The organism is Psychrobacter sp. APC 3279, from assembly GCF_030407795.1.
Lineage (GTDB): Bacteria > Pseudomonadota > Gammaproteobacteria > Pseudomonadales > Moraxellaceae > Psychrobacter.
Genome location: NZ_JASDCR010000002.1, coordinates 1 through 115343, shown reverse-complemented (window position 1 = coordinate 115343; position 115343 = coordinate 1). Strand labels below are relative to the sequence as shown.

Sequence of the window (115343 nt, the reverse complement as noted above, 5' to 3'; positions counted from 1 at the left end):
GAAAATATACCTCAAGACAATACTAGCTGGCATTAGTTCAATAGAGTATTAGCGAAAGATAACTGCAATCGACCCATTTTAAAAAGACTCCAATTATACTAGTGTATATTTTTCGAAGTATCGACACGCACACGAATAGCTTTCAAAAAAATTTATTTAAATATAACGACACAGCTTTATATATCGATTTTATTCTATCTTAAATTATTAAAGACCAAATGAGCATACGTTAGATGTTTACGAATAATTAATCATAGTAGAAAAGGGAACCTAATTATGGCTAAGAAAAATTTTATCTCTCACCCAAGGACGCTTATAACAGGAACCATACTAGCCTCAATGCTTGCAATGTCAGGCTGTGCGACTAGCTCATTGTTAGATAATAGCGGACATGTCACCACAAACACGACGAAGCAAGTTCTGTCTGAAGATCAAATTGTTGCTTTTGGTCGTCCTGCGCAGGCGTTACCAAAAATGCCAAACGCGTCAATGGTTATCGTAGGAAAGAAGAACAGCTACGTTCTCACCCAAGGTGGGATAGAAATGGTGAACTTACTGAGTAATCTCACGCAAAAAAATATTCAAGTGGATAACGACATGAGCTTTCATGTACCCAATAATGATGGGTACTTCCAAGGTGAGATGAAACTGTCTTATGCTAAATTAAAAGATGAGTTTGGGCGTTCAGACTATCAGTTCTTTTTGCAAAATAACGGTAAAGAGTGCACCTCAGCGAGTGATCAACGTATCAATGCTCAGCGCTTTTGTTTTAGCGTTCCTGTCAAAGGCGCTATCTATCCGCAAGTTAGTAACTTAGGTTTGATTCAGTCAAACTATCGCGCACTGACCAAGCCATATACGGTGAGTTTTTATACACAAACTCAGCAAGATGTCGTCACTCGTAGCGGTCCAAATGGCGCACAAAAGCTAGTACTGCTACCCTTTGCCCTCGCCTTTGACGTGGTTACTTTCCCACTTCAGCTATTGGACTAGATAGCTAAATACTATTAGACCGCTCATCGACTAGTATCAAGTTTCAAGGTGCGTTATGAAAGCTACATTATGAATTCTACATCTTGAAAGCTATGTTATAAAAGCCCCTTTATATAAGGCACGTTATCGAAAGGTATTCTATTCTCAATCGTAACGTGCCTGCTTAATATCTTAGAATAACTTTTCGACCAGTGTTTTCGGATAGTTTTGTTTCGCCTTCTCTGCCGCTCGAAACATCATCTCATCTGCTTCGACAGGGCCTGCAACATCGCATAAGCATACATAAGCCAGCTGCATCAAATTATTTAATAGGTGCTCGTTGTCAGGTACGGACGGACGATTGCCTTCCAAAAATTGACTAATGTTAAGACTATGCCCTTTGAAGGTGCGTTCTTGCGAAACAGTTTGGTGCATGGTCAGAAATAGGTTACGACTTTCTGTTTCTGATAGCTGACTGCGCAGCGCTTCTATGACAGTATAAAACGCCAAAACCAACTCAGAGACAGGGACTGGCGCTTTGATTGTTTCATTATGACCATTGTGACTGTCAGACTCGACAGTCTGCTGACTGTCCGCTTGCAACGTAGCCCAAAATCCTTTCCTAATATCAGACTTATAAGCTTGCAGCTCAGGATAGCGCCGTGTCGCGTCCAAGACGCACTGCTGCATCATCTTTACAGAGACCGCCGGATACCGTAGCCATTGCGTCTTCAGCAGTCGTACTTCCTCAGGATGTAAGTATTTTGCCAGCACCTCTGCCATCGTGGATACCGTTTGGTCTACGGATTGAGTATCAGTATTCATCAGCTCTCTCCTATAAGTGACGCTCTGTTAGACTTTTAGCATCAAACATTTGCTTTTGAAACTCAGGGTAACCCAGCTCTGCATGCTCGGTATAATCAAGGCCGCGCTGCTCATGTAAACGGCTGGCTTTTAACCCAAAGCTCATGTCAATCAGCTTATACATCACTAGACCCAACCCCAGTCCCCAAGCTAACGCCACGCCCACGCCTAGCGCTTGTACGCCGAGCCGTGATAAGTTAAATAAGTCCCCTGTATAAAACAATCCAGCCGCGAGTGTGCCCCATGCACCGCCAAAACCATGCACTGCCACTGCTGATACTACGTCATCTATTTTGAGCTTCAATAATGCTTGTATGGATAAAATATAGACCACGGAGGCGACTGCACCGATGACAACGGCAAAAACAGGCGTCGTCGTGGCACAGCCTGCCGTGATGGATACCAGACCGATCAAACTGGCATTGACACTATCACTGAGCAAAATGGCTTTGCTCATTGTCCGAGCAATCAGCATGTAGCTTACGACAGCACTGACCGCAGCGATAAAAGTATTGACGGCGATTAGTCCAATATTGCCCGTGATAGATAACGTCGATCCAGCATTGAAGCCGAACCAACCAAACCATAAGATAAATCCGCCAAGCGCTAGCAACGTCATGTTATGCCCTGCGATGAGTCTTGGCGTGCCATCAGGTGCGAAGCGGCCTAACCTTGGGCCAATGACTAAGATGCCTGCCAATGCCAACCAGCCACCGATAGAATGCACGACAGTAGATCCAGCAAAATCAATAAAACCAAGCTCGGCTAGCCAGCCCGTCCCGCCAAAATAACCACCCCATACCCAGCTAGCAAACACAGGATAGATGAACAAGCAAATCAAACAGGCGGCCACCGCATAACCAATAAAGGAGACGCGCTCTGCCATTGCACCACTTGCAATCGTCACCGCTGTCGCTGCAAACATCATCTGAAAGAACATCAAAGCCCAGTCCATATTGGACAACGCGACTGGCATAAAATGATCCGTGCCGACGAATCCTGAGTGATTGGTACCCATCATCAGCCCAAAACCAACTAAGTAGAACGCCAGACCACCGATACACATATCGGTGTAGTTTTTCATCATCACGTTTACCGCATTTTTCGCTCGTACTGAACCGCTCTCAAGTAGAGCAAAACCTGCCTGCATAAAGAACACCAATACCCCGCCCCAGATAATCCAAGCGATGTTTTGATATTCGAGCAGCTGCGCCACGGTCAATGTGTCAGTCTCAGCAGCTTGGGCGCTACTTATCATTGCAAACGATAATGTACTTAGTACCAGCTTATTACTTAGCGATGCTCTTAATAGTTGTAATAGTTTTAATAATGTCTTTATCGTGTCCAGTCCAACAGAGGATGTTCTCATTTTATCTCCAAACACTTATCTAGCCGTTCAAATTTTATCGGTGCACTATTTTTACTCGTTAATGCACACAAATAAGCCCTAATAAGGGTGGAGCAAAACCTGTGCCAAAATCTACTATTAGGAATTAAAGAAAATCATAAATATAAGAAAACAAATGACTAGTATCAGCCAAGTCGGTATTTTGATAGTTATGCTTGTGACGATGTAAGCATAAATTGAACTAGGGTAGAGAATGATTGTTGGAAGTAAGTTTGATTGAACTGATAATGTGACTGTTCTGTCTAGACTGTTTTTGCCATTATTTTGCTGTGCGGATAGCTTACTTTGCATGAGCAGTTTATCTCGCGCTATCAATAACTTATCGGCAATCGCCACTCATAGAATAGGTCGCATAGTGAAGGCGATTCATGTTAAAATGAGCGCTTTTAAATTCGCCTTTATTATCATTGGGTAATAAGGGCTGTATTTTTAGTGCCATTTTTCTAATTAACAGGTCCGCCCATGTCTGCCGATACCATCGCCCGCACTGCCTTTAAACAAGGCACCAAGCCACTTTATGATTATGACAAACACTGGGCGAGCTGCTACGAGCCGGCGCCTTATCTGCCGATGAGCCGCAAAGAGATGGACGATTTGGGCTGGGATGCTTGTGATGTCATCATCATCTCAGGTGACGCCTATGTCGATCATCCAAGCTTTGGTATGGCGATTATCGGTCGTCTATTAGAGTCGCAAGGCTTCCGTGTTGGCATCATCGCTCAGCCAGATTGGAAGAGCAAAGACGCCTTTATGGAATTGGGCAAACCTGTCTATGCGTACGGCGTGACCGCGGGCAACATGGACAGCATGATCAACCGCTATACCGCCGATCGCAAAATCCGTAGCGATGATGCTTACTCTCCGGGCAACGTGGCAAACAAACGCCCTGACCGCGCGGCTATCGTCTATAGCCAGCGCTGCCGTGAAGCCTATCCTGATGTTCCTATTATCTTGGGCGGTATCGAAGGCAGCTTGCGCCGTATCGCTCATTATGATTATTGGTCAGACAAAGTGCGCCGTAGTATCTTGCTGGATGCGCGTGCTGATGTCTTACTATATGGTAATGCTGAACGTGCGATCGTCGATGTGGTACATGGTCTGTCTAAAGGCTATAGCTTTGAGCAGATGAGCAAATTGCGCGGTACTGCTTACTTATTGACCCCGACTCGTCGCCATTGGCAAGAAGACATGACTGAAGTCGCGAGTAACGATGTCGATACCGTTGGCCGTGTCGATCCAATTATCAACCCTTATGTGATGACCGAAGACGTTGATAGCTGTTCAATTGAGCAGAACAAACCATCGGACTCGCCTGTTGGGCAAGCCATGCCTTCATCTATGTCATCGCAATATCAGGGTTTTGTCGCTGAGCCAGTTGCCAATAAAGTCATCAACGCTGAACAAGTCGACGAAGAGACGCAAGTGGTACAAATGCGCGGCTTTGATAAGCCAATGACCGCACGTAAGCATAAGCTAAAAATGCCACCACGTGAAAAGACAGTGATTCGTCTGCCTGACTACGAGCACGTCAAATCTGACCCTGTGCTCTATGCTCATGCAAGTCGCATCTTGCATTTAGAGACCAATCCAGGTAACGCCCGTGCGCTTGTGCAGCGTCACAGTAGCGGTGCTGGTAACTCGCATACCTCTATTGATGTTTGGCTCAATCCGCCACCAGTGCCACTCTCGACAGAAGAGATGGATTATGTGTTTGACTTGCCGTACGCACGCCTGCCGCATCCAAGCTATGGCGATGCGCGTATCCCTGCTTATGACATGATCAAATTTTCGGTCAATATCATGCGCGGCTGTTTTGGTGGTTGTACCTTCTGCTCTATTACTGAGCATGAAGGTCGCATTATCCAGAGCCGTTCAGAAGACTCCATCTTGCGCGAAGTAGAAGCCATTCGTGATACCGCACCGAACTTTACTGGTGTGATATCTGACCTTGGTGGCCCAACAGCAAACATGTACCGCCTCAGCTGTAAAGATGAAACGATTGAGAAGAACTGCCGTAAGCCATCTTGTGTCTATCCTGACGTCTGCGAAAACCTGATTACCGATCACAGTAATTTGACCAAGCTATATCGCAAGGCACGTGATATCAAAGGCGTGAAAAAAATCCTGATTGCTTCAGGCTTACGTTATGACTTGGCAGTAAAAGATCCTGAATATGTGAAAGAATTGGTCAGTCATCACGTCGGTGGTTACCTCAAGATTGCGCCTGAGCACTCTGAAGAAGGTGTGCTATCGAAGATGATGAAACCTGGCATGGGCAGCTATGATCAGTTCAAAGCCATGTTTGAGCAATTCAGCCAAGAAGCAGGCAAAGAGCAATATCTGATTCCTTACTTCATCGCTGCTCATCCGGGTACCAAAGATGAAGATATGATGAACCTTGCGCTTTGGCTCAAAAGTAATGGCTACCGTGCTGACCAAGTACAGGCGTTTTATCCAAGCCCAATGGCGACCGCGACTACCATGTATCACACGCACAAAGATCCGCTACATAAGGTCAGCCGTGATGAAGGTGACATGGATATCGTCAAGTCTGGTAAGCAGCGCAAACTGCATAAAGCGTTCTTGCGCTATCATGATCCAAAAAACTGGGTATTACTACGTAAAGCGCTACAAGACATGGGTCGTAGTGACTTGATTGGTAAAAATCGTGGTTGCTTGATTCCACCATTTAACGCCAGTTTAGAAGGGCGTGATGCCGCGCAAGATACTTATCAGTCAGCGCGCAAAAAGAATAGCCGTGTTGGCAATGACTCAGTGAAGCGTAGTAATGGCTCGTCAAACAGCAATGCATCAGCTAAAGGTGCAGCGGGTAAAGGCATGGCGGGTAAGAAGAAAGTCAGCAAAGGCAATTTCCAAACGCAGCATACTGGTCTGCCACCGCGTAAAACCAAGTAGTGTTCACAGCAAATAGTGTTCATAGTATAAAAATGCATGCTCAATCTAACGCGTGTTAAGTGAAACAAAAAAGCGCCTATCAGCTACTCGGTGATAGGCGCTTTTTTATGCACCAAGTTTATAGACGCGCACTTCATAGCTAACATGGCTTGCTTTTCACCCTGTCGCAAATTGCAAGTTACATTAGACAGCGGTTGGGTAACGAAGCTAACAGGTAACAAACAATTTCTAACATTGAAATGGTTCGTTTTCGCTACTATAACCCTCATATGCTAAACGCATCATTAAGAACAAGTAAATGACATCAGCGAAAAGCTTTGGAGAACACTATGATAATGATAAATAAAATTGCGACTACCCTACCAGTCCTTGCCCTATTGAGCGCTTGTGCCACTACCGCACCCACTACCCCAGATGCAACTGATACGCCAGTTCCAGAAAAAGTAACCGCTGCCTATGATCGTATGGCGCCAGCACCGTACACCTGTACCGATGACAGCAAAATCATGGCAAAGCAATCTATCAATAAAGAACAAGTTATGCTCAACGCTACCTTGCCAAAAGTAAAATGGGCTGAGCAGCCAATTATCCTAAACGGTAAAGTGAAAGGCGAAGTTGCAAGCTATGTAAATGACTCAAACCCAGAAGTCGTCTATGCATGGCACATGAAAGGTGACAAAGGTATCTTTGCGATGAAATGGGCTGACGGTAAAGAATATCAAGTAAACTGCCAAATCTAATCAGTTAAAGATACGTTCATATCGTAATAGACAAATAGTCGTAATAGACAAAAAGCAGTCATTAAATAGTGGCTGCTTTTTTATGCTTGTTCGTTTGATACGCGTATAAAGACGGCTATAAAAAATAGTATCAGATAGTTGTATAGTCAGTTCAATATAATTTCGATGCAAGGAAACCGAGTGCAAGTTATACATTAGTATGCTTAGCGAGGATGACAATGTAGCGGACTTATATAGACTCGACTATATAGTTGATTCAATTTAAAAGTGGTACAAGGCAGCCGAGTGCAGATACAACTGTAATACTGCAAGCGAGGTTAACGTTGTCATTCTTTTATAGAGGATCGACTATATCAAAACTTGCCATCTGATGTATTTCGCTAGAGAAGCATAAAGAAAGCTGTCAAAATAGCAGGTAGAACAAATAAATCATGACCGACAATCAAAAGGGTAACTCGATGGCAAAGCGTCTGATAAGTATGATGGTAATTGCAACGGCAAGCATGTGGGCGCTGACAGGCTGCGATAACGCTACCGATTCTGTCGATGCCACTGAGCAAACTGCGGAGACAGCAGCAGATCCAACTGCATCGACAGCCGACACCATCGACTGGTCACTGGTAGACAGTGGTACAAAGCCTGCTGACCCTACCAACTATAAGTATCCGTTTGCCATCGATAGTCAAAACGTCCGAGACTATGCAGATTACTTCAAAGTGGACGCTGCGACCGCTCAGCACAATCTGACGGTGAGCATGGCAAGTAACGAAGCACTATCAAAAGCCTTGGATCAGCTGAGTGAAACCTATGTCTCACACGAGCTAACCGATGGCAATGAGATGACGCTTATCATTCATACCACGCCCAATGTCGCTGCCAGTCGCTATGATTATGTGCTGTCTGATGACTTTGCTAAAGGACTGGTACTACCTATCGTGATTCAGCCAGATGGTAAGAAAGGCGATGTGAAAGCGCATGGTGAAATGGTGGAGTAATTTAATTTGTAGGCTCGATTAACATATGCATACTAACGTAAAAACTTGAGATAGAGTTTTTATCTTTTAATAGCATTGGTATTAACCTCTGTTCTAATCGTATATTTCATGGGTTATTACCAATGTTATATTTATTCTAAAATAACAATATTATTAAGATAAAAGTTTACTGGTACAATGCCTAGCTACAACTCTCTCAATAGGATGATGCACTATACCTTCTAAGAATCTTTTTGATTTACTACATTCTTTTGAGAGATAAACTGCGGAACATATCAAGTCAGGCCTATAAGCTTCTGGAGCCAACTCCCAGCTTTTTGCAATTAGGCTAAATGGTAGTTCGCCTAGCTTTGAAAGAATCTTAAACCCTTCAGTTCGCTCTAACCAATGTGAATATTCATTTTCACAATTGCTTAAAATCTTAAGCTTAGTTTCAGGCTTCAAACACTCTACACATTCTAGCATTACCCTATATATCCAAGCTTTCTGCCATACTGTCAAAAACAATTCTGAGTTAATAATATCTTCCACCTGTAGAGCAACTTTTTCTGGATAATCAGATTCCAGAGCTAATAGGTAGTTACATACTAACTCTGTTTTCTCTGGAAATTTAGCTATTAGAGTTGAACAGTATTCTATTGCTTCTTCTGATTTACCAGCAGACAGCCTAAGAAGCGACATCTTTATTTGAACATGAAACCTATCTTTTGAGAGAGGTGCATCTCCATCAGGCAAACCTATTATTGTTTCATTAAAAAGATTTCTTGCTACCTCTATTTCATCTGGCTGAAGATGCTCTCTCATTTTTTCTATTACATCTTCTAACGTTATTGATCCATGATAGAATAAGTCCCATTTCATTTGTTCATCTAGCTTGGCATCATCCATTGTTTTTTCGAGAGCTTCGTTATCTTCACTCAATCCCTTAACTTTATCTTCATAGAGTTTTTCTGTTATTTTTTCATATACTTTGCTTATCTCATCTAAATGACTTCTATAGCTTTCAGACTTTTTTATTGTGCATTTAGAAGAGTTTAGAACTAATCCTATTTTTCTAAGTTCATTCTCCGACATTGCAATTGATTGACGAGCTAGAGATAAGTTTTCGACACTCATTCTTATGTCATCACCATGTCGCCAGTAATTAAAGCCAGATCTAAGCATTGCTGCATCAACGGACTGAAGATATAGCGTAGCTAAAGTATCAGAAGCGAAAACTCCTTGTGGCAGACCTCTATTCGAATCCATAATTTTATTTAAAAACAACTTTATTGCTAAACCGACCTGTTGTTCACCTGTAATTTCCACTATTTTATCTTCTAGAATAGAATGATCAATTGAATCATAAAATGCTGTAACATCTATATTGACTATGTATTCCTCACCTGATAGCAGAGGTGCTTTCTCAAACTCACCCCACCTTTTCTTTACGTACTCCGCCCTAGGCCACTTCACATAATCATCACTTATTAGTTTCTTTTCAATCGAAGATTTTATTGAACTCACTAAAGCTTCATACATTATCCTGTCTGATAGCGTTAATAGTGCAGCAGGTCTTGTAGTAAATCCTGGCTTTGGAACAGGAACAAAAGAGGCAATAGAAGGAGTATAAGTACCATCATCAATTTTCTTCTCAAGATAAGCACCAAATTCCTTAGCTAGCTCTCCTCCAACCTTGTCTTCGAATCTTGATGGTAACAAATCATTAGGTCTAGATGCGTCAGAAACAGCCTCTAATAAATTCAACCTGCTTTTGAGCTCTTTAAATAATGCATTCATACATTTACTCATTCCTATTAATTAGATTTACAGACTGTTATTCATCAGAGTTTAAAGCTTTTACAGCAGAAAACCTGAATGAGAAGGATATTATTCTCAATGTACCCTAATTCCCAATCATCACCAAAAACTCTTCCTCACCTACTATCTTCACACCGAGTTTTTCCGCCTTAGTCAGTTTAGAGCCAGCCTTATCCCCTGCCAATAGCGCAGTGGTTTTTGTCGAGATGCTACCCGAGACTTTTGCACCCAGCGCTTGTAGTTTGGCTTTGGCTTCATCACGCGCCATGCTATCGAGCGCACCAGTGATGACCCACGTTTGCCCATCGAGTGGCAGCCCTTCTGATGCGACCTGCTCGACCTTATCCCAATAGACGCCAGCCTCAAGCAATGAATTAATCACTTCGATATTATGCGGTGCACGGAAGAATTTGTAGGTCAGCTCGGCAGTTATTTCTCCGACATCTGGCGTTTTTATCAAGGTCTCAATACTGGCCGACATTAGGCTATCTAAATCACCAAATTGCTGAGCAAAGTTCTGCGCCGTACCTTCACCGACACCACGGATGCCGAGTGCATAGATAAAGCGAGCCAATGTCGTGTGCTTGCTGGCTTCGATTGCATTGATAATATTTTGTACCGATTTTTCACCCAGTTTCTCAAAGGTGACCATCTCATCCGCATGATTGTGCAACTGATAGATATCAGCGACGGTTTTGACCAGACCATGCTCAAAGAAGCTAATCAACCAACTTGCGCCAAGTCCATCGATATCCATGGCACGACGTGAGACAAAATGAATAAGTGCTTCTTGCTGCTGAGCTGGGCAAAACAGTCCGCCCGTACAGCGTGCCAATGCCTCATCTTCAGGCAGGACAACAGGTGAGTCGCAGACAGGGCAAGTAGAGGGTAGCGTGACTGGTTCGCTATCGGCTGGGCGTTGATCGTGCCAGACACGAGTGACTTTTGGAATGACATCGCCTGCCCGATGGACGCTGACCGTATCGCCTGCGCGCACATCTAAACGCTGAATCTCACCGAAGTTATGCAAAGTGACATTGCTGACAGTGACGCCGCCAACTTTGACAGGCTCAAGCTTACCGACTGGTGTGATTTGACCCGTACGGCCGACTTGCCACTCGATATCGTTGAGACGCGTCATCACCGTTTCGGCAGGGAATTTATAAGCAGTCGCCCAGCGTGGCTCGCGTGATAGGTAGCCAAGTTGCTGCTGTAACGCAAGGCGGTTTACCTTAATTACCATGCCATCGATTTCAAATGGCAGATCGCTACGCCCTTCTATTACTGACTCATAATAGGTCTGCGCGGCGCGTGGATTTGCTACCACTTCTACAGCGCTGACCGTAAAGCCAAGCTCGGTAAGCCATGCCAACGCCCCTGACTGAGTGTCGATAGTATCTGGCAAACCTTGATTGACCGAATAGCCATAGAACGCCAGTGGACGACTTGCTGCTATCGCTGGATCTAGTTGACGTAAGCTACCAGCAGCGGCATTGCGCGGATTGGCAAAGGTTTTACCTTCGTTCTCTTCTGCTAAACGATTGAGACGTTCAAACCCCGCCTTTGGCATCAACACTTCACCGCGCACTTCTAGCAATTCGATATCAGCAGCATCAGCTATCCATAGTGGCAGGTTACGAATGGTTTTGGCATTTTGAGTAATATCTTCACCTGTCTGCCCATCACCGCGCGTGACCGCTTGGACAAACTTACCGTGCTCATACTTCAGTGAGACCGCCAGTCCATCAAGCTTTAGCTCCATCTCGTATTCAGGATTTTGCTGCGAGTCGCTCAGGCGATCATTGACACGGCGCATAAAATCGCGCAAATCATCATATTCAAAGACATTGCCTAACGACAGCATCGGAATGTCGTGAGTGACTTGGGTAAAGGCCGATAGCGGCATATCACCGACTTGATTAATCGGACTGTCTGGCTGCACCAAATCTGGATATTCTTCTTCGATGTCTAGCAATGAGCGACGCAATTGATCGTACTCGCTGTCTTCTAAGATTGGATTATCCAACACATAGTAAGCATAATTGTGCGTTTTTATAGACTCGATAAGCGTGCGCATTTGCGAGATAATCTCTGCGCTGTTCTTGGCACTGTCATCGGTCAAACTGGCCATGTTAGATGTTGCGCTTTGTACTTGAGCAGATAGGTTTTTAGAATTATTTGGTGAGGTAGTGTCAGTCATAGTCGGGGTCTTTTTTGTCATTCAAGATGTCGATATGATAACAAGTTTGTAGGAAGCTCGGTATAGCCAATCCTATATAAATCAAATCCATGTCAGGCTTGTTCAATCTACTATGATTAGCATTTTGCAGAAACTATAGCCCATTAAAAAAGGCAAATAACGTTAATCGCTATTTGCCCTTTTTATGATTTCTGCTATTAATCAGCTTTTAACTTTCTTAGCTTTTGGTATCTAGACTGCTAACCCTCATAATCACGAACTTGGTTACGTAGCTGCTGCTTGTATTCAGGTGTGATTGGTTCGTTATCTTCATCAAGCATAATCGCGTCAAGGTCGCTTGCCATCATATAAGCAATGCTCATCATACTATCAAAGCTGCGCACGGCTTGAGGATGCGGCAATGACAAGAATACGACGACACCGTTATAAGTGTTGGTCGCGACACTATGCGGATCAAACGGCGCGATACCGCTATCAGTGATACCCATCATGCTAAACCACAGCATACCAGTGCCGTCTTTCTGCTCGTAGCGATGGAACATATTCATCGCGCCATAGCGTAGACCGTATTTATCAATCAACGTTAACAGGTCACGACCACGGATAATCGCCGCTGGACGATCGCGATACTGGTGCGGCAAGATGGTGATATTGATATTGTCTTTGGCATTAATCAACGGGCCGTTTTGCGCATCATCACCCGACTCTGATAGATGCTGATCCAGTATCGGGCTATTGTCATCGAAGCTTGGCTCTTCTGCCGTATCGATGGTCGGCATCAGACTATCGGTCGCTGACATTAGGCTAGAGAACGCATCAGGCTCTTGCTCGATATGCATCTGATCGGCGACTTCTACAAACTCAGCACTATCGGCACGGCGTTGCTCTTCTTGCCAGCGCGCGTAGTCGGCTTCATCGATGACGTCATGGTCGTCAGTTGCTACATGGTCACGCTCAGCCGTTAGTTGAGCGTCAACGTTGGTATGCGCTTGCGTCAATGGCTCTTCTTCAACGACGGCATCCAAGTAGCTACGATCTGGACCGATGCTCGTCTCGCCTGCGACCGTATCATCGAGATCTGGCTGATCAACGATGTTGCGCTCGTGACGCGGTATGATCGGAATACCATTTTTATCATAATTGACCGCAGCAGCTTCGGTAGCACCGCGGCGCTTAAAGCTACGGATGACCATAAACAGCCCTGCGAGCACGATAAATGCGGCAATGGCAATCAATATAAACTGAATAACGGTCATGATAAATACATCCTAGTATATATAACAAAAGGGAATACACAAACGAGCATAAATGGCAATATTCTAGCATGGCTGACCTATATCGTCACCACATTGTGTACTTTATAACCAGTATGCTGGACTGAGGTCAAGCTTATTTGCATTTATGCCAATTGATTGATTATATTTGCATCGCGCTGATTCTCATAGCACTTTTAATGTCGACTATTTCACTCTTAGCTCTCTACGTAGCGTGCGGCTTCATCGAGCGACACGCTGACGAGTGTAGAAATGCCTGCACTTGGCATAGTGATACCTTTTAGCTCATCAGCAATTTGCATCGTTAATTTATTATGACTGATAAAGATAAACTGTAAGTCATCTGCTAGCTCATGGATGAGACTGGTAAAGCGCGCAACGTTGGCATCATCAAGCGGTGCATCGACCTCGTCAAGCACACAGAACGGTGCAGGATGCTGCTTAAATATCGCAAAAATTAAACTTAGCGCAGTAAGGGTTTTTTCACCACCCGATAATACCGCTAAGCGACTATTACGTTTGCCCTTCGGCTGCGCCATCAAGGTAAGCCCCGCCCGCCATTGTTCGGACTTTGGCGTATTGGCTGGCATCTCGTCAGTGTTCAACGTCAGGCTAGCTTGTCCACCGCCAAAGACTTTGGCAAATAAATTGGCAAGCTCATTATTGACCGCATCAAGTGTCTGCATAAACAGTGTCTTGGTCGTCTCATCAATAGAGGCAATAGCTTCGGTCAATGTCTGCATACTGGCCGCGATATCTGCCGTCTGCTGTGCGAGTGGCTCTAGGCGCTCGTTTACCTCAGCCAACTCTGCGACCGCTGCCAAATTGACTGGCCCAATCTTGCTCAACTGCTGGGTCAACTTAGCTCGCTCGGACTCTAGCTCAGCGATTTTGTCTGGACGGACGCGGCGATCATGAGCGATAAAATCTGCTAGCAAGTTTGAGACGCTCATGCTTTGTTGCGGTTGCTCTGCTTGCGCTTTATATTTATGACTTACACGATAATAAGCATCTAAAGCGCTCTGCGTGTGTGCGCTAGCATCCTCTAATCGTGCCGCGCTTAATGCCAGCTCAGTAGCATGACGGGCAAGCTCGCTTTGCTGCGTTTGCAACGTATTTTGCAATGTATCAAATGCTGTCTGCTGCTCAGCGTACGTTTGTTTTAGTGCTGTTAGCGCAGTATCGCGCTCGTTCAATAGCACTTGCTGCTTATCGCGCGTTACCTGTGCAGACTGCAAAGCTGCTTGTAGATCTGGCAATTTAGCCTGCTGCTGATCGTGACGAGTCTGTAGACTTTGCTCATTCTCTAAGGATTTATCATGTTGCTCAGTCGCACGAGCTAGACTACTAACACTATGTTCTAAACGCATCTCGTATTGCTGAATACGCAGCTGCAATGCTTGCCATGCGTCATCATCAGCTTGACGCGCGCGGTTCAGCTCGCTGCGCTCAGCTTGCAGTTGCTGAGTTGTCGCTCGTGCTTCTACTATTTGCGGCGTTAGCGTAGCAATCTCACTTTCAATATGCTGTTGTTCTTGCTCAAGGGTTTGTTGCTCTTGCGCCAGTTCTTGCTTTTCCTGTTCAAGCGTTGCTTTGTCAGCGTTCAGACGCTGGCTATCTGCTTGTAAACGCTCAGCGTTGACTCGCTCGGTCGTCAGTTGCTGCTGGTATTTATGCTTGTCACGGGTTAACTGCTCAGCTTGCGCGCGCGTTTCTTCTAAGCTAATCATCAACGCATCATAGTCGCGCTGGTCTTTTGCAATAGACTTTTGCTGCTCTTGTATTTTAGTTTCAAACTTATCAAGCAAGTCTTCTAACGCTTGTAGACGCGTACGCTGTTGCAGGCGCTGCGTGAGGAATTGGCTATTGCTATCGTTTTGCTTATCCTGTGCACTAGCAAATTTGCTTAAATTAATTGTTCCATGACGGCTAATCAACCAACCATCTACAGTAAGCAAAATAGCGGATGGCGGTAATGACTTTAATACATCAGTAAGTGTATCAATCTCATGCTGCCGACTGGTCTCAAACTGCGACGTATATATATAGCACTGCTGCCATAGCGAGAGTAGCGGCTGAGTAATCAACTGCGATAATGGCAACACTTTATCAATCAAATTATCTGACAAGTCGCTGACAAAGTCATGGTCACTAATGTCACTTTTCGCAGTTGGCAACCATAAACTATGACCCGTCCCTACTAAAGCTTTATCGTTTGCACTGGCAGGCGTATTTTGTACCGTTTGATAAGTCAGTAAGTCTGCAATGTCATGCTCAAGCGCTTGCCACAAGCTATTCGCTTGTTGAGAAACTTCAGTAGCATTATCAACGCTTGATTGCTTTGTTTGGTTGGCTTGTTGATTAGCTTGTGGATTAGATGTCAGCACATGGCTATCTAGCCACAATGCTAGGATACTATCGAGTAGCGGCGCATACTCCTGCCCCTTGGCACTTAGCTCAATCTGCTCACGTAGCGTTGCGATGGCTAACGGCTGATGATGTATGCCATCGTTATCTGCATTATCCGTCGCAGTAGTTTGGGTCTTTGCTGATTGCTTTTGTGTAGGTTTCGGATGCAGTATTTGATGCAGGGTATCGTATTCGCCTGCCAGCAGCGCATGACGCTTTTCATTATCGCTCAACTCGTTCTGCTGTGCGTTTAGTCTCTGCTGCAAACTATGCGCTTGCGGTTGTATCTCGGACAAGCGTTCATCGACGGCTTCGCGTTGACGCTCAACCTGCTGCAACTGCGTATTTAGCTCAGTGACTTGCTGTTCTAGCACCTGACTGAGATCTTGCACCTTATCCATCTTACTCATATCAGTACTGTCAGATGCAGATGGCGCTATAGACTGCTGTAATTGCTGCCACAGGTTTTGCCAATTTTGCTCGCGGCGTTGCCACTTATCATAGCTTTGCTGGTGGCGCTTTTGTGCTTGGATATTAATCGCCTGCTGCTGCTCAAGCGTGCGAGCCTTGTCTTGCAAGCGTGACAGATTGTTTTGCGCTTCGTGCCACGCGCGTTGTAGTGGCTGTTCATTGCGCTTATAGTTATTGCGTTTATCTGTCAGCTCAATAAGCTGCGGACGTAATGCTTCTAACGCTTGATTCTGCTCAGATTGTTCAGCTTTTAGGCGTTCGATATCAGCGAGTGATTGGTCACGCTGCTGTGCCAAGCCAGACAGTTGCTGCTCAATAGTAACCAGCTGTGACTTAGCATCACTTAACTTATGTTCCGCTTGTTGATAGCCGAGCTGCTGCTGATAGTGAGTGCTTTGGGCATCGTCTTTGAGCCATTGCTCTTGATTGATACGAGCAGTGAGCTTGTCTTGCTGAGCTTTGAGCGTGTCGTAGTCAGCCTGTAGTGACGTCACCTCCGTAGCACTACGTTCATGCGCTACTTTCTGCTGTTGATGCGTTTGCTTGGCTTGATAGAGCTGCTGAATAGCGAGCTGCTGCTCGATATCAGCTAGTGTTAATGCCAACTCTTCGTAACGCTGCGCGCTCGCTGCCTGTTTAGACAGTGATTTTTGTTGGCGTAATAGCTCGCTTTGCATATCGTGCAGGCGCGCTAGATTGTCTTTTGTCTTCTCTAACTTCTTTTGCGTTTCTTCACGGCGAGCCTGATAGCGTGAGACACCTGCCGCCTCTTCGATAAACTCACGCAGCTGCACAGGACTAGACTCAACAATGCGCCCAATCATGCCTTGCTCAATCACCGCATAGCTACGTGCACCCAGCCCTGTACCTAAAAACACATCGACCACATCACGGCGGCGGCAACGCGTACCATTGATAAAATAATCTGAGCGGCCATCTTTATTTACCTGACGGCGAACCGATAGCTCTTGGTACAAGTTAAACTCGTGGCGGATACCAGTCTGCTCATCTTGGGTATGCTCAAAGGTCAGCTCGACACTGGCGACGCTTTTGGCTGTTTTATCCTGCGTACCAGCAAAGATAACATCACTCATCGCCCCGCCGCGTAACTGCTTGGCAGAGGTTTCGCCTAGCACCCAGCGGATAGCATCAATCACATTCGATTTGCCACAGCCGTTCGGCCCGACGATGGCAGTGATACCATGACGAAAAGTAAAAGTGGTTGGATTGGCAAAGGATTTGAAGCCTGCCAGCTTTAGAGATTTTAAACGCATGAAGAGTCAATAAACTTAGCAAAAACAGGCGGCTATTCTACCTGAAATTGTGCTGGGTTTTTAGGGTTAAACGGCTAACTGCATAAACGATTTTGATTCAAGGCTTTGATGGAACCCTCGCAGCAGTTTTTGCTCCACTTGGCAGGCGTTATTTTCTGCTAAATAGCGGTTATTAAACTCGATAAAGGCTGACCAAGAGATACTTGCCACTTCTAAATGATCAACTATTTCTAACAGCTCTGGTCTTAGTAGATGCTGATATTTCCTTGGCCGTTTATGACATAGAGCCAGCTCCCGATCTACGAGTGTTTGCTTGTTTTGCTTTAGCGCGTCACCACCGATAAATAACAGCAAAAACTTTGCCCCTTTCTCGATAAAGCCTTTTGCTAATAAATGCTCGTACATCAAGCAGTACTTTAGGATTTGGTCTGGGTTTTTCCGGCCAGCGAGTTTTAACTCATTCGCTATCAATACATTCGCCTGATGGTTATAAGCTAGGTTGTCCATGTACATTGCTTTTAGCTCTGTACTGTTTTCAAACATACCGCTATTACCATGTGTCGACCATGATCCACTTGGCTCGAAGCTAATAAATTTACGATAAAACAAATCCAAGTAGACATCACTGCACAAACTCAAAAAGATATCGAACTCTTTATTTAGATAGTCTTCAGAAAAGAACGTTACGCGGCGCACGGCTTCTCTCGCATTACAGATACCCATCGTTTGCGTTGAATACGTCTCTAGCTGCTCAGTTTCATTCATTTTTGTATTGAGCTTTTTGATGACTGATTGCTCAATCTCTTCTATATTTTTATCTTTTAACTCTGGGTGAGTCGCCCACTCAATGATTTGGCGTACGTATTGTTTTTTAGTAATACCTAAAATACGCTGCGGCTCCCATGCCAAAAACTCTACCATATTAGAGAGACCCGTCGTCCATGATATCTGATCTTTTAAATGATTCATTGAACCAAAAACACGGCGATATTTTTCTGCTGCTTTCATACTAAGAATGTCTCATGGTTTACATACTAATTTTATAAAAACTCATTATTGCTATAAAACACCCAACCCACTCAATAACAACTGCCCTCCAGCAAATATTAACAACACGCCAAACGCGCGCTTAAGCATCAGTGCAGGTAAGACATGGGCAAGCTTGGCACCGACTTTTGCCATGGCAAAACTGGCCACTGAAATAAACAAGAAACCTGTGACATGGACAAACCCTATCGTACCCTCGGGCAGGTTGACCACGTCTTGACCGAACCAAGCAAAGCCTGCTGCTCCAGCCAGTGCAATTGGTAAACCGCATGCCGCTGACGTGCCGACCGATTGTTTCATCGGCAGTCCTGCCCAGTTCAAGAACGGTACGGTCAAGCTGCCGCCGCCAATGCCAAAAATAGAGGACGCCATACCAATGCCAGTACCTGCACCAAACTGGATGCCGGCCGATGGTAACGGTTTGCCCACCTGCTCTTTATTCGAAAAGAACAGCATTTTTAAGGCGACCAATAGCGCACCGAAACCAATGATAGCCTGTAGCGCTTGCCCATCAATCATATCCGCGATACCCGCACCGACCAAACTACCGATGACCAATCCAAGCGCCATCTTACGCCATACTTCCCAGCGCACGCCGCCGCGCTTGTTATGTGCAGTCAGTGAGCTGATTGAAGTTACAACGATGGTCGCCAATGACGTACCAATGGCCAGATGGGTGATTACTTCTGGCGAAAAATCATATGCGGTAAAAATCCAAACCAATGCAGGCACGATAATCATGCCACCGCCGACGCCAAACAAGCCCGCGCTGACACCCGCAAACGCGCCTGCAATCACAAACCACACATATAACATCATAGAACGAACCTTTTATAATACTAACTGGCGCTATAGTACTCACTAGCGCTTAGGCGTGCTTAATTGTATTTGCCAAATCTCAGCGTGACCTTTATGCTGTTTACTCGGTACTGTCTGACCGCAACAATCGCTCAGTATATCAAAGTTTCCTTTAACCACATCGACTAAACTTATGCCGCCACTCACCAGTTTTCCTCCCTATTTATCCGAGCTCAATCACCATCATGTGGCTAGTAGCGCCTCGACCAATAGCGAGCTGATAGAAGCCTTGCAAAACGGATCGTTAGATGTCGCCACCGTACATGTTTTGACAGCGGAAACCCAAAGCGCAGGTCGTGGTCAGCACGGGCGCTCGTGGCAATCACCGCGCGGCAATGTCTATCTATCGCTATACCATCCTGTGCATATGCCAATCAGTGGCTTATTATCGCTCATCATTGGCCTTGAACTGGCGAAGATGCCTGTCATTCAAACACTGAACGAGCAACTGCAAGCACAGGGACTGACGCCAATCGGTGTGAAATGGGCAAATGACTTGGGTTTTTATCAGCAAGCTCAGAGCCAATCTGAAGAGCTATCTAAAGTGCAATCTGTAACGGACAGCTCGGTATTAGACTCAGTATTAAACTCAGCATTGGATAGTGATGTAGCAAATCAGCGTACCCTACCCTTTAATAAACTGGCTGGGATTTTGATAGAGCCAGTGACGAAAGCTGGTAGATTGGTCGGTGTGGTGCTAGGTATTGGCTTAAACGTACAAGCAGCACCAAAGCTCACCACGCAAACGTCAGAGGGTATGAGCTACCAAGCGATTAGCTTACAAGGCATTAATGAGATGCTGCCTTTAGAGACACGATCTGCGAGCCTACCAGACCTACCAATGCTCTATCAGCAGATGTGCAAAGCATTGATGGCGGCGATGACACGCTTTGAGCATTTGGGCATAGAACAGCCAACGGGTCATACTTACTATTTGGATAGTTTTTTGGAGCAGTTTGCGACGATGGATGCGCTATCAGGTCTGCACTTACGCGTTACCCAAGACTATAATAATGAAGAAAAAGTCGTGACGGGAATCGCTTGTGGTGTCGACACACATGGCTGTTTGCAATTACGCCAAGATAGCGGTAAGATTTCTACGCTTTTTACTGGACGCATCGACGTTATTTATTAGGCTTAGACAACTATATTGATGAACACCATCATTAACGAGCACTATATAAAGGGACTTTTATGCTCTGGCTTGATCTTGGAAATACCCGCCTAAAATACTGGCTAACCGATGATATCGGACAAATAGTCGCACATGATGCCAAGCAGCATTTGCAAGCGCCTGCCGAACTACTTATGGGTCTGACGGATCGCTTCGAGCGTTATGCGCCTGACTTTATTGGTATCTCATCGGTATTGGGTGACAATCTCAATGCCAAAGTATCAGAGACGCTCAGTCGTTTGAATATTCCGTTTGAGTTTGTCCATGTCGATGCTGCGCATGCGCTGATGAAAAGTGCTTACAATGATCAGCAGCTCGGCTGTGATCGCTGGCTACAGATGCTCGGTGCGGTCGATAAGAAAAAACGCCAGTGTGTGATTGGTTGTGGTACAGCGGTGACCATTGATTTGATTGATCATGCTGAGCATTTGGGCGGTTATATTTTCCCCAGTATCTACCTGCAACGTGAATCACTGTTCTCTGGTACTAAGCAAATCACTATCTCGAACGGTACTTTTGATAGCGTCAGTCAAGGTTTAACTACTCAAGACGCGGTACATCGCGGTATTTTGCTCTCTATCGTCGGCGCGATCAATGAGATTAGCCATCGTCACCCTAATTTTGAATTGATTATGACAGGTGGTGATGCAGCCATTATCTCGCAGCATGTCAATCGCCCAGTGCGCTTACGTGATGATTTATTACTAAATGGTTTGGCAAGATACTTTGATTATCGCAATAAGTCTTAACCGCTTATAGATAATTCGGTTTGACGTTAGTATGAAAAAAGCAGCACGTTTTGAACGTACTGCTTTTTTATTTTACTGTCAGAAAATAGCTAAGGCGTCATTAGCTACTTCTTACTTAGTCTCGTTAAATAACTCACGACCGACTAGCATACGGCGAATTTCACTGGTGCCTGCGCCAATTTCATACAGCTTAGCATCGCGCCAGTAGCGACCAAGTGGATACTCGTTGGTATAACCATTACCGCCAAATATTTGGATACCCTCACCCGCCATCCATGTGGCTTTTTCGGCACACCATAAGATCACACTGGCACAGTCTTTACGCACTTCTCGACTATGACCGGCACCGCGCGCGTCCAACATATCGAGGTTTTTACCCACGGTGTATAAAAAACTACGACCGGCTTGTAGTATAGTATACATGTCCGCAACTTTACCTTGGATAAGCTGGAACTCACCGATCGCTTGACCAAACTGTTTACGGTCATGGATATAAGGCACAACATTGTCCATCACCGCTTGCATGATGCCAATAGGACCTGCAGCCAATACAGCGCGCTCATAATCTAGGCCACTCATCAAGACCTTCACGCCTTCATTAAGACCGCCTAAAATATTTTCGCTTGGTACTTTTACATTATTAAAAGTCATCTCGCCAGTATGGCTACCGCGCATGCCGAGCTTATCTAGCTTTTGCGCTGTACCAAAACCTTCCATACCTTTTTCAACGATAAAGGCCGTCATGCCTTTTGCACCCATTTCAGGATTGGTCTTCGCATAAACCACCATCACATCAGCATCAGGACCATTGGTAATCCACATTTTGCTACCGTTCAACACATAGCTGCCGTCTTTTTCTTCTGCTTTTAGCTTCATACTAACCACATCTGAGCCAGCGCCTGTCTCACTCATGGCCAGTGCACCGATGAATTCACCGCTGATTAGCTTTGGCAGATATTTCTGCTTTTGCGCCTCAGAACCGTTACGTTTGATTTGGTTAATACATAGATTAGAGTGTGCGCCGTAGCTAAGCGCGACTGATGCCGAAGCTCGGCTAATCTCTTCCATCGCGACCATATGGGCAACATAGCCCATATTGGAGCCGCCGTACTCTTCAGGAACGGTAATGCCATGCAAACCGAGGTCACCCATCTTCTGCCATAAATCCATTGGGAACTCATCGCTACTATCAATCTCGGCAGCACGTGGGGCGATCTCGTTTGCTGCAAACTGCTGTACGACATCACGTAGGGCGTCGATATCTTCGCCAAGTTGAAAATTCAATCCAGGTAAACTCATAACCATTCCTTGTATATAAATATTTAATTTTCGAATTTTAATCTGTTTTTTAAAGCCATATTATTTTTGATGTAATAGTCCATTCAATGTGAAAGTATGGCAAGGCAACCGAGTGTAGATGTATATCAAATACTTCAAACGAGGTTAACGCTGTCATACCTTCGTAGTGGATTGACTATACTATTTAAGACTGACGTTTATTGATGATGGCACGTGCTACATTTGAGCCATTTGGTCGCTTTAAAAATTCACTGATACGCTCGCCTGCCACGACCAATTTATCCAAATCGATACCCGTGCTGATACCCATACCATGCAACATATACGCCACATCTTCGGTAGCGACATTGCCCGTTGCGCCTTTAGCATAAGGACAACCACCGAGGCCCGCGACAGAGGTATCAAACTCACTAACACCCATTTGTAATGCAGCCAAAGTATTGCTTAGCGCTTGGCCATAAGTATCATGGAAATGACCTGATAGCATAGAAATATCAGCATACTCCAATGCAGCTTGTAACGCTCGTTGCACTTTGAGCGGCGTACCAACACCAATGGTATCGGCAATGCCAATTTGTTCTGAACCAATCTCTACCAGACGCTTGGTCACATAGGCTACTTGGCTAGGGGCAATGTCACCTTCATAAGGACAACCGACCGTACAAGAGATCACGCCACGTACCTTGATGCCTTGTGCTTTTGCTGCTGCAGCCACTGGTGCAAAACGTTCGATACTCTCATCGATACTACAGTTGATGTTTTTTTGACTAAAGGTTTCGCTGGCTGAGCCAAAGATGACGATCTCATCAGGGCGATGTACGATAGCATTTTCAAAGCCGCGCATATTGGGCACCAGTACCGAGTAGCAAACGTCCGTCTGACGCGTCGGTGCTAGTGCGTCGAGCAACTCACTGTTATCACCCATTTGTGGCACCCACTTTGGTGACACAAAACTGGTCGCTTCCAATTTTTTGACACCCGCTGCAATCAAATCATTGATAAGCGTTTGCTTAACTTCAGTCGGCACTGTCATCGATTCGTTTTGTAGTCCATCACGTGGACTGACATCAACGATGGTGACATGGCTTGGATACGAATGGCTCATACTTGTCGTCCTTTTTGTTATTTGCGCTTTGATGAGGCTTTCTTATTAGGCTTCGTCAACTATGCGCTTTCACTATCGATGCGCAGTAGCTCATCACCATCAGCGACCAAGTCACCTGCTGCAAATAATAGCTCTGCTACCACACCATCTGTCGGTGCGGTAATCGTATGTTCAATTTTCATAGCTTCGATGACGGCAAGCGGTTCGCCTTTTTTCACAGTATCACCAACAGCTACTTTGAATGCAACCACTTGTCCTGGCATTGGTGATTTCAAGCTACCAACTGCTGCTGTATCTTCGCCCACATGTGCCATGATATCAATAAGCGTAATTTCATCGCGTCCGCTATCTGTGAATACGTAGACTGTCTCGTTATTTACCCAGCTTTGGGCACTGACACGTGCACCTTCTAACCATAAGGTATGATTGTGCGCGTCACTGCTATCGTAGCTGATCTGACCTTCATAAACCGTTTCGGTCTGAGCCGCTACATTGATATTGCTATCATCCTGCGTATTCGCAATTTCTTTACCAATGACGAGCGTAAAACTACTGAGATTATCGCCGCCTTTTTTGCTATCAGCACAACTTGCATTATGCCAATTACTGATACGAGCGCTATAAGCCTGCTCATTATAAACCAAGCTAAATGAACGGGTATAATCGCTGTAAGCACGGAAACCTGTTGGCTTGCTAAACGGATCTGAGCCCTGAGTAGTCGCCTCACTCGCAAGCTGCTGGGCAATAGCTGTCACCACAAGCGTCGATAATTCAAGAGGGTGCTGATCAAAAAGCTTATCCTGCTCACGCTCTATCAAGGCTGTATCAAGATTGGCTTTGCTAAATGAATCGGTATTTAAAATATAACGCAAAAATGCCACGTTATTTGGCAGACCAACGATACGCGTCTGTGCCAATGCACGATCAAGTCTCGCCAACGCTTGCTCGCGCGTAGGCGCATGGACGATAAGCTTGGCAATCATAGAGTCGTAAAAAGGACTGATCACATCACCCTCACGTACGCCATCATCGATACGCACATCAGTAATGTGGAACGTACTATGCTCAGGCTTCTGATAGGTGAATAAAGTGCCTGTCGCTGGCAAGAAATTATTGTCAGGGTTTTCGGCGCAGATACGCGCTTCAATTGCATGACCGTTGATAGACAGATCGTCTTGCGTTTTTGGCAATGGCTGACCCGCAGCAACCAACAGCTGCCACTCGACCAAATCGACACCAGTAATGGCTTCACTGACTGGATGCTCAACTTGCAAGCGCGTGTTCATTTCCATGAAATAAAAATTCATAGAGTCTTCGCGCTGCTCAACGATAAACTCAACCGTACCTGCACCAACGTAATCAACCGCACGAGCCGCTTCGATTGCCGCTGTGCCCATCGCTTCACGCATGGCAGTATCAACACCAGGCGCTGGCGCTTCTTCTAATACTTTTTGATGACGGCGCTGTACTGAGCAATCACGCTCAAACAGATGCACATAATTACCATGCGTATCACCAAATACTTGGATTTCTATATGACGTGGTTTTAGCGCGTATTTTTCGACCAATACTTGATCATTGCCAAAACTGGTAATCGCTTCACGGCGACATGAGTCTAACAAATCAATAAAATCGCTGCTTTGCTCCACGATACGCATGCCTTTGCCGCCGCCACCTGCACTGGCTTTAATCAAGACAGGATAGCCAATACTATCTGCCTGCTGCTGCAAAAACTGTGCATCTTGATTGTCACCATGATATCCCGGTATCAACGGCACGCCAGCCGACTCCATCAAGCGCTTAGACTCAGACTTGCCGCCCATGGCACGGATAGCATCCGCCGATGGACCGATAAATACTAGACCAGCATCTTGGCAAGCCTGTGCAAAGTCTGCATTTTCACTCAAAAACCCATATCCTGGATGGATTGCTTGGGCGCCAGTCTCAAGCGCTATCGCAATAATAGCATCGCCTTTTAGATAACTGTCTTTCGGTGCCGAACCGCCCAAATAGATAGCCTCATCACAGACAGCCACATGTTTGGCCTCACGATCCGCATCAGAATAAACAGTAACGGTACTGACGCCAAGACGCTTAGCAGTCGCGGCCACTCGGCAAGCAATTTCACCACGGTTGGCGATTAGAATTTTAGAAAACATAACTATCCCTGTGTCTTGTCGTTATTATTTGACGTCTTGTCTATTTACTCATTTGCCTATCATTTTTCTGCTACTAGTTAGTCTGCTATTAGCCAATCAGGTTTACGCTTTTGCAAAAATGCTTGCACGCCCTCTTTACCCTGCTTTGATGAGCGGATATCAGCGATACCTTTGACCGTGTCAGCGATCAGCTCATCAGTAATAGGTGCACCAGCGATATTGTGTAATAGTTGCTTGCAGGTTTTGACTGCATCAGGGCTATTTTTGACGACCTTGTTACAGAACGCAGCCACTTCATCGGCCAGCCACTCTTCGCTAACACGCTCATGGATAAAACCAAGCTGACGTGCCTTTTTGGCATCAAATACTTCAGCACTTAAAAAATAACGCTGCGACGCTCTAGCACCTAGTGCTCGGATAACATAAGGACTGATAGTGGCAGGGGCTAACCCTAACCGCACTTCACTCAGGCAGAAATTAGCAATCTTAACGGCGATAGCCACATCGCAAACAGCAACTAAACCCATGCCACCTGCGTATACATCGCCTTGAATAGCCGCGACTGTTGGCTTAGGACATTCATAAATAGTCTTAAGCATTTGCGCCAATTTATCAGCATCCGCTAGATTCTCTTCATAGCTATAATCCGCCATGGCACGCATCCAATTGAGGTCAGCGCCTGCACAAAATGCCTTGCCAGCAGCCGCTAGCACAATGACACGTACTTCATCATCAGCACCAAGCGTATTGAAAGCATCGGTTAGCTCGGCTATCATTTCATCGTTAAAAGCATTACGTATCTCGGGACGATTTAACGTCACTGTAGCAACGTGTTGCTCCACTTTAACCAGTAGGCTTTTATAATTTTTATCACTGTCTTTTTGCATAACTTTCTCTATATTTTTTATGTAAATACTTAAACAAACTCTTGGTCAATCCATAATAATGTTAGTACAAGGAAATCAACTGTAGATGTACAAACCGTACTTCAAATGAAGTTAACGCAGTAGTCGCTTATTATGGGAAGACCTTAGAACGCTTACATTCTAAAGACACCAAACTTTGTCTCTTCAATCGGCGCGTTATACGCAGCGCTTAATCCTAAAGCCAATACATTACGGGTATCAGCAGGATCAATTACGCCGTCATCCCACATACGTGCGGTAGCATAATACGGATGACCTTGCTCTTCATACATCTCACGAATCGGCGCTTTAAATGCCGCTTCGTCCTCATCACTCCACACTTCACCTTTACGATCAAAATTATCGCGTTTGACCGTTGCCAGTACTGACGCTGCTTGCTCACCGCCCATGACAGAGATACGGGCATTTGGCCACATCCATAAGAAGCGCGGGCTATAAGCACGGCCACACATACCGTAGTTACCAGCGCCGAACGAGCCACCGACGATGACTGTGAATTTTGGTACTTTGGCATTAGCCACCGCCATTACCATCTTGGCACCATGACGAGCGATACCTTCGTTCTCGTATTTACGACCCACCATAAAGCCAGTAATGTTTTGCAGAAATACTAATGGGATTTTGCGTTTACAGCACAGCTCAATGAAGTGCGTGCCTTTTTGCGCTGACTCACTGAACAAGATGCCGTTATTGGCAATAATACCAACAGGCATCCCTTCGATATGAGCAAATCCACAAACCAACGTCGTACCAAAACGCGATTTAAACTCATCAAAGGCACTATCATCAACGATACGCGCGATGATTTCTCTGATATCAAATGGCTTGCGCTTGTCTGTTGGAATCACACCGTACAGCTCTTTGGCGTCATAACGCGGCGGACGCGGTGTGATTTGATTGGGGATATTTTTCGCAGGGCGATTTAGGTGACTGACGATATTACGGGCAATCGATAACGCGTGCGTATCATTCTGCGCTAGATGATCAACCACGCCTGATAGTCTAGTATGTACATCACCACCGCCCAAATCTTCTGCGGTAACCTCTTCACCTGTTGCTGCTTTGACTAGTGGTGGACCACCCAAAAAGATAGTGCCTTGCTCTTTGACAATAATAGATTCATCACTCATCGCAGGCACATACGCACCGCCAGCCGTACAGCTGCCCATAACCACAGCAATTTGCGGAATGCCTGCTGCACTCAGATTGGCTTGGTTAAAGAAGATACGGCCGAAGTGCTCCTTATCAGGGAACACATCATCTTGGTTGGGTAAGTTGGCACCACCTGAGTCGACTAGATAGACGCATGGCAAATGGTTTTCTTGCGCAATCTCTTGGGCACGTAGATGCTTCTTGACGGTCATTGGGTAGTACGTGCCACCTTTTACCGTGGCATCATTACAGACAATCATGCACTCGACCCCATTGATGCGGCCGATACCAGCAATCACACCCGCCGCTGGAATCTCTTCGCCATACATATCATGCGCAGCCATTGGCGCCACTTCTAAAAACGCTGTACCCACATCCAGCAGACGCTCGACCCGCTCGCGTGGTAACAGTTTGCCACGTGCAAGATGCTTAGCACGTGCGCGCTCCGAGCCACCTTGGGCAACGTTACGCAAGTGTATATACAGGTCATCGACGATCTCTTGCATCGCAGCACTGTTTTGCTGAAAATCGCTTGAGTTCGGACTCAGTTTACTGGTTATAGTAGCGCTCATGATATCCCTTTTTCTTTTATACATAGATACGTAATTACGAGTAGCTTGTTATGCAAGTCATTTTTTAGGTGCGCAGTCATTTGTTTAAATATTACTGGCCGCTGTTTGTAATGGCTACTCACATGGTTCATCTTTCATGTTCTAGGGCTGATAAACAAGTTTAGAGCTGATAAATAAGCCTATGACAGCCCTAATTCTTCTTTCATTTGCTCGATGATTTTATACTTTTGGATCTTGCCTGTGATGGTCATCGGATACTCAGTCACAAAGCGATAGTATGCCGGCACTTTATAATGAGCGATATGCTCACTACAGAACTCTCGTACTTCCTCTTCGGTCAAGCAGCCCGGTTCTTTCGGAACAATCCATGCTGCGAGTACTTCGCCATATTTTTCATCTGGTATACCGACGATCTGCACATCGCGAATCTTTGGATGACGGTAGAGGTAGTTTTCGATTTCTACCGGATAGATATTCTCGCCACCACGGATGACCATATCTTTACTACGACCGACGATTTTGACATAGCCGTCTTCATCCATTGTCGCCAGATCACCTGTATGCATCCAACCATCTTGGATGGCTTCACGTGTCTTGAAGCGACTGCCCCAATAGCCTTTCATCACTGAATAGCCACGTGTGAGCAGCTCACCTGTCTCGCCTAACGCTACGATCTCACCCGTTGCGGTATCAACGACTTTTACTTCTAGCGCAGGCTGTACTAGCCCCACGGTCGAGACTTGCTTATCAAGTGGCGTGTGCTCATTGGTCTGACAAGACACAGGACTGGTCTCTGTCATGCCATAGGCAATGGTGACTTCACTCATATGCATATTATCGATGACGCGGCGCATGACCTCAATCGGACAGCTGGACCCTGCCATGATACCTGTGCGTAGCGTCGATAGATCAAAGTTTTCGAACTCAGGATGGTCGAGCTCTGCGATAAACATCGTAGGCACACCATGCAGACCTGTACACTTCTCTTCCTCTACAGCTTGCAATACAGTCAATGGCTCAAAGCCATCATTTGGATAAACGATACAACCACCATGCGTAAGAATCGCTAGGTTGCCAAGTACCATACCGAAGCAATGATAGAGTGGCACTGGGATGCAGAGTCTGTCTTCTTCAGTGAGGTTCATCGCCTCACCAATGAAGTAACCATTGTTTAAGATATTGCGGTGGCTTAAGGTGGCGCCTTTTGGAGTCCCTGTCGTGCCACTGGTGAACTGTACATTGATAGCATCGGTGTTTTTGAGCTGGGCTTGGCGCTCGGCAACACGCGGATCGTTGGCATCGCCCTCGCTCATCCACGCAGAGAATTTTTGCATAAAACCAAAGATCTCGTCCGACTCTGGCTCATCAATCCAGATGATGCGTTCAATCGTTGGAATCTCGACCAAATCAAGCTGAGTGTAATCTTTATGGTAAATCTCAGGACACAGCTCGCGAATTAAACTGGCGTAGTCACTGGTTTTGAAATGGCGCATCAGTACGAGCGCTGAGCAGCCCAGTTTATTTAAGGCATATTGCAGCTCAAAAGTACGGTAGGCAGGATTGATATTAACGAGGATAACGCCGACTTTTGCCGTGGCCAATTGCATGAGCAACCACTCGGCATTGTTGTGCGACCAAATACCGATACGATCACCAATCTCTAGTCCCATCTCAATCATACTACTGGCTAGCTGATTTACTTGCTGCTGTAGCTCACGATATGTCCAACGGATATTTTGATGGCGGACGACCAGTGCTTCGCGCTCAGGATATTTGGAAACAATAGCATCAAAAAAGTCACCGATTGTCGCTTCAATCAGCGGTACATCAGGACCTTTGTCATAGCTTTGAGTAAGTGGTGCATTGGCTGAGCGTGCGCCCATATTGATACTAGGAATGTTGCTTAAAATAGTGTCGAAGTCAACGCGAGTCGAATCGAAATCAGAAGTTTGAGTCATAACGAGTCCTTTCGTTTTACTTTTTATATTATTTATAAATAGCGCTTATTAATAGCCTGCGTGCAAACCTTCTTCCTTGGGCAGGTCTTACATAGTATTCAGCTACTATAACGCCATCAATGAAAGCCTGTCAACAATATCAATACAGTATGTATCATTTAATTAGGCAGTCTGCCTTTCTACTTAGTAAAAGGTAACATAGAATCATGGCAAGTTTTTGACACAAAAAAGCCAGCCACATTATAAGTAATGGGCTGGCTCGATCATCAACACTGTCGTTTAACTGAATTTTCTGGAAAGCATCTAATAAAGGACATCACTTATAAACGATGTCCTTTATTAGTTTTTCAAAAAACGGTATTGCAATCGTTATGCTTTAGGAACTGCAGGCGCTTTAATCGTTACTGTTGCGCTAACGGCTTCATTATCATCGAGCAAATCCATGATTAGCTCATCATCATTCTCAGTCTTCACTTGCCAATTGCCCACTGCTTGCGGTACACCCGTCACCATCACAGAGATGGCTTTGTTCTTAAGGCGAATCATTGGCGGCTTATGATCATAACCGCTGTGCTCGTGACCTAAGATATCATCAGCGATAGTCGCAGCCTGCGCGCGCAATGGCGCAACATAACGACAAGCAACCCCGTTGATAGACATACAGTCGCCGATGGCATAGATATTCGCTGCATTGGTACGCAACGTCGCTGCATCCACCACGATACCTGTACGGCGATCGAATTCTACACCAGCCGCCGTAGGTAATTGCTCATCGACTGTCAGACCTGTACTGGCAATCACATGATCTACAATCAGTGGTTCGAGCGGCTGAATATCAGCATTGTCTGCATCCGATGATAATGGGGCATAGTCTACTTGTAGCTTCTCGGCATCTTCGCTATCGTCGTCATTACTGCCAACACGAGTAACAGCTGATACTTGATAACCACCTAAGAATTGAATACCTTGCGACTCGATTGCTTTGGCGATACGTGCGGTCGCTTTCGCTGGTAGCATCTGTGAAAGCGGTGCATCATTTAAATCAATAAGCGTTACTTTATGACCAGCTTTAAGTAGGTCTTCTGCGATTTCTGTACCCACCATACCAGCACCAACGATCGCAACGTGCTGGCTACCTGTTGCTAGCTTTTCTTGTAGCTGACTAAAACGCTCGATATGATTGACATGCCAGACCAAATCTTGCGGCAAACTTTTAGGGAAGATAGGATGCGCACCCATCGCTAGCACCATTTTCTCATAGCCGATAGTCGTCAATGCGTCATCTGATTGCGCAGTAGATCGTACCTGTACGGTTTGGCTCACTGGATCGATATCTGTCACTTGCGTATTGGCTAACAACGTCACTTCTGCTGTCTTAGCCGCTTCGCTACCAGATGCCCGTACCAAATCTGATGCGCGTTTGTTTTGGCTGATTGCCATCGTCAACATCGGCTTATGATAACGGTCGCCACTATCAGCTGTGATTAATGTGATTGGAATCTCTGTGTCTTTGGCACGAATGGCATCAATGACATGCCAGCCTGCCAGCCCTGCACCAATAATAACGACACCTTTTTTTGCTGCTGTGCTCGATGCTACAGATAGGTTTTCTACGCTCATACAAACTCCAGTATGGTTTATGAATTATTTTAATTATCAAAAATATTGACCGCTATTGTATCAGTAAACAGCCATTCACTCACCTATCTAGCAATTCACTTAGTCAATTTCGAACTCCATGCGATGCGCTGTTGCACGCATGGTTTCACTATCTATTAATTTTTCTATACAGTATAAACTTGCATGGATGCCTGCACTTATCCCCGCTGATGTGATGATATTACCAGTATCATCACTGGCATCTACAAAACGCGTATGCGAGATCACATTGATATCAGGATAGGATGCTAAATTATCCAAGTCCATCCAGTGCGTGGTTGCTGACTTACCAGCTAGCAAACCTGCCTTAGCCAACAGCAACGCTCCTGTACACACTGAAAGCGTCAGCTCTGCCAAACTTGCTTGAGTGATAATCCAGTCAATTACCACCTTATTATATATTTCTGTTTTTTCGGCACCGTAACCACCAGGGATGATTAAGACATCAATGTCTGGATGATTGGCAAAACTATAGTCAGGAATGACTTGCAGACCATTCCTAGCGGATATCGTTGCTTGGTTCTCGGCAATAGTGATCACCTTAAAGTGCTTATCATCACTAGAACTGGCAGCATTTTCAGCTAACGAAAACACCTCAAAAGGTCCTGCAAAATCCAATACTTCTACTTCATTGAACAGTAGTATGCCGACGGTTCGTTTTAGCGTCATATTCAATCCTAATTCAGTTGATAGCGTTAAATTAAACTCATCTATATTATGACTACTACCTTTCCAAACTTGTTTGATTAATAAGATGAACCATTTCATCTGCCTTTGCCGTTTGCGATTTCTCTAATCCTGCGACTATTCCTACTCTATTTCAGCGGCTTTATAGTCTCAAAGCTATCTTATTTAAACTCCTTGTGTGTAAACATCATAGGCTCTAAATCGTTTTTCAAATAGCTATACAAAAAAGGCTAAATACAAAGCGCCCTATTAAAGATAGCGTTTAACTGCCTTTAATAGGGCGCTTTATATAATCATTAGCAGTAGAAAGAAAAATAAGCTTTAGAACATGTCTTTGTCTTAGAAACACGGCTATAAACAATCGTAAATCAAAGTGTCTTTAATGATTTAAAATCTTCGACAAGAACATCTGTGCACGGTCACTTTTCGCGCCTTCAAAAAACTCATCTTTACTACAGTTTTCTACGATATGCCCTTCATCCATAAAGATAATACGATTGGCCACCTGACTGGCAAAGCCCATCTCATGCGTCACGCACATCATAGTCATACCATCACGAGTCAGCTCGACCATTACGTCTAGCACCTCTTGAATCATCTCAGGATCAAGCGCAGAGGTTGGTTCATCAAATAGCATTGCGACTGGATCCATGGCCAACGCTCGTGCAATCGCAACACGCTGCTGCTGACCACCAGAGAGCTCCGCTGGATATTTTGCCGCTTGTACCGTTAGGCCAACACGGTCGAGATAGGCCATCGCTTTTTGTTTGGCCTCAGACTCTTTACGGCCCAACACTTTGATTTGTGCCACAGTCAAATTATCAATAATAGTCAAATGTGGAAACAACTCAAAATGCTGAAACACCATGCCGACACGGCTGCGTAACTTAGGTAGATTAGTCTTTGGGTCACCGACAGAAATACCATTGACCATGATGTCACCTTTTTGAAAAGGCTCAAGTCCATTCACTGTCTTAATCAAAGTTGATTTACCACTGCCCGATGGACCACAAACGACAACGACATCACCTTTATGTACATGCGCCGTACAGTCAGTCAGTACTTGAAAGTCTCCATACCATTTACTGACATTAGATATTTCAATGACCATCTCATCACTAGCATGACCACTATTGGTAACCAGCCCGCCAAAGGCATTTAAGTACGTATCAGCATTGCTCATCACTGGCTCCTAACCACATTATTTTCGATAATCATTATTTAAAAAAGGTAAATCAAACTCTCAACGCTCACAAGCGAAAGCCGTATCAAAATAACTATATTAAAACCGCAAACGCTTTTGTAATTGTTGCACACCAATAGAAGCACTTAAGCTAATCACAAAATAGACAGCACCAGCACCTAGGATATAAGGCGTGAGTAATCCCATTAGCTCACCGCGTACATAGGCTGCGCGGAAAAAGTCGGTCAAGCCAATGGCAAATACCAGTGTCGTATCTTGGAATAAAATAATACATTGCTGCAAAATCAATGGCAGCATCTTACGAAAGGCTTGTGGCAAGATGACTAGACGCATGGTCTGCCCATAAGTCATACCGAGCGCTTTTGCCGCATTGACCTGCCCGCTACCAATCGATTGAATACCAGCACGTACCACTTCTGAGAAGTAAGCCGCCTCAAACATCATAAATGCGACCACACAAGAGGCAAACGCAGCATCGAGTTGCAGGTACTTACCCGCTACCCAAAGATAAATCATCGGTACAGCAAAGTAGAACCACAGTAATACCAATAGCAGTGGCACAGAGCGGAAGTAATTGACGTATAGCTTTGCTGGAATTTCAAGCGCTTTGATACCTGACAAGCGCATCAATGCCAATACAGTTCCTAAGCTGATACCGCCTAAAATAGCCAAAAACAGCACTTTTAAGGTGGTAAGCATGCCACCCATCAAACCAGGATAGGCTGTTGCCAATTCGGTCATATTCATTTCTGACCTCCCGCAATAAGCCCAGGCACACGCAATTTACGTTCAATCAATCCCATAATAGCGATTAAGGATAAGTTGAAAACCAAGTAAATAATCGTCGCGTAAGTATATATCTCGATACTATTTTGAGTATATTCGCTGATGGTTTTGGTTTGGCTAATCAGCTCCATTACCCCCACAAGCGAGGCCACAGAAGCGTTTTTGAAACAGTTCGTTAGCTCAGAGCTGAGCGGTGGCAAGATAATACGAAATGCCTGCGGTAGCAGTACTTCTTTATAGACTTGTGGAATACTAAACCCTAACGCGTAGGCTGCGTTAATCTGTCCATCTGGTAATGACTCAATACCCGTCCGTACCTGTTCAACGATACGAGCAGCGGTAAATAAGCCCAAACCGATACTGGCTGATAACATGGCTGAGGTATTCGGAGACAAGTCCTTATACCACCATTCTTGTATCGTCGGCGTGAGCCAGCCAGGGGCGATATAAAACCAAAAGAACAGTTGAACAAGCAATGGAATATTACGAAAAAATGTCACATAAGCCGTACCGATTGCACGAGCGGTCTTGTTGGGCAAGGTACGCATGATACCGAAGATAGTACCGACGACCATCGCGATGGCCCATGCGATACTGCCAATCAATAGCAGCCAGCCAAGACCTGTGATCATCCAATGGATATAGAGCTCGTTGCCAATACCAGTCTGCTCAAAGAGCACACCCCAGTTCCAGCTATAATTCATGGTTGTCTCTCCGAGCAACGATTGATAAGCCTATACGTCAAATAAAATACTGGCTATCTGAACGTATAGGCAAGCTATGTTGAGGGACAATGAGCGTTACTGCGCTGCTGCTTCTTTAGGCTGAGCGCTGTCATGCGGATTGGCAATCAAGGCCTTTAAGTTGTCTGACATCTCAAAGTTTAGATTGACGTTCTTTGGTGGGATTGGGTTCAAGAACCACTTGTCATAAATGCTATTGATTTCGCCTGAGCTAAAGACATTGGCAAGTGCTTCATCGACCACAGCTTTGAATTCAGGATCATCCTTACGCATCATACAGCCATAGATTTCAAACGATTGCGGCGTACCGACGATGACCCACTCATCAGGATTTTTTGCTTTGGCTTTTTCGCCAGCGAGCAGTACATCATCCATCATAAAGGCATCAGCGCGACCATTTTCTAGCATTAGAAAGCCTTCGCCATGATCTTTTGCTGAGATGATATTGGTATCCATTTTATTATCATCGTTGTACTGACGGATATAACGCTCTGAAGTCGTGCCTGCTGTCGTTACCAGAGTTTTACCTTTTAGGTCTTCAAAGTCTTGAATACCAGAGTCTTTTTTGGTCAACAGACGCGTACCAATTTCAAAGAAACCGTTTGAGAAAGCAACTTGCTTTTGACGTTCTTCATTATTGGTGGTTGAGCCACACTCAAAATCTACCGTGCCGTTTTGTACTAATGGGATACGAGTCTGCGAAGTGATTAGGTTATAGCGAACGTTAAGGTCTGGCATGTTTAGCTTTTGCTTAACGGCTTCAACCACTTTCATTTCCAAGTCGTGAGCATAGCCAATCGGTTGGTTAGGATCATCAGCGATATAAGAGAAAGGAATAGAGGAATCACGGTGACCGACGACAATAGTGCCAGAGTCTTTGATTTTCTGTAGCGTACCGTTGGTGGTGGTTTCTGTCGTCGCTGCATCATCTGCTGGCGCATCAGTGCTGGTCTGGCTGCTGTTATTACATCCCGCTAAGCCTAATGCTATAACAGCAGCTAAAGTCAACGGTTTGGAAAATGAGTATGTCATGAAGTACATCCTTTTATCGCAAGATTGAGTGAGTGCTTGGACGACATAGGTCTGATTGACCCGACTGCCCCGCATCCGTACGGTTGTTGCTGTTGTTTATCACAATGCAACTTAATGTTACTGTACAACAAATTTGCAGTAGAGGGTGAATTTTTTTTGAGAGAGTACATATTTATGAATATATTTATATTCTAACTATAAAATATTGGCTTATGGCAGCTATCTATTCAGAACTTTGTACAAACAGCTGCTTGGTTTTTTAAACCCATTATTGACAATTACTACTCATAATCATCCAAACAGTCTGCTAAGTGAGATTGATAAATCGGCAGTAATCCCCATAAAGCAAACAACTTCTCTATACTACAAATGACTTATGACTCAAGATATCCAAGTCCCAAATACGGACAGCCAAACTACTGGCAATCATGGCAGCAACGACATTCGCCAACGTTTCTTTGTTGAAGATTCGCCCGTGCGCGGTGATGTGGTACGTCTATCACGCAGCTACGCGAGCACGATTGCGCAAAAGCCCTACCCTGAAGCCATCAAACGCTTATTGGGTGAGATGCTGACCGCAGCAAGTTTGCTAATCAGTACGGTTAAAATCAACGGTCGCCTGTCTATTCAGTTGCAATCATCAGACAGTGACAGCTTACTAAACTGGGCGATGGCAGAATGCGATCAAGACGGTATCATTCGTGCGCTTGCTAGCTGGAAAGGCGAGACGGATGAGCAAGTACAAGCGTGGGACAATATGACCCATGCCAAAGAAGCGTTTGCTGAACTTGGTGCGATGGGACAAGGCGTATTGTTTATCAATATTCAGCCTGATGGCGGTGAGCCATACCAAGGTATCGTTGAGCGTAGCCATGACAATCTAGCGGACTGCTTAGCGCATTATCAAAAGCAGTCGGCCCAGATTCCAACGTTGATTAACTTGGCATCTGACGGCCTACAAGCCGGTGGTATCTTGGTACAAATGCTACCGCGTACTGCTGAAGAAACGTCTGAAGTTGAGCAAAATCAAGATGCGGGTATCGACGATGATTTATGGACACGCTTGTCTGTATTGACGCGCACGGTAAAAGCAGAAGAACTAACTACACTGGATGCTAACGAAATACTCTATCGCTTGTATCACGAAGAAAACATCGTTGCCCCTGAGCCTGCCCCTCTATCATTTGGCTGCACTTGCTCACGTGAAAAGTGTGAAATGGCAATCGAGCAAATCGGCGAAGCAGAAGCGTTAGATATCGTCGAAGAGCAAGGTGGTACATTCGAGATGGATTGCGGATTCTGCGGTGAAGTCTATAAATTTAATAAAGATGATGTAGCAGCGATATTTGCTGAGTAAGTTTTCTTACTTACTATAAGACAATGTTTATAGAAAAAAACCCTCAAGCGTCATGCTTGAGGGTTTTTTATTTTTATCATTAAATCACTACACCGCCACATCCAGACTTCTAGGATAAGAATGTATGCGCGGACGTCCAGCGTAGTCACTTCGCCCATTATCAAGTAGCCATTCAACCACCTGTTCGCGCACCCGTCTACTATGAATCAAGTTCATATGATTAACACCATAAAACACCGCTTTATGACCATCTGGCACAAACAAAGCATGCTCAGCGTCATCTTCACCTAAGGCTGAAGCCACCGATACCAAGCTGTCTCCTAGCAGATCCGTTACCTTAGAATCATAATGCGTCTCAAGCAAAGCACTGGCGACAAAGTAAGTTTTAATACCACTTGGCAACCGTGCAGGATGACGGAAATCTTGTGGTAGTACGCTACGTCCTTCTAATGCTTTCCAATCCGCATCACGAATACTGCCATGACGTAGATCGATAATACCGGCACTGCGCATATCACCGAGCTTGGCCAGTGAGCCTGCAAATGGCAGCTTGGCAATGATGTCTTGCACATAATTACCGATACGCTCAAGCACTGCCCCATGATGCGGCGAACCTAGCGTGATAAGGTTGCCCACGCGCTTGATCCAGTCTAAGCGATCTTGCTCACCATAAAACAGTGCACTGCGAGAGACCAAACCGCCCATACTATGTCCAACCAAATCTATCTGACTGATATCTGGGTTGTCATCGACCAGCGCTTGTAGCAATTGGGAGAACTTACGGCCGCTACGCGAGATACGGCGGCCCGTATTGTAATCCAGATACAGCACCGTGGTATCAGGCTGGCTCATATGAATGGCCTCGCCCAGATCATTATCTGTTTGGGCTTGCCAGCTTAAATGACTCATACATAGGCCATGGCACAAAATAGCGATGCGGCCTGATAGCACTTCACTTTGTGGCTTACCGTCTTGAGTGTATAGCATCATCGGAATGGCGAGCGCATTTTGATTATTGACAAGATGGTCACCCATGACACCATTGAGTACATTGACCAGTTTTTTTAGTGAATCTGGTAGTGGCTGCACTGACTTTTGGAGAATCAGGTTTTTGTATATGCGTAGTACAGACGCCAGATTATTACCGACCATTTGCATGACATGACGTATCGTGCCATAGATACGTCCAGTAAATCCGCGCGACCATTTATTTAAATGTTTGTCATTGAAGCGGCCTAGCGGACGCAGAATAACTTCACGGTGAATGGCTTCTACGATTTCTGTAATCTCAACCACACCCATGGTGGCAAGCTGCGCCAACCCTTCAAAAAAATCAGCCAAAGACACAGGGGTTTTGTTGATTTCATCACTGTCATCTGAATCTGCTAGTAGCTTAACCAGTTCATCCATATCGATGGCTTCGAGTTGGTCGATCTGTTCATATAGATGACTGTGTAGCGGTACACTCGCATCTGGGACAAAATGCGCATCGAGCTCATGATGAGTACGAGTATAGCTACTATCGTTTTGAGCGTCGCTGTCACTAACACTGTCGTTATAAAACACCTTTGGACTGCTCATAATATTTGCACATTCAGCGAGAAAAGTAATGGTCTATATTATCCTGTAACTGCAGCAAAGAGAAGTGAATGGTTTGACTTTAGAGCGGGATGACGACTAGCAGAGCTAGATAGGTGATAGACGGTCTCTTTAACTATTAAATCAATATAATAATAAAAAATCCCAAGCCTTAGCTTGGGATTCTTATGGTTATGAGTACTCTGGTTGTGTCTAATATACGCTTACAGCTTATCCATCTACGTCGTACTGTCAGCCGTATCAAATGATTCTGCCAGAATGACATCGCCATCCTCGCGAGTAATCATCACAGTCGCTGAGCGAGGAATACTACCGCCAGCGACAGCGCCCCATGTGTTGCCCGGATGCTGGATGTTGATAAACAGCGTTTTGAAATCTGGCGCCATGGTGATACCTGTTACTTCGCATCCTTCAGGACCGACAAAGAATCGTTTGATATTGTCATTGCTGGCAGATGTACCGACTCGGGTCGACTGCCCTGCCGATGTGGTCGTCATCGATCCATCACTGACCTTACCCGGTAGTGCCGCGAGCAACATACAGCTACTGGTATCAGTATAAGCGCCGTCATCTGTCTGAATCCATAAGACACCGCGTGGGTCAAAATATAGCCCATCAGGTGAAGAGAAGTCATTATTGTCATTTAGCTGAGATAAGTTTTCTGCTGATAAGTCACTTGGCGCACCAAACAGATAAATGTCCCACTCAAAGCTCGTTGCGGCATGGTCGCCGCCCGCTTCTGCCCAGCGAATAATGTGACCATTGTCATTACCAAGCGCTTTTCCGCTTGATTGATAGCTACGCGGATTGGAAGCTGAGACAGGCTGGTCGTCACGTACGCCGCGATATTTATTATTGGTTAATGTCACATAGACATCACCCGTCATAGGACTGACCGATACCCATTCAGGTCGATCCATCTTAGTAGCACCAGCAGCATCGGCAGCAGCACGGGCGAAGACCAACACCTCATCTTGCCCATTGAATGGCAGTACACTATTGAAAGCATCCAGTCCGTTTTGACCATGGACGAGAGCTTTCCATTCACCGCTACCATCTTCGTTAAATACCGCCACGTATAGCGTGCCGTCATTCAGATATTTGTCACCTGCTTTTAGTCCGCCGCCGATGTCCGAGTTTGACCACATCGCTTTGGAGACAAACTTATAAATGTACTCACCTCGGGCGTCATCACCCATGTAGAAAACTACTGGCTTACCTTGCTCGACAGGAGCATACGCGCAGTTTTCATGAGCGAATCGGCCCATTGCGGTACGCTTTTTTGGGACAGAGTTTTGGTCAAAAGGATCGATCTCTGCGATATAACCAAAGGTATTGAACGCATGGCGATAATCATCAGTAGAACTCATGCCCACAGCAGTCATATCCCAACGCGAAAACTCGTCTGCGATTGTGGCATCTGCAGCGTCTGGGGTATGCCATAAGTACTCCCAACCCGGAAAATTCTCCGTCGCGCCGTAGCGCTCACGAGCGTAGTTCTCGCCATCGCTTAGTTGACTGGCATCTTGCCCTCGTGCAAATACGCCCAAGAAGTTCTCTTCTGTGGTCAGATAAGTGCCCCAAGGTGACAGGCCTGCGCCGCAGTTGTTATTGATACCGCGAGTCTGATAGCCTGTCGGATCAAACTTGGTTTTGACTAAGTCCGAACCTGCCACAGGGCCAGCCAATTGCGCTGTTGTACTACTGGTGATACGGCGATTGTATTTTGAATCAGGTACCATCTCATAACCCATACCATCTGCGCGGCGTGTTAACTCAACCACAGATACCCCATGGCAGTTGACTTCACGGCGGACGTCGCTCGCGAGACGCCGGTTTTGAAAAATAGGCGCAGCATCGTTATCTTGAGTCACATAGTAACCGAATGGGCTGAGCTCACTGCTATTGACGTACTCATGGTTCATGACCAGCAGACCATTTTCTGATGCTTTGACATCGTAGGCATTGCCTCGCTTGCCAAAAAACCACATACCATCGTGATTGTCACCCATACGCCACTCAAACGACTCCGCTGACTGCTCACGGTTGTCTTTCCAATCTTCGATACCAGACATAAGCGGGGTACCTAAAGGCAGTATCATCTCTGCCTTGTAGCCTGCGGCAACCGTCATAACATCCGCTGTTGAATGCGCGACTGCCTCAAACTTTAAGGTATCAGGACGCTTTAGATCACCTTGTGCAGGGATAGCGGCATTATCGTCATTACCAACCATACTGCTATCGTTATCTTCACTACAACCGACCAAAGGTAATGCGCCAAAAAACGCAGCAGCCGTCAACCCTGTACCGCCCTTTAGGATACTACGGCGGTTCATTCGGCGATTGATAATGGTCTGAAAATCGATATTATCAGTAGGATTTGAGTCTTCAACCACTTCGTGGGCAAGCGTTCGTTCGTTATTCAATGATGTCATTATCAGTCACCTTGCTATTAGGCTAGATTGGCAAAAATTTCCGCGCAGCTTTACAACTGCAACCCCAAAAGTACGAATTCCGCTTAAGTGTACTGAAGACTTATGACAATATGCTGAAGGATAGATGACAAACTGGTGACAATCGACTGTACTGATGATGATTGAAAAATAGAATGATTAGATAGTCAGCATTTTTTTCAGTTAGCAAAGTTAAAAAATAAATATAAAGGCTTAAAAGCAAAAAATCCAAGCAATTGCTTGGAGTTTTTAATATAAGTCTGTTATTGCAAAAAAGGTTACTGTACCTGTGATACCCACTCATGAGCACCCAGTTTTAGCTTAAGCTGATCGCCTGCGTGCAACACACCAACGCCGCTTGGCGTGCCAGTCATAATCACATCACCTGCTTGCAAGCTAAAAGCATGACTGATATTGACCAGTAATTCATAGACAGGAAATAGCATTAAGGCACTATCGCCATCTTGCGTTAATTTATCATTGATAGATAACTGATACTGTATACTCTGCAGATTACCAAACGCTTGTGGGTCGAGCCAGTCAGCAAGGACGCAAGCTCCGTCAAAACACTTAGCACGCTCCCACGGATGACCTTTTTCTTTTAGCTTGCTTTGCAAATCACGCAAGGTCAAATCTAGCCCCAATGTCACGCCACCAATCGCTTGCTGAGCTTGCTCAATCGTCGCCATAGATAAATCAGCTGATAGCTGAATACATAGCTCGGCCTCGTAGTGAGTCTCGCCAAACAGCTCTGGACTTGGGCGAACCACATCACCACGGATAGAGACCACTGAAGACGCAGGTTTCATAAATAGTATCGGCGTGGTTGGCACTTCATTGCCCAACTCTGCAGCATGTGCCGCATAGTTGCGACCAACACAGACGACTTTACCAATAGAAGCACGTAATCTTTCATTATGATTGATAGCGCCCTGCTCAGCATTGACACCAGCTGCAATGGCGTTCGCTAATGACTCGTGTGGCGATTGGCTCATACTAAACTCTCCCTGTAAATGATGGCTATTCTATCAGCAGCCCATACTCTATTGTCTACAGTGACTCTGACGACTTTTAGTTGCTAGTTGCTAACTATGGAATCGTGTTGGTCACGACATCTGGCGGTACATAACTGGCATGACGGTTCATACGCTTTTCGAACATTCTAAAGCTAAACAAGATAACCCACGACAGCAATAGATAGACGATACCAGCGGCAAAGAATAGCTCCATCAAGGTATAGGTACGCGCACTGATCGTACGAGCAACACCTGTGATATCCATCAATGCAATAGTCGAAGCGAGTGCACTACCTTTTAACATAAAAATAACTTCGTTACTGTATGCTGGAATCACAATACCAAATGCGCGCGGCAGCGTAACCCGTGTTAGCTTTTGCCATTTAGACATACCAAGCGCATCAGCAGCCTCAAGCTCTCCAATCGGAATCGTCTGAATCGCACCGCGTATAATCTCTGCTAGATAAGCACTGGTATTGAGGGTAAAGGCAATAATGGCACACCAATATGCTTGGCTAAGTACCGGCTCCCATAAGAACGACTCGCGTACGGCCTCGAACTGACCTAAACCGTAATAAATTAGGAATATCTGTACCAGCAGCGGCGTACCACGGAAAAAGAAGATATACAGGAATGGTAGTATCTGTACCACCCAGTTCTTAGACAGGCGTAACAACGCCAAAACCAAACCAAACAGCAATCCAATCACACCTGAAAACAAGACCAGCTGTACGGTCAATACCGCGCCGCCTAGTAAATCAGGGATATGGTCAAAAATGACCTGCCAATTCCAATCCATAGTATCTCTCCTCTACCCTATGGTCGATTGACTGTGAGTGGATTGACGGCTTATCTTTTTGGCATAGCGTGCCGCAGGATTGGCGCGCCACTCAAGCCACATCATAAAGCCAGTAATCAACATGGTCAGACCCAAATAAATAATCGCTGCTGCCATATAAAAGGTAAACGGCTGCTGTGTAGACTGTGCCGCACGCGATGACTGATACATGATGTCCTTGAGACCCACGACCGATACCAATGCGGTATCTTTGAGCAGTACCAGAAATAAATTTCCCAAACCTGGTAAAGCAATCTGCCACACTTGCGGCAACGTGATGCGATAAAAAGTCTGAAAAGGACGCATACCAATCGCTTGCGCAGCCTCTCGCTGCCCTATTGGAATCTCTTGAATGGACATGCGAAAAATCTCAGTCGCATACGCACCAAAAGCAATAGACAGCGCCATGACACCACCCCAAAAAGCACTAATCTCGACATAGTCGTTATAGCCAAATTTTTTGAGGATGCTCATCAATAAGATAGAGCCGCCATAATAAATAAAGAGCACCAATAGCAGCTCAGGAATACCGCGCATCGTCGCAGTATAGACAGTCGCAAGTTTACGCAGCAACCAGATATTGGACATCTTTGCGGTTGCGCCGAGCAAGCCTAAAGCCAGACCAATGATTAAACTGGTCACAGCTAGCTGTATGGTGACGGTAGCGCCGCTCAATAAAAGCGCGCCAAATCCTTGTAAGTCAAACACGATTATCCACTCAGTCTCTTTATATTAGCAATTAGGGCATGTCTTCAATTCAATCGATAGACATCTAAATGGTTTAAAAACGGCTAAATTTTGCCAAACGGCGTCAAATAGCTGACTAATATCTCGATATTATTTGCGCTATTTTCCTTGTTTGACTGCAATTTATCTCATTTTTATTACCATTTTTAAAATGAAGACACGCCCTAGCAAAATATGAGTTAAAAGAATCAGCATCAATAGCTGAACGCGGCGAAACACCGTATTTTATACCAAATCAATAGGGATGGTCGGCATCAAAAAATGACGTCAGAAGAATACGATTAACGCTGTGATAATTGACACAGTAGAAATGAGCGCTGATTTTATCATATTCACTCGCCGTGATGTTAATACTGACGCGTAAAAGCTGCGCCTAAACCGTACTTAAACAGACACTTGCCTTTAGAGGCATACAATCAGCCGACTAAATTTGAGCAAAATTGGTAGGCCGCTACGATGTATATTCGTTGATATAACGACAAATAAAAAAGGACATCACCATGATGGTGATATCCTTTTATTGATCAAAACAATATTTTTTGACTGCTATCTTTGACTACTGTTAGCTATTAACTAGCGTTTTCTGTCGCTGGTTGCTCGCTAATGTCTGCATCTGCATCCGTATCTGCGTCTTCATCAACTGTGCTCGTTGCAGACGCTGGCACCGCAAAGTACTTTTGATTGATCTTATCGTAAGTACCATTAGCTTTTATATTAGCAAGAGACTGATTGATCTTTGCTTGTAGCGGATCGCCTGGGCGTACTGCTATCGCAAAGTTATCATTGATATCAATTTCATCACCTTTGAGCGCATATTTGCTACCAGCATTTGAGCTCAGCCATTCTATCGCAGGCAGCTTATCAGAAATCATCGCATCGACACGGTTTGAACCGAGATCCAAAAACGCATTGCTCAACGTATCATAAAGCTTCATATTGGCTTTTGGATACGTGTCTTCTAGCCACTGCGATGAAATGGTTGAACGCTGTGCAGCAATAGAATGCGAGTCGATATCGCTGTTGTTACTAGGGTCAAAGCTGCTGTCTTTTTTGGCTAAAAAAACCAAGGCATTGCTAAAGTACGGATCGGTAAAGCTCACCTGCTGCGAACGCTCTGGAGTAACAGACATCGCGGCCACGATTGCATCGTACTTACCTGCTTTTAGACCTGGGATAATACCGTCCCAGTCCTGCGCCACAATCTCACAAGTTACCTGCATATCCGCACAGAGTGCATTTGCTATCTCAACATCAAAACCACCCAGTGTCCCATCGGCATTGGTATAGTTAAAAGGCGCATAGGCCCCTTCTGTACCGATGCGCAATACATCACCTGTAGACGCTGCCGTTGCTTCGGTAGCCTCTAGATTGGTATCAGCGGCACTCTCTTGGCTATTGCTACAGCCAGCAACGGTGAAGGCCGTCGCTAGTGCAAGCAATGACATAGACAGACGACTGGCTACATTAATGTTAGATTTGCCAGTCGTGGCATGGATTGGGGCACAATGGTTGCTCATGATCATCCTTGGTTTTTTCTTGAGTAAACAACACGTCTTCAAACAACAGCAGTCAAACTGCTAGATATCGTATTAGTTAGCTGGTGCTTCTTCTTCAGTAACTATTACTTCTTCGACACTATCAGTTGTTGCCACCGCTTTTTGTGCTGCAGCCGTTGAGCTAGTACCAAAATAGCTACCCGTGATTTGATCATAGGTGCCATTGTCTTTTAGCTCAGCCAATGCCGCATTGAACTTAGCAACTAACGGATCGCCTTTACGGAAGGCAATACCCATCGCATCATCATTGGTGCTGATTTCTTCACCTTTGACTTCGTAGCCTTTGCCTGCGTCTGTTTTTAACCAGTCGATACCCGTTACTTTGTCAGACATCATACCGCGCACACGGCCTGAGGTTAGATCTAGATAAGCATTGTCTTGCGTATCGTATAGTTTGATATCAGCATCTGCATGCTCGTCTTGTAGGTATTGCGAGGCAACAGTTGAGCGCTGTGAGGCAATTGGTAGACCTGTTAGCGACTCAACGCTTAAGTCATCACCCTTTTTGCCGATCAAGATGATACCGCTATGGAAGTAAGGGTCGCTAAAATCAACCACTTCTTTACGCTCAGGCGTGATAGACATACCTGCGATAGCTGCATCAAATTTCTGTGCGTTAAGCCCTGGAATCAAACCGTCCCAATCTTGAGAGATGACTTCACACTCAGCTTTCATTTGCGCACATAATGCGTCAACTAGCTCAATCTCGTAACCAATCAGTTTGCCATCTGCATCGGTATAACTGAAAGGCTTATAGCTTGATTCTGTCGCAATTTTGATATTTAAAGGTGCTTCAGTAGCGGTGTCAGCTTCAGCATTTTCTGCTGGTGCTGAGCTATTGTTACAACCTGCCAGCATTAGCATCGCTGCGCTAAGCGGTGCTAGCCACAATGCTTTTTTACTCATTGATGATGTCATTGAAATTGTCATAAGTTTTATTCCTTAATATATTTACCAGCTGTATCGTCAATCACTGCTTGCTGATTTATGCTTATAAACACCGTTTATTTGAAATATGCTTGGTTTTAAGCATTACTCGCATCAAACGTTACTTGTTATAAGCATAAATCTTCAGTGAGTCATTATTGACCAAAGTTCATCTGCTCAAGACGTGCAAGCTCACCGTTACTACGGATTTCGCTCAATGCTTTGTCAAAGTCAGCTTTGAGTGAGTCACCTTTACGTACAGCAATGGCAATATTGTCATCGTTATCAATTTCATCACCAACGATACCGAAGCCCGCTGCATTTTCTGCTAACCATGATTTGGCAGAAACTTTTTCAGCCAATACGGCATCGCTACGACCAGATTTTAGATCTAGATAGGCATTGTCATAGTTGTCATATAACTGAACGGTGTTGCCTTCTTTGCCTTCATAGTTATCTTGTAGATAAGCACCTGGCGTAGTAGAGCGTTGACCACCAAGCGTTGCGTCTTTAATCGCCATAGGATCAAAACCACCATCCGTGTTGGTTAGCCATACCATTGTATTGGCAAAGTACGGCTCGCTGAAATCAACTTTTTCTTGACGCTCAGCGGTGATAGACATACCTGCGATCACGGCATCGTATTTTTGTGCCAATAGGCCTGGGATAATGCCGTCCCAATCCTGTGCAACGATTTCACACTTGGCTTGCATCTGATCACACAACGCATTGGCAACATCGACATCGAAACCTGCCAAGCTGCCGTCAGCGTTGGTGTAGTTGAATGGAGGGTAAGCGCCTTCGGTAGCGATACGTATGGTTTTACCAGTGGTTTCTGCTGCAGGGGCGTCAGCGTTGGTATCGGTAGTTTCATCGGCAGGTTGGCTACAAGCGCTCAACATCAATGCAGCAGTAACGGTCATCGATGACCACAATAGGCGAGAATTCGACATCATACGTTCCTTAAATTCTGATGGGTTTTACATAAGTTTTTGACAGGATTTTCTGACTTAGGGTTCTGATATTTTGTTCTCTGACGTCCCTGCCAGATAAGCAATATAGATAGCAGAATAACAGACAGCCACAAGACGTGACGGCCTATAAACCTTTTGATAATACCTGAGTAAAATATCAAAAACAAACGTTTTGCATACTCATAGTTATCATTGGGCAATAAACAGTCAACAATGTTTACGTTACAGTGATTTTACGTTTGGCAGGATGAAGGGTGGCAAGAGCGTTGCCACCATTTGTATTGGACATGATATTAAGCAAAAAACTAATAACTAAGTAGGACGGTGTGATGCCATAAAGTCTTTAACACGCTCAGAGGTAGGGTTATCAAAGACTTGCTCAGGTGTGCCAATCTCTTCAACCACACCTTGATGTAAAAAGACGACTTTGCTTGATACTTCACGGGCAAAGCGCATTTCGTGAGTAACGATAAGCATCGTACGTCCCTCTTCTGCTAGCTCGCGCATTACCGCAAGCACTTCGTTGACCAGTTCAGGATCTAGCGCAGAGGTTGGTTCATCAAACAATAGGACTTGTGGCTGCATAGCAAGCGCACGAGCGATTGCGACACGCTGACGCTGACCACCAGATAAGTTGGCAGGATAAGCATCTTTTTTATCGAGCAGGCCGACTTTATCAAGCAGCTTTTCTGCATCGCTAATTGCTTGGTCTTTTTTAATCTTTAAGACCTGCGTTGGCCCTTCGATGATGTTTTGTAGAATGGTCTTATGCGGCCACAGATTAAAGTTCTGAAAGACAAACCCGACGCGAGCGCGCAAGCTTTCTAGCTGCTTTACGTCTGCTGCTTGTAGCTCACCTGATTTGGCAGGTTTTAGCATCAGCTCTTCGTTACCGATCAAGATACGACCATGATTGGGGTTTTCTAGAAGATTAATACAACGCAGCAACGTCGACTTACCTGAGCCAGATGAGCCCAAAATAGAGATAACATCGCCATCATAGGCAGTCAGGGAAACCCCTTTTAATACCTCTAATGAGCCGTAGCTTTTATGGATGTCTTGTAAGTCTAGGGCGATAGGCCGAGTCGGGTTTTTTGCAGTATCAAGCATGGTTCAGCAGACTTCCAATAAATATGAGTGAAAACACGAATAAAATAAGAGCTATATCTATATATAGTACAAGCATCTAGATGCATTATCGTAATATGCCTGATGAGGCAAAGAGAAAAATGCCATATTGTCTCTTATTACGCAGTAAAAAGGCAAATATTGTATTTAACCAACGGGTTAATCAGCTTCTAACAAACCGTGAATACAAAAAAGCCCAGACTGCATTTATCGCTCTGGGCTTTATTTTATCACTTTAGAATACGAGACGTTGTGTTATCTGATAACTGCCTATTTATAGTATGTGCTTAGTACATTTAATATGTAGTTAATCCATTCTATAATATGCGATTAGTACGTCGATACATGCTCTGAGTCTTCAGTACCGTCCATCATATCCGCATCTTCTGCTGTCGCCACTGCCACATCATCGTTATTGGTAACGTCCATACCTTCATCATCGGCACTAGCAACGGCCACATCGTCATTGTCGCTCGCTGTTGCACTTTCTTCTACAGAGGTTTGAGCGTCTACAGTAGTATCAGCTTCAGTTTCCATCGGTGTGTCGTCTTTTTTGCTACAAGCACCTAATGCCAAAGCACCTGCTACCAAGCCAACCGTTAACCAATTTTTATAAGTTGTATTTTTCGTAGCCATGTTCGTTCTCCATCACTCATCATAATAAGATTAAGTACTATCTACTGATAGCCTTGCTGTTTTAATGCTTACTATATTGAGGATATCTCGCAGCTACCTTAGTATTTACAGCGCAATTCTGTTAAAAACACGTAAAGATATAGTGTAGTACTGATAACGCGCTTATTTTAAATAAACACCGCTTAGCATCAGCAATATTACTTTAAATAAGCCCCTACAAGAGCGCTACAAAGCGGATTCTGTTCACAAAATCATCTTTACTATCGTCTCAATCTGCTCTATGTTAAATAGCATAATGACCTATCACTATCTAAGTAGGCATTCAAAACTTCTTTTTTTGCGACATTTTTCGCCTTTTTAGGTACTTTTACCTATATAAAATTGGGCGCTTTTAGTTATAAAAAACCTGTATCACATAAGGAAAATAATTTATGAGTCAATCGAATACTACGGATATTACGACCTATATGCAGTCTGTCGGCAAGCAAGCACGAGCTGCTTCTCGCGCGCTGGCTGCTGCCAACACTGGCGATAAAAATTCAGCACTCTTAGCCATTCATGATGAGCTGGTCAATGCCAAACAAGACATCTTGGCTGCCAATAAAATCGATATGGACAACGGTCAAAAAAACAATCTTGATAGCGCACTCCTCGACCGCTTGGAGCTAAACGAAGCACGATTTAACGGTATGCTACAAGGTCTTAAAGACGTCGCTGGCCTTCCTGACCCAATCGGTGAAGTCACTGATATGACCTATCAGCCATCGGGTATTCATTTGGGCAAAATGCGGGTGCCACTTGGCGTAGTCGGTATGATTTATGAGTCGCGTCCTAACGTAACCTTAGAGGCTGCCTCACTGGCACTCAAGTCAGGCAATGCTATTATCTTGCGCGGTGGTTCTGAAGCCTTTGAGTCTAACCAAGCCATTGCCAAATGCATCATTAAAGGTCTTAGCCATACTGATCTATCGGAACATAGCGTGCAAGTGCTACAGACGACCGATCGTGCAGCCGTTGGTGAGCTAATTACCATGACTGAATATGTCGATGTCATCGTGCCACGTGGTGGTAAAGGTTTGATTGCACGTATCAGCAACGATGCCAAAGTACCTGTAATTAAGCATTTAGACGGTAATTGCCATACCTTTATTGATAGTGATGCGGATCCTGAGATTGCGATTAAGGTCAGTGTCAATGCCAAAACACATCGCTACGGCACTTGTAATACGATGGAGACGCTACTGGTCGATGAAGCAGTCGCTAATGAGCTATTGCCTAAAATTACTGAAGCTATCGTCGCGGCTGATGACGCAATGCAACTACGCCTTGATGACAAATCACAAGCTATCCTAAATGAAAACGCTAAGCTTGAAGGTCATCTATCAGCGGCCACTTCTGAGGATTGGGATACTGAATATTTAGCTCCTATCCTAGCGGTAAAAGTGGTCTCAGGTATTGATGAGGCGATTGAACATATCAATACGCACGGCAGTCATCATACTGATGTCATCATCACTGACAACTATACCAAGTCGCAGCGCTTCATCCGTGAAGTGGACTCGGCCAGCGTAATGATTAACGCCTCTAGCCGTTTTGCTGATGGTTTTGAATACGGTCTCGGTGCTGAAATCGGTATTTCAACGGACAAAATCCATGCGCGCGGCCCTGTCGGTCTCGAAGGTCTGACTTCACAGAAATGGATTGTTTATGGTCATGGCGAAACTCGTGCTTAATCATACTAGCATCGACTATCAAAACGAGTAATCAGAAACGTCAGCAATTATGCTGGCGTTTCTTCGTTTAAATCATAAATATTTTAGTCAAAGCATTTAAATTATAGGGAGCGGTACGACCATGCAAAGTGGCAAGATTAAGCACTGGAACGAAGATAAAGGCTATGGCTTTATCGATGTAGACAATCAAAGTGAAGATGTGTTCTTTCATATAAGCAAAGCAAGACTGGCGAAACCTATAACGGTTGGTCAAAGTGTCTACTTTAACAGTGCCCGTAACGACAAAAACCAATTGAGAGCCACTGAAGTGACCTCATCTTCGTTGAGCCTTGACCAAGATACTGCATCAGATGTTCCAAGCTATACACCTACTAACGCTAATAGAAATAGCCATCACAGCACTCGTAACTCAAATCGTAGCAATCAAAACAGCAGACCCAATAAAAGAAGCTTAAGCTCTACGCTATTTAGCCTTATCGCTATCATCGCTGTCGCTTTTTATTTCTTTGGCGATTTAAATTCGACATTGCTTGCTGATAACATCGAGTCGACAACGGTATCGCAGGACGTAAATAATACGAGCCAAGTTGCCAGTGCTGGTATAACAGGTGATGCACAGGTCGATAATACGATTGCGCTTATTCAGCAAGGCGGCCCGTTTCCGTATCCAAATAAAGATGGCACGACGTTTTATAATCGTGAAGGCAGACTACCCGCCCAGTCACAAGGCTACTACCGTGAATATACCGTACCCACCCCTGGTGTCTCTCATCGCGGCGCACGGCGTATCGTCACAGGTGGTAACCCGCCTACTGTCTATTACTTAACTGTCGATCACTATGATAGCTTCCAAAGACTACAGGTGCCTTAATATGAAACGAGCTGATATGAAACAAGCGAATACGGACAAAGCCGATATGAATCGAAAAAGTATGCACCAAGCAATCCACTACGTTAATCAAAACCATATTAATCAAGACCACATTAACCAAAACGGTACAGCACTGGGTACTAGCATTCCTGCGCAGGCTGTTACTATAGCCGTCGGTGACACGCTCGAAAAAACTGAGCTATTGACGAGTTTGGCCAAGGCCTGTGACTTCCCCAGTTATTTTTCACACAACTGGGACAGTGCATGGGATTGTCTAACAGACAGTAAAGTAATTCATTTAAGGCTGGATTTGACAGACGTTAAAAGAATAAACACTGAGGACTTCAATGTCTTTAAAAGCATCATTGAGGATGCCTTTAGAGAATTTGGCAAACCACAATTGTGGGTCATCGTGCCATCTGAGGATGAAGCTTATGCGTTAGAAAATTAGTCATTAAAAGCCTATATATTGCAAGCTTGACCGCCGATAGTCACCGATAATTATTCGTCATCATAGAAACCTGAATTCGAGATAAAGCCATATTTATCCCGAATTCAGGTTAATTTATTTTATAGAAAGGATTAACCTATGGAGATTACCTTAAACGGTTATTACACCCTGATATTGGCCACCCTAGTACTGCTACTTGGGCGGTTTTTGGTGCGACGAGTCAAGTTTTTAGAGGACTTTAATATTCCAGAACCAGTTGCTGGTGGTTTGGTCGCGGCGATTGTTGTCTATGCTCTCAATATGGTTTGGGGATATAGTTTTAACTTTCATCAAGGACTACAGACCGCCACCATGTTGATGTTCTTTGCCTCCATCGGTCTGAGTGCTGATTTCAGTAGGCTAAAAGCAGGCGGCACACCATTACTAATTTTTACTATCGTTGTTTCAGTGTTTATTGTATTGCAGGACGTCGTTGGTGTGGCCATGGCAAGTGCGTTAGGACTTGATCCTTTGCTTGGTTTAGTGACAGGTTCTATCGCTCTAACTGGTGGTCATGGTACAGCAGGCGCTTGGGGTATTACGTTAGAACAAGACTATGGCGTGGTCGGTGCGACGACGCTTGGTATTGCGGTTGCTACTTATGGTTTGGTCGCGGGTGGTATCGTTGGTGGTCCTGTTGCCCGTCGCTTGATTAACCGACTTGGACTAAAACCAACGCCAGCCAACCCTGATCCGAGCGATATCGAAAAAGTTGCTGGTGCACAGTCGTTATATAGCACCAAACACGATGAAGAGTCTGCAGGTAGTAATAAAGATATCTTTGAAAGACCTGATAGCATGCGCTTTATTACCGCTTCTTCTACTATCGAAACCTTGGCACTATTCGCAGGTGCTTTGGCTTTTGCCGATGTGATGGCCATCGTTGCTGAAGGTACATGGTTTGAGTTGCCTACTTTCGTCTGGGCACTGGCAGGTGGCGTCATCATTCGCAATGTGCTAACGATGGTCTTCAATTTTGATATGTTTGACCGCTCGATTGATGTACTTGGTAATGCGTCTTTAAGCCTATTTTTGGCGATGGCATTGTTGTCTTTAAAACTTTGGCAATTGACCGATTTGGCAGGCCCTGTACTAGTCATATTGGTCGTACAGACCATCATTATGATTATCTACGTTTACCTGATTACCTTTAAAATTATGGGTAAAGACTACGACGCGGCTGTATTATCAGCGGGGCATTGTGGTTTTGGTATGGGTGCGACACCGACAGCGATTGCGAACATGCAGGCAGTCACTGATCGCTACCTACCTTCGCCTAAAGCATTCTTGATTGTGCCAATGGTAGGTGCGTTCTTTGTTGATATCGTTAATGCCACGATCTTGCAAATTTTTACGAAGTTGCCGTTTATGTAAGCTGGTACTGTCACAGATCAGAACTTAATAGATATCTAGCAAATAACAAATACTATCCATCAAAAAGCCCGCCAAGACTCATCTTGGCGGGCTTTTTTAATTATCAAGTTATAATAGAGTGTTCAATCGAACCCTTTATTTATACTTTTTAATTTCACCACTTTTCACACGAGCTATGAAAGAATTAACCTCTCTTTTCACAATTGGCATCAAGAAGTATAGGCCGATGATGTTAAAGATAGCCATAGCGAACAGAGCCGCATCTGAGAAGTCGATAACGAAGCTAAACTGTACGATAGTACCGATAACAACGAAGATTAAGAAGATAAGCTTGTATATCATCTCGCCGCCTTTACCTTCACCGAAGAGGTAAGTCCAAGCTTTTAGACCATAGTATGACCATGAAATCATCGTTGAGAAAGCAAATAACAATACCGCAACCGCTAGGAAATACTGGAAAATAGGCGCCGTTTCCATGAAGGCTGCACGGGTTAGATCCACACCAGTAAGCGCTTGGGTTTGTAAGTTTGCGGCAGTGTTCACCCCAGAGATAGTAATAACAAGCGCCGTCATCGTACAGATAACAACTGTATCAATGAAAGGCTCTAATAGCGCTACTAGACCTTCAGTAGCAGGCTCTTTAGTTTTTACTGCTGAGTGAGCAATAGCGGCTGAACCAACACCCGCTTCGTTAGAGAAAGTTGCACGTTTCAAACCTTGAATCAACGCACCAATAAAGCCACCAGCCACGCCAGCACCAGTGAAGGCACCCGAGAAAATCTCGCCAAATGCAGTGCCAATATGATTAAAGTTAGCAATCAGTACGATTACCGCCATAGTAATGTATAACAAAGCCATAAAAGGTACGACTTTTTCGGTAACGGTTGCGATGCGCGGCATACCACCAATGATAACCATACCGACTAAAAACGCTAAGCCAATACCAAAGAATACACTGTAATCCGTTGGAATGCTAAAAGTAGAGCTCATCACTGCAAAGGCTTGGTTACCCTGAAACATGTTACCGGCACCAAAGGTCGCCAATATACACATAAGGGCAAAACCAACAGCCAGAAACTTACCTAATCCGCCCATACCACGTTCAGCCATACCGCGGCTTAGGTAGTACATAGGGCCACCTGATACGACGCCAGATGGTAGTACCGTACGGTATTTAACACCTAGCGTACATTCTACAAACTTAGTCGCCATACCAAATAGGCCGACCATAATCATCCAAAAGGTAGCGCCAGGTCCACCAATAGCAAGTGCTGCACCAACGCCTGCAATATTACCAAGACCAACAGTACCTGATAACGCAGTAGCTAAGGCTTGAAAATGGCTGACCTCGCCTTCTTCTTTGTTGGCGGGATTGGGATCGGTATATTTGCCTCTGACAATATCTAGAGACAAGCCTATTTGGCGAAACTGAATAAATCCAAAGTAAAAAGTGAATACGAGTGCGGCAACTAATAACCAACCCACAATAAGCGGGAAGCTGACGTCTCCAAGAGGTACTGAAAAGAAAATAAGGTCGACGAACCAGCCAAATATATTGGACATAAAGCCATCGAGACCTGCTCCAAATGCTGCTAAACCTGATTGTTCTGCTGCTTGCGCAAGAGTCGTGCTGAGTAATAGCATCGTTGCGACTAAAGATTGTTTTTTCATGTAAATCCCTTTAGTGAAAATAATATTTATATAATTATTCAATCAATTACAGCGATACTAATACAAAGTGTAACTATTTATTATAATTTGTATTAGTATTATTACTAAATGTTCAATACTGACTATATACTAATATTTTTGTATAAACAAAGAGATTTACACATTTTTCTTCATTAAACATCAACTTAGCTCCTTAAAATTAATACCAGAACTCAGTCAAGATCACTACACTTATCGAAAAATGTCGGTAGTGATTTTCAAGTTAAACAACAGACTGAAATATAATTAAAAAGAGCTAAATAGCACTACCAATACATGTTTGCGTTAAATTCTCTAATATTTATAAAGAGCAATGACAAAAAAACCGCTAAGCAAAAGCTTAGCGGTTTTTTTATTACCATTCTAAAGTTTACTGATTTTTAGCATAGACTGGTAATTCTGCACAGATAGCTTCTACTTTAGCGCGTACTTCAGTAGCAACCGCTTCATCACCGCGGCTGTCTAGTACGTCACAGATCCAACCTGCCAACTCACCCGCTTGTGCTTCATTGAAACCACGAGTAGTAATAGCTGGCGTACCGATACGGATACCAGAAGTCACGAATGGTGATTTTGGATCGTTTGGTACAGCGTTCTTGTTGACAGTGATGTGTGCTTCACCAAGCCATTTGTCCGCTTCTTTACCCGTCATTTCTTGCTTAACGAGACTGATCAGCATCAGATGGTTTTCAGTACCACCAGAGATGACTTCATAGCCGCGCTCTTGAACCACTTTTGCCATAGCTTGCGCGTTTTTCACTACTTGCTGCTGATACGTTTTGAAGTTATCTTCTAACGCTTCTTTAAAGCAAACCGCTTTTGCAGCGATGACATGCATCAACGGGCCACCTTGGTTGCCTGGGAATACAGCTGAGTTTAGCTTTTTAGCCAGTACTTCATCACGCGCCAAAATCATACCTGAGCGTGGGCCACGTAGGGTTTTGTGCGTCGTCGTTGTGACCACATCAGCGAAAGGTACTGGGTTTGGATAAACACCACCAGCAACTAGGCCTGCAACGTGAGCCATATCGACCAATAGATACGCGCCTACTTCGTCTGCGATGTCACGGAAACGCTGCCAATCAACTACTTGTGAGTATGCTGAAAAACCAGCAATGATCATTTTTGGCTTATGCTCACGCGCCAAGCTCTCTACTTGATCATAATCAATAAGGCCAGTACCGTCTACCAATCCGTACTGTACGGCATTGTAATTCAGACCTGAGAAGTTGATGTGTGCGCCATGTGTCAAGTGACCACCAGCGTCTAAGCTCATGCCTAGTACAGTGTCATTTGCTTCTAGCAATGCTAAAAATACGGCCGAGTTTGCTTGGCTACCAGAATGTGGCTGAACGTTCACATACTCTGCACCGAACAACTCTTTAGCACGGTCAATGGCCAATTGCTCAACCACATCCACATGCTCACAACCACCATAGTAACGCTTGCCAGGATAGCCTTCTGCGTATTTGTTGGTAAGGTCAGTACCTTGTGCTTCCATCACTGCTTGTGAGCAGTAGTTTTCAGAGGCGATAAGCTCTATGTGGTTTTCTTGACGAACGCTTTCTGCGGCCATCGCTTCAGCAAGTACTGGATCAAAATCTTTGATAGAAATATCTTTAAACATAGTGATGTCCTAAGTAGTGACTGTCATTAAAAAACGTCATTGAAAAGAAGCTTATAGCCTGCCCACAATAAAACAACTACTGCGTCAACGTCGCTGAAGTATGCTTGATACCTCTGCACGCTGTTTTTCTGCAGTCTGTTTTATGGTATGACCATTATTGTGAATGGCGTCTATTAGCAAAGATTGAAATAAGAATAAATACAGGCGACTGACCTGTTATTAACTTGACTGATTCGTCAATAAAATCGATGTACATTTGCATCGATATCATCGCGAAAGATTAAGTGTAACATGAAAATTTGTGCTGTGAGCGCAAAAAAACCTCACCTTAAGATGAGCGAATTAAATGACTATATAACACAGATAAATAGCCAATAAAATAAAGGATTTACCCGCTTAAAATTTTCGTCAATATACCTTCTTATGCTGTTTTAGGCATAAAATATTTTTAAGCGTGGCTAGATATAGTCGATTGAATTTAAAAGTAGTACAAGGCAGCCGAGTGTAGATGTGTATTAAATACCTCAAGCGAGGCTAACGCAGTAATATTTTTATAGTAAAGTGATTATAAGAACGCCGGCAGGAACGTTTCACTGATCATTATCTTACGACCATACCAGTCATAACGCGTTTGTCGTTGCCAACCGTCACTGGTATGACTGATAAAACGCTCATTTGGCAAGGTACGGCGACGCTTAAATAATACGTAGCCGATAGGTGTGTTCTTCAAATGCTGCAGACGACGTGACTGACCTTTTAAACTGTTTAAAGGAAAGATGCTCTGTGCTTGCACCCATGGCATTTCATCATTGCCATATAACTGTACTTCCCGTATCCATGCCAGCATTGGACGATTTAGCATCATGCCTCGTACACCCAGCTGCTTTTTTTGACCTAAAGTTAGCAAACGATAGCCTTCAAAGCTGCGTTTTACACGCAGCGGCTGCCCTGCCTTCTCTTCTAATATCGCAGTGAGAGAGCCTTCAGCATTTAGCCAAGGTAAGAGTTCAGTAGGAGGTAGGCCACTGGTAGAACTAAAAGAATCGCTGGTCATAGTTTATGGCTAGTATTTTTTAAAGAGTGTTTAACAGTTAAAAGGTGTTTGCAAATAGAAGCAGAGTTAGTCACAGCTGATTACACTTATGAATTACTGCTATGAGTCACTACCATCAAATTCAGGCATGTTGTCTGCATTAAAAGGCAAAGCTGCAAATGCCTGCTGACGATACTGCGCCATATGTAGCCGATCTCTAGCACAAAAATCGCCAATCGCAGGGACAAACCGCGGATCATAGATACGGTGGAGAGAATGGGTCGTCGTTGGAATAAAACCACGTACCAGCTTATGCTCGCCTTGCGTACCAGGATCAAAAGATATCAATCCTTGCTCAATAGCAAACTCGATACCTTGGTAATAACACAGCTCAAAATGCAAGCTGTCATATTCACCGAGCGCACCCCAGTAACGACCATATAAGGTAGCATTATTATCGCCACCAACATTGTCACCATCAGCCTTGTCGCTATCAGGTCTGTCATACAAGAACAAACTACTCGCGATAATCTCACCACTGGCGTCGAGTGCTTGTGCAAGCATTATATGCTCAGGCATGCTCACTGCCAATGCCATAAAAAAATCTATCGTCAAATAAGGCTGCTGTCCGCGTACTGCATAGGTCATCACATAACAGTGATAAAAAGCCTTCCAATCAGCATCGCTAATAGCATCGCCGCATTTTCGCTGGCAAATAATGCCTTGCTCGGCAACTTTACGGCGCTCAGCCCGAATGGTTTTACGCTTTTTGGCTTTTAAGGTCATCAAAAACGCATCAAAATCTGCAAATGGCTTACTGTCATTAAGCAAGTCTTTGTTTTGCCATAAGAACTGGCAGCCTTGACGCTCAAATATCGGTAGCTCAATAGCAGCTGATTCTACGCCGCTTTCTTGAGCCGCTATCGCATGCTCTACATCAATTTCAGTTGGCATAGAGGTGGTGGCGATAGAGGCAAGCTCTGGTGTCACAAACAGTCCATGCCAGCTTGAGGCGCCCACTTGTTGAGCGATATCATCGATACCTGCGATGGCTGTTTTGAGAATATCTTCATTTAAGGTTTCACCTTTTGCCAACCAAATTCTTTGACCGGTAATCGGTGTATATGGTGCGCTAGTGACCAATCGCGGATAATAATCAACGCCATAGCGTGCATAAGCTTCAGCCCATGCATGATCAAATACAAACTCACCGCGATGATGACCTTTTATAAATACTGGCATGACGGCCACAGGCTGCAATACATTTTCTACCGCGCTATCCGCACTATTAGCAGCATCGGCGACACGATGTACCAAAATAAATATTGGTAGCCACCCTGCCTGCTCACCAATTGCTCCGGTGTCAGTCAACGCTTGCCAAAAAGCAAATGACATAAAAGGGGTATCTGGCGTCTGCCACTCTGTCTGGCTCTGCCAGCTGGTATCATTAATCAGCGCATACTCTAAACTCATATTCACCGTCACTATTATAATCGCGATATATTTATCGATAACCAATCTATTGATGACCTAGACTAGCAAATTTTTACGTCATTGCTGTCACAATTTGCAAAAACTTATCCGTACCCAATAAAAAACCACCAACGATAACGCGGGTGGTTTGTACGACTGCGCTCATGGGCAGTGAGATCAATATAAAACGTCATGAAAAAACAGTAGTTGTATGGAAAAGATGATATCGGAGCCGATGACTGGTAGAATAAGGTTGTTATTAGCTTAGTATAATTCGAAACCATAGGATACGAGCTAAAACAGTATACTTAGTTCATGGTATACGATTGACATCCTATCGGATTTATAGTGGATTGATTATAATGTAGCGTCAGTGATTCACTTTTAGGCAATTTTGTACCGACCGTTAACGTGTTGCCTTTAAATGCTTTTTTCATGAATATTATTAAAAGAAAATGTCTGACCTGTCTTAAAAATTTCTAAGAAGCTACATATGAAGTACTTGTTCTAACCATATCATGGATTATTGCATAGTATCATTGACGCATATTAAACACTATATTTGAGCTTTATTATTAACTACAGCCTAAAGGAAGATCTAACTAAAATGTCAAAAATTATTTATACAAAAACTGACGAAGCCCCAGCGCTGGCGACTCTGTCGTTCTTACCTATTGTCGAAGCATTCACTAAAACAGCAGGCGTTGAAGTTGAAACCAGCGATATCTCTGTTGCAGCGCGTATATTGGCTGAATTCCCTGAATACTTGACCGAAGAGCAACGTGTTCCGGACAACTTAGCTGAGCTAGGTCGTCTGACTCAAGATCCAAATACCAACATCATCAAACTGCCAAACATCAGTGCTTCTGTACAGCAGTTAAAAGCCGCTATCAAAGAGCTACAGAGCAAAGGCTATGCTATCCCTAACTTCCCAGAAGATCCACAAACTGACGAAGAAAAAGAGCTACGCAAGCGCTATGGCAAAAGCTTAGGCAGTTCAGTGAACCCAGTACTGCGTGAAGGTAACTCAGATCGCCGCGCTCCTAAAGCAGTTAAAAACTATGCACGTAAGCATCCACACTCTATGGGTGAGTGGAAGCAATGGTCAAGCACGCACGTATCACACATGCATGGCGGCGACTTCTACGATGGCGAGCAATCTATGACATTAGATAAAGCTCGTACAGTACGTATGGAGTTGTTACTTGATGACGGTACTCAAAAAGTATTAAAGCCTAAAATTGCTTTGCTTGATAAAGAAGTCATCGATCTGATGGTCATGAGCAAAAAAGCACTATTAGAGTTTTATGAGCGTGAAATGGAAGATTGCCGCGAAGCTGGTATCTTGTTCTCATTGCACGTAAAAGCAACCATGATGAAGGTCTCGCATCCTATCGTCTTCGGTCATGCAGTTAGAATCTACTACAAAGAAGCCTTCGAGAAACATGGCGCATTCTTTGATGAGCTAGGTATCAACGTCAACAACGGTATGGCAGATCTATACGACAAGATCTTAACGCTACCAGCTTCAAAACGTGAAGAAATTGAGCGTGATTTACATGCGTGTCAAGAGCATCGCCCACGTCTGGCGATGGTCGACTCTTCAAAAGGTATCACCAACTTCCATTCACCAAGTGATGTAATCGTTGATGCTTCTATGCCAGCGATGATTCGTTCAGGTGGTAAAATGTGGGGCGCTGATGGCAAAATGTATGACTGTAAAGCCGTCATGCCAGAGTCTACCTTTGCCCGTATTTACCAAGAAATGATCAACTTCTGTAAATGGCATGGTAACTTTGATCCAAAAACAATGGGCACCGTTCCTAACGTTGGCCTAATGGCTCAAAAAGCTGAAGAGTATGGCTCGCACGACAAGACTTTTGAGTCTAGCGATGCTGGTATTGCACGCATCGTCGACATTGATACTGATGAAGTATTACTTGAAAAACGTGTTGAGAAAGGTGATATCTGGCGCATGTGTCAGGTTAAAGATGAGCCTATTCAAGACTGGGTAAAACTTGCTGTACGCCGTGCTCGTGAATCAGATACGCCTGTTATCTTCTGGTTAGACCCATACCGTCCACATGAAAACGAGCTAATCAAAAAAGTTAGAACCTATCTAAAAGATCATGATACTACTGGCTTACATATCGAGATTATGTCTCAGGTTCGTGCGATGCGTTATACGCTAGAGCGCGTTGCTCGTGGTCTAGATACTATCTCTGCGACCGGTAACATCCTACGCGATTACCTAACTGACTTGTTCCCTATCCTAGAGCTAGGTACCAGTGCCAAGATGCTATCAGTTGTACCACTAATGAAAGGCGGCGGTTTGTTTGAAACTGGCGCTGGTGGTTCTGCACCGAAGCACGTTCAGCAGCTGACAGAAGAGAACCATCTACGTTGGGATTCACTTGGTGAGTTCTTGGCCTTGACGGTATCTTTGGAGCATCTAGCAAACAACGACAACAATGCTAAAGCTCAAATCTTGGCAGACACGCTAGATACAGCAACAGAAAAACTGCTACTAAACGATAAGTCGCCATCACGTAAAACTGGCGAGCTGGACAACCGTGGTAGCCACTTCTATCTAGCAATGTACTGGGCAGAAGAGCTTGCAGCGCAAGATCAAGATAGCGAGCTAAAAGCGCAATTTACCCCATTCGCGCAAAAGCTAAAAGAGAACGAAGAAGCCATCGTTAAAGAACTTAACCAAGCTCAAGGCAAACCGGTAGACATCAAAGGCTACTACTATGCTGATGAAGAGTTGGCTAAGAAAGTAATGCGTCCAAGCGCTTTGTTTAACGAGACGTTGGCATCGCTATAATTTTAAGCGATTGCTCTTAAACCATTAAGCCTAATCGCTTTTGGGTCTTATACACAGAAGCGATTAAGCGAGTTTAAGTCTTAGTAAAAAACACCTCAACCGTTTTCGAACGTTGAGGTGTTTTTTTGTGTTTTCTAAAAGTTTTATAAAGAGTGAAATAAAAAAAGCCACCTATATAATCAGGCGGCTTTTGATACATAGTAATAAAATAGAATGCTGAGAGCTTAAATAGTCTTAGGCTTCCATATGCTTAATAATCGCCTTACCAAACTCAGAAGTACTCAGTAAGGTAGCATCTGGCATCAGACGCTCAAAATCATACGTGACTGTTTTATTGGCAATCGCACCTTGGATACCGCTAATGACAAGATCAGCTGCTTCCGTCCAGCCCATATCACGAAGCATCATCTCAGCAGACAATATCAGTGAGCCTGGGTTTACTTTATTCTGACCAGCGTACTTGGGCGCAGTACCGTGCGTCGCTTCATAAACAGCGATCGCGCCGCCTTTGTTTGCACCAGGCGCGATACCAATACCGCCTACTTCAGCCGCCAAGGCATCAGAGATATAGTCACCGTTTAGGTTAAGCGTTGCTACTACAGAATAATCTGCTGGACGCATCAAAATCTGCTGCAAGAACGCATCAGCGATGACGTCTTTAATAATAATATCGTTACCCGTTTTTGGATTTTTCATGGTCATCCATGGACCGCCATCTAATAACTCTGCACCAAAACGCCCTGCTGCCAGCTCATAACCCCAATCCTTAAATGCGCCTTCAGTGAACTTCATGATATTGCCTTTGTGCACTAGGGTCACATTTGGCAGATCATGATCAATGGCATGCTGAATTGCTTTACGTACTAAGCGCTGTGAGCCTTCTTTTGAGACAGGCTTGATACCGATGCCGCAGTCTTCAGGGAAGCGAATACTGGTCACACCCATCTCATCTCTTAAGAAATTGATAACTTTTTTGGCATCATCACTGCCCGCTTTCCACTCGATACCTGTGTAGATATCTTCTGTGTTTTCACGGAAGATAACCATATCCGTCAGCTCTGGATGCTGTACTGGACTTGGCACGCCTTCAAACCAGCGCACGGGGCGCTGACATACGTATAGGTCAAGGTTTTGGCGCACTGCGACGTTTAGCGAACTAAAGCCGCCACCCACTGGTGTGGTCAATGGACCCTTGATACTAATGACGTAGTCTTTTAGAATCTCTAGTGTCTCGCTTGGCAAATAGTCGCCGTCATATACTTTCGCTGCTTTTTCACCAAGATACGTCTCCATCCAAATGATAGACTTCTTGCCGTGATACGCTTTATCAACCGCAGCATTGACTACTTTTATCATGACAGGCGTGATATCTACACCGATTCCATCACCTTCCACAAACGGAATAATCGGATGGTTAGGAACATTTAATGTTAGATCTGCGTTTACGGTCACTTTTTCGCCGTCTCTTGGCACGATAACCTTATCATATAACATCGATGATACTCCTTGGTTGTATGTTGGACGTCGCAAGCGAACTAGACACTTTGTTATGCTAACCGTTTTATTATAGTGGTAACGCTCTAAGCGCTTATCGGCTAAGCAAAACTTTGATGAGTACGACACTTGCGACATTGATTTGAACAATGTTGAAAATAGCTCGAAGCTAAAAAATTAAAATAGAGACCCAAATAATGATTGTCGCTTGCAGATAGTAGATATTTCTCTATTAAAAACATCAATACCACTATCAGAATGCGGATTTAGGATAACAGCAAATTTATATAAGCGCTGTCCTACTTTTGTAGTAGGTCATGCGCCATACAGCACATTAAATGTATCACCTTTAGTCTTGTCGCTTAATACTAGCTCTGCATCACAAAACATACGCTACAATGATTCATTGTCCATCACAAACTAGGAAACACCGTTTTATGTCTACTTCTAGTCTCATTCTATTCAACAAGCCTTACGGCGTACAAAGTCAGTTTAGAGATGACAGTAATAACGACCACATCACCCTATCGCAATACTTTGCCGATAAGGCTTTGCGAGTTGCTGGTCGGTTAGATGCCACTTCGGAGGGCTTGCTGATTTTGACCGATGATGGTCGCGTTAATAAAGCAATTACTCATCCGCCAAAAGCCAATGCAGGGCGCAAACAAGGTAAAACTTATTTAGTGCAAGTAGAAGGAATCCCTACTGCTGAGCAACTCAATAAGCTCAAACGTGGCGTGGTTTTAAAAGATGGTAAAACGCTACCTGCTGAGGTCAAACACGTCAGTGAAGAAGAACTACCGATGGTACTCTGGCAGCGCAATCCGCCAATACGTGAGCGTAAAAGCGTACCGGACTCATGGCTAATGCTGACAATATATGAAGGGAAAAATCGCCAAGTTAGACGTATGACAGCGCATGTCGGTTTACCTTGTCTGCGTTTGATACGTTGGTCAGTGGCAGGATTTGAGCTAGGTGAGTTAGCTGTTGGGGAGTTTGTACGTGTTCATCTAACTAGCGAACACTGTCGTCAGCTAGGTATTTCTAGCTAGTTTAGATGGTTTTAAGTTTATATATTGTTGATTAGTTCACACTGCTTAGCTGCTTAGCTGCTTAGCTGTTTAGCTGTTTAGCCACGAATATAAAGCTCTGACACTAATATATTACGACATGTTAAACATAGTGTCTCGAATGGGTAAGGTTTATCTGCTAACATTCAGCACGTAATTGATTATGTATAATAGGTATTATCCATTTATCGTTTGGTTTTTCCACAATAGGGATATGTCATGATTGCTTCTCGTCGTTTTCTTTCGTTGGTCACTAGCATTTCTGCAGCGCTTGTATTGAGCGCCTGTCAGCCAACGACAGAGGACAACCAATCAAATCCTGCAGAAGAAACCTCACCGCCAGTGACTGATATGCCACATGCTGAGCATGACGATATGGCAGATGATACTCTAAAAAATGACAGTGATAACAGTGTCAGTGATGAGTCTCAAATGAGCGATATGCTCAGAGACTATACGAGATCGATGACTAGAATGCATGATGAGATGATGATTGGGATGGGGTATAACGATCCTGATACCGCTTTTGCTAAAGGCATGTTGGGACATCATCGCGGCGCGGTAGAGATGGCAAAAATAGAGCTCAAATATGTCACTGACGAAGCGATGCGCCAACTTGCTCAAGACGTCATCACGGCACAGCAAGCTGAAATCGATGTCTTAAACAAGTGGCTGGCTAGCCATCCTGATGCTGCCAAACCTAAGCCAAATACTGTGGCAATGCAGCAAGCATATGCTAAAAACATGGAAAATATGCATGGCGAAATGACTTTGGGTGTGGCTGATCCCGTACCTGATATGGCATTTGCACGCGGCATGCTACCGCATCATATTGCCGCTGTTGATATGGCAAAAGTTCAGCTCGAATATGGGACAGATGAAGAGATGCGTCAGTTGGCGCAAGACGTCATTGATAACCAGCAAACTGAAATTGATATGATGAGAAACTGGATTGCTGCGCTTGAGGCTGCAAATAGCGACAAAGACGATAGCTCTGTAGATGAAAATATTGAGCCCGAAACTACCGATAATAAGAACTCAGATAACCCAGATAACAGAGCTAAAGAGCAGTAAACGTATATCTTCTCGCTAACCTCTGACCTATCGAGCATTTAAGTTGCTTGGACATATCTACAATATTAAAAGTGATTTAGAAAACCCTCTTCTAAGCATGATTGCTCGGAAGATGGTTTTTATTATGGAAAGGTATTTTATATAGCATCGTGGCTACCGTTTCATAACATTGAGCCATGTCTCCCAACCTGCATCACCTTTTAATTGCTCATTATCATTGTCTAGCGTCTTATCTTCTTTTGCTAAGCGTAAGCTTACTTTATGAGGAGGTACTGCTCCAGTCATGCTAATTGTCTCATCTCGCGGCTTCACTTTAGTTGTCGGTTCGGGTTGAACCTGAACACACATCAGCTCATCACGACGGAATAAATAACATTCAACAGGATGCGCTATATTAACCAAGGCGGTAAGCTGTTTCGTATCCGCTTTGATGCCGTCAATCGCGATAATAACGTCATGTGCTGAAATACCAGCTTTAGCCGCAATACTATCTCGCATCACACGATTGATTTTGAGCCCAGCTGGCGTTTCGTTACATCGCATACCCCAAGGCACATGCTTGTCAGCCGTTTCTTTAGTATTCGCCTGTATTTTGACACCATTTGCAACTAGCAACGCTTCAATTGGCAGCTCTTCTACCCCGTTGACATAACGGCGTTCAAAATCTTCCCATTCTGCTAGCGGCATAAACTGCTCAATAACAGAGCCCATGTCAGCACTACTGATACCAATCCGCTTACTGTCGTTCTGCTTGGCTTGAGTATAAAAAGCTTTGACCACATCAAACAAACGATAACGACCATCACTATTTTCGAGTAAGATTAGATCCAGACATAGGGCTACCAACGCGCCTTTATTATAGTAGCTGATACCCGCATTGCCTGTATTTTCATCGGTGCGATACAGTTTAATCCAAGCATCAAAACTCGACTCTGCCACGCTTTGATTACCACGCCCTGGAGTCTGGTAGTAGCGATTAATTTGCTCGGCTAGCAGTCGCAGATAATTGGCTTTATCAATCACACCTGACGCTTGCAACATGAAGTCATCGATATAAGACGTAAACCCTTCGAACACCCAAAGTAATGGGGTAAATGCTTCAAGACGCAAATCGACATCGATCATGACATCAGGACGTACCGTCTTCACCCACCATGAGTGAAAATACTCGTGACTACATAATCCTAAAAATCGCTGATAATCTGTACTCGGTAGCTTTGGCTCATTGGTGCTTGGCAAGTCATTACGCGGGGTAATAAGGCTAGTCGAGTTGATATGCTCAAGCCCACCATAGTCTTGACCACTGGCAAAGGTCATAAAGGTATAATCGTCAAATGGCGCATCGCCTAACCAATCTACGTAGGACTGACAAATCTGAGTAATATCCTGCTGCAACCGACCTAGATTGGCATTCTGCTTGCCTGCCAGATAAAAGCTATGATGTAGCGTCTGATGCTCATTATCATGAATAATAAAATCAAACTTTTCTTGTTCTGCTATTTCAAATGGATAGTCAATTAGTTCGTGATAGTTGGCTGCCTGTAACTTATAAAGGTGCTGACTATTCGCTTGCTGACGGCCTTTTTGCTGTTGATCAATCTGCAGGTGCGTAGCGTCCAAACCACAGGCCAACAGTACTTTGCTACTTTCTTTGTCTGCAAAAAATGTATCAGGCACAATCAAGCTAACTTGGACAGGTGATTGCTCTTGCCCTTCGACGGCTAGCGCAAGTGAGGTGAAATTACCATAAAGTCGTTGCTGATCGACGTAGGCCGTACGCACAGACAAGTCATAGCAATAGACTTCGTACTCGACGATGACCGTCTGCCCTGCTTGCACCGCTGGCAGCTGCCATGTGTTTTTATCGATTTTCTGCGCGCGATAAGTCTTTGGCTGCTTGTCACTATCTGCTGTTGGAGCTTCTATTATTTGATAATGTACCGCAGTGATGTTTCGGGCAAACTCACGCATCAGATAACTGCCTGGTATCCACGCTGGTAACCAAAGCTGCGGCGCGTCGGATACTGCTGTAAAACTCAGTGAGACATCGACCAAATGCTCGTAGAAACGGGCAAAATCAAATTGATAGCTTATATCAGCTATCGTTTTAGCTTTAGTATCATCATGATTGGTCGAAACATTACTCGTTGGTTGTTTAGTAGTGGTATTGGCAAATGCAGTCATCGTGTCTCTCATCCTTATTTTTATAATTATGCTAGAAGTCCTACTCTAAAAAAGCAACTCCTAAACCATGAATAGCCAATAGCTATGCATTAACTATAGAAAATAGCAGTTATTATTGTAAATTGTGGCATTAATTGGCATTTTTTATGTTTTTTGCCTTGAAAGTTATGTGGGCCATCTCAATTAAAGATGCTAACTGCTAAAGTTACTTTAATAAACTGATGATAATTGACTAATGACGTGGCCTTTTGGCTTGCAGATTGGCTTTTTTAGGTTTATTGCAACCGTATTTAATTTTTTACATAGATATATTTAGGATATTTTATGACTACTATCGCAAAAGACACTGCCGTCAAATTCAATTACACACTAAAAGACGACGAAGGCAATATCCTTGACCAGTCACCAGAAGGTCAGCCACTTGCTTATCTGCATGGTCACAGCAACATTATCCCAGGCCTAGAAGCACAATTAGAAGGTAAGTCTGCTGGCGAAAAAGTTAATGCAGTCGTTGAACCTGCTGATGGCTACGGCGAATACCAAGAGCAAGCAGTACAGCACGTACCACGTGACAACTTCCAAGGCGTTGATGACATTCAGCCTGGTATGCAGTTCCAGTCAGAAGCTGGTGGCCAAGTAATGTTGGTTACTGTGACTGCTGTGAACGATCAAGAAGTGACTGTTGATGCAAACCATCCATTGGCTGGCAAGCGTTTGACATTTGATGTTGAAATCCAAGAAGTACGTGCAGCAACTGAAGACGAATTAAACCATGGCCATGTACATGGTGCAGGTGGCGTTGAGCACTAATATCTTCTAGAGTGTAGTGAATATAGTTAGATAATAAGTTATTAAATTTATCATCTAATCTAAAAGGCCAGTAGCCGATAAGGTTACTGGCCTTTTTTTATATTTATCTCATGGTAAGTTTTGAATTAATGTAGATGTGCTCATCTATGAACTGAATACTAATTCCGTATACAGTGCTACTCAACTTGAATACTATCTACTTAAAAAACCTGACACAAAAATTATTAGTCTCCATACGTAACAAAGCCGCATAACGACAAGCGTCATGCGGCTTTTATTACCAACCATCCATGTTAGCGTTACGTGATACCTAATCCCGGGGCATCTCATAACTGACAGGCATCCAGCCTTATCATCCTTAATCAGCAAACTACTTATCCCTAGTGCGACCTTTAAGATACCAATCCCTAGTATCAATGAACCGTTTCGTTCAATCGTGCCGTACAGTTATAGTCGCAGATTGACCCTTCGTTGGTAAGAGGTCTAAACGTCAATCTATGTAAGCATATGCTTACATAGATTACGTAACGCTATAATAACTTCACATTATAGCTTCTCTTCAGGGCTAAGCATTGTCTTAGGTTCCGCGCTGAGCATAAGGTAAGCTGCCTCATTAATGAACGCTTCATCCTCTGGTAACTCTGGACGTTCAGCTGCTTTCATACGGCTACGCTCTTCAAATTTTGCGTCCATCGCTGCTTGATAAGTATTCCAGTTAGAGTACGGACGCTCACCAGTTGCGATAAGGCGCTTGTTTTCTGCTTCTAATGAGCGTTTTTCAATTAATTGCATTTTAGCTCTGCGGCTATTGATATCTAATCGAACAGGTTTCTTTTCATCATCCATGTTACGAATATCATTTAGTGTCGACAGATAAGTAAATTGTGGGTTTTTTTGTTGGCGAATCTTAGACTGCTGATTGAGTGTCGCCAATGTATCACTGGTAAACGTCCCTTCAGGCTTGTACGGCGCCGTTCTGATAGTGTCCCAAGGCAATGCTTTTTTCTGAGCGCGCTCGCCAAAGGTTGCATCATCATAGATATTAACTAGCTCAACGTCTGGTACGACACCTTTATTCTGCGTACTACCGCCAGTGACACGATAAAACTTACGCTGAGTTAAGGTAGCAGAGCCCAAGGCTAAGCTATCGAGCTGAATCTGCGCCGAGCCTTTACCAGTTGTCGTACTACCAACCACTAATCCGCGACCATAGTCTTGGATAGCAGCGGCAAAGATTTCACTGGCTGAGGCTGATGCTAAATTGGTAATGACCGCCATCTTGCCATCATACAGCTGCTCGCCGCCATCGTTGTCGCGATACACTTGAATATTGCCGCGATTATCACGAATCTGTACTAGTGGTCCGCTCTTGATAAAGAAACCTAACATCTTGGCAACTTCATCCAACGAGCCACCAGGGTTATTGCGCAAATCAACCACTAGGCCATCGATATTTTGTTTATTCAACTCTTTTAATGCTTTTTCAGTATCGATACTAACGCTACGGTAGTCTTCACCATTACGACGCGCCCGATAGTTTAAATAAAAGCTTGGTATCTCAAGTACGCCAATACGTTTTGGCGTCTTATCAATATTAGGACGCTGCACTTCTACCACTCGCTGAGTGACGCCTGACTCTTCTTGCTGAATAATGTCTCGTACCACCGTGACCGTACGGGCGCTAGCATCTGGGGTGTTAGGTTGACGTAGTTTCAGTGTAACCGATGTACCGCGTTTACCACGAATCAAGCTCACAATTTCACGCGTTGACCAACCAACCACGTCCGTCATGGTTTCGCCATCTTTTGCAATACCAACGATCAAGTCATTGGGCTTGATTTGACCCGACTTGGCGGCTGGACCACCATCGACCAAAGTCACAATACGGGTATAGTCCGGATTTTTGCGATCTGGACGAATAGAGACACCAATACCTTCTAACTGAAGACTAGACTGGATTTGTAGTTCCGTCGCTTGAATCGGTGCATAGTAATTACTGTGCGGATCATAGGTCAGCATCGCCGTATTTAAGATGGTCTCCATGATTTCATCATCTTTAAGACGCTTAAACTGCTCTTGTTGACGCGACAAACGATTTTGTAAAATTTCATTTGGCGTACGCTCATCGTTACGTACCAAGTCTTGCCCACGAGTGATATCTGGGTTACTTAAAAACACTTTCTCTTTGGCTTTTTCGTCTTCTTGACCGAGGGTAATACTCATCAACTGGAACTTTAATTGACGTTCCCAGTAATCACGCTGCTCTTTTTTGGTTTTAAAATGGCCGAGTTTTTCACGATCAAGAATGATTGTGTCATTACCTGTCAAATCAATATCTGTTTTGAGCATCTTAGTGGCCATTGCAAAGTACTCGTTTGAGCGTTTGCGGTAACGATCATACACCTCTACCCCTGCAGATAGATCACCTTGTTTTAGACGAGCACCAAAGTCTTCAGCGTGCTTTTTCTTCAGCTCATCAACATCGGATTGCAAAAACAACGTATGGTTTGGGTCAAGGCTATCAATATACATTGATAGGATTTCACTACCAGTCTTGCTATCCAAAGGTTGATTGAGATAATGACTGCGATCCAGCAAGGCAGCTACTTGACGGGTGGTGACCTTTTGCTCAGGGGTCTGAACGAAACTTCCCGTATTGGTCTCGGCGACTGCAGTACCGTAGCTTTGGGTCAGGATAATACCAGCGATGCCCACTGACGCTGCACTGAGTAACCACTGTGCTGGTTGTTTTTTCATCATATGTACCTAGTTATTTGAAGTTAATAGTATTGGGTAATTTATCAGAATTAGAAATGCTCGAATCTGTTATGACCTATAAATGCTGCGCTTTTTATTCTTATACTTTATGCATCATTAAATACTGATATATAGTCAAAAATCAATCAATATTATCACGCGCATAAATACTGAACTGTCTCAAACTGTATAAGCAATCTTACACGCTACCTCTGTACATACCAAACTTTCTATCACTTTTATCATACATAGTAATTGAGGGCTATTAACATCGATTTGATGACTGAATCTACTGGCTATTAGTAAATTGATTTGACCCCAATAATCTGCCACATTATGCTCAGTTAATAATAACTGTCATAATAAGATAGCCATATATAATCATTCACCCTCATAATATAACCATATATAAAATAATAAGGAATACGCGATGTACGGCGTTTTAATGATAGATATCGATAGTACTGCTTTGACCGCTGAAGATGTCAGTTTGATTAAACAAGCACAGGTCGGCGGAGTAATATTGTTTGGTCGCAACGTCACAGATGCGGCCCAAGTCAGAGCACTATGCGAGGATATACGTTATCACAATCAAGACATACTTATCGGTGTGGACCAAGAAGGTGGACGAGTCGCGAGGCTACGTGAAGGATTCACGCCCCTACCTGCTATGGGGCGATTGGGTGAGCTATTTAATCAAGACCCAAATCAAGCACTCAGCTGCGCCTACGATTGCGGTTATCTAATGGCAGCTGAAGTGCTGGCTGTAGGAATCGATTTGAGCTTTGCACCCGTACTAGATAGAGATGGTATTAGCCAAGTCATCGGTGACCGCAGTTTTCATCATGAGCCACAAGCCATCACTGCGCTTGCAACACAGTTCATGCGTGGAATGAAAGCCGCTGGTATGGCAACCACTGGTAAACACTTCCCCGGTCATGGTGCCATCGCTCCTGACTCGCACGTATCAGAAGCCATAGATACGCGCAGCTTGGATGAAATCATCAATAGCGACATGCAACCTTTTGCTCAAACGCTACATAGTCTGGACGCTCTTATGCCAGCACATGTGATATTTTCGCAAGTAGACGACAAGCCAGCAGGATTCTCTAAAATTTGGCTACAAGATATCATTCGAGATGAGCTTAAATTTGATGGGGTATTATTCTCTGATGACTTATCGATGGCAGGTGCAAAGGCGGCTGGTGATGTCAGTGCTCGCGTAAAAGCGGCCATTGATGCCGGTTGTGATATTGCCCTCGTGTGCAACGACCGTGTGGCTGCTCATGAGGCGGCTAAAGCTGCGCAAGATCTGCCTTACCCTAATCAGCAACGTATCAAAACCATGCGCGGCAACATCCCAACATGGCAAGGCGACCTTGAATCTACCTGCCAGCAGTTTGAATACTGGCAGCAAGCCAAGCAAAATGTTACTCAGACTTTCTTTGATGCGCAAGCTGATGGTCAGACTGCTAAGCAATCAACAGATCCTACTCTGTATAAATAATATCTTGTCCAACTGTCATTGAGTAGCATACAAAAAAACCGCACCTTTATAAGATGCGGTTTTTGTCATTCGGCTACTATAATCAAAATAAGAACAAATAGATTAATTGGTTGGGTTTACCGCAGTACCTTGGGTAGCATCATCGCCATCTGGTAACAAATCGTCGTTGTTACTATCTAATGGGTTTATGTCTGGATCTAGCGAATCACCGTTTATCATCATGCCATCATTGGCGCTGACCACTTCGTCATTGACCATAAACTCAATACGGCGATTGCGGAAGCGACCTTGTTCGGTTGAATTATCTGCGATTGGTTCTGATTCGCCCATGCCTTTGGTCGTTAGTTTACTGGCATCAACTCCCTTAGATACTAGATACGCTTTCACTGACTCAGCACGCTCCTGAGACAGCTCCATATTATAGGTATCAGAGGCTTGACTGTCTGTATGACCGACAACCATCAGCTTCATATCAGGTACATTATTAATGATTCCTGCAGCACGAACTAACAGCGCTTTATTGACCTCAGGTATAACCGCTTCGTCTACTTGGAAGTTAATCACCTGAATACTCAAAGCGCGAGCAACATCACGTGGATCTGGGTTTTTACCTAGATTGGTCATCGCCACATCTGCAGCAGCCAGACTGTCATCAATCTCGCCTTGTAGGTCTAATGGACCTTCAGCTTGCACGGTCATGGCAGGAGCAGCTGCTTGTAAGTCAGCAACCAACTTGTCCAACGCGGCTTTATCAGGAGCGTTGACAGTAATGTTATCGCCTTTGATAATCATACTCGCGTTCGGTACATTTTTGATAATTGGTAATATCGTTGCCAACTGAGCAGATGCTGGCATATCTACTGCAAAATTATCATCAACGTCATCACGGCATTTATTAGCTTCGTCACCAAATGCACCAGTCAAAGCGTTCATAACATTGGTTTGTAATGTCTCATCACCTACACTCATACGACAAGCATACAGCTCGCTATTTTCACCAGTTGCGATACTCAGTGATGCAGGTTCAATCGCGCCTGCAACCGCTAGTGCCTCATTACCTTGTGCCCCTTGCTGCACTGTAGCCGCTGGCGTTGCTACAGGTTCAGGGTTTTCTTGACAACCTCTGAGTAGTGCCCAAGCCAATGCACCCAAGATAATCAAACCAATAATAGGTAGCAGTGCTTTCATAAAGCTCTCTTTTGGCTCTTCTTCTCTTTGCAATGGCGCTGTACTAGTGGTATCAGAAATCGGTGTGCCAGCCGCAGTAGAAGTGGCAGCGACTGCACTAGCAGGCAAAACAGTACCCGCCCATGCAGGGATATGATGCTGGTAACTATTTAGGTTGTCATTCAAAAATTGTGGAACGGGCGTGGTACCAGCTAAGCTTTTTATCTCATGAAAAGCCAGTGGCGCTGCCATTGCAATCAAACCACGTGAAGCAGTCGCATCGACATTGTGTTTGCCTGCCAGTTCGCGAGAGATTTGGTCGCGGTGTGCTCCTTCCGTCCATACACGGTCATAAAAAGCATTGTCATCACGGGCAATGTTCTCATTGACGAAGCGGCTAAAAGTATCATTGTCTGCAAGACGAGCAGCAAAAATGGCATAAAACTGTTCTAATAGATTTTTCTTAGCTGGGCTACGGTCATCTTCTAATACGGCTGGGCTGACGGTGCGTGTCAAATGGCTAATAATATCCATAATATGGCTCTCCCCTTAATTTTTATTTATATCATTCGTTTGCTCAAAAAGCAGCTGTATCATTCTTTTATATTAAATCATCATAGTAGTAGTCATGGTGGTGATGAATTCATCAAACTACTTTGTTTGGTTTTGATTATTATAAAATTCTTAAGCTGCTATTCACAGTCTGTACGTTGTTGTGCAAATGATACAGTAAGTAATGTTTCGGTTGGCACACGTAACTGTAGCTAAATTACATGAAAAGATAGGCCATATAAAAAGACACGCCCTATGAAACAGCGTGCCTTATAAAAACTATCTAACTTGAGCTGGTTCAGCAACGATAACCGTGTTTGCCATCTCATCTACTTCTGAAGGTGAAAAAGGGCCTGGCGGTCTGGTCGTTTGATTATTTGAAGGAAAATTGTTGGGAATATTGCTCGCGCCATTGGTAGGCAGATTGTTGGGCGCATTATTAAAACTATTATTATTGTTAGGCAAAGGAGTTGGTATCACACGATCTCCAGTATTATCATCTGATGCTTGGTATTCGCCAGAGTTACTACTTACCCCATTATTATTGAATTGATTATTAATCCCCGCCCCATCATCTACAAACTGGTTATTTGAATTTGCTACGTTGTTCGTAGCATCACCAATATTGCTATTATCAGGCAACGGTAATGGTGCTGTACTCTCGACCACCATCGCTGGTGCTAAGTTGCGTACTTCTGTAACCAGTTTTTGCAGCAGCATATTGTCTGGCGCCTCCAGTGTGAGACGATCATTTTGCACATGCAAACGTGCAAATGGTGTTGATCTAAGCATTGTCAAGACATTGGGCAGTGTCTCCACAGGCATATTAGCGATTGTGGTTGCTACCCCATCCTGTATGTTTAATTCACAAATACTTGCCTGCTCACCAAAGCTTGTATTGAGTGCCTGTTGCAACGTGCTTTGCAGTGCAGCATCGCCAACGGTCGCGCTACAAGTGTACAAGTTACCGCCGTTGTCTACACCGACAATAATCTCAACAGGAGTCGTTGTTGGTACAGGAGGCACGGGCGCTGGCGGTGGTTCAACAGGTACTGTGGCCACAGGTTCTACTGGTATTTCATTATTGGGTTTCACTAATAATGCCCACGCTGCTAGTGCAAGCGCGGCAAGAGCTACTATTAATAAAAACACACGTATTAGTAGATCGTTTCGTTGATTACGAGTACGCACCTGCGCACGCTTCAAATTACTGTTTTCTGCCAGGTGATAATCTGCTGGATTGGCATGAATAGCATCACTGTTGGCCACTATATTGTCATCTAACGCTTCAGTGCCTACGCGCTCAGCAGTTGATATTGGCTCTATACTTTCTGCATCATTATTTGTTATTGGTGTGACTATTCCAGTATCTAAAGTGGCGTCGTCAAGTCTGTTGGATATGTCGTCACTTACTGTCAAATGCACTGGCACATAGTCATCATCTGAATTGAAACTTGTTTGTACTTGCTGACTAGCGCCTTGAGTATCCGTAATCACAGCGGCTGCCCAGATAGGTAAATATGGACGTAAAGCAGCCTGTTTTTCTTGTAAAAATGCTGGCAAAAACTGCCCATTGGCCAATACTTTTAGCTCACGATATGCCAACGGCGCGGCACTAATTAGTAGTTGCTCAGTTGTCTGTTCATCAATGTGATGGGTGGCTGACAATTCTTGGACAATAGTCTCTTGCAGACTTTTATCTTGCCATATTTGTTCAAATAGAGGGCTTTCATTATTGCTGCTGGTAATAATTTGATCAGTACGCAGCAGCTGTGAGTAGACCTGTGGAATAGCTAGACGCGCGGCCAAAACAGCATAAAACTGCTCAAGTAAACTGACATAAGCGACATTGTTGCTATCATTACCAATTACTGCTGGGGTTACTGTGTGTTCTAGCTGGTCAATAATGTTCATAATCCACTGCCTCCATCAGCCTTATTTGAATGTGCAAAATTAAGCACTTATTTTATTTTTATCCATGCCACTTGTGTATTTTGCTTCTTTGTCTAGAAGATTGATTGCAGCGCAGATGAATGAACACTACTCTCGTCTTTAACCTTGCTCCAAAAGTTTCACTTATGTTGCATGGTACACTGCTACATTATTCACTATAACCGCATAAAAAAGCATCGTTTTGTCACACAATAGGTATTTGCGTTATCGCAACTGCTGTTAGTATTAGTCTATTGCTTATGGTTAGTACTTAATACGGATCAGACGTCAAATTTATTTTTACTCAGCCCTAACGCTTAGGCTTTGAATATTGTCACTTGTAGCTTGTCATTTGTAACATTGTCACATATCAGGCACAGCCTAAGGATTTTCATTTGTTAAATCATACGACGCTTATTATCATTATTACCGTTATTGTCAGCTTATTAGCTTGGCAAAACAAGACACTATTTAATCGACTGATCTTCTATCCACCAGCCGTCAACAATGGGCAATGGGATCGCTTTGTGACCCATGGTTTTATTCATGCTGATAGTATGCATCTGCTATTCAACATGTTTACTTTGTATTTCTTTGGGCGTGCTATCGAAGGACTGTATCAGCCGTTTTTATTTGGCTACGGTTTTGTAGTTTTTTATGTGTTGGCAATTATCGTTGCTATGATTCCAAGTTACGTGAAAAATAAGAACAACGCCAGTTATTTAAGTTTAGGCGCATCAGGCGGCGTATCGGCTGTGCTATTTGCTTTTATCCTTTTAGCACCGTGGGAAAGAATTTACCTCTTTGCCGTGATCCCTATTCCTGCGATACTATTTGCCGTCGCTTATATATTTTATAGTATCTATGCTGATCGACGCGGTGGTTCAAATATCAATCATATGGCTCATATGTGGGGCGGCGCATTTGGCGTTATCGCCACGATCGTTTTGGAACCAAAAGTACTACCGCACTTTATCAATGCGTTGCTATCACCGGGATTTTAGACATTTTTACGTATAATAAAGCTAGCACTTTAAAGACTGCAATATTTTATAAACTCCATTTTGCGCAGGGTACACTTCTACATTGGAGATTTAGTAATACATTATGATTATAGATATTATCGGTGATATACATGGTTATGCAGACAAACTGGTCGGTCTGCTGCATCAGTTGGGCTATGAGCATAACGGTCAGCATTTCGTGCCACCAACAGGTCACAGGGCGTTGTTCATCGGCGATTTGATCGATCGTGGTTCGCAGCAACTAGCTACACTGGAAATTGTCTTTGCAATGCTAGATGCTGATGTAGCCGATGTAGTAATGGGCAACCATGAATATAATGCGTTGGCATATGCCACGCGCGATCCTGATAATACTAGCCAGTATTTACGCTCGCACAATGATATCCACAGACGCCAACACGAGGCGTTTTTGGCAGAGATACCATTTGGCTCAGAGCAACATGAGTACTGGTTGCAGCGTTTATACGAAATTCCATTATGGATTGAGACCGACTATGCGTGTTTTGTGCATGCTTGCTGGGATACAGATAGCATGGCGATACTAAAGCCCCTTCTGACTGATGATAACTGTCTGACTCCAGCAGGTTTAATCGCAACGGCTAAAGAAGATACCATCGCCTTTGACGCTTTAGAACGAGTACTAAAAGGGGTTGAAACGGGCTTACCTGATGGTATTGTGATGGTAGACAAAGAAGGTACCGAACGTACGCGAGTGCGAGTACGTTGGTGGCTAGATGAGCTTAATACACGCACACTTCGTGAAGTGTCTCGTGCTCCATCGTCCGCATTGGCACAAATTCCGCCTGATGCGTTGGCTGAAAATATTGACTTTGAATTAAAAACTCATAAACCTGTGTTTGTCGGGCACTATTGGCTCACTGGCACACCTGAGCCACTCAGTCCACAAGTTGCCTGTACTGACTACTCTGCTGCAGTAGATAGCGGCTATCTAACATGCTATCAACTGGATACCGAACAACCATTACCATTGACGGTCAATCACTTCGTTCAGTATTATCATGATGAAAAGCATATATAAAGTCATGATATCAATGCGATTAACACCATGTATATACTAAAAGTCAAACTTGGCTTTACGAGTGTAGCAAAATTTTTGTATGATGGTCTTTTTGAGGATATCCAATCATGAGCACCACGAATACTGCTGCTAACCAGAACGGTCCAATCACCTCCCCTGCTGGTCAGCCAAAAGTCGGCATCATCATGGGTTCGCAGTCTGACTGGGCAACTATGAGTGCTGCTGCGCAATTGCTTGCAGACTTTGACATTGCTTTTGATTGTGAAGTGGTCTCTGCACACCGTACGCCTGATAGATTATTTGATTATGCCAAAAGCGCAAAAGATAATGGTCTACAAGTCATCATTGCTGGTGCAGGCGGTGCCGCTCACCTGCCAGGTATGTGTGCCAGCCAAACGCCGCTACCTGTCTTTGGTGTCCCTGTAAAGTCATCTATGCTGAGCGGTTGGGATAGTTTACTATCTATCGTACAAATGCCAAAAGGCGTCGCTGTTGGTACTTTGGCGATTGGTGCTGCTGGTGCTTATAACGCTGCCCTACTTGCAATTCAAGTATTAGCATTGCATGATGATACGATTGCTACTAAGCTCGACCAAATGCGCCAAGCTCAAACTGAGACTATTCTTGCTAGCCCAACACCAGGTATTATCAATCCTTAGGTAGATATAAGTCGATCGGCTCTTATAGCAGAGTCTTTTAGATTGAAGGCTTAACGATTGAAGCTATCAATATATACTTTTAAGAAATTCCGATTAGAGATAAGGTGCATACAGTGCACCTTTTCCTATTTTCACCCATTGAGTTTTAGATTTTAATAGACCAGACACCTTATTCACTTTTATTCAAAGAGCCTGCCATGACTACAGCAAACGCTTATCCTGTTACCCAAACCATTCGTACCATCGGTATTTTAGGCGGTGGTCAGCTTGGTATGATGCTTGCCGAAGCCGCCATGCCACTGGGTTACCAATGTGTATTCTTAGAAGACAATCCAGAATGCCCTGCCAGCTTATACGGTCGTGTCTTTCATAGTGATCAATTAGAAGACTTTATCGCAGCAGCGGATGTCTTTACGTTAGAGTTTGAAAACACGCCAACGTCTACTGTTGAGCAACTGGTTAGCTTGTCAAAATCTGGCAGCAAGCAAGGCATGTTCCCACCATTGATTGCGCTTGATATCGCTCAAGATCGTCTAAAAGAAAAGCAGATGTTCAACACGCTTGATATCGCAACCGTGCCATTTATGGAAGTAAATTCTGAAGCTGAGCTCAAGCATGCTTGTAAAGAATTAGGACTGCCTATCGTTCTAAAAACCAGCCGAGGTGGTTACGATGGTAAGGGGCAGTTCGTTATCAGGCAAGACAGTGATATTAAAGCTGCTTGGCTAGATCTAAAAGACGCTGTCAGCGGTAAAGGCTCACTTACGTCAACACCTGCGCCGTTAATTGCTGAAGGTTTTATTAATTTTAGCCGTGAAGTCTCTATTATTGCAGCAAGAGCGCAAAATGGTCAGGTACGCTGTTACGATTTGGTCGAAAACCATCATCACAACGGTATATTGGCCAAAACTCAAGCACCTGCTGTTGGCACGAGTCACCTGTTTCAACAAGCAACAGATGCTATCACCAAAGTAATGAACCATTTGGACTATGTCGGCGTTATGGCGCTTGAATTGTTCGTCACCAAAGATGCTCGCGGTCATAACGCAATATTGGCGAATGAGATCGCACCACGGGTCCACAACTCTGGACACTGGAGTATCGAAGGCGCTATTACCAGCCAGTTTGAGAACCATATCCGTGCCGTGGTTAATTTGCCATTAGGCGATACAGATAACGTGCATCCTGCGATTATGGTAAATGTGCTGGGTCAATATCCTGATATCAGTGCAGTGTTAAATATCGATGGCGCTCATTATCATAGCTATCATAAGGCTGAGCGTGACGATCGTAAGATTGCTCATATCACCTTAATGCCTAATGACGTGACTGATTTAGAACCTGCTATGGCAAAACTGGTTGCTATCTTGCCAAACAAGGTTGGTCTAGATAAAGAATATGCAAGCGTGGATACTCAGCCTAGTAAAGCAGATGTCGATGTTAAGATTAATGCTAAAAACAGTACTCAGAACAGTGTTCAAAATGATGCCACAGCTGATGTTCTAGACAATAAAGACAGCCAAGCAGATAGCCTGTCTGCTCCTTCAGCAAAATCTGAGAAGGCCAATAAATAATGCAGATTTGGGTGGACGCAGACTCGGTACCATTGATTGCCAAAGATTTGATTATTAAAACGGCTGAACGTACCAAGACCATGACTATATTTGTGGCCAATCAGCCGATTAAGTTACGCAAATCGCCCTTACTTGTTATGACTGTCGTGCCATCAGGGTTCGACAAAGCGGATGATTATATCGTCGAGCAGATACAGGCTGGTGACTTGGCTATCACTAGCGACATTCCTTTGGCCAATGACATTTTGGATAAAGGTGGTATGGTATTGACGACGCGCGGTGTGGTCTACGATAAAAACAACATCAAGCAGAAGCTCAATATGCGCGACTTTATGGATACTATGCGCGGTACTGGTGTCCTAGAGTTGCAGGAAATGAGCGGTCAGAAACCCTACGGTGATCGAGATAAAAAAGCCTTTGCCGATGGTCTCAATCGCTTGGTTCGTTAGTGCTTTTTATCGTTTTATCTGACGCCTACCCATCCTGTCTTCTATTAAGTAACATTATCTAGCCAACGTTTGCTTCCTTGCAAACTGTATACACTCTATAACCAAACACTATTCAATCAGCACGCTTTATAACGAAGCGTGCTACCTATCTTTGTTACTCTATATTCAGTTTTTAAGATAAATAAACTTACTGAATAATTCAAAAAATAGCATTTAAATAAGAATAGGAATGATTATGAAAATTTTAGTCGTTGGTGCAAGTGGTCGAGTGGGCGGTGATTTGGTTAAGCAGTTATTGGCTGATGATCATCAAGTTATTGGCACGACTCGTCAGAAAGAAAAGCTATTTGATAATGATAATTACACTCAGCTAGATTTAGACATTACAGCCAGCAAAGACTCTATTGAAAAACAACTGGATCAGGACATTGAAGCTGTTTACTTTGTTGCAGGATCTGGTGGCAAAAACGTCCTAGAAGTTGACTTGCACGGTGCTGTAAAAACAATGCAGGCTGCACAAGATAAAGGTATTAAACGTTATATTATGCTGAGTTCAGTCTTTTCATTAGAAACTGACAAATGGGATGAAAACCCAGGTATTGCAGATCTAAAAGAATACTACATCTCTAAACACTACGCCGATCACTGGTTAGTGAACAACAGCTCACTTGATTACACTATCGTACAGCCAGGCGCACTAAAAGAACGCGCTGGTACAGGCAAAATCACTATTAATGATACCAGCTCTGGTGAGAATGCAATCGAAGATGTAGCCACAACGCTAGCCGCGGTGCTAACCGCAGATAACACCATAGGCAAAGTCTTCAATCTACACAATGGCGACATTGATATCAATGAAGCAGTTGCTACCGTATAAATAAGTTTAGTATTACTAAAATTGGTTGTATCTGCTAAATTTTAGAAGCAGCCAATACAAAAGGTCGTTGTCGATTCGCCAATATCTAATTGGTAAATCGGCAACGGCCTTTTTATTACGTATTTAAATCACTGATAATTGAAAAGATTCACATCCAATCATGCTTGCCCACTGGGAAAAGGAATGACTTCTTCCAAGCTGCTTGCACCTGTCAACACCATTAGCAATCTATCCATACCGACTGCGATACCGCTACATGGCATCAAATCATTGGATGCGGCTAATAGATGTTCATCGATTGGCATTTGAGGTAGATCATGACGCGCGCGTAATTGATTATCCTGTTCAAAACGGTCACGCAATGCTTGACCATCTGCTAGCTCATCATAAGCATTGGCAATCTCAATGCCGTTAATGTATAGCTCGAAACGTTTTGCAATTTTATTACCGTCTTTATCCCTAGCTGTCTTCGCTAATGCAGCGGTCGCAGGTGGGTACTCTATAATTAATGTCGGCAAATCATGACCTAGGTTTGGCTCTACGGCATGACTGAATAATAAATCTAACCAGCTCTGGCGACGATTTTCTTCGCTATCATCAGCATTATTAAAATCAAATCCTGTCAAACCCATATCTTCTGCCACGGCTTGCAATGCAGTTAAACTCGCTGTTAACGGATGGATACCTACAAAATCCATAAAGGCATCGACATAGCGATAATGACTCATCACAACTGAATGACCATAAAGCGCTTCTAACAACTCATTAAGTTCAGTTGCCATCTCGTCCAGACTATAATGAGGTTGATACCATTCGAGCATCGTAAATTCAATATTATGACGCGTGCCTATTTCGTTATCACGAAAGACAGGACAAATCTGATAAATAGGCACTTGCCAGCTGGCTAATAAACGCTTCATCGCAAACTCAGGCGAGGTATGCAGATAATAAGTGCGCGGACGGTCTTGATAGGTCACGTGAGCTGCTACAGACTGCAAAAAAGTGTCTGTATTGCCTGCTTGGGATAATAGCGGTGTCTGCACTTCCAGCACTTGTCGACTGGTAAAAAACTGCCGAATATTGCTGACGAATAGCGCGCGTTGTTGTGCCATCGCAAGTGTCATGGTTGGCGCGTAGCTAGGATTAGAAGTAATAAACTGCGAAGAAATGTTATTTGCTTGAGTCATGGGGCTCTACTGCGACTGATGAATAATTGGTTGCTCAGTATCTTGTTTAATTAAAACTGCCACTCACGGCGCAAGTGGTAGTCACGTCTCAAACCGTCGAAGTCAGCACCATTTACTTGCCCATCAACTGCTTTATTTCGCAATGAGGTATCATCTTGCATGATGTCATAAAACTTTGGCAGTCTATCCGGATGTGATTTTAGTTCAGACCATAAGAACATATTTAGCGGTAGCAGATTGGACATAGATTGAGTTGGAGGTATCGATAATTTTTCACACAAGACATCATAAATGATTTGTGTGCCACGCAGCTTACCTTCTAGCGTATAGCCAGCGATATGCGGTGTGGCAATAGCAAGTTTGGATAGTAAGCTTGCTGCGACTTCTGGCTCATGCTCAAACACATCTAGCACCACTTGACGGCCAGTACGCTCAATATCTGCTTCAAGCGCACTTTCCTCAATTACAGGCCCGCGCGCACTATTAATTAACATCGTATCGGCAGGCATCATTGCTAATGCAGCTGCGTTAATAAGATGACGTGTTGGGTAATCACTACCTTTAGGGTTCGACGCATTCTTTTCATTGGTTAAAGGCACATGCAGACTGATCACGTCACTTTGGCTAAGCACCTGCTCCAAGCTAGCATTATTAGTTTTAGAGGCTGGTAATAGAGGATCATAACCTAGCACCTGCCAACCCAAATCATAGGCATATTGAGCAAGTGTACTACCGATATTGCCAAGACCAATAACACCTAATGTTAAAGGTGCCGACTGCTGCCAATACTGCGGACGCAAAGTAAAAATAGCCGTCAATACATATTGAGCCACAGAATGCTTACTACAACCAGCCGCATTGGCAAAAGTGATATTGCGAGACGCTAGATAATCTTGATCTACATGGTCGGTACCAATAGTCGCAGACCCAACAAACTGTACACTGTTATTATCAACCAGTAGCGCTTCGTTTACTTTCGTCACCGAGCGTATCAGCAATACATCTGGCTGTGCTTCGGCAAGTAGCGCTGCATCAATATCTCGACCAGCGACAGTGATAATTTTAACCCTATGCTCAGTCAGCTGACTAAGCATAGCGTCATTAAAAAAATCATTCAGACTGGCGATGTTGCTGTCCGCTAAAATAGTGATATTTTTAATCGCGCTTAACTTATCGATTTTATTATTCGTCGATTCTGCCATATTCTTATTTGTCATTACTCATCGTCTCTATCGATAATTTTTTACATTGTATTTGCTAGTGACTCGTTATTCTGGTTCGTGCACAGGATCTATCGCACGAGGGTCAGAAAGCATCACCTCTTGCTGAGCAAATATCTCATTCTTATGCTGTGATATCCACTCGCGCCATACCGCAAGCCCGATAGCCAATACGACAGGCCCGATAAACAAACCGACAAAACCAAACGCTGTTAGACCACCTAATACACCAATAAAAATAATGATAAAAGGGATTTTAGTCGCGCCACTGATGACGATAGGACGAATCAAATTATCCACCCAGCTAATCACCAGCACACCCCATAATGCTAGGCCAATACCTTCTGCAGTATGTCCTTGACTCAGTAGCCAAATAGATACACCACCCCAAACAAATGGCGTGCCGAACGGAATCAACGCAATGATAAACGTGACAATGGTTAATAAAATAGGACTTGGTGCACCAGAGAAATAATAACCGATACCTGCCAGTGTCGCCTGTGCCAACGCTGTTAAACCAATACCGTAGACTACGGCACGTGTGGTTGTACCTACAGAATCAATATAGCCATCGATACGATTACCGATGATATTGCGAAGCGCTTGACGAATTTGACGAATCAGACTGGTTCCATCTCGGTAAAAGAAGAAGAGCGTCATTAATGCCATACCCAGCTTGGCCAAACTACTGAACACCACGTCAAATGCTATTTTGCCATAATATAAATGCGACTGAACCCAAATGCGAAAAGCTTCTAGCGTCCCTTCTGGGTTTTTGTTAATACGCCACAGCACGTCTTTTACTTGCTGACCGATGATAGGCAAATCTTTGAGGGAGTCAGGCACATCTAAGTAACCTACCTTGATACGGTAAATCAAATTACTGATTAAACTCAAAGCTTCTTGCTGCAAGATAAACACACCGATGACCAGTGGCACGCCTATTATCAGTGAGATGCTCACCGTCATAATAGCGGCGCTAAAGTCTGGGCTCAGCTTCACCTTTTCATGGAAGAAATTATAAATAGGAAAAGTCACATAGGCCAAAATCGCTGCCCACAGCGCTGGTACAATAAAAAACTGCACCACTTGAAAACACAATACGAACAGCACCACTAGCAACGTAATTGCCAATAAGCGCTGAATAATAAATTCTTTTGTCCAGTTTTCAATCATAGCGTATAAACCAAAAGCGGACAGCAAACGATAGTTTTGCTGGCGAGTTTATAAATGTGTGATGAATATTAGCTCTTAGACACTGTCTGTAAGCCATATCCATTAGCGAGAGTTGCGAATCATACAAAAAAGCATTGGGTCGGACTTATATTGCTATGGACTTATAAATTCACATGAAGATTAAGTAATATGACGATTAAATAGTATGACTATGTCCAGTTCTATACTACAAATTTATAGCCATTTATTATTGTAGATAAAATAATAAAAATGCAGCTAGCACACTTTATTATGCAATAAAGCGTGTGAATTATATAACGCGTTGTTGTAATCTTTACTTACAACTTTGTCTATGCAAGCTTACTAGATGGCGACGATAATGACTAGCGCATAATGCATGAATTTAGTGTGTAAAAATGATGTATTGAAAACTACTTTTATGTTCAGCTTTTAAACTGTTATCTTATAAGGGAATCCACTGGTGCGTTCTATTTGTCGCGACAATTGATGTTATACTAAAGCAATTATTTTAAGCTTTTCAGTGTAGTTAAGTTTATTTGCACATATTTATTTACATCGTCGTACAGACAGCGAATCCTTTGAGCCAGATTTCAACACCCGCTTATATCGTCTTCTTTTAGACTATCATAAGTTCTAATTTTAGGGTGTCGCTATCACTTAGAGTGAGTTACTTGAGCAAAATCATAAGTCTTTTATAAAGGCTTATACGAGATTTAGGCTCAGCATATCAGCTCAATATTTGAGCTTGATATGCAAGAGCGCAGTTTTGAGTTAATTTCGGATTTACTTTGATTTTATTTGAAATCAATACAGACACACCAAATTTTAATAATATATCGATAGGAACAATAACAATGTCAAAAGACACTGATAACCCCAACTCTAACACCTCAAACGAAGCCAGTAAGACCAATAAACCACAAGATACTGTCACTTTTGCCTTAGCTCAATCACATTTTTTGGTCGGTGATATTGCAACCAACGTCGAAAAAATGCGTACCCTAGCATTACAAGCCCGCGAACAAGGTGCTGACGTAATCGTATTCCCAGAGTTAGCGCTGTTAGGCTACCCTCCACAAGATTTATTGCTGCGTCCAAGCTTGTCAGGTCGCGTCAAAAGCGCTTTATCTACTTTGAGTGATATTGATGATATCGTCATGATTGTCGGCTATCCGCATGTCGATCATCACGGAACTTTTAACTCTGCTGCCATCCTACATAATGGTCATCAAAAAGGCTTTTATCATAAGCAAATTTTGCCAAACTATGGCGTATTTGATGAGCGTCGCTACTTCGATAAAGGTCGCAATCAAGTTTTATTTGACTATAAAGGCATTACTATTGGTCTGCTTATCTGTGAAGATTTGTGGGAAAAAGGTCCTATCTCTGAGCTTAAAAAACAAGGTGCTGATTTAATCGTAAGCTTAAACGCCTCGCCTTTTGAGATTGAAAAACAAGACAATCGCAAAACCATGCTGGCCAAGCGTAGCCGTGAAAACAAACTACCTATCGTCTATGTCAATGCTGTCGGCGGGCAAGACGATCTAGTGTTTGATGGCGGCTCTATGGCTGTACAAGCTGACGGTAGCGTTGCCCATGAAGCGCCGCGCTTTATGAACCAGTTGCTACTGGCTACGTTAGATGTAAAAACTGCTAAATTTAACGAGCAGACCAAAGCGCCTCTAACTTTGAGCCGTGAATCTGAAATGTATCAAGCGTTAGTCGTCGGTCTACGCGACTATGTTAACCATTCAGGATTCTCTGGCATTATTGTCGGGTTGTCAGGTGGTATTGACTCGGCATTGACACTCTGTATTGCTGTTGACGCTCTAGGCGCTGATAAGGTATATGCGGTCATGATGCCATACGAGTATACCTCTCAAATCAGTCTAGAAGATGCTCAAGCACAGGCACGTCGCTTAAATGTTTCTTACACCGTCTGCCCTATTTTTGATGCTGTCGAAGGCATTCGTCATACGCTAGCGCCGTTATTCAATAAGTCGCCAGCAGATACGACCGAAGAAAACATCCAAGCGCGCGCTCGCGGTGTTATTTTGATGGCCTTGTCTAATAAATTCGGTCATTTGGTTATCACGACTGGTAACAAGTCAGAATTGGCTGTTGGTTATTCAACACTATATGGCGACATGGCTGGTGGCTTTGACGTACTAAAAGACGTATATAAGTCTCAAGTTTATAAATTGGCGAGCTATCGTAACCGTTTAGAGGATACGCCGGTTATTCCTGAGCGCGTTATTACTCGTCCGCCATCGGCTGAATTACGTCCAGATCAAAAAGATCAAGACAGCCTACCTGACTACGATGTGTTAGATGGTATCTTGACGTCATATATCGATGAAGACATGGGCTATCAAGAGATTATTGATAAAGGCTTTGATGCTGAGATGGTCGCTAAAGTCATCAAGATGGTAGACAACAGCGAATATAAACGCCTGCAATCTCCTATCGGTACTAAGATTAGCCATAAAGCTTTTGGGCGTGAGCGTCGTTATCCATTGGTCAATAAGTGGTCAATCAAAGGTTAATTACTACACACCTCTCAATTTCTACTGTCTATGAGTTGAGAGGTACTAGTTAGCCAGTTTTACAAGATATCGAATTTTTACTATTAGCTGGGTGCTTACTCAGCTTTTTTGGTTTTTATCCATCAAAAATTTTTACACCTAACCATATTCTTTTCCACACAGTTTCACTAACTATTTTGCCTCAATTATCTTTATTTCTTTTTCGAGTACGTCATGAGTTTGCTAACCGCTAGTATCTTTCTTCTTTTACTGCTTGCCTTAAGTACCTTTGTCTCTGCTGCTGAGATTGCCATTGCCGCAGGCCGCAAAATCAAGCTCCAAATTATGGCAAAAGAAGGCGATGTTCGCGCACTTGATGTGCTCAATATGCAAGAGCATCCTGGTAGCTTTATCACCGTCGTACAAATAGTGCTAAATGCGGTCGCTATTTCAGCTGGTGCCGTGGGTGAATCGGCCATTAGCCCTTATCTCGAGCAGTTATTAAATAGTGAAACGATAGCATCAGTTATATCGTTTGTACTTATCACGAGTTTGTTTTCACTACTTGCCGACCTAATGCCTAGGCGTTTGGCCATGTCAAACGCTGAGACGATAGCGGTACGGCTCGTACGCCCGATGATGTTGTTGATATTTATACTAAAGCCTATTATATGGGTGTTCGATGGGGCTGCAAATATCCTGTTTAAGCTTTTTGGCATCTCGACCATACGTCAAGATGATATGACACCAGAAGATATTTATGCAGTGATGGATGCTGGTGCCGAAGCGGGTGTACTAAAGAAGCAAGAGCATCACTTGATAGAAAATATCTTTGATATGCAAGAGCGTACCGTCACCTCAGTGATGAATCCTCGAGAAAATATCGTTTACTTTGATACCAAGACAAGTACCGAAGAAGTCGTGAATATCATGATTGAGCAGCCCCACAATAAATTTTTGGTCTGCCATGATGACGATTTAGAGCATATCGTTGGTTATGTAGAATCTCGTAGCTTTTTGGCTTTGGTTTTGAACCAACAAGAAGTTAGCTTAACGAACAAAACTCTATTGAAGCCAGCACTTTTCGTGCCTGATACTTTGTCTCTATTTGAAGTATTAGAGATGTTTAAATCTACTGGCGCTGATTTTGCGGTAATTGTGAATGAATATGCCCTAGTCGTTGGTGTTATCACCTTAAAGGACGTGATGAGCATTGTAATGGGTGAGTTGGTAACGCTCGAGGAACAGCCTATTGTCCAGCGCACTGACAACTCGTGGCTAATCGATGGCATGACCCCTATCGAAGATGTAATTCGTGCATTAGATATCGTCGACTTACCACGAAGTCAAAATTACGAGACTATCAGTGGATTTATGATGTATATGCTCCGAAAAATCCCTAAAAAGACCGACACGATTGAGTATGCTAATTATCGATTTGAGATTATCGCAACTGATAATCTTAAAATTACACAGATGCTAGTCACCAAATTAGAAGATGTCCTTTAATTTACTAGCTAGTTAAAGAATGCTTAATTAGCCCATTGACATTGTTTTAAGCACGTTGACCAAAGATAGCGGTTCCGACACGTACCATCGTTGTGCCGCTTTCTATCGCTTCTGCCATATCACCACTCATACCCATACTAAGCGTATCCCAACCACTTAACTCTGGATGGTCAGCTTTAATCTCTTCAAACAACTGCTTAGTTCGAGCAAAGGCATCCGTATTTGCCTTAGCAGGAATAATCATCAGACCACGTAGCTGTAGACGCTCGTAGCCTTTTATCGCTGTTATCAGCTCTGGCAACTGGGCTGGCAAACATCCGGATTTGCTATCTTCGTTATCGATATTTAATTGGATCAGCACATTCAATGGTGGCAGGTCAGCTGGTCGTTGGTCATTCAATCGTTTGGCGATGATATCGCGCTCAACAGTTTGTACCCAATCAAAGTGCTCTGCAATGTCACGTGTCTTATTACGTTGAATACTACCGATATAATGCCAAACGATACTCTTGCCTACAGGTTGAGCTTTAAGAGCAGCAATTTTTTCGATGGCTTCTTGTAGATAGTTTTCACCAAAATCACGCTGTCCTTGTTCTGCTAAAGTTGCAATCATATCGGCAGGTTTCGTTTTCGAAACAGCCAGCAGCATAACATTATCAGCCTGTCTGTCAGCATGATCACACGCTTGCTTCATCTGCTTACTAACTTGTTGCCAGTTATCGATAAGTGTCACTTCATCAATATTGCCATTCATTTCCTTCATATTTTGCCCTTACTGCTTGATTAATTTTTTGAGATTTTTTTCTGCAATTTTTATTATAAAAAAAAACATAACTATCCGATTTTTAAAAGTAAATTGAAAATAATTTCTATAAGAATTATTTTAAAACGATCCAGTTCTATTTTTTCTTAATTTAGTAGATGGTTAAATACTCATAGTCTTGTTATGATATTGTTACATGCTTTAACATATGCTGCTGAATATGCTAGTGATGGTAAAGACCTGTACTGGTGAGCTTCTTATCATCTTTTATTATATTAAGGTTATCGATAAATAGTTTACCACGTACTTTTATAGTGTTTTGTCTTACCTAGACTAAGTGATAGGAATATCAAATTATGGCTGAAAAAAATAATCTTAATATCGAAGACTTGCTGCGCTTTACCGTTAAGCATAAGGCGTCAGATTTACATATTTCAGCGGGTATGCCGGCAATGATACGTGTTGATGGTGAAATGACCCGTATCAATATGCCAGAGATGACCCATCAGGTCGTGCATCAGCTTATTTATGACATCATGAATGATAAGCAACGTGCTGACTTTGAAGAGTTTTTTGAAACGGATTTTTCTTTTGAAATTCCTAATCTAGCACGTTTTCGTGTCAACGCTTTTAATCAAAACCGCGGTGCAGGTGCTGTATTTCGTACCATTCCTTCCAAAGTATTAACGATGGAAGACTTAGGTATGGGCGATGTTTTTAGACGCGTTTCAGACTTTAAGCGTGGTGTGGTATTGGTCACGGGCCCAACAGGTTCAGGTAAGTCAACAACACTTGCAGCGATGATTGATTATATTAACGAAAGCCGTAAAGAGCATATTTTAACTATTGAAGATCCGATTGAATTTGTACATCAATCTAAAAAAAGCTTGATCAATCAGCGTGAAGTACACCGTGATACTTTGGGTTTTGAGCCAGCACTGCGCTCTGCCCTACGTGAAGATCCCGATGTAATCTTGGTAGGTGAGCTACGTGACCTTGAGACCATCCGTTTGGCATTGACGGCAGCAGAGACTGGTCACTTAGTGTTCGGCACCTTGCATACCAGCTCAGCGGCTAAAACAATTGACCGTGTTATTGATGTATTCCCAGCTGCTGAAAAAGATATGATTCGTGCGATGCTGTCAGAATCATTGCAAGCTGTTATTTCACAGACCCTGTTACGTCGTCAAGCGGGTGGACGTATAGCCGCCCATGAAATCATGATAGGTACCCCTGCTATCCGTAACTTGATACGTGAGAACAAAATCGCTCAGATGTATTCTGCTATCCAAACGGGTGCAGGTGATGGCATGATTACCCTCGATCAGACGTTAAAGAACTTGGTAAGTAAGGGAACCATTAGTAAAGATGTTGCTCGTCCTTATGCCAAGCAGCCTGAGGCATTTTTATAGTACTGACAGACAGTATTGACAGATACCACTAAAAATAACAAACAACTTATGGTCTCTGTAATTACTTTCTTACTTTTTACTGACGTATTTGAAATATGATTTTAATTGACTTACATCTGGTATAGGTGCGATATGGACATTGATAAACTATTACAGTTGATGATCAGCAAAAATGGCTCTGACCTTTTTATTACTGCTGACGTAGCGCCTTCCATGAAAGTGAATGGAAAAATTTTACCTGTCGGTAGGACACCTTTGAGTGCTGAGCAAACCATGAGATTGGTCAAAGGTGTAATGACACCAAGCCAGCAAAAAGAGTTTGAAGAAACCAACGAATGTCAATTTGCCATCTCTGATGAAGCACAACAAGCTCGTTTTCGAGTCAGTGCATTTATACAGCGTGATATGGCAGGAATGATTTTAAGGAAAATTGAAAATAATATTCCAACGGTTGAAGAGTTACGTTTACCGCCAGCGCTAAAAGAGTTGGCCATGAAAAAACGCGGTATTATTCTATTAGTTGGCGCAACAGGTACAGGTAAATCTACTACCCTTGCGGCAATGATAGGACATCGCAATCAAAACTCTCATGGTCATATCATTACGATAGAAGACCCTATTGAATTTGTCCATAAACATCGCGGCTGTATTATTACCCAGCGTGAAGTTGGTATCGATACCCATTCATTTGAAGCAGGCCTAAAAAACACGCTACGCCAAGCACCCGATGTTATCTTAATCGGAGAGATTCGTAACCGTGAAGTCATGAGTTATGCTATTCAGTACGCAGAAACAGGCCATCTAGTGTTTGCAACGTTGCACGCAAACAATGCCAACCAAGCAATTGATCGTATCATTCACTTCTTTGAAACCAATCGCCATAACCAGTTATTTATGGATTTGTCGTTGAACCTGCAAGCTATTATCGCGCAGCAACTTATCCCCACACCTGATGGTAAAGGGCGACGCGCTGCTATTGAGATTTTGCTAAATTCGCAGCTGATTAGTGACTATATCCGTAAAGGAGAAGTCCATGAAATCAAAGATGTGATGACACGCTCACGAGACAGTGGCATGCAAACCTTTGATCAGGCACTTTTTGATTTGTATGAACAAGGAGAGATAACGTATAAAGAAGCGATTTTACATGCCGACTCTCCTAATGATCTACGCCTAAAAATTAAGCTCAGTAGCAAAAACGGCAAGGCTAATTTAGATGAAGGTGCTGATAGTTTATCGTTAGATGTGAGCTAAATTATTGCGCTTTCTAGGCATAATAGACATATAAAAAGAAACCCTCGTTATAAATAACGAGGGTTTTTTACTGTTCAATATCGTAGTACTAGTAGAAATAAGCGTTTCTACTAGTACGCTAGACAATTATTTCGCGCTATCTCTACAGGCTTGATCCGCACAAATGCCATATAGCACGAGAGAATGCCCAGACAGTTTAAAGCCATGTTTTTCTGCTACTTTTAGTTGCTCTTCTTCGATGACTTCATTATGAAACTCTATAATCTTGCCACACACATCACAAACTAGGTGATCGTGATGCTCTTCTTGGGTAATCTCAAATACAGATAGATTGTTTTCGAAGTTATGACGCTCAACAATACCTGCTTGTTCAAACTGTGTCAGTACACGATAGACAGTGGCAAGACCTACATCTTCACCTTGCTCGATAAGCGCCTTATACACTTCTTCTGCACTCATGTGGTGCAGCTCTGCGCTTTCTAATAGCTCTAAAATTTTGATACGAGGTAACGTGACCTTGAGTCCTGCTCTACGTAAATCTTGATTGGTAAAAGAAGCCATAATATCCCTTTTGACTGTGACAGCCTTAACAAATAGAAAATATGAGATAAATAATCAACAAAGATTATTTTTATTTAATATAAAGTAAATGATTAATAATAAACTGATAAAACTTACGCAGACATCTCTCTTATTATTTTCTAAATATCGAGATGCAAGCCTATGAATTTAAAATATAATTAATCTAACTATTCAGATTGTGTTTGGTAAATAATGTCGTAAGTGGTAGGCAATTGCAAGTAAATGACGTATCATTTGTCCAAGATTGTCGGTCAGACTGGTACGACCTCACGCTGGCCACACCTAATTCATTTCTTATGAGTCATCTTACCATGATAAAGACATTAAATTTCCGTCCGTTAAGCCACACCAGCGCATTACGTAAGATCGTTATCACCAGTATGCTTAGCGCTACTGTTGCTATGTCTGGCTGCTCATTATTGAGTGTTTATAAGATTGATTTGCCACAAGGCACAGCGATTACGCAAACCCAAGCTCAAAAGCTAAAAGTGGGTATGAATCAAAACCAAGTTCTTTATACTCTTGGCAGCCCTGCGATTCGAGATACTCTTGAGCCTAAACGCTGGGATTATATCTATGACTACAAAGCAGGCACCGAAGGTAGCCGCAAAGGCATCGCAGATGTCAAAAACGCCAGCCAGCATTTAGTTGTTTACTTTGATGATAATGGTTTGGTCACGCGCATCGAAGGTATTGAGAGTCTGCCAGCATCATAGTTAGCGAAACCTATTAGCTTAAATAGTTAACGGTTAGCTACGAGATTTATTTTTGCGCTGAGACATAGGATCAGCGCTTAAACTACGATATACCTCGATACGGTCAAAAGGCTGTAGCAAATAGCTTAATGGCTGTTTCTGTGCATAAATCCCTACATGCCAACGTTTCGCAGTTGGCGTGGTGATATCTATTACTTGCTCACACCACTTCGCCAGTTCTGCAAATTTCTCAAGCCACCCTGCTTGCGCCAATGCTTCATGCAAACTAGTACCTTGTCTAACCTGCAAAGCTAGATAATGCTGGCGCTGCTCATCTTCAGCATACGCCAGATATACGGTCATTAGATTGGCTTGCGTAGACTGTGGCACACTGCTGTCACGACCTTCGACTGTTAGCTCAACCACTGCATCACCCAACCTACCAATGCTAGCAGTAATGCTAATGGTACGACTAAACGTATCGCCACTCGCCACAAGTTATAAACTGCTTCATTGCTAAAATTTAACGACTTGCGTAGATGGCTAATCTTCATCTGCCAACCCGCAAATACTGATAATAATAGTACAGCAATGCTACTAATAATGACCAAGATGCCAACTAACCATGCTGTCGGAATCGCAACCACTAATAGTAACGCTACAGCAAAAGTGATTATCAAACTAACTAATAATCCAAACTTATGCGTTAACTGTTGAGTACTGTAATGGAGCAAGTAACTGGCTACAAATAACACCCCGCCCCAATATAAAAGCTGTCCAATCGGCGGTAGCGACATACCACTAGTAAATAAAGCCACTACTCCTATCAGCAGTTGCAATACCCAAATCGGTAACACTAGCTTGGTTGCACGGTACTCACGAGTAGCAACTCTGTTTTTTGCTTGCTGATTGTTGGCTTCTACCGCTGTGACTGTCTGTTTGCTCACCAAGTTCTGACCGAACCAGTATAACCCTGTACCCGCACCGACACTCACTAATGCTAACGCGACTGCGCGTGCCCATTCCGTCAAACTGACATCAGTCATGGCAAAACCAGCATTTGGCACACCGTTTGCGAACCCTAGCAGCAACCCTATTACCATCAATCCTAAACCAATAGGTAATGGCGCAATGCCCAGCAAGCTTAAAAGTACCGCGATGACCATCAGGCCTGCAGCAACTGCGAAGCTAGGTACATCGGGTACGCTATTTAGCTCAGTTAATGCAGACAATACACCTGTACTTGCGCCAGATATAACCAACGCTGCAATCACAATAGAAACGAGCGCCGCTAACCAACCAAAGCTACGCCAAATCGGACTGACATCTGCTTCACGAGTGAGCTTTTGCATACCCGCTAGAGGTCCTTCGACACTGCGATAGGCCAATGCTATCTCAGCGTAAACAACTGGCAGCGCAACCAATACCATGGCTAATAGCCATAGTAACCAAAAGTCAATCTCACCAATTGACGCAGGTGCAAACCAACGAAATAGCAATAACGGTAGTAGCGCCGCGATAAAATAAGAAGCATAACGGATCATCATAATTTCAATCCAAACGATCTAATTAATACCATTCACAAAAACTGGATTAGCAAACGAAACAAGTGCAAGTACCACGCATGGTAGACTGAACATGTTTGAAAAAGCCAATTGTATTTTGAAAATTGGTATAAAGTGAATAACGATAATTTATAATTATACAGAGCAACGACTGGCTTCTGTAAATGAATTCAGCTAAATACTGTCTTAATATAAGGGACAAACAGTTATAAAAAAACCCCGAAATCGGGGTTTAGTCATTCAGATATAATCAATATGCGATTCAATACTCAGTGGCTTTGCTCAATGGCCTTCTATGCAAAGCAAAGTATGTATCAGATATCGCATCAATGCGACTCAATTAGTGAATAGCACTTACATAGTCTGACAGGATACGAATGTCACGATCTGATAGTTTCGATGCAACCGTTTGCATCATACCCATCTCGCCTTCTTTGGCGGCATCATTGACTCGTTTTTGATCATCGCTATCGATATCATCAACACGTCCAGCGGCACGGAATAGTTTTAGCTGAGTAGCAATATACTGAGCGTGCTGTCCACCTAGTTTTGGAAATGCAGCCCAAGTGTTACCTGCAGCATCTGGACCATGACAGCCGGCACAACCAATAACACCGCGCGACTTATCACCGCCCAAGAATAGTTTAGTCGCTTCTTGGTTGGTTGCAGGATTGCCGTAGCCAACGCCCCAAGGCGCTTGACTGGCGTAATAACCTGCTACGTTGGCTAGGTCTTGCTGAGACAGATTAGCAACTTGTGACTGCATGATACCGTTTTTGCGATAACCTGCTTTAAAGTTGACTAGCTGTTTATATAGGTACTTTACGTTTTGGCCGCCAAGGTTTGGCTGTGCAGGAACAATGCTGACGCCATTAAGACCATGACAAGCGGCACAAACGGTTTCTGCAACTTTTTGACCTGCATTGACGTCATATTCAGGAACAATAATAGCAGCTTGTACGCTGAAACTTGCAACGCATAAGCTGGCAGCAGCGATTAACTTTTTCATTGATACAAATCCTACTAGCTCGGCGTAAGCATTATTTAGAGTGATTGCACTGGTAAGATACCTGATATAGCCGCCTCTTTAATCATGAGAATGGCGTATATTTTGAGGTCTTGGACACAAGCAGTCTGAAAGTACTTACTAACATCAGGGTTTATTTTCGATTATTATAGCAAGACTTTGTATCATTTGCCTACTTAATCATAGTATCCATCAGTTTTCTGGCAACACAATATACAATATGACGTAAAAACAAAAAGCGCAGATAGGTTATTAGCCCAGCGCTTTATTTTATATGTTTAAATTATATTTATAAGTCGATTATTTGCTCATATATTCGATAAGTTTACGATAGTCGTCATCACTACATTTGTCGCAAAGACCACCTGCTGGCATCTGCGGCATACCACCTTTGACAGACTTAATGAGTGTCGGCATACTTTTTTGTTTAATCAGCTGTTGCCATTTGGCACTATCACCTTTTTTGATGGCATTTAACGCCCCACTATCGTGACAGGCTGCACATGAGTTATTATAGGTAGTGGCGATATCCGCCGCACTTGCGCTGCTAAACATAATGCCAATTAATAATAGTGCAGCACTGCTAGCCGTTATAGCGCGATAGCTCGTGCTAAGAAGTTTACTGATTGAAAACATAGAGCACCTCCTCGTGATATTTCACGTGTCTCATCAATCGTTCTATTAAACATCCTTCGTTAAACATTGTAACAATATATGTCATATAAACATAGAGAATTTGGATATGGCTTTGTTAAAGCTGAGAACTTGTCTTAATGACTGACCAACTTTAATGTTATCCTACTATTTATATGATGCTAATCGCAGTTATTTCAATAAGTAAGACACGGAATAGTATAGAATAGCCAGTAATATTAAATAGCTACTTTTATGATTTGCACATAACTGTATTGATAAAGAACAGACTTTTAACTTGATTTACTTATTGCCTTACCAATTACTTGACCGCACCGATGACTTGAATCATCAGCTGACTAAAATTTTATAATCGCATCCAATTTTTTAAGATTAATGAGCCATTTATGAGTACCCCGTTTAACGATGTCGCCGCTGAACATGCCTTGTTCAATACCAAATCTCGTCAGAAAATTCAGCAAACTGAGTTTATGATGTCAGCACCTACTTTTCGTCTCTGTCCGCCTGACATGGGATTGGAAGTCGCTTTTGCAGGTCGTTCAAACGCTGGCAAGTCGTCAGCCATCAACGCCTTAACCAATCAGCGTCAATTGGCTCGCTCGTCTAAAACGCCTGGACGCACGCAGATGATTAACTTTTTTAGTATCGGTGATACTGACAGACGTTTGGTCGATTTGCCTGGTTACGGCTATGCAGCTGTTCCGCTAGAGATGAAAAAAGAATGGCAAGTTGAACTAGAAGAATACTTGGTATCACGCTCAAGCCTTGCAGGCTTGGTACTAATGACAGATATTCGCCATCCGCTTAAGTTTTTTGATGAGCAGATGCTACACTGGGCAAACGATGGTGAACTACCAGTACACATTCTGCTAACTAAAGCAGATAAACTGAAGTACGGTGCTTCTAAAAACGCCCTCCTTGAGACTCGTAAACGCCTGAAAAAACTGGGCTTAAACTGTACCATTCAGTTGTTTTCGGCTCTCAGAAAAGAAGGTCTCGATGAGTTGGCTGGGATAATGGGCAACTGGTATGAGTATCAGCTTGATGCAGACAAAATCATTGAATCATCTTTTGCGTTGCTAGAAGGCGCTGAGTTAGAAGACGCTATTGAAAAAGATAGCGCTGAAAAAGACAGCTCTCAAAAAGAAGGCGCTCAAAACGAAAGCAAATAGCTATCATAGTTTTCCATAAAAAAAGGGTTTATCGCTATTACGATAAACCCTTTTTTATTGCCTGTTTATTCACTCATTATTATCATCGGTATGTTATAAAAATAATGAGGGTTATAAAAGTAGCTCTACCCGCATAGCAAATCCACTAGCGCTTGTGGAGTACCAACCTGATAGGTTGGATTTTGCTCCGCAAGCTCTGCACTCGTTGCCGTACCATAGTTCACCGCTATACTGGTCATGCCCAATGCTTTTGCCATTTGAATGTCATAGATACTGTCACCGATAAACACAGCATCAGAAACCTGCTGCTGCGTGTACTCCAAGATATCGGTTAACATCTGCGGATCAGGTTTAGAGCCTGACTCATCAGCACAACGCGTAATCGTAAAATAATCATGGCTATCTGAGGCATCTAATACACGATCTAGCCCTTTTCTTTTTTTACCCGTTGCTACGGCGAGCGTTTTGCCCTGCTGTTGCAACGTTTGCAACATATGATCTATCGGCTCAAATAGCGGCGTACTGTGACTATTGGTAATATAGTACTCTGCATAGGTTTGCTGAATCTCAAGCAGTTGCGCATCGTTTGCCTGCGGATATAAAATCTTGATGCCATTCATTAAGCTCAGACCAATGATATCTTTTACGGCTTTATCAGTCGTCTCAAACCCGTGTGCTTCCCCAGCCACATGCATAGACTCAACGATTAGACCGATTGAATCCATTAGCGTGCCGTCCCAATCAAATATAATCAATGTCTTGTCAGACAGATTGTGTTCTACCGATAGTTGAGCATTTATAACACACTCTGAAGTTGTAGCTGGTTTGGTCATGGATTTACCTTAATGAATAACAATAATAAATAGCAGATACTAAAACGTCACGGTGGCTTATTCGTAAAAATAAGATATCGTGACGTTTAGAAAAATACAAAAATAGTTTGGCTTAAGAACTTATTTTAAAAAACTATTCAGGCAATTTCGTTGTTTCTGGTAGCCAATCTGCCATATCGTCTGGCAATGGCGCAGTAATGGTCTTGTAGCCTGGAATATCTAAGCGCCATGCATGTAAACACAGACGATGTACGCCTGATTTGTCATGAACGTTATATTTGTCATCACCCAAGATGGCATGACCGATATGCGCTAAATGCACACGGATTTGATGAGTGCGACCCGTCAATGGCTTGGCTTCAATTAAGCTGACTGGCTGACTATTAATCGTAAAGCGATCATGAATAATAATATCAGTCTGGCTTTCTTTCGCTTGTGGGTCTTGGCTATCTACTTTCACTCGGCGCTCACCACTAGCAAGCGTATAACGTAGCAATGGTGCATTGATACGCTGCTCATTAAGCGCAGGCTGTCCTTTGGCTAGACATAGATAGTGCTTTTGAATAGTCTTGTCTACCAAGTGCTGCTGTAACACTTTGAGCGTTGAGCGTTTTTTGGAAATCATCAGTAGCCCTGATGTGTCTTTATCAATGCGATGGATTAGCTCTAAGTATTTTTTACCTGTCACTTCACGCATCGCTTCGATAACCCCAAAGTCCAAGCCGCTACCGCCATGCACAGCGATACCAGAGGGCTTGTTTAGCACTAACAAACCGTCATCTTCATAGACCACACGAGCCAGCAAGCTTTTGGCGAACTCGGTACTAATAATTGGTTTTTCACGCGTTGCTAGCTCTACAGGAGCAATACGTACCACATCTTCACGCTGCACTCTATCGTGTGCTTTGCAGCGCTTATTATTGACACGTATCTCATCTGAGCGAATCATTTTATAGATATGTGATTTTGGCAAACCTTTTAAACGGTTTAACAAAAAGTTATCCAAACGCTGATCGTGTTGATGGCGCGTTACTTCGAGGTAGTTCACCTTACCGAAGTTGCTAATCTCATCGTCAGCGCTTTGTGGGCGTGTTTTGCTATTAAAAATAGCAGGGGCTTCATGGGTAGTAGCGTCGTCAGTCATTTTTGAGTTTGTCATTTTTAGTTAGGTATTTACACAAAGATTTGCTATAGTTTAGCATGTTGAGCGACAATTAAGCAGAGGCGACAGCAATAATCATTGTTGTTACAAATAGTTGACCACCATTTTATTGCTTGTCAGTTTTCCACTACATGCCAGTAAAGCGGTTGACACTATTTATCCTGCTGACCTGACACGTTTCATCTGATTTTAGGGCGCGTTATTTATTTAGAGGTATTACTTACCAAATATAGCCCTACAAATTAAAAATACTGTACTGAATGTTATTCGGTACCATAAAATAAATAGTGACACTAAATACCATCGCGTTAATCACTCTGATAATAAATCAGCTTATTAACCGATTACAACACAACACTGACTCACTAATTGCATGACAACGACCGTACTCGATAATCAATCATTATTTAATGACTATTTATCTGATGGTTCTTTATGCCAGCATAGTTGAGCAAGTATGGGTAGTTTAGCGTTAGGATCGAAAAGTATATCGATAGCTGCCTAAGTATTGGTGGTCAAACAGATGACGATAACAATGTAAATACGATACCACGCTGACAAGCTGGTCCATTACTCTGTTTGCCAAGTACGCCCCGCTGATAACAAAAGCTGCGACACCTAACCTTGAAACACCCAAGATATTATTGACGTTAGACAAAGAACGATAAACAAAGAGTAACCAATTGCTTCGCCTGAACAAACAACCGCTGAATGACGCCACTATATAGTAGCAATCATGACCGCAATATTATTGTTAGACTTTGATGGATGAATGGCAACAGCACCACGCCTTTTTAATATCAGTATTTTTTAGAACTGTAACTGACCCTCGCCCACGCTTACAACGTGCGCTGAAATCACTACCAATAGAACGTACTGAGAATAAGAGCGCTTTAACTCGCTGACCCAATCATATATGTACCAAGTTTACTGATGATAAAATATAAGTACCGTAGCCTTACAGCCTATATTACTGATATTAACGTGAGCACTGCTCATTACTTCAGGTAAAAAAGAAGCCATTGAAAAAGCCCATGTGCTTTATGAAACCCACGATTTACGTTCTACCGTTAATGAACATCTACACACGCTAATCACAATATTAGCCACACTTGCCACTATGTCCTAAAGACTGTCTTATCGTTGTCATGCGTACTCATAGGATACAAATATGAAACGCATTTTGATCAACGCTACTCAAAACGAAGAGATTCGTGTCGCCTTATGTAAAGGCAATCATCTGTACGATTTCGACCTAGAAAACCGTACTCGCGAGCAAAAAAAATCTAACATCTACAAAGGTCATGTGACCCGTGTTGAGCCATCGCTCGAAGCAGTATTCGTTGAATACGGTTCTCAGCGTCAAGGTTTTTTGCCGATTCGTGAAATCTCTGCTGAATACCTAAGCGGCAACCCACGTGACGAAAACATCAAAAAACTGATCAAAGAAGGCGACGAGCTAATCGTCCAAGTCGAAAAAGAAGAGCGCGGCAATAAAGGCGCTGCCCTATCGACGTATGTGTCATTAGCAGGTCGCTACCTAGTATTGATGCCAAACAACCCTCGCGGTGGTGGTATCTCACGTCAAATCTCGGGCAAACTGCGCGAAGATATGAAGCGTATGCTGAGCAACCTTGATTTACCAAAAGGCATGAGTGTTATCATTCGTACTGCTGGTATTGGTAAAACGCAAGAAGACTTGCAGCACGACCTAAATCACTTGCTCAATATTTGGCAAGCCATTCAAGAACAAAACCAGAAATACCCTTCACCGCGCTTGGTTCACCAAGAAGCGGGCGTCGTCACACGTGCTGTTCGTGATTATCTGCGTGATGATATCGCTGAGATTTGGATTGATAACGAAAACGCTTACATTGAAGCGGCTGGGTTTATCGATGCGGTAATGCCAAAACAAGCCGAAAAGCTACGCAAATATACCGATTATGAACCGATGTTTTCGCGCTTCAATATCGAAAAACAAATCGAAACCGCTTATCAGCGTGAAGTTCGTCTGCCATCAGGTGGTTCAATCGTTATTGACCAAACAGAAGCACTGGTCTCTATCGATATTAACTCAGCTAAGTCAACCAAAGGTTCAGATGTTGCTGAGACCGCTTACCATACCAACTTAGAAGCAGCTGATGAGATTGCCCGTCAGCTTCGTTTGCGTGATATGGGTGGTTTGATTGTTATTGATTTCATTGACATGAATGACAACAAGCACCAAAAAGAAGTAGAAAAACGTCTAATCGACGCGACCAAATACGATCGTGCGCGCGTTCAATTTGGTGATATTTCCAAGTTCGGTCTAATGGAAATGAGCCGTCAGCGTCTACGTCCTTCCTTAGAAGAGTCAACAGGCTATATCTGCCCACGTTGTCATGGCAACGGTATGATTCGTGACTTGCGCTCATTGTCGCTATCTATCATGCGTCAAATTGAGCAAATCGCCCTTAAAGAACGCCAAGGTGAAGTACAAGCAGAGGTTCCAACGGACATCGCAGCATTCTTATTAAATGAAAAGCGCGATAGCTTGGTTTACCTTGAGCAAGACAGTGGCACGCGTATCACTATTTTGCCACACGCGCATTTAGAATCACCAAACTTCAAGCTCCATTTCAACCGCGATGGCTTTGCTCCATCGAGCTATGAACGTATCACTGATACTCAGCAACAAGAGCATAGTGACCTTGGCTACAACGTTGACTGGCAGACTGCTGAAAAAGAGCGTCCTGAACAGCAGCCTACTCGCCAGCCTCGTAAAACTGCAGATGATAAGCAGAGCCGCTCAAACGCGCAGCAGAATGCAGCCACGCAAGCACAGAACGATACGGTAAATCATAGCAATGATCGTCGTAATCATAAAAATACCAACGACGTGTCGCCTGCACATGCACCGCAAGCCAATAAAACCGCTAGTGTTGCCGCTCCAATAGCGCCGCAGACACAGAGTGTCGAAGCTACTGCTCAACCAAAAGCCGTTGCGTGGTTATCAAACCTATTTGCTCAAGCACCGCAAGCCACTACGACGCCTAGTGTCAGTAGCCGAGATGCCGCTGAAGCAATCGAAGCGCTAGTAAACACTGGCGCGCAAAGCTTAGGCTCGTTTGGTCAAGTTGATAGCAATGCATTGAATAGTGCCGCTTCAACTGGCGAGCAGCCAACTCCACAAAACAACAGTCCGAAAAACGACAGCCAACAGTCAGATAACAACGCTAATCGTCAACAGGCGCGTCGTAATGATAGCGATACTGACGACAGTAGCAATGAAGACAGAAGAAGACGTAAGCCGCGTAAGTCTAGATCTTCTAAGCCGCGTCAAAGAAAAGAGACGACTGACGAGAATACTGGCAACGTAAACAGTAGCTCAGAAAGCACTGGCTCAAACAGTGCTGATGACAAATCGTCTGATACTCAAGACCAAAGACAGCAAGACAAGCGTCAGAACGATAATAGACGCACGAACGATCGCAATCGCAATAACCGCCAAGATAGCAATCAACAGAACAGTAATCGTAACGCAAGCGAGCGCAGTGATGCTGATAACGAGAACAACTCTAAAGCAGATGAGCAAACTCGTACTAAGCGTAAATCGCATAGCCAACGCGGCTCACGCGGTAAGCTAGAGCGCGGTGAGACACTAACGGCTGACAGCGTTAAGAACAGCAAGCAGCAGAATGCTAGAAACAACGATGCTGCCAATAGCAAAAATCAACATAGCGCACGTCGCAATCAGGACCCTAATGAAGTCGTGCTACAGGTTAATGAAGCGCCAACTGAGCTAAAAGCCCTTGAAGTGGTTCATCTATCTTTAGATGATAGCAAATCCACACAGGCCAAAACTCAGCCTAGTGAGAAGCAAAGCGCGACAAATAACGTAGCAAAAGATGAGCGTTCAAACGAAACAGCTGCTCAAAAACCTACTGATAAGCATAGTAGCAATGAGCAGAACACTGATAAGCAAAACACCAGTGCTCCGAACGCTGATAAAAAAAGCGATAACGCAAAAAGTACGGTGGAAGCAAACGCTAATCAAGTAAATGACGATAAGCGTGCAACTACTGAACAAGCTAAGGTGCAAAACGATGCTCCTAAGCATGAGCAGGCGGCTGAAGAGAAAAAAGCACCTGTAGCTGTAGAGGCACCATCGACCTCTACGAGTAACACCGAAAGTAAAGCTGAAGCTCCAACGTCAGTAACTGCTGATGCTGAAAAAGCTACAGAGACTCCAAAACAGCAGGAAACCAAGACTGCTGAAAATGTGAGTAAGGGCGATGAAGCTCAAAATACTCAGGCTGATAGTAATAGTGCAAGCACAAGTAGTGTGAGTAACTCAGCACTTGAGCTAACCCATGAAGCACTATTTGGCGCACGTTACGTGACTGCTGAGAAATTTGGGCAAGCAAGTAACGATCCTCGTGTAGTACTTGCTAAGCAAGCCACTCAAGTGGACAAGCCTGCTGCTACTAATGTGCCAGCAATACGTGGCACGGTTGGTGAGTTTATTCGTGCAACGCTACCAGAGGCGCAAACGCGCTTAGCAGAAGAAGGCATTATCAACTGCTTTATCGCGACTATTGCGCTGCATAATGAGCAATCTCATAGTACTGATAATAGCTCTGATGCTGCTAGCCAGAGCTTTGACTTTAGCAACTATGGCTATCAACCATTAGCTGCCGACTACCTTGCACGCTTTGAATCGATGACGCAAGCTGTCAGTCAATTCGCAGCAGCACAAGGTAAGACAGACGTTGAGCCACGTGCTATCACTAAGCGTGCTAGCAACGATCCACGCGGACAGCATCCTGATTATCAGGAACCCGCTGTATTGAGCGTACCTGCTGAACAAGTAAGTGACGCGGAACCAGCTATCACTGAGCAAACCGATAGCAAAGTCGATGCGCATGACGTTGAAGCAACTGCCCTCGCCAATCAGACACAGACAGAAAACGTCAGTGCTGATAGTGAGCAATTGCTAGAAGTCGAGCGTGCTCAGTCAGAAGCTAAGGATATAGAAGTCGAAACCTCTACAGAGCAAACTGTCAGTGTGGTAGAAGATGCTGCAGAGACTGAGCAGACGACTGAATCGGCAGTAGAAGAAGCTACTAAAGAGGCTAGCAAAGAAGACAGTCAGGCAGCTAAGTCTAAGACGACCATAGCCAGTTATAAGAATATGATCGAAAATGTGGCTGAGCAATTGCTGCCACAGACCGGTATGTTTAATCTGACTACGCCAAAAGTACCAAAGGCGCGCAGTCGTAAGCCTAAGACGGAGCATAAGAAGCCGACGCAGGCTGAAAAACTAGCATCTGACGATACAGACAGCGACAGCTAGTCATATAAGCTTAAATGTAAAAGCCCCAAAGCTATTCGTAGCTTTGGGGCTTTTTAGTTTAATACAGTCAAACTTACTTGCTAATTCAAACGAGAGACAATAGAAAGCAGATAAGCTTAGTGCGCAGAAGACGCTGTGTCATCTTTACCACGCATTTTGCCAATAGTAGTAACAATAGCTACCACAATAGCGCCAACGATTAGGCCGACCAACCCATTTAACAATGACGCGGTTAACCCTTCAAATACCCCAGTAAGATGGGCAATGTCTTCTACACTGTGATGCAAAAAGCCGATACCGTGAACGATAATACCGCCGCCCACCAAGAACATCGCAATCGTGCCCGCTATGGATAAAAACTTCATAAGCTTTGGCGCAGCTGCAAGCATAAACTCGCCAAATTTGCGTTTACTATCACCTGCTTGTGAGTTTTCAATCAAATGCAGACCCGCATCATCAATCTTTACGATGCCTGCAACTAAGCCATAAATACCGACGGTCACGACAGCAGCCACTATCGAAAGTACAATGCCTTTTTGGACAATATCGCCACCAGCTGCTGTAACTGCGCCTAAAGAGATAACAATAATCTCAGCTGATAAGATAAAGTCTGTACGTATGGCACCTTTGATTTTGTCTTTTTCAAACGCGACCAAATCTACCGACTCATCTGCATTGGCTTTTAAACGGGCATTTTGCTCTTCATCATGAGGCAACAACTTCGGCCAAAATTTGTGAATGACCTTTTCAGCCCCTTCATAACTCAGGTATAACCCTCCGATCATCAATAGCGGAGTAATCAACCACGGTATAAAATAACTGATCAATAGCGCCGCTGGTACTAAAATCACTTTGTTCACGGCAGAGCCTTTGGCAACTGCCCAAATGACGGGGAGCTCACGATTTGGCTTAACCCCTGTGACCTGCTCGGCATTGAGTGCTAAATCATCCCCAACTAAGCCCGCGGTTTTTTTGGCGGCAACTTTGGTCATGACGCTCACGTCATCCATTAAGACGCTGATGTCATCGAGTAAGGTTAATAAACTGGCACCTGCCATGTGTGCTCCTTAAAGCAAATTTGTTAAAGTAAGTCGTTCTCAAATAGTTTATACAACGCATTTTATATAGATTTTTATAAAAACAATGCGATTAGCCTTAGACTACAAGTTCAAGCAACTATATTAAATAGCACAAATGTATCTTATTTTTTGAATTTATGTTGATAGCTATTCTTTAAAGTTGGCTTTACTGATACTTCTTGGCTGCCTTCCCTTTGCTATTATTTGGCATAAATATGGTAATATGAAGACCATGACTGCCTATCTTTTATTATCAATAAGTTATAAGAACCTCTTCAATGTTAGACCTTTAAAACACTGCCAAGACACATTACTATATAGAAAAGTTTATAGCGTTTTTATAACGAACTCATGATTAGGCGCGACGCCTATAGGAAACCCGTATGCCGTTCCCCACTATCAAAAATACCACCTTGCGTAACCCTCTTTCTCGTACCGTTCTATCTCGTTTTATGATGAGTGCGCTGTTAGTTGGTATCGCTGCTGGCTGCTCAAACAATGCCGCTGATGCAACCAGCAATACCAGTGTTGTAAACGCTGCACAGACAAAAACCTCTGCTACTAAACCTTCAGCTGGTAATGATGCAACCGTGGTGAAAGCGTTACAGGCGAATCTAAAAAGCTCTGGTATCGAGGAAACTATCGTCTCAGCCGTACCGACAGATATGGATGGTATTTATTGGGTGACCGCTGAAGGTCTACCTTCTTTCTTTACTGATAAAGCTGGCAAGCATATTATTCAAGGTCAGATCATCGCTGTAGGTGATGCCGCTCCGGTTGATATCAGTGCCGCATTGGTTGCTACGACAGCACAAGAAGCGCTAAAAGCCGTCGATAAAAAAGACATGGTGATTTATCCAGCAAAAGGCGAAACCAAGGCTGTCATCTATGCCTTTACCGACGCAGACTGTGGCTACTGTCGTAAACTACATTCTGAAATGGATGATATCAATGCGCGCGGTATTGAGGTTCGTTATCTGGCTTGGCCACGCAGTCAGGAGTCTGTACCAAAGATGGAAGCTATCTGGTGTAGTCAGGATCGTAAAGCGGCGATGGATCAAGCAAAGATCGGTGCCAATGTACAAGCCCCCAGCTGTGCCAACCCTGTCCAAGAACATATGGCTCTAGGCTCAAGACTTGGTGTGCGCGGTACGCCTGCGGTGTTTACCGAGACAGGACAACAAGTAGGTGGCTACTTGCCTGCAGCAGAATTGGCACAAGCGGTAGGCGCTAACTAATAATGTAAATTACGAACTTAGTCACTCATATTAGTGACTAATATTGGCAATCAAGCATAAATGACATATACATATGCCAAACAAGATTGAAGCTACCGCTTTTTTGTAATCGTAAGCTGATATAACCTTGATGACGTTGTCTTTATAACATTGGCTTTTATGAGATTGTATAGACGTCACAATGCCTTGTCGGTATGATACGATAAAGCGCGATGCAAAATGAGCAACACCCCTTTTATTTGAACTTTTTTTATTCAACTATGATGAAGTAGATAGGCAGGCAGCATTAGACAATGCGCACAGACGTCATGTTTGATGTCGCAGACTCATTTGACACTGTCGCCGCTTATACTGACTTCATTGTATTTAACCTCTTGAGGATACTGTGAGTAATTCCATCAAACTAGCGATACTTGGTCTGGGCACCGTCGGAACGGGCGTGATCAATCTGATCAATGACAATTTAAATGAGCTAAAACGCCGTAGCGGACGCGACATTATTATTACCGAAGTCGGTACACGTCGTCAGCGTGATGATATTGATACCAATATCATGCAAAACAGCGATCTGATGGCAATTGCCGCAAGCGACAACGTCGATATTGTTATCGAAGTGATTGGTGGGACTACCTTAGCCAAAGACGTCATTATGCAGGCCATTAAAAACGGCAAGCATGTGGTTACGGCAAACAAGGCTCTACTCGCTGAACACGGCAATGAGATCTTTGCCTTCGCTGAAGAAAACAATGTGCATGTTGCTTATGAAGCAGCGGTAGCAGGCGGTATTCCGATTATCAAGGTAATGCGTGAAGCACTTGCTGCCAACAAAATCGACTGGCTCGCGGGTATCATCAACGGTACTGGTAACTTTATCATGACCGAAATGCGTGATAAGGGTCGTCCGTTTGCCGACGTATTGAGCGAAGCACAAGAGTTAGGTTATGCAGAGGCTGACCCTACTTTTGATGTTGAAGGTATTGATGCTGCTCATAAATTGGCGCTACTTGCCTCAATCGCATTTGGTATCCCGCTACAGTTTGATAAAGTCTACTGTGAAGGTATCACTGGTATTACCCTGCAAGACGTGAACTATGCCGAAGAACTTGGTTACCGTATCAAGCATTTAGGGTTTGCCGTACGCCGCGATAGCGAAAACGATGGTGATGCAGGCGTTGAATTACGCGTACATCCAACACTTATTCCACAAGATGCGCTATTGGCGAACGTCAATGGTGTAAAAAACGCAGTACTGGTCAACTCACATCCACTTGGTCAGACGCTCTATTGCGGCGATGGTGCTGGTGCTGGTGCAACCGCTTCTGCAGTGATGGCCGACGTCATGGATTTGGTTCGTGTACTGGGTAGCAAAGACCGCGACGATCAGAGCAACACTGGACATCATGTCCCGCATTTAGCATTTATCCCTGACCAGCTATCAGACACGCCTATATTGCGTGCTGATCAGATGGTAACTGGATACTATTTGCGTGTGCATGCCTATGATAGCCCAGGTGTATTGGCAGATATCACGCGCATCCTAAGTGATGCTGGTATCAACATCGATGCAATCTTGCAAAAGCCTGCGCATAAAGTAGGTCAAGTGCCGGTGATTATTCTGACGCTACCTGTGATCGAGAGTCAGATGAATCTTGCTATCGAAAAAATTGAAAAGTTAGAGACCATTACTGATAAAGTGGTACGCATACGATTAGATGAGCTAGCATAAACCACCTACTGAAGAAGACAGATGCTTATAATATAAGCAAAAGCTAGCCAATTGGCATCTGATTTCTTGGTAGATACTTAATCAAAACGCACAACAAGGAATAATAACGATGTCAAATGATGCAATTGTAATTCTAAACGGCGCACGTACACCAATGGGTGGCTTTCAGGGCGCACTAAAAGACATGAGTGCTACCGAGCTGGGCGCCGCCGCTATCAAAGCTGCCGTCGAACGCTCAGGTGTTAGCGCTGACAGTGTTGATGAAGTCATTATGGGTTGTATCTTGACGGCAGGTCTAGGTCAAGGCCCTGCTCGTCAAGCCATGCGTAAAGCAGGTCTACCGGATGCGACTGGTGCTGTCACGATCAATAAGCTTTGTGGTTCAGGCCTAAAAGCCGTCATGCAAGCACACGATGGTATCAAAGCGGGTAGCTTCAACGTCGCTGTTGCAGGTGGCATGGAGTCAATGACCAATGCACCGTATATCATGCCAGGTTCACGTGGCGGCTATCGTATGGGTCATAAAGAAGTCAAAGATCATATGTTCTTAGATGGCCTAGAAGATGCCGATACTGGCAAGTTAATGGGTATGTTTGCTCAAGAAATGGCTGATGAAAAAGGCTATACACGTGAGCAAATGGATGAGTTTGCTATTGAGTCGTTGAACCGTGCGCTGACTGCTATCAAAGACAACCACTTTAAAGATGAAATCGAGCCTGTTACGTTTGCCACGCGTAAAGGAGAGCAAACTGTTGATACCGATGAGCAACCTGCCCTTGCTAATGCTGATCGCATTCCTACTTTACGTCCAGCATTTGCTAAAGACGGTACGATCACTGCCGCAAACGCTAGCTCAATCTCAGACGGTGCTGCAGCTGTCGTCGTGATGAAAGAGTCACAAGCGAAAGCCGAAGGTCTTGATTATCAAGCTCGCATTGTTGCTACTGCCTCAAACTCACGTCACCCAAGCGAGTTCACCATTGCGCCAATCGGTGCCATTGAAAAAGTATTAACAGGTGCTGGCTGGTCAGTAGATGATGTAGATCTGTGGGAAATTAACGAAGCCTTTGCGATGGTTACTATGGCTGCAATGGACGAGCTGAAACTTGACCATGCTAAAGTAAATATCGAAGGCGGTGCATGTGCCCTTGGTCATCCAGTAGGCTGTTCAGGTGCTCGTATTCTAATTACGCTTATCAACTCTCTAAAACGTACTGGTGGCAAAAAAGGCATCGCAACGCTATGTATCGGTGGTGGTGAAGCGGTAGCTGTTGCTATTGAACTTGCTTAAATAAAGCAGGTCTAACTGACTTAAAGTAAGTCAATTGAATAATAGCTAGATAGTTATTGTTTATTGAGAAACCGCATTGCTAATGGTAATGCGGTTTTTTTGTGTCTCTTTTCTTTCGATGAATGTTGAATATTACTCTGTGTAAAGTCTCGTTAACTTCTACCCCCTCCTATGTTATGCCACTTACAGCGTATTACACGCAATTACTGCAAGTGCACATTTTGCTACCTTGCTCATATATCTCATCAAAAATCACGGTGTTAGGATAGCTACAAGTTGATAGGGAAACTATTGATTTGGTCTACCGTTAACTGTAGTACATATGGTTTTGCTAAAAACTAATAACAACACTAACCATTACATTATAAAAAATAAACTCGCAAAAAAGGAATATAACAATGAGTCAACTAATCCGTTTAAAAGATATTCAAGCTACTCATCAAGATTTAATTGGTGACGACTATTATGATCCAACGCACAAAACTGCTTACGGTATCAATGAAGAAAAAATTGGTAAAATCGAAGGTGCTCTAGTAGAAGATACTACTGGTCGTATTCGTTACTTAATTGTAGATGCAGGCGGCTGGTTTAGTTCAAAAGAAGTACTGGTACCAGCAGGTTTAGCCCGTATCGTTGGTGATGATGTCTTCTTTGATAGCTTGACCAAAACACAAGTAGAAGCCATGGAAGTATACGATCACGATTATCAATACAGCTATAAAGAGCAGTACGAAAGAGATCGTCAAGCATTTACTGCTGATACACTCCCTGTAGAAGATCGCGTCGATATTGCAGACCACTCTTATGATGCACCAAATACATTAGAGTTATTAGAAGAGCGTTTAACGGTAAACAAAGACCGTATCGTTGCTGGTCTAGTAAAAGTAGGTAAGCATGTCGTTACTGAAGAGCGCAATGTCGATGTAGATCTAGAAGAAGAACATGCCAATATCCAACGTACTAGCGTAGATCGCCCAACAGATCGTCGTATTGGTGATCTCGATGCTACTGAAACAGTTGAAGTTGAGCTACAGGCCGAACGTGCTCGCGTCAGCAAAGAAACCTATGTTTCTGAAGAAGTAAATGTTGGCAAGACGACCGATCATCACACTGAAACTGTGGTTGAGACCATTCAACGCGAAGAGCTAGATGTTGATGGCGACGGTAATGTGGTTGACCGTGAAGGTAACTTGGTAGACCGTGATGGTATCACAGCAGAAGATGTACGCCGTGCTCGTGGCATGTAATATGCTAATACGTCATAGTTTAACGACGTAAGTTTCCTATATCGTCAATTAAATATGATAATAGTAAGTAGCTAATCTCATACGTTTAGCCATTAAGATCAGAGCATGTCTCTGGTCTTTTTTGTATTCATAACATGAGCGAATGGTTTATAGTATTCAATGTAGCTAGTTGATATATGTGGTTAATTAACATATAACGTTTGAAATTATTAGAAATTCATCATTTTATAATTATAAAGGAATAATAATGACTACTGAAAATGGAAACAGCCTTTACCAAGATAACTTGGATAAAGAACAAAATATCTCAACGAAGCAGACGAATAATACCGTCAATGTTGGCCACTTAGAACTATTAGAAGAACGTCCTGTGATTAACAAAGAACGCTTGGACGTGGGTAAAGTGACCGTCACCAAGCATTCACGTACTAAAACTGTCGAAGTGCCAATTGAGTTGGTAGAAGAATATATCACCATTCGTACTGAGTACCATGACGCGGAGAGCCAAGACTTACTCTCTGGCAATTACGATGAAAAAGACATATTGCGCCACGTCGAACCTTCTTTGGATAGCAAAGCTGTAGTGACCATTAATGGTAAACAAATAGAGATTGGCGATGAACCGATTGATATTGTACTATCTCGCCAAGTGGCTACTATTACCAAAGACACCTACGCTATTCAAGACATTGAAATTAACAAAAGCACCCATGTGCATACTGATAGCATTCAAGTAGAGCTCAAGCATGAAGAGTTAGATGTGACTGAAGAAGGTCTGTTGGCTCATGGTTCTGATACAACTCCGTTAAAATAAGCGCTGATAGTTTAGTTACTATAAAATAGTATGATTGATAAAGATTATTTCACAACATAAAAAAGCAACGCTATCTTAGCGTTGCTTTTTCGATGCTTATCACTTACTAAATATTGAAGACAAATTATGAGGCTTCATTACACTCAAATGTATTAACATTCGACTCATCGGTACCAGCAGTACGCATGACGCCAGTTTTACGAGCTTCATGCCCTACACGCCACTGTGTGAAGCCTTGACCACCATCAATTGCGGTCGCTACTTCAAATACTTCAGGATTACTACCTTCATTGGTTTGGTTCAACGTTACTGTACCCATGTCGGTTGCGACAACAACTTGATTGGCATCTTCTTTATAAGTCGCCTCAACTTTTAGTTCAGGTGTACATAGATACGACATCTGCATCACGCCGCTGTTTACTGAAGCGGTGGTATCACCTTCTACTTCGTTAAGTGAAGCGTCTTCGGTATCGACGACGACATCACTAGGTTCAGCAGGCTCCGCTGACATTGGAACAGACTCTTCTGTATTAGCTCCCTCTTCCATTCCCGACTCTGGCTCTGACTGTTGCTGACAAGCACTGACCGTCAAGGCGCCAGCCAACAAGCTTGTTAAAACTACTGAGCTGCGTACTTTTTTTAAGAATTCTACACTCATGACACTCTCCCAAATAAATATGTTAAACACTATAGCGTGTCCATAAATTCAAGCCTATGCTGAATTTGTAAGTAATCAATACAAAGTGTTTGTTGGTCTTAGGGCGTGTCATCAATTAAGCCAAATGACACAAGAAACCAGATAAATAGCACTCAAGAAATGACGGGCTAACTTATCATAGCGAGTAGCAATCGCACGATACTGCTTAATCTTGGCAAAGAAGTTC

88 protein-coding genes (1 of these 88 running past the window's edge) are annotated in these 115343 nt (G+C 43.7%); 35 read left to right on the top strand and 53 right to left on the bottom strand.

Annotation, left to right across the window (positions count from 1 at the left end; genetic code table 11):
- Both QL898_RS01405 and QL898_RS01400 read left to right on the top strand, forming a co-directional pair.
- On the top strand, nt 1-36 hold the end of the coding sequence (locus tag QL898_RS01405; protein WP_160021530.1) for a hypothetical protein. The gene continues 957 nt to the left of window position 1, outside the view; 36 of the gene's 993 nt are visible here — the last part of the coding sequence; the start codon falls outside the window, past its left edge; its stop codon occupies nt 34-36.
- Nucleotides 37-276: 240 nt separating this feature from the next.
- Nucleotides 277-993 carry a hypothetical protein gene (locus tag QL898_RS01400; protein WP_290175541.1) on the top strand — a complete coding sequence of 239 codons (717 nt, stop codon included), beginning with the start codon at nt 277-279 and terminating at the stop codon, nt 991-993.
- A gap of 171 nt (nt 994-1164) precedes the next feature.
- On the opposite strand, the gene QL898_RS01395 is transcribed toward QL898_RS01400, so the two are convergent.
- On the bottom strand, nt 1165-1797 hold the full coding sequence (locus tag QL898_RS01395) for a hypothetical protein (RefSeq protein ID WP_290175540.1): 633 nt from the start codon (nt 1795-1797) through the stop codon (nt 1165-1167).
- 10 nt (nt 1798-1807) lie between these two features.
- The gene (locus tag QL898_RS01390; RefSeq protein WP_290175579.1) at nt 1808-3094 is read right to left on the bottom strand and encodes an ammonium transporter; all 1287 of its coding nucleotides are present in this window, start codon (nt 3092-3094) and stop codon (nt 1808-1810) included.
- A gap of 612 nt (nt 3095-3706) precedes the next feature.
- Here QL898_RS01390 and QL898_RS01385 point away from each other — a divergent pair.
- From QL898_RS01385 to QL898_RS01375, 3 genes are all read left to right on the top strand, one after another.
- The gene (locus QL898_RS01385; protein ID WP_290175539.1) at nt 3707-6160 is read left to right on the top strand and encodes a YgiQ family radical SAM protein; all 2454 of its coding nucleotides are present in this window, start codon (nt 3707-3709) and stop codon (nt 6158-6160) included.
- Between the two features lie 329 nt (nt 6161-6489).
- Complete coding sequence (locus QL898_RS01380) at nt 6490-6900, top strand: hypothetical protein (RefSeq protein ID WP_290175538.1); 411 nt, start codon at nt 6490-6492, stop codon at nt 6898-6900.
- A gap of 431 nt (nt 6901-7331) precedes the next feature.
- Entirely contained in the window at nt 7332-7895 is a 564-nt protein-coding gene (locus QL898_RS01375; RefSeq protein WP_290175537.1) for a hypothetical protein, read from the top strand.
- A 153-nt stretch (nt 7896-8048) separates the two neighbouring features.
- Here QL898_RS01375 and QL898_RS01370 read toward each other — a convergent pair whose 3' ends face one another.
- The 6 genes from QL898_RS01370 to QL898_RS01345 all read right to left on the bottom strand — a co-directional run bounded on the left by QL898_RS01370 (nt 8049) and on the right by QL898_RS01345 (nt 19186).
- Nucleotides 8049-9674: an RNA-directed DNA polymerase gene (locus QL898_RS01370; RefSeq protein ID WP_290175536.1), complete on the bottom strand. Its 1626-nt coding sequence runs from the start codon at nt 9672-9674 to the stop codon at nt 8049-8051.
- 106 nt (nt 9675-9780) lie between these two features.
- The gene (ligA, locus tag QL898_RS01365) at nt 9781-11895 is read right to left on the bottom strand and encodes an NAD-dependent DNA ligase LigA (RefSeq protein ID WP_290175535.1); all 2115 of its coding nucleotides are present in this window, start codon (nt 11893-11895) and stop codon (nt 9781-9783) included.
- Between the two features lie 239 nt (nt 11896-12134).
- Entirely contained in the window at nt 12135-13151 is a 1017-nt protein-coding gene (locus tag QL898_RS01360; RefSeq protein WP_290175534.1) for a cell division protein ZipA C-terminal FtsZ-binding domain-containing protein, read from the bottom strand.
- Nucleotides 13152-13366: 215 nt separating this feature from the next.
- Nucleotides 13367-17323, bottom strand: coding sequence for an AAA family ATPase (locus tag QL898_RS01355; RefSeq protein ID WP_290175533.1), 3957 nt, complete (start codon nt 17321-17323; stop codon nt 13367-13369).
- Nucleotides 17324-17389: 66 nt separating this feature from the next.
- Nucleotides 17390-18331 carry a hypothetical protein gene (locus tag QL898_RS01350; protein ID WP_290175532.1) on the bottom strand — a complete coding sequence of 314 codons (942 nt, stop codon included), beginning with the start codon at nt 18329-18331 and terminating at the stop codon, nt 17390-17392.
- Between the two features lie 51 nt (nt 18332-18382).
- Entirely contained in the window at nt 18383-19186 is an 804-nt protein-coding gene (locus tag QL898_RS01345) for a sulfite exporter TauE/SafE family protein (protein ID WP_182176708.1), read from the bottom strand.
- A 175-nt stretch (nt 19187-19361) separates the two neighbouring features.
- Here QL898_RS01345 and QL898_RS01340 point away from each other — a divergent pair, with 175 nt between their 5' ends.
- Together QL898_RS01340 and QL898_RS01335 are read left to right on the top strand one after the other, a co-directional pair.
- Nucleotides 19362-20363, top strand: a complete 1002-nt coding sequence (locus tag QL898_RS01340; RefSeq protein WP_201547905.1) for a biotin--[acetyl-CoA-carboxylase] ligase — start codon at nt 19362-19364, stop codon at nt 20361-20363.
- A 59-nt stretch (nt 20364-20422) separates the two neighbouring features.
- Nucleotides 20423-21151 carry a pantothenate kinase gene (locus tag QL898_RS01335; RefSeq protein WP_101205592.1) on the top strand — a complete coding sequence of 243 codons (729 nt, stop codon included), beginning with the start codon at nt 20423-20425 and terminating at the stop codon, nt 21149-21151.
- 111 nt (nt 21152-21262) lie between these two features.
- Here QL898_RS01335 and QL898_RS01330 read toward each other — a convergent pair whose 3' ends face one another.
- The 12 genes from QL898_RS01330 to QL898_RS01275 form a co-directional block, all read right to left on the bottom strand.
- Nucleotides 21263-22450: an isovaleryl-CoA dehydrogenase gene (locus QL898_RS01330; RefSeq protein WP_290175531.1), complete on the bottom strand. Its 1188-nt coding sequence runs from the start codon at nt 22448-22450 to the stop codon at nt 21263-21265.
- Between the two features lie 184 nt (nt 22451-22634).
- The gene (locus tag QL898_RS01325; protein ID WP_290175530.1) at nt 22635-23555 is read right to left on the bottom strand and encodes a hydroxymethylglutaryl-CoA lyase; all 921 of its coding nucleotides are present in this window, start codon (nt 23553-23555) and stop codon (nt 22635-22637) included.
- Nucleotides 23556-23614: 59 nt separating this feature from the next.
- Entirely contained in the window at nt 23615-25714 is a 2100-nt protein-coding gene (locus QL898_RS01320) for an acetyl/propionyl/methylcrotonyl-CoA carboxylase subunit alpha (protein ID WP_290175529.1), read from the bottom strand.
- Between the two features lie 77 nt (nt 25715-25791).
- The gene (locus QL898_RS01315) at nt 25792-26601 is read right to left on the bottom strand and encodes an enoyl-CoA hydratase/isomerase family protein (protein ID WP_290175528.1); all 810 of its coding nucleotides are present in this window, start codon (nt 26599-26601) and stop codon (nt 25792-25794) included.
- Nucleotides 26602-26753: 152 nt separating this feature from the next.
- On the bottom strand, nt 26754-28364 hold the full coding sequence (locus QL898_RS01310; RefSeq protein WP_290175527.1) for a carboxyl transferase domain-containing protein: 1611 nt from the start codon (nt 28362-28364) through the stop codon (nt 26754-26756).
- Between the two features lie 179 nt (nt 28365-28543).
- Nucleotides 28544-30322 carry an AMP-binding protein gene (locus QL898_RS01305; protein ID WP_290175526.1) on the bottom strand — a complete coding sequence of 593 codons (1779 nt, stop codon included), beginning with the start codon at nt 30320-30322 and terminating at the stop codon, nt 28544-28546.
- Between the two features lie 369 nt (nt 30323-30691).
- A complete protein-coding gene (locus QL898_RS01300; protein ID WP_290175525.1) occupies nt 30692-31942 on the bottom strand; it encodes an FAD-dependent oxidoreductase in 1251 nt (416 codons plus the stop codon).
- Between the two features lie 99 nt (nt 31943-32041).
- A complete protein-coding gene (locus tag QL898_RS01295) occupies nt 32042-32749 on the bottom strand; it encodes a DJ-1/PfpI family protein (protein WP_265089159.1) in 708 nt (235 codons plus the stop codon).
- Between the two features lie 298 nt (nt 32750-33047).
- Nucleotides 33048-33779: an amino acid ABC transporter ATP-binding protein gene (locus tag QL898_RS01290; RefSeq protein ID WP_057762314.1), complete on the bottom strand. Its 732-nt coding sequence runs from the start codon at nt 33777-33779 to the stop codon at nt 33048-33050.
- A 171-nt stretch (nt 33780-33950) separates the two neighbouring features.
- Nucleotides 33951-34619, bottom strand: coding sequence for an ABC transporter permease subunit (locus tag QL898_RS01285; RefSeq protein ID WP_101205580.1), 669 nt, complete (start codon nt 34617-34619; stop codon nt 33951-33953).
- A complete protein-coding gene (locus tag QL898_RS01280; protein ID WP_057758328.1) occupies nt 34616-35362 on the bottom strand; it encodes an amino acid ABC transporter permease in 747 nt (248 codons plus the stop codon). The genes QL898_RS01285 and QL898_RS01280 overlap by 4 nt, the downstream gene beginning before the upstream one ends.
- Before the next feature lie 96 nt (nt 35363-35458).
- Nucleotides 35459-36433 carry a glutamate/aspartate ABC transporter substrate-binding protein gene (locus tag QL898_RS01275; RefSeq protein ID WP_201547890.1) on the bottom strand — a complete coding sequence of 325 codons (975 nt, stop codon included), beginning with the start codon at nt 36431-36433 and terminating at the stop codon, nt 35459-35461.
- Between the two features lie 376 nt (nt 36434-36809).
- Between QL898_RS01275 and QL898_RS01270 the strand changes: the two genes are divergently transcribed.
- A complete protein-coding gene (locus tag QL898_RS01270) occupies nt 36810-37790 on the top strand; it encodes an Hsp33 family molecular chaperone HslO (protein WP_057758325.1) in 981 nt (326 codons plus the stop codon).
- Between the two features lie 87 nt (nt 37791-37877).
- Here QL898_RS01270 and QL898_RS01265 read toward each other — a convergent pair whose 3' ends face one another.
- The 10 genes from QL898_RS01265 to QL898_RS01220 form a co-directional block, all read right to left on the bottom strand.
- The gene (locus tag QL898_RS01265; protein WP_290175524.1) at nt 37878-39371 is read right to left on the bottom strand and encodes an alpha/beta fold hydrolase; all 1494 of its coding nucleotides are present in this window, start codon (nt 39369-39371) and stop codon (nt 37878-37880) included.
- 236 nt (nt 39372-39607) lie between these two features.
- Nucleotides 39608-41824 carry a PhoX family phosphatase gene (locus tag QL898_RS01260; protein WP_290175523.1) on the bottom strand — a complete coding sequence of 739 codons (2217 nt, stop codon included), beginning with the start codon at nt 41822-41824 and terminating at the stop codon, nt 39608-39610.
- A gap of 296 nt (nt 41825-42120) precedes the next feature.
- Nucleotides 42121-42837: a fumarylacetoacetate hydrolase family protein gene (locus QL898_RS01255; protein ID WP_290175522.1), complete on the bottom strand. Its 717-nt coding sequence runs from the start codon at nt 42835-42837 to the stop codon at nt 42121-42123.
- A gap of 94 nt (nt 42838-42931) precedes the next feature.
- A complete protein-coding gene (locus QL898_RS01250; protein ID WP_101205569.1) occupies nt 42932-43657 on the bottom strand; it encodes an ABC transporter permease in 726 nt (241 codons plus the stop codon).
- A 12-nt stretch (nt 43658-43669) separates the two neighbouring features.
- Complete coding sequence (locus QL898_RS01245) at nt 43670-44404, bottom strand: ABC transporter permease subunit (RefSeq protein WP_290175521.1); 735 nt, start codon at nt 44402-44404, stop codon at nt 43670-43672.
- A gap of 608 nt (nt 44405-45012) precedes the next feature.
- A complete protein-coding gene (locus QL898_RS01240; RefSeq protein WP_290175520.1) occupies nt 45013-45960 on the bottom strand; it encodes an ABC transporter substrate-binding protein in 948 nt (315 codons plus the stop codon).
- A 72-nt stretch (nt 45961-46032) separates the two neighbouring features.
- Nucleotides 46033-46929, bottom strand: a complete 897-nt coding sequence (locus tag QL898_RS01235) for a transporter substrate-binding domain-containing protein (protein WP_290175519.1) — start codon at nt 46927-46929, stop codon at nt 46033-46035.
- Between the two features lie 152 nt (nt 46930-47081).
- Complete coding sequence (locus QL898_RS01230) at nt 47082-47882, bottom strand: transporter substrate-binding domain-containing protein (protein ID WP_290175518.1); 801 nt, start codon at nt 47880-47882, stop codon at nt 47082-47084.
- Between the two features lie 330 nt (nt 47883-48212).
- Entirely contained in the window at nt 48213-49010 is a 798-nt protein-coding gene (locus tag QL898_RS01225; RefSeq protein ID WP_057758311.1) for an ATP-binding cassette domain-containing protein, read from the bottom strand.
- A 348-nt stretch (nt 49011-49358) separates the two neighbouring features.
- Nucleotides 49359-49664 carry a hypothetical protein gene (locus QL898_RS01220; protein WP_179799076.1) on the bottom strand — a complete coding sequence of 102 codons (306 nt, stop codon included), beginning with the start codon at nt 49662-49664 and terminating at the stop codon, nt 49359-49361.
- Nucleotides 49665-50095: 431 nt separating this feature from the next.
- On the opposite strand from QL898_RS01220, the gene QL898_RS01215 reads away from it, so the two are divergent.
- The 4 genes from QL898_RS01215 to gltS all read left to right on the top strand — a co-directional run bounded on the left by QL898_RS01215 (nt 50096) and on the right by gltS (nt 54132).
- Nucleotides 50096-51397, top strand: a complete 1302-nt coding sequence (locus QL898_RS01215) for a glutamate-5-semialdehyde dehydrogenase (protein WP_290175517.1) — start codon at nt 50096-50098, stop codon at nt 51395-51397.
- A gap of 121 nt (nt 51398-51518) precedes the next feature.
- On the top strand, nt 51519-52268 hold the full coding sequence (locus QL898_RS01210; protein ID WP_290175515.1) for a ribonuclease domain-containing protein: 750 nt from the start codon (nt 51519-51521) through the stop codon (nt 52266-52268).
- A gap of 1 nt (nt 52269) precedes the next feature.
- Complete coding sequence (locus QL898_RS01205; protein ID WP_290175514.1) at nt 52270-52719, top strand: barstar family protein; 450 nt, start codon at nt 52270-52272, stop codon at nt 52717-52719.
- Nucleotides 52720-52857: 138 nt separating this feature from the next.
- Nucleotides 52858-54132: a sodium/glutamate symporter gene (gltS, locus tag QL898_RS01200; RefSeq protein WP_057758303.1), complete on the top strand. Its 1275-nt coding sequence runs from the start codon at nt 52858-52860 to the stop codon at nt 54130-54132.
- Nucleotides 54133-54267: 135 nt separating this feature from the next.
- Here gltS and QL898_RS01195 read toward each other — a convergent pair whose 3' ends face one another.
- The 4 genes from QL898_RS01195 to QL898_RS01180 form a co-directional block, all read right to left on the bottom strand.
- Entirely contained in the window at nt 54268-55803 is a 1536-nt protein-coding gene (locus QL898_RS01195; RefSeq protein ID WP_290175513.1) for an alanine/glycine:cation symporter family protein, read from the bottom strand.
- Between the two features lie 409 nt (nt 55804-56212).
- Complete coding sequence (gene glyA / locus QL898_RS01190) at nt 56213-57469, bottom strand: serine hydroxymethyltransferase (RefSeq protein WP_057758295.1); 1257 nt, start codon at nt 57467-57469, stop codon at nt 56213-56215.
- Between the two features lie 565 nt (nt 57470-58034).
- Nucleotides 58035-58523, bottom strand: coding sequence for a chorismate lyase (locus QL898_RS01185; RefSeq protein ID WP_290175512.1), 489 nt, complete (start codon nt 58521-58523; stop codon nt 58035-58037).
- 99 nt (nt 58524-58622) lie between these two features.
- Nucleotides 58623-59975 carry a peptidogalycan biosysnthesis protein gene (locus QL898_RS01180; RefSeq protein WP_290175511.1) on the bottom strand — a complete coding sequence of 451 codons (1353 nt, stop codon included), beginning with the start codon at nt 59973-59975 and terminating at the stop codon, nt 58623-58625.
- Nucleotides 59976-60582: 607 nt separating this feature from the next.
- Between QL898_RS01180 and QL898_RS01175 the strand changes: the two genes are divergently transcribed.
- Nucleotides 60583-62802, top strand: coding sequence for an NADP-dependent isocitrate dehydrogenase (locus QL898_RS01175; protein ID WP_290175510.1), 2220 nt, complete (start codon nt 60583-60585; stop codon nt 62800-62802).
- Between the two features lie 234 nt (nt 62803-63036).
- Here QL898_RS01175 and icd read toward each other — a convergent pair whose 3' ends face one another.
- On the bottom strand, nt 63037-64296 hold the full coding sequence (gene icd, locus QL898_RS01170; RefSeq protein ID WP_290175509.1) for an NADP-dependent isocitrate dehydrogenase: 1260 nt from the start codon (nt 64294-64296) through the stop codon (nt 63037-63039).
- 437 nt (nt 64297-64733) lie between these two features.
- On the opposite strand from icd, the gene QL898_RS01165 reads away from it, so the two are divergent.
- Together QL898_RS01165 and QL898_RS01160 are read left to right on the top strand one after the other, a co-directional pair.
- Nucleotides 64734-65348 (top strand): pseudouridine synthase, encoded by a 615-nt coding sequence (locus tag QL898_RS01165; RefSeq protein ID WP_290175508.1) that lies wholly within the window; start codon nt 64734-64736, stop codon nt 65346-65348.
- Between the two features lie 237 nt (nt 65349-65585).
- Entirely contained in the window at nt 65586-66440 is an 855-nt protein-coding gene (locus QL898_RS01160) for a DUF305 domain-containing protein (RefSeq protein ID WP_290175507.1), read from the top strand.
- A gap of 153 nt (nt 66441-66593) precedes the next feature.
- Here the strand turns inward: QL898_RS01160 and QL898_RS01155 are convergent, their stop codons facing one another.
- On the bottom strand, nt 66594-68624 hold the full coding sequence (locus tag QL898_RS01155) for a PDZ domain-containing protein (RefSeq protein WP_290175506.1): 2031 nt from the start codon (nt 68622-68624) through the stop codon (nt 66594-66596).
- Nucleotides 68625-68948: 324 nt separating this feature from the next.
- Between QL898_RS01155 and QL898_RS01150 the strand changes: the two genes are divergently transcribed.
- A complete protein-coding gene (locus QL898_RS01150; RefSeq protein WP_057758283.1) occupies nt 68949-69434 on the top strand; it encodes a peptidylprolyl isomerase in 486 nt (161 codons plus the stop codon).
- Nucleotides 69435-69980: 546 nt separating this feature from the next.
- On the opposite strand, the gene QL898_RS01145 is transcribed toward QL898_RS01150, so the two are convergent.
- The gene (locus tag QL898_RS01145; RefSeq protein ID WP_290175505.1) at nt 69981-72191 is read right to left on the bottom strand and encodes a carboxy terminal-processing peptidase; all 2211 of its coding nucleotides are present in this window, start codon (nt 72189-72191) and stop codon (nt 69981-69983) included.
- Between the two features lie 430 nt (nt 72192-72621).
- On the opposite strand from QL898_RS01145, the gene nagZ reads away from it, so the two are divergent.
- A complete protein-coding gene (gene nagZ, locus QL898_RS01140; protein WP_290175504.1) occupies nt 72622-73698 on the top strand; it encodes a beta-N-acetylhexosaminidase in 1077 nt (358 codons plus the stop codon).
- 102 nt (nt 73699-73800) lie between these two features.
- Here the strand turns inward: nagZ and QL898_RS01135 are convergent, their stop codons facing one another.
- Nucleotides 73801-75399, bottom strand: coding sequence for an OmpA family protein (locus QL898_RS01135; protein WP_290175503.1), 1599 nt, complete (start codon nt 75397-75399; stop codon nt 73801-73803).
- Nucleotides 75400-75696: 297 nt separating this feature from the next.
- Nucleotides 75697-77331 (bottom strand): hypothetical protein, encoded by a 1635-nt coding sequence (locus QL898_RS01130; RefSeq protein WP_290175502.1) that lies wholly within the window; start codon nt 77329-77331, stop codon nt 75697-75699.
- A gap of 413 nt (nt 77332-77744) precedes the next feature.
- Here QL898_RS01130 and QL898_RS01125 point away from each other — a divergent pair, with 413 nt between their 5' ends.
- From QL898_RS01125 to QL898_RS01100, 6 genes are all read left to right on the top strand, one after another.
- Nucleotides 77745-78353 carry a rhomboid family intramembrane serine protease gene (locus tag QL898_RS01125; RefSeq protein WP_165598370.1) on the top strand — a complete coding sequence of 203 codons (609 nt, stop codon included), beginning with the start codon at nt 77745-77747 and terminating at the stop codon, nt 78351-78353.
- A gap of 103 nt (nt 78354-78456) precedes the next feature.
- Nucleotides 78457-79413 carry a metallophosphoesterase gene (locus QL898_RS01120; RefSeq protein WP_201548566.1) on the top strand — a complete coding sequence of 319 codons (957 nt, stop codon included), beginning with the start codon at nt 78457-78459 and terminating at the stop codon, nt 79411-79413.
- 107 nt (nt 79414-79520) lie between these two features.
- Nucleotides 79521-80072 carry a 5-(carboxyamino)imidazole ribonucleotide mutase gene (purE, locus tag QL898_RS01115; RefSeq protein WP_201548564.1) on the top strand — a complete coding sequence of 184 codons (552 nt, stop codon included), beginning with the start codon at nt 79521-79523 and terminating at the stop codon, nt 80070-80072.
- 197 nt (nt 80073-80269) lie between these two features.
- Nucleotides 80270-81646, top strand: a complete 1377-nt coding sequence (locus tag QL898_RS01110) for a 5-(carboxyamino)imidazole ribonucleotide synthase (protein WP_290175501.1) — start codon at nt 80270-80272, stop codon at nt 81644-81646.
- Complete coding sequence (locus QL898_RS01105) at nt 81646-82095, top strand: DUF188 domain-containing protein (RefSeq protein WP_201548560.1); 450 nt, start codon at nt 81646-81648, stop codon at nt 82093-82095. Before QL898_RS01110 ends, QL898_RS01105 begins: the two co-directional genes overlap by 1 nt.
- 235 nt (nt 82096-82330) lie before the next feature.
- Nucleotides 82331-82972: an NAD(P)H-binding protein gene (locus QL898_RS01100; protein ID WP_201548558.1), complete on the top strand. Its 642-nt coding sequence runs from the start codon at nt 82331-82333 to the stop codon at nt 82970-82972.
- Between the two features lie 158 nt (nt 82973-83130).
- Here the strand turns inward: QL898_RS01100 and epmA are convergent, their stop codons facing one another.
- The 3 genes from epmA to QL898_RS01085 form a co-directional block, all read right to left on the bottom strand.
- Nucleotides 83131-84159, bottom strand: a complete 1029-nt coding sequence (epmA, locus tag QL898_RS01095; protein ID WP_290175500.1) for an EF-P lysine aminoacylase EpmA — start codon at nt 84157-84159, stop codon at nt 83131-83133.
- 50 nt (nt 84160-84209) lie between these two features.
- Nucleotides 84210-85319 carry a 4-phosphoerythronate dehydrogenase gene (locus tag QL898_RS01090; protein ID WP_290175578.1) on the bottom strand — a complete coding sequence of 370 codons (1110 nt, stop codon included), beginning with the start codon at nt 85317-85319 and terminating at the stop codon, nt 84210-84212.
- A gap of 108 nt (nt 85320-85427) precedes the next feature.
- On the bottom strand, nt 85428-86555 hold the full coding sequence (locus QL898_RS01085; RefSeq protein ID WP_290175499.1) for an AI-2E family transporter: 1128 nt from the start codon (nt 86553-86555) through the stop codon (nt 85428-85430).
- Nucleotides 86556-87430: 875 nt separating this feature from the next.
- Here QL898_RS01085 and QL898_RS01080 point away from each other — a divergent pair.
- Entirely contained in the window at nt 87431-89122 is a 1692-nt protein-coding gene (locus tag QL898_RS01080; RefSeq protein WP_290175498.1) for an NAD+ synthase, read from the top strand.
- 213 nt (nt 89123-89335) lie between these two features.
- The gene (locus QL898_RS01075; RefSeq protein ID WP_201548550.1) at nt 89336-90610 is read left to right on the top strand and encodes a hemolysin family protein; all 1275 of its coding nucleotides are present in this window, start codon (nt 89336-89338) and stop codon (nt 90608-90610) included.
- Nucleotides 90611-90656: 46 nt separating this feature from the next.
- Here the strand turns inward: QL898_RS01075 and QL898_RS01070 are convergent, their stop codons facing one another.
- Nucleotides 90657-91373: a YggS family pyridoxal phosphate-dependent enzyme gene (locus QL898_RS01070; RefSeq protein WP_201548548.1), complete on the bottom strand. Its 717-nt coding sequence runs from the start codon at nt 91371-91373 to the stop codon at nt 90657-90659.
- Between the two features lie 356 nt (nt 91374-91729).
- On the opposite strand from QL898_RS01070, the gene QL898_RS01065 reads away from it, so the two are divergent.
- Both QL898_RS01065 and QL898_RS01060 read left to right on the top strand, forming a co-directional pair.
- A complete protein-coding gene (locus QL898_RS01065; protein ID WP_057758253.1) occupies nt 91730-92785 on the top strand; it encodes a type IV pilus twitching motility protein PilT in 1056 nt (351 codons plus the stop codon).
- A gap of 132 nt (nt 92786-92917) precedes the next feature.
- A complete protein-coding gene (locus tag QL898_RS01060; protein ID WP_201548546.1) occupies nt 92918-94039 on the top strand; it encodes a PilT/PilU family type 4a pilus ATPase in 1122 nt (373 codons plus the stop codon).
- A 126-nt stretch (nt 94040-94165) separates the two neighbouring features.
- Here the strand turns inward: QL898_RS01060 and fur are convergent, their stop codons facing one another.
- Nucleotides 94166-94600, bottom strand: coding sequence for a ferric iron uptake transcriptional regulator (gene fur / locus QL898_RS01055; protein ID WP_057758249.1), 435 nt, complete (start codon nt 94598-94600; stop codon nt 94166-94168).
- Between the two features lie 317 nt (nt 94601-94917).
- On the opposite strand from fur, the gene bamE reads away from it, so the two are divergent.
- A complete protein-coding gene (bamE, locus tag QL898_RS01050) occupies nt 94918-95337 on the top strand; it encodes an outer membrane protein assembly factor BamE (protein ID WP_057758247.1) in 420 nt (139 codons plus the stop codon).
- Between the two features lie 33 nt (nt 95338-95370).
- Here bamE and QL898_RS01045 read toward each other — a convergent pair whose 3' ends face one another.
- From QL898_RS01045 to QL898_RS01030, 4 genes are all read right to left on the bottom strand, one after another.
- Nucleotides 95371-95742, bottom strand: a complete 372-nt coding sequence (locus QL898_RS01045) for an RnfH family protein (protein ID WP_227679338.1) — start codon at nt 95740-95742, stop codon at nt 95371-95373.
- A complete protein-coding gene (locus tag QL898_RS01040) occupies nt 95730-96863 on the bottom strand; it encodes a hypothetical protein (RefSeq protein WP_290175497.1) in 1134 nt (377 codons plus the stop codon). The genes QL898_RS01045 and QL898_RS01040 overlap by 13 nt, the downstream gene beginning before the upstream one ends.
- A gap of 358 nt (nt 96864-97221) precedes the next feature.
- A complete protein-coding gene (locus QL898_RS01035; RefSeq protein ID WP_101205531.1) occupies nt 97222-97890 on the bottom strand; it encodes a c-type cytochrome in 669 nt (222 codons plus the stop codon).
- A gap of 318 nt (nt 97891-98208) precedes the next feature.
- The gene (locus QL898_RS01030) at nt 98209-98544 is read right to left on the bottom strand and encodes a c-type cytochrome (RefSeq protein ID WP_201578891.1); all 336 of its coding nucleotides are present in this window, start codon (nt 98542-98544) and stop codon (nt 98209-98211) included.
- A 404-nt stretch (nt 98545-98948) separates the two neighbouring features.
- Between QL898_RS01030 and yihA the strand changes: the two genes are divergently transcribed.
- A complete protein-coding gene (gene yihA / locus QL898_RS01025) occupies nt 98949-99734 on the top strand; it encodes a ribosome biogenesis GTP-binding protein YihA/YsxC (protein WP_082624534.1) in 786 nt (261 codons plus the stop codon).
- Nucleotides 99735-99859: 125 nt separating this feature from the next.
- Here yihA and QL898_RS01020 read toward each other — a convergent pair whose 3' ends face one another.
- Both QL898_RS01020 and QL898_RS01015 read right to left on the bottom strand, forming a co-directional pair.
- Nucleotides 99860-100567 carry an HAD-IA family hydrolase gene (locus QL898_RS01020; RefSeq protein WP_057758237.1) on the bottom strand — a complete coding sequence of 236 codons (708 nt, stop codon included), beginning with the start codon at nt 100565-100567 and terminating at the stop codon, nt 99860-99862.
- A 133-nt stretch (nt 100568-100700) separates the two neighbouring features.
- A complete protein-coding gene (locus tag QL898_RS01015) occupies nt 100701-101711 on the bottom strand; it encodes an RluA family pseudouridine synthase (protein WP_101205527.1) in 1011 nt (336 codons plus the stop codon).
- A 1189-nt stretch (nt 101712-102900) separates the two neighbouring features.
- Between QL898_RS01015 and QL898_RS01010 the strand changes: the two genes are divergently transcribed.
- A complete protein-coding gene (locus QL898_RS01010; RefSeq protein ID WP_290175496.1) occupies nt 102901-107064 on the top strand; it encodes an Rne/Rng family ribonuclease in 4164 nt (1387 codons plus the stop codon).
- 116 nt (nt 107065-107180) lie between these two features.
- Here the strand turns inward: QL898_RS01010 and QL898_RS01005 are convergent, their stop codons facing one another.
- Entirely contained in the window at nt 107181-108122 is a 942-nt protein-coding gene (locus tag QL898_RS01005; protein ID WP_201548532.1) for a DUF808 domain-containing protein, read from the bottom strand.
- Between the two features lie 404 nt (nt 108123-108526).
- On the opposite strand from QL898_RS01005, the gene QL898_RS01000 reads away from it, so the two are divergent.
- The 5 genes from QL898_RS01000 to QL898_RS00980 all read left to right on the top strand — a co-directional run bounded on the left by QL898_RS01000 (nt 108527) and on the right by QL898_RS00980 (nt 114459).
- Nucleotides 108527-109381, top strand: coding sequence for a DsbC family protein (locus tag QL898_RS01000; protein ID WP_290175495.1), 855 nt, complete (start codon nt 108527-108529; stop codon nt 109379-109381).
- A 385-nt stretch (nt 109382-109766) separates the two neighbouring features.
- Nucleotides 109767-111107: a homoserine dehydrogenase gene (locus tag QL898_RS00995; protein WP_290175494.1), complete on the top strand. Its 1341-nt coding sequence runs from the start codon at nt 109767-109769 to the stop codon at nt 111105-111107.
- Between the two features lie 109 nt (nt 111108-111216).
- Nucleotides 111217-112398 (top strand): thiolase family protein, encoded by a 1182-nt coding sequence (locus QL898_RS00990; RefSeq protein WP_290175493.1) that lies wholly within the window; start codon nt 111217-111219, stop codon nt 112396-112398.
- Between the two features lie 398 nt (nt 112399-112796).
- Nucleotides 112797-113645, top strand: a complete 849-nt coding sequence (locus tag QL898_RS00985; RefSeq protein ID WP_102090798.1) for a PRC and DUF2382 domain-containing protein — start codon at nt 112797-112799, stop codon at nt 113643-113645.
- 247 nt (nt 113646-113892) lie between these two features.
- Nucleotides 113893-114459 carry a DUF2382 domain-containing protein gene (locus QL898_RS00980; RefSeq protein ID WP_201548526.1) on the top strand — a complete coding sequence of 189 codons (567 nt, stop codon included), beginning with the start codon at nt 113893-113895 and terminating at the stop codon, nt 114457-114459.
- Between the two features lie 124 nt (nt 114460-114583).
- On the opposite strand, the gene QL898_RS00975 is transcribed toward QL898_RS00980, so the two are convergent.
- Together QL898_RS00975 and QL898_RS00970 are read right to left on the bottom strand one after the other, a co-directional pair.
- Entirely contained in the window at nt 114584-115117 is a 534-nt protein-coding gene (locus QL898_RS00975; RefSeq protein WP_290175492.1) for a hypothetical protein, read from the bottom strand.
- 111 nt (nt 115118-115228) lie between these two features.
- On the bottom strand, nt 115229-115343 hold a 115-nt coding region (locus QL898_RS00970; protein ID WP_201547709.1), incomplete at its 5' end, for a transposase.

What these genes read in the sequence shown, in the direction of transcription:
- QL898_RS01400 (WP_290175541.1), top strand. Translation starts at nt 277, where the DNA reads ATGGCTAAGAAAAATTTTATCTCTCACCCAAGGACGCTTATAACAGGA.
- QL898_RS01395 (WP_290175540.1), bottom strand. Translation starts at nt 1,797, where the DNA reads ATGAATACTGATACTCAATCCGTAGACCAAACGGTATCCACGATGGCA.
- QL898_RS01390 (WP_290175579.1), bottom strand. Translation starts at nt 3,094, where the DNA reads ATGATAAGTAGCGCCCAAGCTGCTGAGACTGACACATTGACCGTGGCG.
- QL898_RS01385 (WP_290175539.1), top strand. Translation starts at nt 3,707, where the DNA reads ATGTCTGCCGATACCATCGCCCGCACTGCCTTTAAACAAGGCACCAAG.
- QL898_RS01380 (WP_290175538.1), top strand. Translation starts at nt 6,490, where the DNA reads ATGATAATGATAAATAAAATTGCGACTACCCTACCAGTCCTTGCCCTA.
- QL898_RS01375 (WP_290175537.1), top strand. Translation starts at nt 7,332, where the DNA reads ATGACCGACAATCAAAAGGGTAACTCGATGGCAAAGCGTCTGATAAGT.
- QL898_RS01370 (WP_290175536.1), bottom strand. Translation starts at nt 9,674, where the DNA reads ATGAATGCATTATTTAAAGAGCTCAAAAGCAGGTTGAATTTATTAGAG.
- ligA (WP_290175535.1), bottom strand. Translation starts at nt 11,895, where the DNA reads ATGACTGACACTACCTCACCAAATAATTCTAAAAACCTATCTGCTCAA.
- QL898_RS01360 (WP_290175534.1), bottom strand. Translation starts at nt 13,151, where the DNA reads ATGACCGTTATTCAGTTTATATTGATTGCCATTGCCGCATTTATCGTG.
- QL898_RS01355 (WP_290175533.1), bottom strand. Translation starts at nt 17,323, where the DNA reads ATGCGTTTAAAATCTCTAAAGCTGGCAGGCTTCAAATCCTTTGCCAAT.
- QL898_RS01350 (WP_290175532.1), bottom strand. Translation starts at nt 18,331, where the DNA reads ATGAAAGCAGCAGAAAAATATCGCCGTGTTTTTGGTTCAATGAATCAT.
- QL898_RS01345 (WP_182176708.1), bottom strand. Translation starts at nt 19,186, where the DNA reads ATGTTATATGTGTGGTTTGTGATTGCAGGCGCGTTTGCGGGTGTCAGC.
- QL898_RS01340 (WP_201547905.1), top strand. Translation starts at nt 19,362, where the DNA reads ATGCCGCCACTCACCAGTTTTCCTCCCTATTTATCCGAGCTCAATCAC.
- QL898_RS01335 (WP_101205592.1), top strand. Translation starts at nt 20,423, where the DNA reads ATGCTCTGGCTTGATCTTGGAAATACCCGCCTAAAATACTGGCTAACC.
- QL898_RS01330 (WP_290175531.1), bottom strand. Translation starts at nt 22,450, where the DNA reads ATGAGTTTACCTGGATTGAATTTTCAACTTGGCGAAGATATCGACGCC.
- QL898_RS01325 (WP_290175530.1), bottom strand. Translation starts at nt 23,555, where the DNA reads ATGAGCCATTCGTATCCAAGCCATGTCACCATCGTTGATGTCAGTCCA.
- QL898_RS01320 (WP_290175529.1), bottom strand. Translation starts at nt 25,714, where the DNA reads ATGTTTTCTAAAATTCTAATCGCCAACCGTGGTGAAATTGCTTGCCGA.
- QL898_RS01315 (WP_290175528.1), bottom strand. Translation starts at nt 26,601, where the DNA reads ATGCAAAAAGACAGTGATAAAAATTATAAAAGCCTACTGGTTAAAGTG.
- QL898_RS01310 (WP_290175527.1), bottom strand. Translation starts at nt 28,364, where the DNA reads ATGAGCGCTACTATAACCAGTAAACTGAGTCCGAACTCAAGCGATTTT.
- QL898_RS01305 (WP_290175526.1), bottom strand. Translation starts at nt 30,322, where the DNA reads ATGACTCAAACTTCTGATTTCGATTCGACTCGCGTTGACTTCGACACT.
- QL898_RS01300 (WP_290175525.1), bottom strand. Translation starts at nt 31,942, where the DNA reads ATGAGCGTAGAAAACCTATCTGTAGCATCGAGCACAGCAGCAAAAAAA.
- QL898_RS01295 (WP_265089159.1), bottom strand. Translation starts at nt 32,749, where the DNA reads ATGAAATGGTTCATCTTATTAATCAAACAAGTTTGGAAAGGTAGTAGT.
- QL898_RS01290 (WP_057762314.1), bottom strand. Translation starts at nt 33,779, where the DNA reads ATGGTCATTGAAATATCTAATGTCAGTAAATGGTATGGAGACTTTCAA.
- QL898_RS01285 (WP_101205580.1), bottom strand. Translation starts at nt 34,619, where the DNA reads ATGAATATGACCGAATTGGCAACAGCCTATCCTGGTTTGATGGGTGGC.
- QL898_RS01280 (WP_057758328.1), bottom strand. Translation starts at nt 35,362, where the DNA reads ATGAATTATAGCTGGAACTGGGGTGTGCTCTTTGAGCAGACTGGTATT.
- QL898_RS01275 (WP_201547890.1), bottom strand. Translation starts at nt 36,433, where the DNA reads ATGACATACTCATTTTCCAAACCGTTGACTTTAGCTGCTGTTATAGCA.
- QL898_RS01270 (WP_057758325.1), top strand. Translation starts at nt 36,810, where the DNA reads ATGACTCAAGATATCCAAGTCCCAAATACGGACAGCCAAACTACTGGC.
- QL898_RS01265 (WP_290175524.1), bottom strand. Translation starts at nt 39,371, where the DNA reads ATGAGCAGTCCAAAGGTGTTTTATAACGACAGTGTTAGTGACAGCGAC.
- QL898_RS01260 (WP_290175523.1), bottom strand. Translation starts at nt 41,824, where the DNA reads ATGACATCATTGAATAACGAACGAACGCTTGCCCACGAAGTGGTTGAA.
- QL898_RS01255 (WP_290175522.1), bottom strand. Translation starts at nt 42,837, where the DNA reads ATGAGCCAATCGCCACACGAGTCATTAGCGAACGCCATTGCAGCTGGT.
- QL898_RS01250 (WP_101205569.1), bottom strand. Translation starts at nt 43,657, where the DNA reads ATGGATTGGAATTGGCAGGTCATTTTTGACCATATCCCTGATTTACTA.
- QL898_RS01240 (WP_290175520.1), bottom strand. Translation starts at nt 45,960, where the DNA reads ATGAGCAACCATTGTGCCCCAATCCATGCCACGACTGGCAAATCTAAC.
- QL898_RS01235 (WP_290175519.1), bottom strand. Translation starts at nt 46,929, where the DNA reads ATGACAATTTCAATGACATCATCAATGAGTAAAAAAGCATTGTGGCTA.
- QL898_RS01230 (WP_290175518.1), bottom strand. Translation starts at nt 47,882, where the DNA reads ATGATGTCGAATTCTCGCCTATTGTGGTCATCGATGACCGTTACTGCT.
- QL898_RS01225 (WP_057758311.1), bottom strand. Translation starts at nt 49,010, where the DNA reads ATGCTTGATACTGCAAAAAACCCGACTCGGCCTATCGCCCTAGACTTA.
- QL898_RS01220 (WP_179799076.1), bottom strand. Translation starts at nt 49,664, where the DNA reads ATGGCTACGAAAAATACAACTTATAAAAATTGGTTAACGGTTGGCTTG.
- QL898_RS01215 (WP_290175517.1), top strand. Translation starts at nt 50,096, where the DNA reads ATGAGTCAATCGAATACTACGGATATTACGACCTATATGCAGTCTGTC.
- QL898_RS01210 (WP_290175515.1), top strand. Translation starts at nt 51,519, where the DNA reads ATGCAAAGTGGCAAGATTAAGCACTGGAACGAAGATAAAGGCTATGGC.
- QL898_RS01205 (WP_290175514.1), top strand. Translation starts at nt 52,270, where the DNA reads ATGAAACGAGCTGATATGAAACAAGCGAATACGGACAAAGCCGATATG.
- gltS (WP_057758303.1), top strand. Translation starts at nt 52,858, where the DNA reads ATGGAGATTACCTTAAACGGTTATTACACCCTGATATTGGCCACCCTA.
- QL898_RS01195 (WP_290175513.1), bottom strand. Translation starts at nt 55,803, where the DNA reads ATGAAAAAACAATCTTTAGTCGCAACGATGCTATTACTCAGCACGACT.
- glyA (WP_057758295.1), bottom strand. Translation starts at nt 57,469, where the DNA reads ATGTTTAAAGATATTTCTATCAAAGATTTTGATCCAGTACTTGCTGAA.
- QL898_RS01185 (WP_290175512.1), bottom strand. Translation starts at nt 58,523, where the DNA reads ATGACCAGCGATTCTTTTAGTTCTACCAGTGGCCTACCTCCTACTGAA.
- QL898_RS01180 (WP_290175511.1), bottom strand. Translation starts at nt 59,975, where the DNA reads ATGAGTTTAGAGTATGCGCTGATTAATGATACCAGCTGGCAGAGCCAG.
- QL898_RS01175 (WP_290175510.1), top strand. Translation starts at nt 60,583, where the DNA reads ATGTCAAAAATTATTTATACAAAAACTGACGAAGCCCCAGCGCTGGCG.
- icd (WP_290175509.1), bottom strand. Translation starts at nt 64,296, where the DNA reads ATGTTATATGATAAGGTTATCGTGCCAAGAGACGGCGAAAAAGTGACC.
- QL898_RS01165 (WP_290175508.1), top strand. Translation starts at nt 64,734, where the DNA reads ATGTCTACTTCTAGTCTCATTCTATTCAACAAGCCTTACGGCGTACAA.
- QL898_RS01160 (WP_290175507.1), top strand. Translation starts at nt 65,586, where the DNA reads ATGATTGCTTCTCGTCGTTTTCTTTCGTTGGTCACTAGCATTTCTGCA.
- QL898_RS01155 (WP_290175506.1), bottom strand. Translation starts at nt 68,624, where the DNA reads ATGACTGCATTTGCCAATACCACTACTAAACAACCAACGAGTAATGTT.
- QL898_RS01150 (WP_057758283.1), top strand. Translation starts at nt 68,949, where the DNA reads ATGACTACTATCGCAAAAGACACTGCCGTCAAATTCAATTACACACTA.
- QL898_RS01145 (WP_290175505.1), bottom strand. Translation starts at nt 72,191, where the DNA reads ATGAAAAAACAACCAGCACAGTGGTTACTCAGTGCAGCGTCAGTGGGC.
- nagZ (WP_290175504.1), top strand. Translation starts at nt 72,622, where the DNA reads ATGTACGGCGTTTTAATGATAGATATCGATAGTACTGCTTTGACCGCT.
- QL898_RS01135 (WP_290175503.1), bottom strand. Translation starts at nt 75,399, where the DNA reads ATGGATATTATTAGCCATTTGACACGCACCGTCAGCCCAGCCGTATTA.
- QL898_RS01130 (WP_290175502.1), bottom strand. Translation starts at nt 77,331, where the DNA reads ATGAACATTATTGACCAGCTAGAACACACAGTAACCCCAGCAGTAATT.
- QL898_RS01120 (WP_201548566.1), top strand. Translation starts at nt 78,457, where the DNA reads ATGATTATAGATATTATCGGTGATATACATGGTTATGCAGACAAACTG.
- purE (WP_201548564.1), top strand. Translation starts at nt 79,521, where the DNA reads ATGAGCACCACGAATACTGCTGCTAACCAGAACGGTCCAATCACCTCC.
- QL898_RS01110 (WP_290175501.1), top strand. Translation starts at nt 80,270, where the DNA reads ATGACTACAGCAAACGCTTATCCTGTTACCCAAACCATTCGTACCATC.
- QL898_RS01105 (WP_201548560.1), top strand. Translation starts at nt 81,646, where the DNA reads ATGCAGATTTGGGTGGACGCAGACTCGGTACCATTGATTGCCAAAGAT.
- QL898_RS01100 (WP_201548558.1), top strand. Translation starts at nt 82,331, where the DNA reads ATGAAAATTTTAGTCGTTGGTGCAAGTGGTCGAGTGGGCGGTGATTTG.
- epmA (WP_290175500.1), bottom strand. Translation starts at nt 84,159, where the DNA reads ATGACTCAAGCAAATAACATTTCTTCGCAGTTTATTACTTCTAATCCT.
- QL898_RS01085 (WP_290175499.1), bottom strand. Translation starts at nt 86,555, where the DNA reads ATGATTGAAAACTGGACAAAAGAATTTATTATTCAGCGCTTATTGGCA.
- QL898_RS01080 (WP_290175498.1), top strand. Translation starts at nt 87,431, where the DNA reads ATGTCAAAAGACACTGATAACCCCAACTCTAACACCTCAAACGAAGCC.
- QL898_RS01075 (WP_201548550.1), top strand. Translation starts at nt 89,336, where the DNA reads ATGAGTTTGCTAACCGCTAGTATCTTTCTTCTTTTACTGCTTGCCTTA.
- QL898_RS01070 (WP_201548548.1), bottom strand. Translation starts at nt 91,373, where the DNA reads ATGAAGGAAATGAATGGCAATATTGATGAAGTGACACTTATCGATAAC.
- QL898_RS01065 (WP_057758253.1), top strand. Translation starts at nt 91,730, where the DNA reads ATGGCTGAAAAAAATAATCTTAATATCGAAGACTTGCTGCGCTTTACC.
- QL898_RS01060 (WP_201548546.1), top strand. Translation starts at nt 92,918, where the DNA reads ATGGACATTGATAAACTATTACAGTTGATGATCAGCAAAAATGGCTCT.
- fur (WP_057758249.1), bottom strand. Translation starts at nt 94,600, where the DNA reads ATGGCTTCTTTTACCAATCAAGATTTACGTAGAGCAGGACTCAAGGTC.
- bamE (WP_057758247.1), top strand. Translation starts at nt 94,918, where the DNA reads ATGAGTCATCTTACCATGATAAAGACATTAAATTTCCGTCCGTTAAGC.
- QL898_RS01040 (WP_290175497.1), bottom strand. Translation starts at nt 96,863, where the DNA reads ATGATGATCCGTTATGCTTCTTATTTTATCGCGGCGCTACTACCGTTA.
- QL898_RS01035 (WP_101205531.1), bottom strand. Translation starts at nt 97,890, where the DNA reads ATGAAAAAGTTAATCGCTGCTGCCAGCTTATGCGTTGCAAGTTTCAGC.
- QL898_RS01030 (WP_201578891.1), bottom strand. Translation starts at nt 98,544, where the DNA reads ATGTTTTCAATCAGTAAACTTCTTAGCACGAGCTATCGCGCTATAACG.
- yihA (WP_082624534.1), top strand. Translation starts at nt 98,949, where the DNA reads ATGAGTACCCCGTTTAACGATGTCGCCGCTGAACATGCCTTGTTCAAT.
- QL898_RS01020 (WP_057758237.1), bottom strand. Translation starts at nt 100,567, where the DNA reads ATGACCAAACCAGCTACAACTTCAGAGTGTGTTATAAATGCTCAACTA.
- QL898_RS01015 (WP_101205527.1), bottom strand. Translation starts at nt 101,711, where the DNA reads ATGACTGACGACGCTACTACCCATGAAGCCCCTGCTATTTTTAATAGC.
- QL898_RS01010 (WP_290175496.1), top strand. Translation starts at nt 102,901, where the DNA reads ATGAAACGCATTTTGATCAACGCTACTCAAAACGAAGAGATTCGTGTC.
- QL898_RS01005 (WP_201548532.1), bottom strand. Translation starts at nt 108,122, where the DNA reads ATGGCAGGTGCCAGTTTATTAACCTTACTCGATGACATCAGCGTCTTA.
- QL898_RS01000 (WP_290175495.1), top strand. Translation starts at nt 108,527, where the DNA reads ATGCCGTTCCCCACTATCAAAAATACCACCTTGCGTAACCCTCTTTCT.
- QL898_RS00990 (WP_290175493.1), top strand. Translation starts at nt 111,217, where the DNA reads ATGTCAAATGATGCAATTGTAATTCTAAACGGCGCACGTACACCAATG.
- QL898_RS00985 (WP_102090798.1), top strand. Translation starts at nt 112,797, where the DNA reads ATGAGTCAACTAATCCGTTTAAAAGATATTCAAGCTACTCATCAAGAT.
- QL898_RS00980 (WP_201548526.1), top strand. Translation starts at nt 113,893, where the DNA reads ATGACTACTGAAAATGGAAACAGCCTTTACCAAGATAACTTGGATAAA.
- QL898_RS00975 (WP_290175492.1), bottom strand. Translation starts at nt 115,117, where the DNA reads ATGAGTGTAGAATTCTTAAAAAAAGTACGCAGCTCAGTAGTTTTAACA.